The following is a 97,925-nucleotide window of genomic DNA, read 5'->3' as shown; positions in this document are numbered from 1 at the left end:
GGCGTCAACCCCGAGACGTATCTCGCGGACGTCCTGCTGCGCGTGCAGACACACCCCAACTCGCGCATCGGTGAGCTGCTACCCCACGAGTGGAAGCGGCGACGCGCCGCCGACCCTCCCGATTCGCCCCTCCAGCTCAGTCCCTGAACAGCTCGCTCGTCGAGGCGCGCGCCGAACACGGTCCTCGTCCGTCATCAAGCCTCCTGGCACGACGTCCACCGGACGGTTACAGAGTCGCCGATCATTTCGGGCGGGAACGGGCGCGTGGTGATTGAGGCTGAAGCTTCCGCTGAATCTGCACGAGGCTCCTTTTCGCTCAAGTTGTGGGAGTCAGATGGAGCACGCACGGTGACGATCAGCAACGTCACTTTCCCCTGATGCAACTGGGCCCATTTGGTTTCTCAATGCGTTGTGCCATTTCATGGCAGCTCAAACCCGAGCATTTAAGGGGCAGCAGTTCGGAGTGCGCCTCTTGGAGAGGGGCGGCCTCTGTCACTGGGGGGCAGGTTGCTTCTTTCGGCTAACGACGCGCTAACGACGTCCGGTAGACTTCGCTGGACGCATCCGGACAGGTCCAGTGCTGCCAGAGAGGCAGTGATGGGACGTAACCCCTCGGAAGTATTGGCGGTAGGGCACGGGAATCGAACTCGCCAGGGACGCCTCTCGGCGCCCCTCACCGGTTTTGAAGACCGGGCCGGCCACCAGGTCCGGAGGCCCTACCGTCTGCGATTACGCCGGACCCTCCGGACCCCGTCAACCAAAGGGCCACGGGCTCACCGCGCCACCGTCTACCCCCGTCCCGTCTTCAACCCCGGCAAGCCCTTCACCAGCGTCGTCACCAGCACCTGCGTCAGCTCCTCCGGGGGCGTGCCCGGAAACCCGGTGCACGTGAGCCTCAAGCTCACGATGCCGTGCACCCCCGCCCACAGCACCTCCGCGAGCTGCTCCGGCTTCGTGTCTGCCTCCAGCCTGCCGGCCGCCAGCAGGTCCACGAACACCTGCACCAGCACCCCGAAGGACCTCGGCCCCGCGCTCTCCGGGTTATCCCCGAACAGCGCCGTGGAGAGCTTCGGGTCCTCCATGAAGATGAGCCGGTACGTCTCCGGGTGCTCCAGGCCGAAGCGGACATACGCCTCCGCCAGTTTGGGCAACCGCTCCAGCGGGTCCTCCACCTGGGCCGCGGGCTCCAGCGTTGCTAGCAGGTCCTGGAAGCCGCGCACGCACAGCTCCTTCGCGATGGCCTCCCGGTTCTCGAAGTGGAGGTAGAGCGTCGCCGGCGCGTACTCCACCGCGTCCGCCAGCTTGCGCATCGAGAGGGCAGGGAAGCCCTCCTTCACCACGATGTCCCGGGCGACTCGCAGAATCTGCTCGCGCAGCTCCGCCCGCTGTCGCTCCTTCCGCTCCGCAATCCCCATGTTCCCAGTGTAGGCCTTGACCAACTGAACGGCCAGCAGTAGATGAACAGTGTTCATGAACGGTGTTCACAAACCACTCGCCGTTCGGAAGAGGGAGCAGGACATGGGCACGGTCGCGTTGTTCGGCGCCTCGGGTGTCATTGGACGCAGCGTCGCGCAGGCGCTGCGAGGGCAGGGGCGGGGCTACCGCGTGGTGGGGCGCTCCCGGGAGGGCCTGCAGCGGGAGTTCGGGGCGGACCCGCAGGCGGAGCTCGTCACCTGGAACCCGGATGACGAGGCCTCCATCCGGGCCGCGGCCCGAGGCGTCCAGACGCTCGTCTACCTGGTGGGCGTGCCCTACTGGGAGTTCCACCTCCACCCCGTGCTGATGAAGCGCACGCTCGACGCCGCCATCGCCGAGGGCGTGGAGCGCATCGTCTTCATCGCCAGCGTGTACCCCTACGGCCGGCCGCGCACGGACACCGTCAACGAGTCCCACCCCCGCGTGCCGCACACCTTCAAGGGCCGCATGCGCAAGGAGCAGGAGGAGCTGCTGCTCGCGGCGGACAAGGCGGGCGCCATCCAGGTCACCATCCTCCGCCTCCCGGACTTCTACGGCCCGGGCGTGGAGAACAGCTTCCTCCACCGCGCCTTCGTCGCCGCATCAAAGGGCAAGCGCGCCCAGCTCATCGGCCCCATCGACACGCCCCACGAGTTCGTCTTCGTGCCCGACGTGGGCCCCACCGTGACGGCGCTCATGGACCACCCGGGGGCCTACGGCCGCTTCTGGAACCTCGGGGGCGCGGGCGTCACCTCCCAGGCGGCCCTGGTGGAGGACATCTACGCCCAGGCCGGCCACCCCGCGAAGTACGCCGTGCTGGGGCCGGGGATGGCGCGCCTCCTCGGCCTCTTCAGCCCGTTCATGCGCGAGCTGGGGGAGATGCACTACCTGCACACCACGCCCGTCATCATGGACGACTCGGCGCTCAAGGCGCTGCTCGGCGACCTCCGGAAGACGCCGTACCGCGACGGCATCCGCCAGACGCTCGCCGCCCTCAGTCCAGCCCCCGTTGCCACAGGTCATCCTCATCCAGTCCCATGAGGTGACCGACCTCGTGCATCACGGTGATGCCAATCTGCTCGATGAGCTCCTCGCGGGTGTGGGCGAAGCGCTCCAGGTTCTTCTGGTACAGCACGATGGAGGCGGGGACGTGGTCGAATGCGTTCGTCACGCTGCGCTCGCCCACCGCCAGGCCCCGGAACACCCCGAGGATGCTCGGTGACAGGGGAGGGTCCTCACCCAGCAGGTCCTCGTCCGCCGGCAGGTCCTCCACCGCGATGGTGACGTTGTCCAGGTACTGCTTCGCGTGGCCGGGCAGGGACTGCACCGCGGCCTCCACTGCCCGGTCGAACTCGGCCTCGCCCAGCTCCACCGGGGGGAAGAACTCCGCCGGCACCAGCGCCTGGGCCTTCGCGAAGCGGCGCTGGGCCTCCTTCTCGTCGCCCCGGCGCTCCGCCAGCAGCCCCAGGTACTGGTGGGCCCACGCCTCGTCGGGCGTGTCCTTCAGCACCGCGTCGAAGGCGGCCTTCGCCTCGTCGAAGCGGCACAGCTCGAACAGGGCGATGCCCCGCTCCAGCTGCGCGTCCACCGAGCGCGGCAGGTGCCCCAGCGCCGCGTCCAGGCTCGCCAGGGCCGCGCGGCAGTCCCCCACCTGGTTCAGGCCCATCCCCTCCAGGAGGAGGAACTCGTAGAGCAGCTCCGCGTCGCCGGCCTTCTGCGCCAGCCGCTTGCCCTTGGCGCAGAAGCCCAGGCCTTCCTCCACGGCCTCCCGGTCCTCACCCACGCGGCAGATGAGGCAGTCCGCGGTGCCCAGGAGGACCTCCAGGTCGTCCGGGGACACCCGCAGCGCGGCGCCGAAGGCCCGGCCTGCCTCCTCCAGACGGCCCAGCTCCACCAGGGCGGCGGCGCGCAGGTGCAGGGCGTCCACCGACTCACGGGCCTGGGCCAGGACGCGGTCGGCGGCCGCCAGGGCCACCTCGAAGTCGCCCGCCTCGAAGGCCTCCGCCGCGGCGTCCAGCGCCTCCGTCCCGCCCACCCCCGCTCGCTTCGACGTCCGCGTCCCCATGGGGCCGCGACATATGAAGCCGCGCACTTCGTTGTCAACGCCGCGCACGGCTGTTACGTTCCCTCGCCCGTCCAGGTACGGCGCTCGGTCCCGTGAACATCCTTGTCGTCGACGACGATCTCGAACTCTGCACGATGCTCTCTCGCTTCTTGGAGATGCATGGGTTCACGGTCTACTCCGCGTCCGACGCGCTCCAGGCGCTCGACGTGCTGGAGCGCAACCAGGTCAGCATGGTCATCACCGACTACGTGATGCCCCATATGGACGGCATCCAGTTCACGGAGCTGCTCAAGGCGGACCCCCGCTTCCAGAGCGTCCCGGTGCTGCTGATGACGGGCAGCGAGGACGGCTCGGTGACGGACCGCGGCCTGCGCAAGGGCGTGGCGCTGACGCTTCACAAGCCCCTGGACATGGGCCAGCTGCTCACCCTGGTCCGCTTCGCGCAGTAGCCCACGGCGCCCTGCCCGCCAGGGTGCTCCGGGCCGTCCGCTCGCCCACACGGCCGCCCTTCCTGGTTGACATCGTTCGAGCGGCCCTTATGTTGGCGCTCGCCATGGCCGAGTGCTAACGGCCAGCGTCGTACCAGTAGAATCCCCCAATGAATTCAGGAGGTTGCGATGGCAGCGAAGGAAATTTTCTTCCATCAGTCCGCGCGTGAGGCCATCCTGCGCGGCGTCCGTACCCTGTCGGACGCGGTCGCGGTGACGCTTGGCCCCAAGGGCCGCAACGTGGTCATCGAGAAGAGCTTCGGCTCGCCCACGATCACCAAGGACGGCGTCACCGTCGCCAAGGAGATCGACCTCGAGAACAAGTTCGAGAACATGGGCGCGCAGATGGTGAAGGAGGTCGCGTCGAAGACCTCCGACAAGGCCGGCGACGGCACCACCACCGCCACGGTGCTGGCGCGCGCCATCTATGAGGAGGGCCTCAAGCTGGTGGCCGCCGGCCACAGCCCCATGGACCTCAAGCGCGGCATCGACAAGGCCGTCGAGGTCGTCGTGGGCGAGCTGAAGCGCCTGTCCAAGCCCACCGCCGACAAGAAGGCCATCACCCAGGTGGGCACCATCTCCGCCAACGGGGATGACACCATCGGCGCCATCATCGCGGACGCGATGGAGAAGGTCGGCAAGGAGGGCGTCATCACCGTCGAGGAGGCGAAGGGCCTCGAGACGACGCTCGACGTGGTCGAAGGCATGCAGTTCGACCGCGGCTACGTGTCCCCGTACTTCGTGACCAACCGCGAGCGGATGGACGCCGTCCTGGACGACCCCTACATCCTCATCAGCGAGAAGAAGGTCTCGTCGATGCAGGACATGATTCCGCTGCTGGAGCAGGTCGCCCGCGCCGGCAAGCCGTTGATCATCATCGCCGACGACATCGAGGGCGAGGCCCTGGCCACCCTGGTGGTCAACAAGATCCGCGGCGTGCTGAACGTGTGCGCGGTGAAGGCCCCCGGCTTTGGTGACCGCCGCAAGGAGATGCTGCAGGACATCGCCGTCCTCACCGGCGGCACGGTGGTCAGCGAGGACCTGGGCCACAAGTTCGAGACCCTGACGCTGAACGACCTGGGCCGCGCCAAGCGCGTCACGGTGGACAAGGACAACACCACCATCGTGGACGGCGTGGGCACGAAGGCGGCCATCGAGGGCCGCATCAAGCTCATCCGCACCCAGATTGACACCGTCACCAGCGACTACGACCGCGAGAAGCTCCAGGAGCGGCTGGCGAAGCTGGTGGGCGGCGTGGCCGTCATCAACGTCGGCGCGGCCACCGAGACGGAGATGAAGGAGAAGAAGGCCCGCGTCGAGGACGCGCTGCACGCGACCCGCGCGGCCGTCGAAGAGGGCATCGTCCCTGGCGGCGGCGTGGCCTACCTCCGCGCGCTGCCCGCGCTGGAGAAGCTGAAGCTGGGCGGTGAGCAGGACTTCGGCGTGGCCATCATCCTGCGCGCGCTCCAGGAGCCGCTGCGGAAGATCGCCAGCAACGCCGGCGTCGAGGGCGCCGTGGTCATCAACAAGGTCCGCGAGGGCACCGGCGCGTTCGGCTACAACGCCCGCACGGAGATCTACGAGGACCTGGAGAAGGCCGGCGTCATCGACCCGACGAAGGTGGAGCGCACCGCGCTGCAGAACGCCGCCTCCGTCGCCTCGCTGCTGCTGACCACCGAGGCCATGATCGCCGATCGCCCCAAGGGCAAGGCCAAGGGCGGCGGCGCGGGCGCCGGCATGCCGGACTACGGCGGCGACGACATGGACTACTGAGCCGCTCCGGAGGGCTCGGGGCGCGAGTCCCGGGCCGTCTGGAACTCAGTGGTGGACGGCCCCGGATGCCTCGTCATGAGGCGCCGGGGCCGTTGTCGTTTCAGCGGGGGCGCTCAGGGCACGCGGCCCACGAAGCCGCCGGTGCCGCTCTCCTGCGACGTGTAGAGCAGGGTGTCGCCGTCCACCAGCAGGCCCCCGGGCCCCACGCCCTCCGGGCCCACGGGCTCCAAGGCGCCTGACGTGCAGGTGCTCACACGGCGCAGGAAGTCCGTGCCGCCGGTGCTGACGTCCTTGAAGTAGAGCGTGCCGTGGAGCTCCACCGGGAAGGAGGGCCCCTGGAGGCCCGTGGCCACGACCTCCACCGCGCCGCCCTCGCGTGGCAGGCGCAGCACGCGGCCGTCTCCGCCGCCGCCCTCGGTGACGAGGAAGTGCGTGGGCGTGACTTCCAGCGAGGTTCCGGCGGTGATGTTGCCGTCGCGCAGCGTGGCCGGGGCGCTGCCATCCAGCGGCACGCTGTAGAGGCCGGGGCGCTCTCCGGCGGCGACCAGGAACCACACGTCCTGGCCCACCACCCGCGCGCCGCGCACCTGCGTGAAGCCCGTGCCCGCGTAGAGCTCCTGGCGGTTGCCACCCGAGGCGTCCACGCGCACCAGGCGGCGGTGCGACGTCGCGACGACGAGCACGTCCCTGTCCCCCAGCCGCGCGGGCAGTATCTCCGTCCCGCCAATGGTGACGTTGTTCAGCGTGGCGTCGAGCGGCCGTTCGTCCTTCGCGCCCGTCGCCTTGTCCACCCGCCACAGGCCATCCAGGTCGAGCACGTAGAGGGAGTCCGACACCACGGCGATGGCGTCCGGCGCCCGGAAGCCCGTGGCCACGGACGCCACGTCACCGCCCACGCGCGGCAGCCGGAGGAGCCGCCCAGGGCCCGGCTGGGGCTGCTGCGGATTCAGGGAGTGGGATTCGACGATGTAGAGGTCCGCCCCGTCCACCGCGAGCCTGCGGGGCGTGTTCAGCCCGGTGAGCAGTTGCGTGCCCGGACCGGGAGCCAGCGGCGCGCAACCCGCGTCGCCGCTGCCCGCGTCGCCGCTGCCCGCGTCCTCCGTTCCAGTGCCCGCGTCGCCACGGCCCGCGTCCGGCCCGTCCTGCGTTGGCGGCTTGTCGGAGGAGCAAGCGATACCCAACAGCAGGACGGACAGGAGCGCGAATCTCATGGGGCCTCTCGTTTGAAGGCGCGGTTCAGCTCGCGGCTGAGCGCCGTGGCATCGGACATCAGCTTGGGAAGGCACGCGGCGGCGCCCGCCCGCAGGGACACCAGCGCCGTCTCCATGGTGAGGTGCTCGGCCAGCACGACGAAGGGCGCGCCCTGCGCCAGCGCCTTGCCCAGCTCCAGCGCCTTGCGCCCGTAGGCGGGCGTGAAGTCCCAGCTCACCACCACGCCCGCGGGCGGCTCCAGCGCGGCCAGCTCCGTCGTCGACAGGATGCGCGCCTCCAGTCCCACCAGGGACAGGGCGTGGGTGATCTGCGCCGCCGCCGCCGGGTTGTCCTCCAGCACGTCCACCCGGCGCATCTCGGGGTTCGTCTCCAGCGGCGCGGGGGCGGGCTTCTTCGTCAGCGTGGCGCGCAGCAGGGCGCGCACTTCGCGGATGTCGTCGAAGGGCTTGAGCAGGTAGTCCACCACGCCCAGCTCCAGCGCTTGCTGCGTCGTCACCAGCGACGGGTAGCCCGTCATCAGGATGACGCGCGAGCCCGCGTGCAGCCGCCGCGCCTGCTGCGCCAGCTCCAGGCCGGACATGCCCGGCAGGTTCTTGTCGGTGACGATGAGGTCCACCGGGGCCTCGTGCAGCAGCTCCAGGGCCTCCTCGCCGCTGGCCGCTTCGATGAGCTCGCACTCCTTGCCCATCAGGTCCCGGAAGACCATGCGGATGATGATTTCGTCATCCACCACCAGCAGCCGCTGCTTCCGCGCGGGCGGCGCGTCCGTCGCGGGGAAGCGCACGCGGAACACGGTGGCGGGGGCCGGGACGTCGCGGATGACGCCTGGCGGGGCCAGCTCGAGGCGCGCGTGGTGCTCGCGGGCGATGCGCTGGCACACGGACAGGCCCAGGCCGGTGCCTCGCTTGTTGGCGGTGACGTAGGGCTCGAAGATGCGCTCGCGCAGCTCCTCGGGGATGCCCGGTCCCCAGTCCGCCACGTAGAGGGCAGGGGAGGGGCCCTCCATCGTGAGCACCACCTTCACCCGGCCGCGCCCCGCCATGGCGTCTCGCGCGTTGTTGAGCAGGTTCAGCGTGAGCTGCTCGATGAGGCGCGCGTTGCCCTGGATGGTGATGTCCTCCGGCGCCTCCACCTCCAGCGAGATGCGCGAGGAGTCCGGGTTGATGCTGAAGTGCTTCGCCGCCGCCCAGATGGGGGCCGCCAGGGAGAGGTGCTGCTGGGAGGCCGGCCGCTCACTCGACAGGCGGATGAAGTCGGAGACGATCTGCTCCATCCGCTCCACCTGGGCCAGCAGCAGCCGCAGGGGGCCGGGGGCCGCGCCGTCCTCCGCGAGGAGCTGCGCGTAGGCCTTCACGCCGAGCAGCGGCTGTCGCAGCTCGTGCAGCACCTCCGCCGCCAGTTGTGAGCTGTGCGTCCCCGCACGTTGCATTGCCGCCGCCGCTGTTCGCGCGGCCGTCAGGTCCCCTGCCTCCACGGCCTGGAGCAGTTGGGCGAGCGGCGCGGGTGTTTCCATGTGACGAGCATGGCGGAGGCAACCGCTTGTACGCAACGCACCCGTAGGGAATCCGTTGACCCCGGCCTGTCCGGCACGGATGCTGGCCGCGTTCTCGTCACGCCGTCCGGAAACCCGGATACCGCGCTACCGGCCTCGGGAGGGCCTTCATGCCGCAGACCAACCCGTTCCACTCGTTGGTTCCCCGCAAGATGACGGACACCGAGCTGGCCCGCTCCATCCGGCTCAACATCGAGGCGGAGCTGGACGCCATCAACCTCTACGCGGCCCACATCGACGCGACGGACAACGAGGACGCCAAGGCCATCCTCCAGCACGTCATGGACGAGGAGCGCGAGCACGCGGCCCTCTTCTGGGAGCTCATCGCCCGGTTGGACCCGGAGCAGGCCGCGCACGCGAAGGAGGCCGTGGAGAAGTACCGGCTCATCACCTCCGGCGCGTCGCACGAGGCCGTGGAGGCCGTGGGCAAGGAGGGCGCGGCGCCGTCTGCCGCGGACGTCACCCCGGAGAAGCGCCTCACCGTGGGCAGCATGCGCCGGTAGCCGTCAGGACGAGTGGGCCTGCCGGCGCTCGGCCGGTGGGGCCTCCAAGTCATTCGCCGCCATGTACACGACGTTCCGCGAGCCTCGCTTGCCGCGGTACATGGCCCGGTCCGACAGGTCCAACAGCGTGGCCTTGTCCTGGGCGTGCTCGGGGAAGCTGGCCACGCCGATGCAGGTGGTGAGCTTGAGTGACAGGCCTTCGCGCGCCAGGAAGTTGTGCGTCTCCATGGTGCGCCGGATGCGCTCCGCCACCTTGAGCGCGCCGCCGGAGTCGGTGTTGCGCAGCACCACCACGTATTCGTCTCCGCCGTAGCGCGCGACGACGTCGTGGTCTCGGACGCAGCCCTTCACCACGCGCGCCGCCTCCACCAGCACCTTGGAGCCCACGAGGTGTCCATGGGTGTCGTTGATGGACTTGAAGTGGTCCAGGTCCAGGAACAGCAGGCTGAAGGTGCGCTGCGACTGGAGCGCGTCCTGGACCTCGCGGTCCACCACCAGGTGCAGGTAGCGGGTGTTGAACAGGCGGGTGAGGTCGTCGACGTACGCCAGGTCCTCCACCGCGGCGAAGCGGCCGAGGTTGCGCAGCGCGAGCGCCCAGTTGCGCACCAGGAAGCTGGCGGTCTCGCCCGCCCACTCCGCGCCCGTGCCGCCGAAGAAGAGCACCGCGTGCCCCAGCACGGCGTCGCCCTCCTGCGCGGGGACGGAGACGGCGCGAGGGAAGGGCGCGTCCAGGCCGTCCAGCTCGCGCGGCCCGCGTTCGTTCGTCAGGCGTTCGATGAGCTCGGCGATGAGCGGCTCTTCCAGCGCGGTGGACAGGCCGCTGGTGCCGTGGCGCCGCAGCGCGAAGGCGGAGTCGCGCTCCAGCAGCACCACGGCGCTGGCGGAGGCCATGCTCTGCAGCGCGCTGGCGGTGACCGCGGCCAGCTTCTCGCGGTCCAACGTGGTGGCGATGCGCTGCCCCGCCTCCAGCATGGCCACGTGGCGGCGCAGCGACGCGTTCTCCTGCATCAGGTCGCGCGTGGTGAGCGCGCGGCGCACGGCGTGCTGCAGGGCCTCCGGGGCCACCGGCTTGACGAGGTACTCCGCGGCGCCGCTCTTGATGGCGCGCACGGCGGGGTCCACCTTCTCCAGGCCGGTGATGACCACCACCTCCACGCCCGGGTGATGTTCCCGCACGTGCCGCAGGACCTCCATGCCGTCGCCACCGGGGAGGATGAGGTCCGTGACCACCGCGTCGAAGCGGTCGCCCGCGAGCGCTTCCTTCGCCTCTTGTAGCGTGCCCACCGCCGTGACGGCGTGTCCCACGGCGGTGAGGTAGTCGCCGTACAGGGTGCGGGCGATCTTTTCGTCGTCGACGAGGAGGATTCGCGCCATCTCCCATCGGCTTACCATCAACCGCTGGAACGCTGCTAGGGTCGCCCCCCGTGTCCCCCTTCGAAAGCGGCCGTCGGCTCTGCGTTCTCGTGGAGGCCGGGGAAACCCGTTACGCCGTGGAAGCGACGTCTGTCATGGAAGTGGCGATGCCAGGCGCCAATGGCAGCAGCCTGCGGGGTGTGTTGGAGGTGAAGGACCTCTGCGCGCTGCTGGGCGGGCCGCCGGAGGAAGGCCCGGGCATGGTGGTGGTGCTCGACGTAAGTCCCACCCTGGCGGTGCGCGTGCGCTCCGTGGTGGAGGTGGCGGACGTGGCCCGCGCGCCGTTCTTCCTGCTGCCTCCGGGGTTGGCGGACTCGCTGGCGCCGCTGAGCCGGGGCGCGGTGCTGTACAAGTCGCGGCTGTACCTGGAGCTCATCGCGGAGGCGCTGCCGCACCGGGTGGGGGCGATGTCGGCGGCGGTCGTCGCCCGGCCCGTACACTGGGCGGAGGCGGCTCCGGACCGGGCGCTCGTCTTCGAGTCCCAGCGTCGGCTGTTTGGCGTCCCCCTGGGCCTGGTGTCGCAGGTCATCAGCCGGGGCGAGGCCTTCAGCGTCCTGCCCGTGCAGAGCGGACCGGTGGCCGGTATCTTTCCGCATGATCAGGTGCTGTGGCCTGTCTGCTCGGTCCCCGCGTTGCTGGGGGAGGTGCCCGCGCCGGAGCCCTTCATCGTCCTCACGGAGCTGGCCGGGCGGAACGTGGGGCTGACGGCCACGCGGGTGCTCGGCGTCCTGCAACGTTTCGAGCCGGACGACACCGCGGGCAGCTTCCGCGCTCCCGGGTTGAGCGAGCCCGTGGCGTTCCTGGACCTGCAGCGCATGTTTTCTTGATCGTCCCAGAGGGCAACTCGTAAGCTGCCCCGCTTGTCAGACTGCCGCGAGTCAACCCTCGCGGCGGGAATCACCAACGAATTCAGGGGAGTGGATGCTCCCCGAGGCCCGAACCGATGCCCAAGAATCTGCTGGTCGCCGATGACTCGCTCACCATCCGCAAGGTGATCGGGATGATCTTCGCGACCGAGGACTTTCAGGTGACCGCGGTGGACAACGGGCTGGACGCCATCTCCCGCACCCGCGAGCTGCGTCCGGACGTCGTCCTCGCGGACGTCATGATGCCGGGCAAGAGCGGCTACGAGGTCTGTGAGGCGCTGAAGAACGACCCCGCCACCCAGGGCATCCCGGTGATGCTGCTGGCCGGCACCTTCGAGGCCTTCGACGAGAACCGCGCCCGCGCCGCCCGCGCGGATGACCACGTCACCAAGCCCTTCGAGAGCCAGATTCTGCTCGACAAGGTGAAGGCGCTGGTCGGCCAGAAGTCCAACACGATGCCCGCGTCGGCGGCCACGCAGGTGCGCCACGCGCCGCCTCCGCCCGCCGCGGCGCCCGCGCCTGTCGCCGCCGCCGCGCCGCCGGGGGCCCGTCCCGCGCCGCCGCCGGGTGCGCGTCCGGGGGGGCCTCCGGGGCCTGGGATGCCGCCGGGTGCGCGTCCTCCGGGGCCTGGGATGCCGCCGGGTGCGCGTCCTCCGGGGCCTGGGATGCCGCCGGGCATGGCGCGTCCTCCGGGGCCTGGGATGCCGCCGCCGGGTGCGCCGGGCGCGCCGCGTCCTCCGGGGCCTGGGATGCCGCCGGGCATGGCGCGTCCTCCGGGGCCTGGGATGCCGCCAGGTGCGCGTCCTCCAGGGCCTGGGATGCCGCCGGGCGCCCGTCCGGGCGTGCCGCCTCCGCCGGGTGGTCCCGCGCCGGGAATGCCTCCGCGACCGGGAATGCCGCCGGGCGCCGTGGCCCGTCCGGGCGTGCCGCCTCCGCCGGGGGGGCCCGCGCCGGGTGGCTTCCAGCGTCCGCCGGTGGGCGCGCCGCAGCCTCCGCCTCCGGGGGCGGCGCCGCAGCCCGCCGCGAGGGGCAGGGATCCGTTCGGCCTGGGGGCGCCCGCGCCCGCCGCGGCCCAGCCGTCCATCAGCATCGAGGACTCGCTGCCCGACACGGGTGACGCCGAGGAGATCTCGCTGGACATCGCCCCCCCCGCCGCGCCCGTCGCTGCCAGGCCGGCGAGCGCCCGTGCGCCTGCCGCGGATGGGGGCGAGGCCCTGCTGCGTGAGGCGCTTTCCAAGGCTTCCCGAGAGGTCATCGAGAAGATTGCCTGGGAGGTGGTACCGCAGCTGGCGGAGACCATCATCCGAGAGGAGCTCGAGCGGCTCATCAAGGACCGAGAGACCCAGCACTGAGGCGCCTGGCGCCGTAACCTCCTGACCTTTTGCCGGCCCCGGTCCTCCGGGGCCGGCCGCCTTCAATGACCGATACCACTGAACTTTCGAAGGCCTACGAGCCCACCGAGGTCGAGGCCCGGCGCTACGCGTTCTGGCTGGAGCGCAACTACTTCCGCGCCGAGGCGCCCTCCGACAAGCCGCCGTTCTCCATCGTCCTGCCGCCGCCCAACGTCACGGGCAGCCTGCACATCGGCCACGCGCTGACGGCGACCATCCAGGACATCCTCACCCGCTGGAAGCGGATGAGCGGCTTCAACGCCCTGTGGCTCCCCGGCACGGACCACGCCGGCATCGCCACGCAGATGGTGGTGGAGAAGGAGCTGAAGAAGACGGAGGGCAAGAGCCGCCACGACCTGGGCCGCGAGGCGTTCCTGGAGCGCGTCTGGGAGTGGAAGGGCAAGTTCGGCGACCGGATCGGCGAGCAGCACCGCTACCTGGGCGCGTCCCTGGACTGGAGCCGCGAGCGCTTCACCATGGACGAGCAGTCCTCGGCCGCGGTGCGCGAGGTCTTCGTCCGGCTGTACGAGGAGGGCCTGATGTACCGGGCCCAGAAGCTCATCAACTGGTGTCCGTCGTGTCGCACGGCGCTCAGCGACCTGGAAGTGGAGCACCAGGAGAAGAACGGCTCCATCTGGCACATCCGCTACCCGGTGAAGGACTCCGACCGCACGCTCACCGTGGCCACCACGCGCCCGGAGACGATGCTGGGCGACACCGCCGTGGCCGTGCATCCGGAGGACGAGCGCTACCAGGACCTGATTGGCAAGCACGTGGTGCTGCCGCTCAGCGGGCGTGAGATTCCCATCATCGCGGACGGCGAGCTGGTGGACCCGAAGTTCGGCACCGGCGTGGTGAAGGTGACGCCCGCGCACGACTTCAACGACTACCAGACGGGCCTGCGCCACAAGCTGCCGATGCTGTCCATCCTGGACGACGCGGCGCGGATGACGAAGGAGACCGGCAAGTACACCGGCACGGACCGCTTCGACGCGCGCAAGCAGGTGCTGGCCGACCTCCAGGAGCTGGGGCTCTTGGAGAAGGAGGAGCCGCACAAGCTGTCCGTCGGCACGTGCCAGCGCTGCACCACCGTGGTGGAGCCGCGCCTGTCGCCGCAGTGGTTCGTGAAGATCGAGCCGCTGGCGAAGCCGGCCATCGAGGCGGTGGAGCAGGGCCGCACGAAGTTCGTCCCGGAGTCGTGGACGAACACCTACTTCCACTGGATGCGCAACATCCACGACTGGTGCGTCAGCCGCCAGCTGTGGTGGGGCCACCAGATTCCCGCGTACTACTGCACCGCGTGCAGCCCTCGGCTGGGGGACGACACCGACCTGCCGCTGGACGCCGCGACGGTGAAGGTGGGCGGCGTGGACTTCGCGCGCGCGGAGCCGATTGTCGCGCGGGAGCAGCCCACGTCCTGCCCGAAGTGCGGCGGCGCCACGTTCATCCAGGACCCGGACGTGCTGGACACGTGGTTCTCGTCCGCGCTGTGGCCCTTCTCCACGCTGGGCTGGCCGCGCAACACGCCGGACCTCCAGACGTTCTACCCGACGTCCGTCATGGAGACGGGCCACGACATCATCTTCTTCTGGGTCGCCCGGATGATGATGATGGGCCTGCACTTCATGGGGGATGTGCCCTTCCGCACCGTGTACCTGCACGCGATGGTGCGCGACGAGAAGGGCGAGAAGATGTCCAAGACAAAGGGGAACGTCATCGACCCCTTGGACGTCATCCTCGGCGCCAGCTTGGACAAGCTCGCGCCGACGCTGAAGAACAAGTTCCCGCAGGGCATGCCGGCGTTCGGCGCGGACGCGCTGCGCTTCACGCTCGCGTCGCTCACCCAGCAGGGCCGGGACATCAAGCTGTCCATGGACCGGCTGGCTGGCTACAAGGCCTTCTGCAACAAGCTGTGGAACGCCAGCCGCTTCGCCCTGATGAACATGGGCGAGTTCACGCTGGATGAGCGTCCGCTGAAGGCGCGTCCGTTGACGCTGGCGGACCGCTGGATTCTCTCGCGGCTCCAGCGCGCCACCACCGAGGCCCGCGCCTCGCTGGAGACCTACGGCTTCGCCGAGGCGGCGTCCACGCTGTACCAGTTCCTGTGGGCCGAGTTCTGCGACTGGTACATCGAGCTGGCGAAGGGCTCGCTCTACGGCACCGACGAGCAGGCGAAGGACTCCGCGCGCGCGGTGCTGGTGTACTCGCTGGACCGCATCCTGCGATTGCTCCACCCGTTCATGCCGTTCATCACCGAGGAGATCTGGCAGAAGCTGCCGATGTCCCGGCCGGTGGACAGCATCATGATCGCGTCGTACCCGGAGCCCGACGCGGACCTGGTGGACGAGGCCGCCGAGGCGGAGATGGCCCCGGTCATCGCCACCATCGAGGGCCTGCGCACCCTCCGCGGCGAGAGCAACCTGTCGCCCGCGACCAAGGTGAAGGCGGTGGTGCAGAGCCCGGACGCCCGCACGCGCGAGCTGCTGGAGCGCTGGCGCGCGTACCTGATGCCGCTGGCCGGCCTGTCCGAGGTGGAGATTGGCGCGCCCGGCACCAAGCCGCCGCAGGCCGCCGCCTTCGTGGGAACGAACCTGGAAATCTACGTGCCGCTGGCGGGTCTCATCGACCTGGACGCGGAACGCGACCGCCTCCGCAAGGAGATCGCACGCGCCGAGCAGGAAGCTGCCGGTGTGCTGCGCAAGCTGGAGAACCCCAACTTCGTGGCCAAGGCGCCCCCGGACGTGGTCGAGAAGGACCGCGCCCGCGTGGAGGAGTTGAAGGAGCGCAAGGCCAAGCTTCAGGACCATCTGCAGCGCATTGCCCCGGAGCCCGCCATGCCCGCAGCGCCGCCGTCCGAGAGCAGCACGCCGACCGAAAGCGTTGAGCCGACCGAGGCCGACATCGCGACCGAAGCCGACGTCGCGACCGAGCCCACCACCCCGCCTGGGAGCGCCGCTCCATTAGAGACGACGCCTCCAGTCGAGGGGGGCACTGAATACGAGACGCTCGCCGAGTCCACCGAGGAGGAGGAGGCCGCCGTCGCACCGGCCGAGGAGAAGGCCGCGCCGGACGCGGAGGCAGAGGGGAACGTCGACCTGGCGGAGGAGCTGAAGGACGAGCTCGATGCCGCCGGCGGTGTGGCCGAAGCCGCGGACCCCCAGGTGCAGGACGCACTGGAGAAGCTGCGCGCGGGGACGAAGGAAGGCCTGTCTCCGGCCGACCATCATGACCTGGGCGTGGCGTACATGAGCATGGGGCTCGTCGACGACGCGATGCGGGAGTTCAACACGGCGCGTGCCGGTGGCGACGCCCGTGAGGCGCCTGCCGCCGCGCAGGTGGACGCTGAGCCCGAGCAGACGGTGGCCTCCACCGCGAAGGCCGTGGTGAAGGCCGCGCTGGCCGCGGTGAAGAAGGCGTCGTCCATCGCGAAGGACACGGTGGTGGACGCTGTCTCCGCTTCCGACGAGGACGAGGAACCCGCCGCTCCGGCGAAGGCGCGTCCCGCGAAGAAGGCCGCGGGCAAGAAGGCGCGTGCCGCCGCGACGAAGGCTCCGGTCAAGGCAACGGGCGCGAAGGGCGCTGTGACGAAGGCTCCGGCCAAGGGCGCGGCGAAGAAGGCCGCCGCGAAGAAGGCCCCGGCCAAGGGCGCGGCGAAGAAGGCTTCGACTCAGAAGGCCGCCGCGAAGAAGGCCCCGGCCAAGGGCGCGGCGAAGAAGGCTTCGACTCAGCAGGCCGCCGCGAAGAAGGCTCCGGCCAAGGCTGCGTCGAAGAAGGCTTCGGCTCAGAAGGCCGCCGCCAAGAAGGCTCCGGCCAAGGCTGCGTCGAAGAAGGCTTCGGCGCAGAAGGCCGCCGCGAAGAAGGCTTCGGCCAAGGGCTCCGCGAAGAAGGCTGCCACGAAGAAGGGGGCGGCGAAGAAGGTCGCTGCCGCCAGCAAGAAGCCGGTGAAGAAGGCGGCGGGCCGGAAGGCTCCCGCGAAGAAGCGCACCGGGGCGAAACCCAAGGCGCGGGCAAAGGCCCGGCGGTAGCAGGAGGAGACGTGCAGCAGCAGGATTACCTCGACCGGCTCATCGCGCTCGCACTCGATGAGGACCTGGGGGCGGCGGGTGACGTCACCTCGCAGGCCCTCATCCCTCCTGACTACGAGGGCAGCGCGGAGCTGGTCGCCAAGGAGCAGTTGGTGCTCGCGGGCCTGGAGGCCTTCGTCCGCGTCTTCAAGACGGTCGACCCGAACGTCGAGGTGGAGCTGTTGCGCCGCGACGGTCAGGAGATCAAACCGAAGATGGTCGCCGCGCGCTGTCACGGCCGGATGCGCTCGCTGCTCGCGGCGGAGCGCACCGCGCTCAACATCGTGCAGCGGGCCGCGGGCATCGCGACGCTGGCGCAGCAGGCCGTCACGTCCGTGCGCGGCTCCAACCTGCGCGTCCTGGACACGCGGAAGACGCCGCCGGGGATGCGCACGGTGGCCAAGGAGGCCGTCCGCATGGGCGGCGCGTCCAACCACCGCTTCGGCCTCTTTGACGGCGTCCTCATCAAGGACAACCACATCGCCGCCGTGGGGGGCTCCATCGCGGAGGCGCTGCGCCGCGCGAAGCTCAACGGGCCCCGGCTGACCAAGATTGAAATCGAGGTCACCAACCTCAAGCAGCTCGCGGAGGCCATCGAGCACGGCGCGGACGTGGTGATGCTCGACAACATGGACGACGCGCAGATTCGCGAGGCCGTGAAGCTGGCGGCGGGCCGCGTCCCGCTCGAGGTGTCGGGCGGCGTCACGCTGGACCGGCTGCCCCGGCTGGCGAAGCTGGGCATCGACTTCGTGTCCATGGGCGCGCTGACGCACTCCGCGCGGGCCATGGACCTGTCGCTGGAAATCACCGCCGCGGCGAAGCGTCCCGCGCGCGGCAAGCAGCCGAAGCCGGCGTAGCTCGCGGACACGGAGGCGCTCCTGGCTCCTGCCCGGGACGCGCGGAGCCCTCCCTGTCGCGGCCGCTCACTTGCCCGTGAGGACCTCCGCGCGGGGCTTGCCCTCCGCTGACGCCGGCATCCCCAGCTCCATCAGCGCCGACAGGGTGGGGGCGAAGTCCACCGGGTCGATCTCCTCCAGGTACATGCCCGGCTTCACGCCCTTGCCCGCGAAGAGGATGGGCACCTGTGAATCATAGGCGTGCGGCGTGCCGTGGTTGGCGCCGGTGGGGATGGCGTGGAGCAGGTGGAGGGGCCGGAGCATGAAGAGCACGTCGCCGCTGCGCCCCGGGTAGTAGCCCTTGCGCATGGGCGTCAGGTAGCCCGCGGTGTCCGGCGCGGTGAACAGGTCGTCATTCGCCACGGCCGTGATGACCGCCGGGTGCTTCGCCAGCCACGCCGCCGCCGCGCGCCGCACCGCCACGTCCACCGCGCCGCCCTGGTGCGTCTTGCCGCCCAGGTACACGTCCAGTTGTTCGAGCGTGGCCGTCACGTCGCCGCCGAACTGCTGGCGCAGCGCCTGCGTCAGGCCCTCCGCCAGCTCCGCCGGGCTCACCCGCTTGGCGGCCAGCCCCTTGGCGGCCCACTGCTCTGGCACCGCCGCGCCGCCGTGGTCCGCGGACAGCGCGATGACCAGGTTGCCCCGTCCCCCCGCCGCGCGCTCGGCCGCGGTGATGAGGCTGCCCAGCGCCTTGTCCAGCCGCAGCAGCGTGTCCTGCATCTCCCACGAGGAGGGCCCGTACTCGTGGAACACCAGGTCCGTGCCGGTGAAGCTCACGGCCAGCAGGTCGGGCACGCCGTCCTGGCCCAGGCCCTCTCCGGCGATGGCCGCCTTGGCCGCCTCCACCAGCAGGTCATGCGATTCCGGTGAGACGGCGAACGCCTGGTAGAAGGTGGGGCCCGGCGACGGCAGTCCGCCGTCCAGCGGATGGGGGAAGGTGCGGCCCAGGCCGTAGACGTCCGCCTCGGCGAGGCCTTCGTCCTCGCCCACGTACTCCGAGGCCGGCCGCAGCAGCTCCCACTTCTTGCCGAAGGACGCCTCCGGCAGCTTCCGCGCGTTCAGCGCCTTCAGCCACGCCGGGAACTCCTTCGTGTACCAGGTGCCGGTGACGAACTTCCCCTCGCCCTTGTCGAACCACCACGCCTGGCCCGCGCGTCCGGCCAGGGGGATGGCCGCGTGGGGCTTGAGGGACAGCGCCACCGCCTTGCCGCGCTCCTGCGTCGCCACGCGCAGCCGGTCCGCCAGCGTCTCCACCATGAGGTGGGCGGGGCCGGAGTCCTGGCCCGGCTTCAGCGGCACCTCCAGCACCGGGTGGGCCGCGTCCGCGAAGGCCATCACGCGCTTCATCGTCGAGCGGTCCACCCACCGGTTGTCCACGATGCCGTGCCGCCACGGGTTGGCGCCCGTGGCGAGGGTGGCGTGGCCGGGCGCGGTGCGGCATTCGGCGTGGCCGTAGCGCGCATAGGGAAAGTACGCGCCCTGGTTGAGCAGCTGGCCCAGGCCGCCCTTCAGGCGCGGACGGTTGCGCAGCAGCACGTCACTGCCGAGCGCGTCCACGCTGATGACGAGCGTGAGCCTGGGGGGGCGGGCAAGAGCGGGCAGGGTGGCCAGCGCGACGGCGAGGACGAGTGCGCGAATCATGGGGATGAGAACCATCTCCGCCGGGATGGTGAGAAGCAACCAACAACGCGTGTCACTGCTTGGACGCCGCACATCGCGCTGTTAGGGTCGCCCGCTTCATGGTCGAGGCCCGTCTTCGCGTCATCTACGGCGACACCGATCAGATGGGTGTCGTCTACTACGCGAATTACTTCCGCTATTTCGAGTTCGCGCGCAGTGAGTACTTTCGCGCTCGGGGTGGCAGCTACGCCGAGCTGGAGCGCTCGGGTGCCCTGCTACCCGTGGCCGAGGCGAGCTGTCAGTACAAGGCATCCGCGCGCTACGACGAACTGTTGGTCATCCAAACCACCGTGAGTGAGTTGCGCCGCGCGTCCATCGTGTTCACCTACGCGCTGTTTCGTGACGGTGCGCCACGCACGCTGCTCTGCACCGGAATGACGCGTCACGCCTGCGTGGGGCGGGACGGCAAGCCGACGCGGCTGCCCGACGCCCTCATCCGGTTGCTTGAAACAACCGAGCCTTCCCCGGGCTCTTCCACTACCACCTGAACCCTTCCGGCATACCCAAGGAGCACACACATGGATCGCAACCTGGCAATGGAGGTCGTGCGCGTCACCGAGATGGCGGCCATCGCCTCCGCCCGACTGATGGGCCGCGGCAGCAAGGACGAGTCGGACCAGGCCGCCGTGGACGCCATGCGCCGCGCCTTCGACGCGCTGCAGATTGATGGCACCGTCGTCATCGGCGAGGGCGAGCGCGACGAGGCGCCCATGCTCTACATCGGCGAGAAGGTGGGCAAGCGGGGTGATGGTGCGCCCGAGGTGGACATCGCCCTGGACCCGCTGGAGGGCACCAACCTGTGCGCCTACGGCCGGCCGGGCTCCATCGCCGTGGTGGCCATGGCGGGCAAGGGCGGGCTGCTCAACGCCCCCGACACGTACATGGAGAAGCTGGCCGTGGGCCCGCGCGCCCGGGGCGCCATCGACCTGCGCAAGACGCCCACGGAGAACCTCCGCGCCATCGCGGAGAAGATGAAGGTCTACGTGGAGGACCTCACCGTGGTGGTGCTGGACCGCGAGCGCCATTCCGACCTCATCAAGGAGATTCGCGCGGCGGGCGCGCGCATCCGGCTCATCGAGGACGGTGACGTGGCCGGCGCCATCGCCACGTGCTTCGACAACACGGGCGTGGAGGTGCTGATGGGCATCGGCGGCGCGCCCGAGGGTGTCATCGCCGCGGCGGCCATCCGCGCCACCGGCGGTGACATGCAGGGCCGGCTCGTTCCCCGCAACCAGGGCGAAATCGACCGCTGCAAGACGATGGGCATCAGCGACATCTCGAAGATCTACACCGCCGAGGAGCTGGCCAGGGGCGAGGTGATGTTCGCCGCCTCCGGCGTCACCACCGGCGACTTCCTCAAGGGCGTGCGCTTCTTCGGCGGCGGCTGCGAGACGCACTCCGTCGTCATGCGCAGCAAGACGGGCACCGTCCGCTTCATCCAGTCGGTGCACAAGTTCGACAAGAAGCCGGGGTACGCTTTCTAGGCCGCAGCTCCCACCCTGCCTCACGCCCCTGGAGACACCCATGCCTGGCGCCTCGCGAACCATCATCGTCAACGCCCCCATCGAGAAGGTCTTCGACGTCATCACCCAGTACGAGCGGTACCCGGAGTTCCTCCCGGAGGTGAAGGGCATCCGGACGGAGAACCGCCAGGGCAACACGGTGGACGTCCACTACAAGGTGGATGTGCTGAAGACCATCAGCTACTCCATCCACGTCACGGAGGAGCGGCCTACCCGCATGTCCTGGTCCTACATCAAGGGCGAGTTCATGAAGGACAACCAGGGCAGCTGGGTCCTGGAGCCCGAGGGCGAGGGCAAGACGAAGGCCACCTACACCGTGGAGATGGCCCTGGGCGCGCTGGTACCCAAGAGCGTCGTCTCCGCGCTGGTGGAGACCTCGCTGCCGAAGATGCTGGACGCCTTCAAGCGCCGCTTCGAGGCGCCCTGAACCCCGCCTCCAGGCGGCTTCCTGGCGGGCGACTCCACCATCGCCCGCCGACCGCCAGGAGTCTGCGGGGACCCGGATGCTCCGCCCGTCGCAGCAAGCGGGCGGACGAGGCTGTCTCGAAGGGGCTTGCGACGCCGGCTACGGGGAGTATGCCCATGGGAAGGTCCGCTTGCGGGCCGCATCGAGGGCATTAAACTGAACACCGTCCCGACAGGGTTTTCGGCCTCCACGACATTTCTGCCCTGGGTGCCCTGGCTCAGGTGTCGGGTGGCAGACGAGCAACCGTGCGAGATGGCAGCAACGTACCCAGCGAAGAACCGGGGTTCTTAATTTGCATCTGATATGGGTGGAAATGGTATTGGGGCGGGATGGGCGTACATCGGGGTACGTAGGCTGAGGGAGACGGAAGACCCATGCTCGACGCCTTCATCATCGAAGAGATAAAGCGCCGTGAGCGCCGCCGTGAGGAGCACGACAGGCCGGTGGCGGAGCTTCCGCTCCCCGTGCCGGATGACCGCCCGCGTCGGCGCACGGAGACCGAAGACGACAAGCCCCAGCGGGGCGTGGTGGTCATCGACCTGCTGTCCTGACCCCGGCATCGCGGCTTGACGGCCGCGCCGGTGTGTCCCCGAGCCCGCGGTGGCGGTCCTTCCCAGGACGGCCCCGCGGGCTTCGCGCATCCAGGCGCCCCAGCCCCCCTCAGGCGTGGGTCAGGGCCAGCAGGTGCCGGGGGTGGTAGACCTCCCACAGCGGCCCCTTGACGGTGGCCAGGGCCTCCAGGACTTGCTTGCGCCACTCCTCGGGCAGGGCCTGCTCGCCATGGAAGGCGCCCACGAGCGCGCCGGTGATGGTGGCGTGGGCCTCCGTGTCGCCGCCCCGGTGGACGACGTCCAGGAGCGCGGCCTCGGCGCTGGGGGCGTGGAGCAGCTCCCAGAAGGCCAGCCGGAAGGCGACGCGCACCGCGTGCAGGGGGCGGTGGAGGTGCAGCTCCGGCCCGTACAGCATCGGGTCCTCCTGTTGGGCAAGCGCCAGGTCCTCGCGCAGGAGCGACGCGGCGAAGGACACCTCCTGCACATAGTCACTGGCGGAGCGCCCGAGCGCGGCGCCGGCCAGCAGCAGGCCCGACTCCGCGGCGGGGATGAGGTCGGCGGCCTTGAGGCCCGCGCCATGGGTGACGGCATGGCCAATGGCCGCGTTGAAGGCCGCGCAGGCGAGCTGACAGCGCGGGTCGAAGTGGGTGAGGGCGGAGTCCTCCAGCGAGGCCTGGGTGAGCGCGTGGGCGTCCCCAGCCAGATACACGCCCAGCGGCGCCGTGCGGGCCAGGCTCCCCGGGTCCGCGGGCTTGCGGTACGCGCGCAGCCACACGCGCCTGCCCGCGCCCAGGGGCGGGAAGCCCGACGTCTGGCAGTCCTCGAAGACCTCCTTCAGGGGCTCGCTGACGTCGAAGGCATGGGGCTGCCAGGCGCGGTAACGACGCAGTGCGTCCGCGGCGTCGTAGCGCCGGATGGCCCGGAGGCTGTGCCCCAGGCAGGCCGCGAGCTGGACCTCCTCCGTCACCTGCCCGCGGCGCAGCTCATGGGGGCCGCCGCCCATCAGCTTCATGTAGGGCCCCTCCGCCTGCTTGGGAAATGGAACGGCCATGAAGGGGCGGTGCGCGGTGGGGACGGACAGGGCGTTGCCCACGGCCATGCCGAGCAGCGCGCCGCGGCGCCGTTGAGCGAGCAATGGGTCAGGCCCCTTCAAGGCGGGGCGGCGTTGGGGCGGGGGCATTCGACGGGTGGACACTGTAGCAGCGCGGGCCGCGAGCACGCTTGCCCGGCCCGGGGGGCTCTTCTAGAAACGGTCGCCTATGACCGAGATTTCTCAGATTCTGGCGCGCGAAGTGCTCGACTCTCGTGGCAACCCCACCGTGGAGGCGGAGGTCCAGCTTGCCGGGGGCGCTCGTGGCCGCGCCGCGGTGCCGTCCGGTGCGTCCACCGGTGAGCATGAGGCCATCGAGCTGCGCGACGGCGACAAGCAGCGCTACCTGGGCAAGGGCGTGCAGAAGGCCGTGAAGAACGTGGTCGACGTGCTCGCGCCCGCGCTGGTGGGCATGGACGCGGCGGATCAGTTCGCGGTGGACCAGCGGATGCTGGAGCTGGACGGCACCGCCACCAAGGGCAAGCTGGGCGCCAACGCCATCCTCGCGGTGTCCATGGCGGCGGCCCGGGCCGCGGCGGACGCGCACGGGCTGCCGCTGTACCGCTACGTGGGCGGCGTGCAGGCGCGCACCCTGCCGGTGCCGCTGATGAACATCCTCAACGGCGGCGCGCACGCGGACACCCGCGTGGACGTGCAGGAGTTCATGGTGGTGCCCGCCGGCGCGTCCTCCTTCGCGGAGGGCCTGCGCTGGGGCGCCGAGGTGTTCCACGCGCTGAAGAAGATTCTCAAGGACCGCAAGCTGGCCACGGGCGTGGGCGACGAGGGCGGCTACGCCCCGGACCTGCCGGCGAACGAAGAGGCGCTGAAGCTCATCATGGAGGCCATCGACAAGGCGGGCTTCAAGGCCGGTGAGCAGCTCTTCCTGGCCCTGGACGTGGCGGCCAGCGAGTTCTTCGACAAGGGCAGCAAGAAGTACAAGCTGAAGGGCGAGGGCAAGGAGTACGACGCGGCGGGCCTGCTCGAGTACTACCGGGGCCTGTCCGAGCGCTACCCCATCATCTCCATCGAAGACGGCATGGCGGAGGATGACTGGGAGGGCTGGAAGAAGCTCACCGACGCGCTGGGTTCGCGCATGCAGCTGGTGGGCGACGACCTCTTCGTCACCAACGTGGAGCGCCTGGGCCGCGGCATCGAGACGGGCACGGCCAACTCCATCCTGGTGAAGGTGAACCAGATTGGCACCCTGACGGAGACGTTCGACGCCGTGCGCATGGCGCACCGCGCCGGGTACACGTCCGTGATGAGCCACCGCTCCGGTGAGACGGAGGACACCACCATCGCCGACCTGGCCGTGGCGCTGGACTGCGGGCAGATCAAGACGGGCTCCGCGTCGCGCTCCGACCGCGTGGCCAAGTACAACCAGCTGCTGCGCATCGAAGGCGAGCTGGGGGCCGCGGCCCGCTACGCTGGCAAGTCGGTGTTCCGCGCCCTGAACCAGAAGAAGTGAGCCCGTGAGCGACAAGCCCAAGCGCATCCTGGTTTCAAACGACGACGGCTACTTCTCCGAGGGGCTCCAGGCGCTGGTCGAGGCCGTGAGCCCCCTGGGGGAGGTGTGGGTGGTGGCGCCCGACCGGGAGCAGAGCGCCGCGTCCCACGCCATCTCCCTGCACCGGCCGCTGCGCATCAAGGAGGTGCGGGCGCGGTGGTTCGCCGTCGACGGGACCCCCGCGGACTGCGCTTATCTGGCGATCAACCATCTCCTGAAGGATGATCGCCCGGTACTCATGGTTTCCGGCATCAACCACGGCGCGAACCTGGCCGAAGACATCATGTACTCCGGCACGGTGGCCGCGGCGATGGAGGGCGCGCTCCTGGGCGTGCCTGCCATTGCCTTCAGCCTGGTGGCCCGGCGGAGCTTCGACTTCGCGCCGGCGGCCCGGTTCGCCCGTTCGCTGGTGTCCAGCGCCCTGTCGCGCCCCCTGCCGCCGCGGATGCTCCTCAACGTGAACATCCCCGGAGGCGTGGAGCCGGAGGGCTACGCCATCACCCGCCAGGGCCGTCACTCGTACGGCTTCGAGGTGGTGGAGAACGAGGACCCGCGTGGCCGGAAGTACTACTGGATTGGCGGGAGCGACTACCAGCACGAGGACATCCCGGGCAGCGACTGCAACGCCGTGTTCCGGGACAAGCGCGTCTCCGTCACGCCGCTGCACTTCGAGCTGACGGACCATGGCCGGCTCCCGGACCTCGCCGGGTGGCAGGTCGATGGCTTCAACCGGCATGAACCGGACGGTGCCTAGCGTTGGCGCCGTGTGTGTCCAGCCGAGCGCGTGGGGCGCTCCGGGTGTTCCTCCTGGCCGTGCTGCTGAGCGGCTGCGTGGGCACCCGGGCCTCCTCCGTGGCCGGGCCGGACACGGGGACGGACACCGCTTCGCGTGAGGGCGAGGCGGCGGAGGTCACCGACGCGGACGCGCGGACCACGCCGCTGCCCTTCAACCTGAGGGGCGTCCACGCCGAGCCGGAGCTGGTGGCCGCGCGCCATGTCGTGGCCGCCGGCGAGACGATGTACCGCATCTCGCGCACCTACGGCCTCACGGTGGAGGAGCTGGGGTCGGCCAACGGCATCAAGGCGCCGTGGACGTTGGCGGTGGGGCAGGAGCTCACCATCCCCGGTGTCGAGCGCGGCGTGCCCGTCCGGGCCCTGGCGGAGGCGGACCCGGAGCCGGTGCGGACTTCGACGTCGGCCGGGGGGCGGCGCAGCGTGCCGGCCGTGGGCCGCCGCGAGGAGCCCCCGTCGCGCCGCCGGACCCTGTCGCGGCCGGCGAGCGCCACGGGCCCGCCTCGTGTGGCCACCCAGGGGCAGCTCGACTGGCCTCTGCGAGGCGTCCTGTACGGCCGCTTCGGGAAGAAGGGGAGGGAGCCGCATGACGGCATCGACCTGGCCGCGCCCGCCGGCACGTCCGTGAAGACGGCGCAGGCAGGCACGGTGCTCTACGCGGGCGAGCAGCGCGGCTACGGCAACATCGTCATCGTCGAGCACACGAACAAGTTGATTACGCTGTACGCACACAACCGCGACCTGCGCGTGCGCACCGGGCAGAAGGTGCGCCGCGAGCAGGTGATTGCCACCGTCGGCGAGTCGGGTCGGACGTCCGGGCCCCATCTGCACTTCGAGGTGCGTATGGACGGAAAGCCGGTGGACCCGCTCGACTACCTGGGGCCGATGCCCTCCTCGTAGCCGAGGCGGCGCGGGCCCGGCTGCCCCCCCGCTTCAGGCGACGGGGCAGGGCGTCAAGTCGTGTGACGTCTGGGCCTCGGTGCCGGGCCCGGGTGAAGGTAGAGTGCCGGCCCGTGTCGCGCTTCGTGTCCTGGTGGCTCTCTTGTTTCGTCTTGTTGCTGGCTTCTGCGGCCCATGCCCAGGCGCCAGCCCCTGTACTCCCTGCTGCTGAGTCCCCGGCGCCTGAGGCCGTCGTCGTGGCCGTGCTGATGCTGGAGGCCAACGCGGCGGGCAGCGACGCGGCGCCGGGCGTCACCTCGCTCATCACCTCGCGGCTCGCGGAGTCGCCGCGGCTGCGCGTCCTCTCGCAGTGGGACGTCGAGGCCGCCCTGGACGAAGAGCATCAGCGGCAACTCCAGGGCCTCAAGACGTGCGAGCGAGGAGACTGCCTCCAGGAGCTGGTGGCCCTCACCGGCGCCCGCTACGTCGTGGCCGGCCGGTTGGATCGCTTCGGCGACCAGTACCTGCTCACCGCCAACCTGTTGGACGCCGCGGGCGGGCGGATCCTGGCCCGGCCTCGCGCGGAGGCCCCGGAAGCGGAGGACCTGCTGCGCACCGCGAAGGCCGTCTCCGACCAGCTCTTCGCCGTGCTCGTCCCGCCAGAGGAGTCCGTGGCGGCCCGCCCGCTGCTGGGAGGCTCCTCGCGGACGGGCGGCGGCGGCCTGCTGCTGGGCCTGCGCGTCAACAACAACTTCATCGACAAGCTCTCCAATGTGAACCCAGGCGGCGACGTCGAGGTGGGCTACTGGTTCCACCCCGAATGGGTCGGCTTCCTCCAGGTGGGCTTCAGCTACGTGCGCTCCACCCAGGAGGGCGTGCGCAGCGGCCTCACCGTGCTGCCCAGCATCGTGGGCGCGCGCCACTACCACAACGTGGAGAAGTCCCTGCGGCCCTACTGGGGCTTCGGCCTGGGCGTGCAGCTGTCCTTCGGTGACTTCGGCATCTTCCAGTCCACCGGCCCGCTGCCCACCGTCATCGGCTTCGCGGGGCTGGAGTACCTCGTCGCCGGCTCAGTAGGCTTCCAGCTCGAGCTGGGCACCAACGTCGCGCAGGCGGTGCTGGGGCTGTCGGAATCGAAGCTGGGAGACGGCCTCAACCTGGACCTGAACGCAGGCATCGCGTACCACTTCTGAGCCTCGGAGCCCCCATGTCCCCGCGCGCCCTCTCCCTGATTGCCTTGCTCGCCCTGACGGGCTGTGACGACGAGACGCCTCGCGTCAAGCCGAAGGACCACGCGGAGGGCCTCTACGTCAAAGGCACCGCCGAGTACCTCCAGGGCCACTTCGACGCGGCCCTGGCCTCCTTCGAGGCCATGAAGCAGATTGCCCCGGACGACCCCCGCCTGCCCGCCGCGCGCGGCGAGCTGTTCCTGTCCATGGGACGGCTGACGGACGCCGCCGCCGAGTTCGAGGCCGCCCTCAAGCTGGAACCCAAGCGCTCCACCAACTGGAGCCGCCTGGGCTTCATCCAGACCCAGTTGGGCCAGGTGGCCGAAGCCCAGAGCTCGCTGCGCAAGGCCCTGGCCCTCTTCCCCCAGGACTTCAACGCCCTGGAGGCGCTGGGCGACCTGGACCTCAAGAAGGGCGACCACGACGCCGCCGTGCGGCACTTCACGCTCGCCTCCAACGCGGCGCCGTCCCCGGAGCAGAAGTCCGCCCTCATCATGCGCGCGCTGGACGTCCTGTCCTCGAAGCAGCGCTACCCGGAGCTGCTGGCCGCGGCCCAGAAGGCCGTGGATGACGGCATCCACACCGCGGACGTGCTCGCCACCCTGGGGGACGGCCTGGTGCGCGCCGGCAACCTCACCGAGGCCGCCAACGCCTACCGCGACGCCGCCAGCCGCTCGCCCCGAGATCCCACCCTGTGGGAGCTCGTCGGCGAAATCCAGATGAAGCTGGACAAGCCCGGGGACGCCATCAGCGCGTACAAGGAATCCCTGCGCGTGAAGGACCGCGCCATCGTCCACGTGGCGCTGGCCCGCATCTACCTGGGGATGAAGGACGCCTCGGCCGCGCAGGAGGAGCTGGCCGCGGCCCTGGAGTCCGTGTCCGGCCAGGACATCCGCGAGCTGCGCGAGCTGGCCAGCCTGCTGGTCACCATGGACCGCAAGCCGGACGCGCTGCGCATCCTCGCCAACCTCAGCGCGGAGCAGGACCACGCGAAGGACGCCGAGCTGCACGTCGCCACCGCCCAGCTGGCGCGGGAGCTCAAGGACCCCGGCATCCAGCAGGCCGCCTGCGCGCGGGCGACCGCCGCGGACGCCACCCTCAAGAAGTGCCCTTGAGCCACGCCCGGGCCAGGAGACGGCCCGGGACGGGGAGGGGAGACTACGGGGTGCGGCCGCCCTGGAGCTTGCGGTACACGCCCACCACCTGGCCCAGAATCATCGTGGACCGGAACTCCGCGCGGCTCACGTAGATGGGCTGCATGGTGGCGTTGGCCGGCTGGAAGCGGATGCGGTCCCCTTCCGGGTAGTAGCGCTTCACCGTGGCCTCGTCCTCGATGAGGGCCACCACGATTTCACCCGGCTGGGCGGACGGCGTCTTCTTCACGAAGAGGTAGTCCCCGTCGTGGATGCCGTCGTCAATCATCGACTGTCCCTTCACGCGCAGGGCGAAGACCTCGCGGCCATTCACACCTCCGAGCAGGAAGCTGTCGATCTTGACGGAGTCCTCCATGTTCTCCTGCGCCAGCAGCGGCGCGCCGGCGGCGACCTTGCCGAGCAGGGGAATCTCCACCATGCCCGAGTCCTTGCGCGCCCCCAGGCCGAGCAGCAGCCGCGCGCGCTTGGTGGGCACCAGGGAGCGGCTCTGCTGCTCGCCCCGGTTCAGGTAGCCCTTGCGCTCCAGCGCCTTCAGGTGGTCGTTGACGCCGTTCGTCGAGCGGATGTCCATGTGCTCCCCGATTTCGCGAATCGTCGGCGGGAAGCCCTGGGTCTCCGTCTCCTTGACGATGAAGCTGAGAATCTCGCGCTGGCGTTCCGTGAGCTCTTCCATGCGCTCCCTCACTCATCTGCCGTCCTGCCGGGGAGTCGTTCTCCCCAGGCAACAGGCTTTCAGTGTCACTCTCCCTGAACAGGCGTGTAGAGTCAACTCGTTCGGTCTCACCCTGCGCACTCGGGGTGTGCCCCGCTCCGTCCTGTTTCTCACTTCTTGAGGTGGGGGGACGAACTCGACGTACACTTCCGCCGCTTTGTCCGAGCTCCGCCACACGCTGCTCTTCGTCGACGACGAGGCCGACGTCCTGGACATCCTCACCCGGATGTTCCAGCGCCGGTACCGCGTCCTCACGGCCCGAAGCGGTTCCGCCGCGCTGGAGATCCTGAGAAAGGAGCCGGTGGACGTCCTCATCACCGACCAGCGGATGCCTGAGATGACGGGCATCGAGCTGGTGGCCACCGCGCGCGCGGAGGGCTTCGACGTCACCGCGCTGCTGCTCACGGGGTACACGCACCCGGACGACATCATCGCGGCCATCAACCAGGGGCAGGTGTACCGGTACATCACCAAGCCCTGGGACGTGAATGACCTGCTCATCACCGTGAAGAACGCGGTGGAGTACACGCAGCTGCGCAAGGACAAGGAGCGGCTGATCCGCCAGCTCCACCAGCGCGTGGAGGCGCTCTTCGTCCTGTATGAGGTCAGCCGCGCCAGCGCGAATGATCCGGCCAGCTACGACAACATCATCGACCGCGTGCTCATCGCCGTGGCGCGCGTGCTGCCGTACGACTGCGGCGCGGCGCTCATCGCGCCGGACGAGGCGCGCAGCGCGACGCTGCGGCTGCGCTGTCAGGGCACGGTGGGGGAGAAGGCGCTGCTGGGCGTGAAGGAGTCCATGCTCGGCGCGTACCGCAAGAGCAGCGGCCTCCTGCTGCCCGAGGACCGCGTCATCACCCGCGTGGCGGGCACCACCACCCAGGACGCGGCGGCGCCGTCCGTCTACCCCAGCCAGCTCACGGTGAACCTGGTCGCTGGCGGGCGCCCGGTGGGCATGCTGTCGCTGTTCAGCCAGAAGCCGGACGCGTTCACCGAGGACGACGGCGTGCTGCTGGACGTGCTCGCCAACCAGACGGCGGACGCCATCCAGTCCCTGCGCTCGGCGGAGGAGGAGGCCCGCCACCGCATGGAGCGGATGGTGGAGTCCATGGCCGACGGCGTGGTCCTCACCGACGAGAAGAACGACATCGTGGTGATGAACCCGGCGGCGCGGCGGCTCTTGCACGCGGGGGAGAGCCCCGAGGAGCAGACGACGCGGCTGATGGAGGAGCGCCTGGGCTTCCAGCCCTTCCACCTGGTGCGCGGCTGGGAGTACGGCGGCGGGCAGGTGCTGCGCGAGGAGGTGAAGCTCTTCGACCGGCACGTCCAGACGACGGTGACGCCGGTGACGGACGCGCGCAACACGCTGCGCGGCGTGTGCGTGGTGCTGCGCGACATCACCGAGCAGAAGCGGCTGGAGGAGCGCAAGGACGAGTTCGTCTCCATGGTGAGCCACGAGCTGCGCACGCCGCTGACGTCCATCTCCGGCGCGCTGGACCTGGTGCTCAACTTCATGGCCGGGGACATCAACGACCGGCAGCGCCGCTACCTGTCGCTGGCGCGGGACTCCACCGAGAAGCTCAACGCCATCGTGGATGACCTGCTGGACCTGTCGAAGTTCGCCAAGGGCCGGCTGCGGATGAACTTCGAGGTGTCGTACCTCGACGAGCTCGTCCAGCGCGTGGTGGAGAAGTATGGCCCGGCCTTCGGCGAGAAGCGGGTGGTGGTGACGCCCGTGCTGCCGCGCCACCCGCTGCGCGTCCTGGTGGACCCGAACCGCCTGGACCAGGTGCTCAACAACCTGCTCAACAACGCGGTGAAGTTCACCCCGGAGGGCGGCGAGGTGCGGGTGGAGGTCCACGCCACCTCCAGCCTGCCGGGCTACGTGGTGGTGTCCTGCTGGAACAGCGGAGACCCCATCGCCGAGGAGAGCCTGGAGCGCATCTTCGACCGCTTCGAGCAGGCGCGCACCAAGGCGAACCGCACCGTGCGAGGCACCGGGCTGGGCCTGGCCATCTGCCGCAACATCGTGGAGGCCCACGGCGGACGCATCTGGTGTGAGCCGTGTCCGGACGGCGTGCGCTTCATGGTGGTGTTGCCCACCGAGCCGCCGCCGGAGCTGCGCCGGGGAGACGACGTGGCGGACGCCATCCAGCTCCCGCGCCGGCAGGAGAGCCGGGGCCGGGTGCTCATCATCGACGGTGAGCCCGAGGTGGCCTTCATCGCCAAGGCGCTGATGGCCGGGCGTGGCTACGACGTGCGGCTGGCCTTCAACGCGGAGGACGGCCTGTCCGCCGCGCGGAGGTATGACCCCGACACGGTAATGGTGTCCGTGCGTCTGCCCGACGTGGACGGGCTGCGGCTGGCGGAGATCCTCCGGCATGACCCGGAGACGCGCCGCGCGCCGCTGCTGGTGTCATCCGCCTTCGACGAGCGTCAGCGCGCCTTCCGCGCGGGCGCGGATGCCTTCCTGGTGCGCCCGCTGGCGTCGGACAAGCTGCTGGCCACGGTGGACTCGCTGGTGCGCGGCCGTCAGGGCCCGGCGCACGGCCGCGTGCTGGTGGTGGACGACGACGCGAAGATCGCCGCCATCTGCCGCGAGGTGCTGGAGAACATCGGCTTCGACGTGGCGCTGGCGGGCTCCATCGAGGAGGGACGCCGCTCCCTGCGCGAGCGCCGGCCGGACGTCGTGCTGCTGGACGTGACGCTGCCGGACGGCGACGGCTTCGTCTTCCTGGAGGAGATCAAGGCGGAGAGCGCCGGCGGCCACATCTCCGTCATCTTCATCTCCGCCCGCGCGGAGACGTCCTCCAAGGTGCGCGCGCTCAAGCTGGGCGGTGACGACTACCTCACCAAGCCCTTCGACGCGCTGGAGCTGGGGGCGCGCGTGGAGAGCGTGATGCGGCGCAAGGAGCAGGAGCTGTCGGCCTCGCCCACCACGCAGCTGCCGGGCTCCACCGCCATCGAGCGCGAGGTGCAGCGGCGCCTGTCCGCGCGCCGGCCCTTCGCCTTCTGCTACCTGGACCTGGACAACCTCAAGGCCTACAACGACTACTACGGCTTCGCGAAGGCGGACGGCGTGGTGCGCCAGACGGGTGACCTGATGCGTGAGGTGTTCGCGCAGGACGGCGCGCCCGGTGACTTCCTGGGCCACGTGGCGGGTGACGACTTCGTGTTCATCACCTCGCCGGAGTCAGTGGACCGCATCTGCCAGAAGGCCATCGAGACGTTCGACCGCATCATCCCGCTCTATTACGACCGGCAGGACCGGGAGCGCGGCCACATCGAGGCGGAGGACCGCTACGGGGAGAAGCGGCAGTTCCCCATCATGAGCGTGTCCGTGGTGGCGGTGATGACGGACGGCACCCAGGACCACGCGGAGCTGGCGCGCCGCGCCGCGGACATGAAGAAGCGCGCCAAGGCGATTGCGGGCTCCGTCTTCCTGCGCAGTGACCAGGAGCGGGTGGTACGCTCCGTGGCCGGATGAGGCTCTACCAGCAACTCGTCCTGTTCATGCTCGCCGCGACGGTGCTTCCCCTGGCCGCGGTTGGCTTCCTGTTGCTTTCGCGCGCCGAGGCCGAGCTGGCCGCTCGCATCGACGCGGAGCAGCGCGCGCAGGCGGTCGCCACCGCTGAGTCCGTGGGCGCCACCCTGATGGAGGTGGTGGACGCGCTGGCCCGCTCGGCGGAGCTCATCGACTGGCAGGCCGCGAGCGACGCGGAGACGCAGGGCGCGCTGCGGCTGCTGTACGGCCAGTCTCCCGCGGTGAGCGCGGTACTGAAGCTGGACGCGGAGGGCCGGCCGCTGGGCGCGCCCGTCTTCCGCGCGCGGCCCATCGACGGCCATCCGGCCTTCTCCCCGGAGTCCGTGGACCGGCTGGTGCGCTCCATCCCCGTGCAGGCGCTGCGCGGCGGCGGCAAGGGCCAGGCGGCGCTGGGCAGCGCGTACGTGCACTCGGACGAGGGGCGCTCGGCGGTGGCCGTGGCGGTGAAGCTGGCGGAAGGCGAGGGCGCGCCCTTCGCCGTCGCGGAGGTCGTGCTCCACCCGCTGGAGGCGGTGCTGCGCAGGCGCCTGGGCGAGGGGCTGGGGCGCATCGACCTGGTGGACGAGGAGCGGCGCGTGCTCGCCAGCACCGCGCCGGAGCGGCGGGGGCAGGCGCTGGCGCCGGAGTTGAGCGCGCACCTGTTGGCCCCGGCGGCGGCGCTGACGGAGCGGGTGCGCAGCTTCCGCGTGGAGTCACCGGCCCGGCGCGTCAGCGTGGCGCGCGTGCCCCATGGCATGCGCTTCGACGTGCTGGTGGAAGTGGAGGAGTCCACCGCGCTGGCGCCCGTGCACGACATGCGGCGCACGGTGCTGCTGTCCATCGGCGCCACCTTCCTGGTGCTGCTCGGGCTGGGCGCCCTCTTCACGCGCCGCCTCAACGTGCGGCTGGCGGAGGTGGTGCGTGGCGCGGAGGCCTACGGGCGCGGCGAGCTGGACACGCGCTTGAAGGTCTCCGGCCAGGATGAGCTGAGCGAGCTGGCCACGACCTTCAACCGCATGGGCGAGGAGCTGGAGGCGGCGCGCGCCCGGATGCTGAGCTGGAACGACGACTTGCGCGTCCGCGTGGAAGAGGCCACCGCGGAGCTGAGGGCGGCCCAGGCGCAGCTGGTGGAGGCGCAGAAGCTGGCCGCGGTGGGGCAGCTCGGCGCGGGCGTGGCGCACGAAATCAACAACCCGCTGGCGGGCATCCTCGGCAACGTGCAGTTGCTGATGCTGGACCGTGGCGCCGCCGACCCGGATTTGGAGTCGCTGCGGAAAATCGAGCAGAGCGCCAAGCGCTGCAAGGAAATCACCCAGAACCTGCTGCGCTTCTCCCAGCAGCGCGAGCGCGCGGAGCTGCGGCCGGTGGACCTCAACGCCGTGGTGCGTGACGCGCTCAGCCTCACCGAGCATCAGCTCCGCGGCGACGGCGTGGCGCTCACCAGCGTGCTGGGTGAAGGGCTCGCGCGAGTGCGTGGCGACCCGGGGCACCTGTCGCAGGTGGTGCTCGCGCTGGTGTCCAACGCGCGCACCGCGATGCTGAAGTCACCCCAGAAGCGGCTCACGCTGCGCACGGGCGAGGCCAACGGCTTCGGCTTCCTGGAGGTGGAGGACACGGGGAAGGGGATTGCCCCCCACCTCCGCCCCCGCATCTTCGAGCCCTTCTTCACGACGAAGGACGTATGGTCCAACGTGGGGCTGGGGCTCAGCGTGGCCTGGCGTGTGGTGACGGAAGCGGGCGGGAGCATCGAAGTCCGCTCGGAAGTCGAGCAGGGCAGTTGCTTCACCGTGAAGCTGCCGAAGGCGTGAGCCCCCTTGGGGGGCCTGTGATAGCTAACGAGGCTGCCCATGGCTGATTCCCGCCCATCGCGCCGTCAGGTGCCCTTCTTCATTGGCCTCGCGCTGATTCTCGCGGCGTTGCCAGTGGGGTGGTTCGTCTTCCTGCGCCCGCCACCTCCTCCGCCGCCGCCTCCCGCCGCGCCGCCCGTCGTCGAGGCGCCGGTGGCGCAGAAGCCGCTGGTGCTGGAGCTGACGCAGGTGTCCGGCAAGGTGGAGGTGCAGCACACGGACGGCTCGTGGCGCGAGGCCACTGCGGGCATGGCGTTGCGACGCGACGAGCGCGTGCGCACCGATGACGGCTCGTACGCCATGCTGATTGGCGGCGAGTCCGTGGAAGTGCACATGGACCCGGGCACGGAGATCTCCGTGGACGAGCTGACCGAGTCGCTGTCGCGCATCCTGCTCTCGCGCGGCATGGCCACCGCCGTCGTGCGGCCAGGGCAGCGCCACACCTTCGAGGTGAAGGCGGCGAACTCGGACGCCAAGGCCACGTTGCAGCAGGCCGGTGCCTTCACCATGAGCAACAACGGCGAGGGCACCGTGGCGGTGGGCACGCGCGAAGGCGAGGTGACGCTGCTCGGCCAGGGCAAGGTCGTCATCGTCCGCGCGGGACAGCAGGCCGTCGTCCGCCCGGGACAGGCGCCGTCGGAGCCTTCCCCCATCCCCACCAGCCTCCTGCTCAAGGTGGACTGGCCCACCGGGCGCACCCGCCGCGAGCGAGAGCTCGTCGTGCGCGGGCAGACGTCTCCGGGCAGCCGCGTGGAGGTGGATGGCGTCAGCGTCAAGTCCGATGCGGAGGGAAACTTCCAGCGAAAGGTGGTTCTTCGCGAGGGCCGCAACACGGTGGACGTCCAGGCCTATGGCGTGGGGCGGCTGCGACAGAAGGACAGCAAGGACGTCGTCGTGGACACCACGCCGCCGCCGCTCAAGACGGATACCGAGAACATCTGGAATCAGGCGCGCGACGATTGACGCGGCAACCGTGGGTGCGAGCGGGTGTTCGCCTTGACCCATTGCGAGGAGGCTCCCTACACTCCCGGGAGGAGTCATTCCTGTTCAAGGGCAATCCCGGGCGAAAGCCCAGGTGCGCAAAGCCGCGGGGCCTGAAGTCCGGCCGGCCGTGACCGCCGTGGGAAGTCAGCACCGGACAGGTTCCGGGCCCACTGCGCCTTGGGCGGGCATGGGTCTTCATTTCGGAACCCCCGGGAGGTCCTCTCCGATGCTGCGGACACTGGCCCTGAGTTGCTGCCTGTTTTCCCCGCTCGCCTTCGCCTCCACACCGGAGCTCCGCACCCTGACAGGCACCCTGCACGTGGTGGCCGGCGGCCCGGGTGACCAGACGGACCCGCACGTCAGCGGACCGCGGGTGGCGTATACGAATGAGTCTCGCGGCACGAGCGAGATTCGCTACCACGACCTGCGGACCTCCGTGGACGCGGCCATCCCCAACGGCGGCGCGTTCGACTTCGTGTCGGACATCTCGGACGGCACCATCGTCTTCACGCGCGTGAGCACCTCCAGCGCCATCTACACGTTCGACGTGGACGTGGACGCGGCGCCTCGGGAGCTGGCGCCGGAGGCGGGCAGCAGCCGGCGCTCCGCGGTGATTGGTGGCCGCACGGTGGCGTGGCAGGACTTCGGCTACACCGGCGTGACGTCGCAGCCGGAGATCGCCGTGTATGATTTGGACCAGGGCACGCTCACCCGGCTCACGGATGACACGTTCCAGGACCGCACGCCCGCGGTGTCGCCGGATGGCGCGACCGTGGTCTGGGCCAAGTGCGACGAGCAGGGCCAGCGTTGCGACATCTGGCAGGCGCGGCGGAGCGCCAACGGCTTCAGCTCGCAGGCGCTGACGGGCAGCGAGGGCGAGGAGTCGCAGCCGGACACCAACGGGGACATCGCCGTCTACGCCAGCACGCGGACCCTGGATGGCGTGACGGACCGGGACATCTACTGGAAGCCCCTGAACGGCGGTACGGAGCAGCGGCTGGCGCTGCCGGGTTTGGACGCGAACCCCAGCATCAGCGGTTCGCTGGTGGCCTTCGAGCGCAGGGACCCGGCGAAGAACGACTTCGACATCGTGCTCTACGACTTGAGCACCGAGACGCTCTACGCCATCACCGAGACGCCGCAGAACGAGAGCCTCACCGACTTGAGCGTGGACGCGGACGGCACGGTGCGCGTGGTGTGGACCGTCTCGGAGAACGGCGACTTCAACGTCCACGCCTTCACCTTCAAGCTGGATGACGAGCCCGGCTGCAAGCTGGCGGCGGTGGACACGCCGTCCCCCGAGGCGGTCTGCGCGCGGCCCGGCACCTGGCCGCTGCTCGCGGCGCTGGAGGTCGCGCGCACCAGTGGCCAGCCCAACGGCGTGGCGCTCGGGTTCGCGGGCACGGGGGAGGGCGTGCTGTGCGTGGACAACGGCTACAACGGCGAGGACTCCACCGCGGGCTGGGTGTGGATCAACGGCCGCGAGCTGGTGGACCCGTCCCGCTTCAAGCAGGGCGTCTCGCTGGTGGCCACGCGCGCCCCGCTGGATGGCCACAACTCGCTGGCGGCGCTCATCTCCGGCAGGCCTGGCAGTGCCTTCCGGCTTCGCGTGTACGGGCCCCCCACCGATTGTCAGCCCGTGGCGGACACCTCCACGGGAGCCCGCGTCATTCCGGGTCGTGCGTTGAAGCCGGTGTCAGCTTCGTCCTCGGCGGTGTCGCCGGTGACCTTCGTGCCCGAGGGGCCGGTGCGTGACGCAGGGGTTCGAGGCTGTAGCACCGGCGGTGGGCCGCTGACGCTTTCCGGGGTGATCCTGTTGCTGGCGTGTTGGCTGCGTCCGAGCGCGCGGATGCGGAAGGGGCTTCGGCACAGCCACCGCGCCCTGTAGACTGTCGCGGCCCTGAACCGGTTTCTCCTCTTCGGATTGTTGCTGCTGTGTGCCCCGGCCTGGGCGGACACGCTCGAGATACTCGGGCCGTCGTCCGCCGTGGCGCCGGATGGATTCCCCGTGGCGCTCGTGCGCAAGGATTCGGCGGGCCGTCCGGTTCCGATGGGGCAGCCCACCGTGCGAGCCGATGGCGCGGAGCTGCGCGAGGACACCGCGCAGCCGCCGCTGCGCACGTTCGTGGTGGTGCCGCGTCCGGGCGCGCGTGACGTCGTGGTCCGCGCGAGCGTGGACGGGCTGGCGGCGCAAGCGCGCTACGTGCTGGGGCCGCCGGCCGCCGAGGTGCGGCTGGCGCTGGAGCCTCCCGCGCCCGTGAAGGGCAAGGACACGGAAGCGCGGCTCACCGTCCAGTGGGTCCGGCCGGATGGCACCGCGGATGACAGCGGCGCGCCGCCCGTGGTGCGTGTCAGCGTGGGGCGTGTGGAAGGACTGGAGCGGACGGGGCCGGGCACATATCGCGCGCGCTACGTCCTGCCGGACACGCGTTACCCCGAAGTGGCCATCCTGGCGGCCTTCTCCGCGTGGCCCAGTCCGCAGTCGGTGCATGGGGCCTACGGGCGCGTGCTCGTCCCGCTGGCCGCGTCCGTGACGCTGCCGGGGACGACGGAGCCCGACGCCGAGATTGCCATCGACATCGCGGGCCAGACGTTTGGTCCGGTGGCGGCCGGGCATGACGGCCGCTTCCGAGTCCCCATCATCGTCCCGCCCGGACATCGCATCGGGCAGGGGCGGGTGGTGGACAAGGCGGGCAACGTGCGGCGGATGCCCATCGACCTGCGGCTGCCGCCCACCGACGGCCTGGCCTGTGTGCTTCAGCCGCAGCGGCTCCCCGCGGACGGCGTGTCCCAGGCCCGGCTCGTCTGCGCGACGAGTGATGCCATGGGCCAGCCCGTGGACGATGCGCGCGTCACGACGCAGGTCCGCCACGGCACCTTGCGCGGCCCCACGCGCGCGCCGGGCGGACTGCTGGAGTGGCGCTACACCGCGCCGCGGAAGCTGGTGAGCGACGAGCGCATCGAAGTCGCGTGGCCTCAGCGAGGGGCCGGCTCGCGCGAGTCCCCGGCGCTGGAGCTGGTGCAAGGGCCCGTCGCGACGACCCGCCTCGAGGTGGATGAAGCGCTGGTGCACCACGGGGCTCGGACGCGTGTGGAGGTGACGGCGCGGGACGCCTTCGACCGGCCCCGGCCGGGTGCGGTGGTGGAGCTGAGCGCGCCGGTGGGGACCTTCGCTCCGGCGGAGGAGCCGCGGCCGGGGACCTTCGTCAGCACCTGGGCTCCGCCAGCCACGGGTGAAGCGACGGACATGGACCTGCGTGCTCGCGCGTGGGGGCCTTCGGGCAATGAGCCGGCGCGCATCACCGTGTGGCGGGCCGAGGGCGAGCTGTACGCGGGCGTGTCCGACCTGGCGGGTCTGCCGGTGCCGGGACAGCCGCTGCGGGTGGAGGGGCGCGAGGTGCTGACGGGCACGGACGGCACGGTGCGCCTGGGGCCCGTGCGCGCGGGGACGCTGGAGATTTCGCACGGCGTGTGGACGGGCCTGACGCGGACGGTGCATGTGTTGGGCGCGGATGGGCCTGTGTTTCCGGTGGAGCGCCCGCTGGTGCCGTCCGCCGCGTCCCACCGCGTGCGACTGGCACCTGAGATTCCGGTGAACGTGCGGCTCAAGGTGAGCGGGACGCGGGTGACGTACTGGGTGGAGGACGCGAACGGACAGGTGCTGACCGGGCGCGACGTGTTCGTCTCGCTGTCGGGTGGTGAGCGAGCCGAAGAGCGGGTGGAAGCAGGGCGCACGTCCTTCACCGTGCGCGCGCCCGAGCCGGTGAGTGTCTCCGTCGCGGATGTCGCCACGGGCGTCACGGCGTTGGCCGAGGTGCGCCCGTGATGCGCAGGTGGGCCCGCCTGTTCGCCGCCGCGCTGCTGGTGCCGTTGAGCACCTGGGCGCAGGCGCTGTCGCAGGACACGCCGTCGCAGGCCTCCACCCTCGCGGGCCGGGTGTGTCAGGACGTCGACGGCGATGGGCTGTGCGGCGCGGATGAGCCGGGGCTGCCCGACGTGCGGTTGGTGCTCACCACCGGCCGCGATGTCCGCACGGACGCGCGGGGCCGCTTTCACATCACCGGCGTCGATGCCCGCGTGCCGGACGCGGCGGGCGGGCTGCACCTGCGGCCGGGGCGTCAGCGATTGAAGGTGGATACGCGCTCGTTGCCTGTCTCAAGCCGGGTGAGCCCGGAGGCGGCGACGGTCGAGGTCCCCTGGGGCGCTGTCGTCCTCCAGGACTTCGCCGTGCGCAGCGTCGCCGTGGAGGCCGCGCCCGTGCGGCGCTCCTTCACCAATGCGCCGCCCGTGGCGGAGGTCACGCCTGGGCAGGGCGCCGTGCGCTTCCGTGTCGCGGGACAGGCCTCCGCGGGCGACGCCGTCACCGTGTCGGGTGTGGCCGCCCAGGTGGACGCGAAGGGGGCATGGCAGGCGTTGGTGCCGCTCGTCGCGGGAGAGAACCCGCTGTCCATCACCGCCACGGGGGCCCAGGGCACGGTGCGCCTGTACCGCCAGCGCGTGGACGTGGTGCCGCGTGACGGCGGCTGGCTGGTGGCTCCCAGGCCGGTGGTGCCCCTCGCCACGCTCCAGTTGCCCGCGGGCCGTGACGTTCCGGCGGCCAGTGGCGCCTCCCGCGTGCGGGTCGAGGCGCCCATGGGCACGCGCGTCCGCACCCCCGAGGGCGAAGTGGTGGTGGGGCCCGAAGGCCGAGTGGATGTCCTGGTGGTGTTGTCGCCGGGGCGCAACCTGGTGCCTGTGCGGCTGTCGCTGCCGGATGTCCCGCCTCGCGACGAGACGCTGGAGATCGCCGCCGCGGTGCGCCCCTTCGCCGTGGGCCTGCTGGACCTGGAGGCCACGTATGCGCCGCGAAATGGCGACGTGCAGTTGCGGGGGCGTGGCTCTGCTCACGCCGAGCTACGGCTGGGCGCGGTGGACCTGGTGGGCGAACTGGACCTGCGAGACACGGATGGCCGCACGTTGAACGGAGCCAGCCTTCCGGACTGGCTCCGCCCGCGCATGCCGGAGCGCTTCGACCGCGCCGCCGACCCGGACCTGGCGCCCGCGGAGTGGGGCGATGACTCGGTGTCGCTGACGCCCAATGCCGCGGAGGCACGCCTTCGGTTCGAGGCGCGTCACGCGGAGCACGGCCGCGCGGGCCTGGGCACCTACCGCGCGCAGCTTCACGACCGTGAAGTGGGCCGCTATCACCGTCCGCTCTTCGGCCCCTACGCGGAGGTCCATGCCGGCGAGGAGAAGGCGCGCGTGGGCGTGAAGGCGTTTGGCGGGAGCCTGACGGATCCGGTGCGGCAGGTGTCCGCGGTGCCCGCGCACGAGGAGCTGCGCGCCACGGGCGGCAGCCTGTACTACCTGGGCGCGGCGTCGGTGGCCGAGGGCTCGGAGCTGGTGCGCGTGGAGCTGCGGGACGGCGTCACCGGCCTTCCGCTCGGCGAGCGGCACCTCATTCGCGGCATCGACTACGACATCGACTACTTCGCCGGACGCATCCTCCTGGCGCGTCCGCTCTCCTTCCTCGCGGGCGAGGCCTGGCTGCGGACCAGCGCGCCCACGGAGTCACCGGAGCCGGTGCTGGTGGTGGACTACGCCGCGCTGCGCATCGCGGACGCGGGCGACACGGCGGGCGGTGAGGTGTGGGGCGAGTGGCGCGGCTCGCGGCTGGGACTGGGCGCGGTGCGCGAGGGCCGGGAGGGACGGCCGTACACGCTCTACACGGGGCGCGCGAGCACGGCGCTCGGTGGTTACCGCATGGCGGCGGAGGTGGCGTCCAGCCGTGGCACCGCCGTGGAGGCTTCGTTCTTCGGCGTCTCGGATGACGGTGGCCTCAGCTTCATCCGTCCCCGGCGGGACCTGGGCACTGGCGCGGAGGCCGTGAGTCTCCAGCTCTCAGGTCCGGGGCTTCGTGGTGAGGGCTCGGTGGACGCGGCGTTCCGCCTGCGCGGGCGGGGCTTCTCCGATGGCGCGCACACCGACGCGGCGCGCTTCCGGCAGTCGTCACTCCGTGTGAGCCAGCCGCTGGGCCGGCTCCGGTTGACGTTGCTGGCGGACGAGCGGCGCTCGGCCGACCCGCGGGAGCCCTTCGTGGACAGCCCGTTCTCCGCGCGCGTCCTGGCCGCGGGCGTGGGTTGGGAGGAGCCACGGTGGGGCGTGCGCGCGGAGGTCCGCGACTCGCGGTTGAACGCGGCGCAGGTGGCGGGCGTGGGGCCCTCGCTCTTCGGTGGCCGCACCTCCGCGGGTGTGGCGGGCTCGCTGCGGGTGTTCGAGCGGCTGCAGCTCCGCGCCGCGCATCGGCAGGCCCTGGCCCTGCATGGCGAAGGGCCTGGACGCTTCGATGACACCTTCACGTCCGCGGGCGTGGACGTCGAGGTGGACCGGACCACGCGCGCTGGCGTGTTCGGAGGCTGGGGGCCGGAGCTGGGCCCCCGGGCGTGGGCGAACGTCGAGTCCCGGCGGGGCCAGGACGTGTTCTATGGCGGATACTCCGTCGACGTGGACGGCCCTGACTTCGGCGCGGGGCGGACGCTGACAGGGGCGCGCACCGAGCTGCCGGAGAGTGGCACCGCGCTCTTCGTGGAGGACGTGGGCTCACACGACGCGACGGCCGTGCGGCTGGCTCGCGCCGTGGGCTTCCAGCAGCAGGTGACGGGCGGCTTCAGCGTGGGCGCGCGCTACGAGCGCGGCGTGCGCAGCCTGCTGGACGTGGACAGCCCGCTGGAGCGCGAGGCGGGCGGTGTCTTCGGGCAGCTCGTCCTGGCCCGCCTGCGGCTGGACGGGCGGGTGGAGCTTCGCCGGGAGGAGGGCACGCCGGAGCGGGGCGCGGCCACCGCGGTGGACCGGCTGCAGGCGGTGGTGGCGTTGGCCGCGCAGGCGCAGTTGCTGGAGGACGTGACGGCCTCCGGGCGGGTGGACTTCGCGCGCACCGTCAACGCGGAGGTGCTGGAGACGCGGCTGGTGGAAGGCTACGCCGCGGTGGCGTGGCGGCCGGGGCCCTGGCTGGTGGTGGCGCGCTACGGCATCACCCGGGAGCTGCTGCCCGGCGTCCGGTCCGCCTTTGGTGACCGGGCCCTGCAGACGCTCTCCCTCTTGCCCGCGGTGCGCCTGGGTGACCGGCTCTCCGTGGCGGCGGGCCTGCATGCGGGGCACACCCGGGCGGAGGACTCAGGGCGTTGGGTGTGGACAGGCACCCTCCGTCCCGCGGTGCGAATCGTGGGTGGGCTGGAGCTGGGCGCCGAGCTGGCACGGCGAACGGCGTCTCCGGAGGGCGAGCGGCTGACCGCGGTCCGTGCGGAAGTCGCCTATCGGGTCGATGAACGGCTGCGCCTGGCCACCGGGTACACACTCCTGGGCTTCAGTGGCTTGGGTTTGTCCCCCGACTCAGCGGACAATCAGGACCGGCTCTACCTGCGAGCCGAAGTGGCCTACTAGGAGCAAGCCGTGCGTTCCCTCGTCATCTTCAGCCTCTGCCTGGGTGTGGCCACCGCGGCACGCGCCGAGTGGGACGTGACAGAGGTGCCGGGCATCGCCCGCACGGTGGATGTCTTCGCGCCGGGCGTGTACGCGGTGAGCACCTCGACGCAGGCGGAGCTGTACGAGGACGGCATCCAGTCCGTCGTCTTCCTGCACAGCGACGTCTTCGGCACCTTCCTGTCTCCGGCGGGCTGCTTCGCCGCCGTCGTGCGCCCCGGTGACATCATCAGTCACCAGAACTGCCGTGCGGCCGGCAACATCATCCCCCCGGACCCGGTGAACACCGTGGTGGGCATCCGGCGGGTGAAGCACACCTTGTCCGGTGCGGGCTATGCCTCGGTGGCCCTCTCCGACGGTGGGCTCGCCCTGCTGACGGCGTCAGCGGGCCTCGAGGGGCCCACGCCCTGGACGCTGCTGAGCGTCGACGCGGGCCTCCTGTCCTCCACGGACGTGCTGGGCGTGACGGAGACGTCGGATGGCGTGCCCCACGCCCTCTTCAGTGTCACCGGTGTCTCCCGGACGGAGCTCCTCTGGTACACGGGGGACAGGCGTCAGGCGGAGCTGGTCGTTCCGCCGCTCTTGACCAGTCAGTCCCCGCGCACGGTGGACCTCTTCGGCGGAAGCGGCCCACATCCCATCGCGCTGTTCGGCAATTCAGACGGTCTGTTCCGGGGACCGCTGGACCCGGCCGGGACGACCTTCTCCACCGTGCTGTTGCCCGACAGCATGCCCGTCAGCATCACCTCGGTGGACGTGAACACGGGCAATGGCAGCGTCCATGGCGAGGGCTTCGGCCTCGCGGTGGGCGTGGGGACCAACGGGGAGCCGGTGGTGCTGGGCGCCGTGCCCGCCAGCAGCGCGGACAACGCGGGGACGCAGTGGCGGTTCCACCCGGCCTTCGAGGGCTCGGCGCTTCCAGGCGCTTCCCAGGCGACGCCGCTGGAGGTGTCGTGCGTCGGCTCTTCGTTCTGCCTGTTCATCCTGGACCAGCCGGGCTTCAACGTCGTGACGTACGTCAACGCCCACGCGCCCGTGCTGGACGTGGGGCCAGCGCCCATCGTGGTGAATGAGACAGGGACGGCGACGGCCCGGTTCACCGCCACCGACGCCGACTTCGACGCGGTGCGGGTGTCGGTGGATACCGCGTCAGCGCCAGGCGCGGACCTGATTGGCGTCAACATCGTCGAGCGTCCTGACCAGCTCGACGTGACGCTCGTCCCGCAGCGGCCCGTCTGCAAGGACGAAGAGGGACTCCTGCACGTCTACGCCTCGGACGGGCTCGCGTCCCACGACGTGCATTCCACCGTGGCCTTCCGGGTGGTGAACACCCTGGGGCCCGCGCGGCCCACGGTGTCGCCCCTGCGAGCGTCGACGACCGCGTCGGGCGCGTCGCGGGTGTTCACCGCGCAGCCGGCGACGGAGGCGTGTCCGGCGGTGCGCTATGTCTGGGCTCCCGTCTCCGGCCAGTCGGGCGCACCGCCGCTCTCCACGGATAGCGGCGCCCAGGTCCAGGCGACCTTCACGCCGCCAGACGTGCTGTGCGAGGCGTCGGGGGCCAGCTACACCTACGAGGTCCGTGGCGTGGACGAAGGCGGCGTGACGTCCAGCGCCATGGCCATCTTCACCGTGGACGTCGCGCCATGGGGCCGGCCGCTGGTGCCCTTCGCTCCGGGCTGGGAGCGGACGCTCACGTCGGGCCCAGGCGCCAGCGTGGACGTAGCCCCGGATGCGCTGCACACCTGCGTGGGGACGCCCGGCTTGCCGGCCGTGGCCACGGAGTGGCGCCTGAGCGCTTCCGGTTCGGGCATCCCCGAAGGTGTCACCGTGAGGACCGCGGATGACGCGGCCGTCACGCTGGACGCGCCGGTGTCGAGCGAGCGCCTGCGCGTCGAGGCCGCGGAGTGCGCGCACGGGACGCTGTCCCTCACCGCCAGGAATCGGATTCCCGTCACCGGCGGTGGCACGCAAGACAGCGCTGACGCCGAGCTCCGCGTCCGGGTGGAGCCCTCCCTGGAGGACGTGGCCACGGGCAGCCTGGAGCTGGGCGTGGTGCCGTCGGGCGACGGGCACGTGGACATCTCCCTGGACACGTCGCTGAACTGCGTGGACGCGCGCACGCTGAAGGCGCGGATGTTCCTGGAGACGCTGAGCGGTGAGGCCCTGGACTCGGCGGTGGTGCCGGTGCCCGGGACGTGGCGCCCCACGCTCCCGCGCTCCTGCACCGTCGAGGCCTACCGCGTGCGCGGTGAGCTCTTCGACGACGGTGAGGGGCCGGTGCGCGAGGGCGGCCGTGCCCAGGCGGAGGTGCCCAATCAGCCCCTGCCGGCGCGGCTGGGAGCGCTCGAGGCCGGGGCGCTGGTGGCACGCTGCGGCGAAGGCGCGAGCGCCACGCTGACGCAGACGATTCCGGCCGATGCCTGCGGCGACGTGGCCATCTCCTGGTCACAGGTGGCGGGGCCCGCGCTGTCGGAGGTCTCCCTGGCGGGCCCGCGCGTCACGGTGAGCACGCAGGAGACAGGGCTGGAGGCGCTGGTGGGCCAGGCCATCACCCTGCGCGTCCTGGCTGACGCGGGCGGGAGCAACACGGCGACCACGGACTACGTGCTGCCGATTACCTCCGAGCGGTTCGTGGACGTGCGTCACACGATGGAGTCCCCCACGGCGTCGGAGAAGGGGCTGGTGGGCGTGGTGGTGGAGCTGCGCAACACCTCCGAGTGCGAGGTCGGCGGCCTCCGCTACCTGGAGCAGGTGGACGGGCTGGAGTGGGTGCCCGGCAGCGTGAAGCTGGACGGCGTCGCGGTGGAGGCGCAGGCGGTGGACGGTGGCTTCCGGGTGGAGGACCTCCGGCTGCTCGCGCAGGGCACGCGGACGCTGACGTACGTGGGCCGCTCGCCGCTGCTGTCCACGCCGCGGCTGGGCGGGCAGATGACCCTCAACGGCGTGCCCGTTTCGGGAGATGCCGCGGCGCCGCCTCCGACGTCGGGATGCGGCTGCTCGGGCGGTGGCTCGGGGGCGGCCGTCTTCGGGCTGGCGGCGCTGGCACGGGTGCTGCGCCGCCGGAAGTAGGGCGGCGGCTACAGCCCGAAGGTGATGCGGTGACGGCGGCTCGGCGTGTCGGGCCGCTCCTCCAGCACCCCCAGGAGCTCCAGGCCCCGCAGCGTGGCCAGCGTCTGCCGCTCCGGCAGATCCGTGAGGGCGAGCAGGTCCTCCACCGTCTTGCTTCCGTCCGCATACGCCAGCACCAGGGCCTGGGCCCCTTCGAGCTTCAGCTCGTGCAGGCCGTAGGGCGCATCGGCGGTGGGGAACAGCCGGCGCGAGCGCGGCAGGTGCTGACGCAGCGTCACCAGCGTCTCCGTCTTCGCCACGCCCTCCAGCACCAAATCCCCGGGGAAGACGGACAGCTTCACCAGGTCCGTGCGGCGAGGGCGCATGGCGCTGAAGCCGTAGCCGCCTTCCTTCCACGTGAAGGTGGACCAGATGATTTCCTTCACCTGCTCCACCAGCAGTTGCTTTCGCTGGGCCGCGTCCATCAGGCCCAGGCGCAGCATGGCCTCGCCGGTGCGCAGGCCGTGCTCCTTCGCGTAGGCGGTGACCTCGGCGAGCCGGGCCTCGGGCAGCACGCCCTGGCGGAGGCAGAAGCGGCCGAAGCGCTCAGCGGCGAGGTTGGACGCGGCGTACACGACGCGGCCGGACTCGAAGTAGACGACCTTGAGCACCTGGCCCTGTTGAAGCTTCAGCTCGCCGTGGTGGCGGGCCTCGTAATAGGCGTTGAGCAGCCGCGCGACGGTGGTGTCCCCCAGCACGCCGCCCAGGGACCATTCGGGCAGCGCGCGCCTGGGCGGCGGCGTCGAGGGCGTGGCGGTCTCACTCCACACCTGCTGGCGCCGGCCGAAGGGCAGGGGCAGGGCGTGCTCCGCGTCCGCGGGCTCTGGCAAAGGGTCCGTACTGGGGACGACCTGCAGGGGCTCGGCGGTGTCGCCGGACTCGGGGGGGAGCTCTTCCAGCACGATGAGGTCCTCGGCATCGAGCAGCTCGTCCAGCAGCACGCTCTCCGCGATGGGCGGGGGAGCGCGGGGTTGAGGTGCAACGCCACCGGCCTGCTCCAGGGCCTCCATGACGGTGATGAGCTCGAACGGCTTCTCGAAGAAGGTCCGGGCGCCGTGGACCTGCACGGCCTCCTGGGCGAAGCGGTCCCCTTTGTACACCCCGCTGACGGCGATGGCGGGGATGCCATGGGCCCGCAGCGCGCCCAGCACCTCGCTGCCCCGGATGTCCGGGAGCAGCAGGTCCACCAGGGCCGCGTCCCAGGGCTGTCCGGGGCCGAGCGCCTCCAGCGCGGCCTCGCCGGTGGCCGCGGCCGTCGCGTCATGTCCCCGGCTTTGCGCCAGGGCGACGATGAGGGAGGCCAGCTCGTGATTGTCTTCGACGATGAGCAGTCGCGCCATGGGCGCGCAGACCATAGCATCCGCGCCATGGACGTTCAGGGCTTCCACCACGTGGCCATCCAGGCGCGGGACATCGAGCGCGTCACCGGCTTCTACAGAGACCTGCTGGGCTTTCCGGAGTTGACCCGTCATCTCCGTCCGGACGGCTCCCTGCGGAGCATCTGGGTGGGCGTCCCCGGGGGAGGCTTCCTGGCCATCGAGGCGGCGGGCGGCGAGCCCGTCTCCACGCCGTTCCGCCACGAGGCGCCGGGCCTCCTGCTGCTGGCGTTCCGGATTCCGAAGGTCGCCCGGGCGGGGGTGGTGGACACCTTCGCCCGCGCGGGCGTGCCGCTGGAGCACGAGACGCGGTGGTCGGTGTACGTCCGGGACCCCGAGGGCAACCGCGTGGCGCTCAGCCATCACCCGGAGGATTAAACGCACCGTCCCACGGGTGCGGGTGTGCTTGCGGAGCGGGACGGGGCACGGCTACAAGCGGCCCCATGCGCCTGGGTGAACAGCTCCTGAAGGATGGTCTCGTCACCGCCGAGGGACTCGAAGAAGCGCTCGAGGCCCAGGTGGTGCATGGCGGGCGGCTGGGAACGAACCTGGTGGAGCTGGGGCTGCTGTCGGAGGTGGACCTGGCGAAGACGCTGGGCAAGGTCCACAACAGCGCGTTCGCGTCCGGGGAGATGGTTCCGGACCCCAAGGCGATGGAGCTGGTCTCCTCGAACCACGCGGACGACAAGGAGTACCTGCCCATGCGGGTGGACGCGACGCGGGTGAGCGTCGCCGTCGTGAACCCACATGACTTCGCGACGCTGGACGGGATTGCCTTCAAGACGGGCAAGCGCGTGGTGCCGGTGGTCATCCCCGAGTTCCGGATGAACCAGCTGCTGCGCCGCTACTGCAAGGCGTTCCGGCCGCTTCGCGCCATCGACATGAACGCGGTGCGGCCCCGGCCCGCGCCGGGCGCGCGGGCGGAGCTGGCCAAGGCCGCGGAGACGCCGGCGGACTTGATGAGCGAGGAGGAGTTCCAGTCCGTCTACGCCTCCGCCCTGCGCGGTGGCGCCGACTACGAAGGGGACATGGGCGAGGAGGAGATCATCACCGGCGTGGAGGTGCTGGAGGCCGCGCCCGAGCCGGTGGCCTCCGTGCCTCCGCCGGCGACTGTCCATCCGCAGGTGCCCGTGGCTCCGCCACCGCAGGCCATCGTCGTTCCGCCGCAGAGGGTTCAGCCGCCCGTGTCGCCCGAGCTGGGGGCGCCGCCGCCGCCCGTGCAGGTGCCGCGCGCACCGGAGCCGCCGCCGACGCCGCTGACCTTCGCGGAGGCGCAGGCGGAGCTGGCGCGCAGCTCGGACCGCGAGGACGTGGCGCGCACGGTGCTGCGCTTCGCGCTGGGCAAGTGGAAGCGGAACCTGCTGCTGTCGGTGCAGGGCAGCCTCGTGACGGGCTGGCATGGCATGGGGATGGGCGTCCGCGACGCGGTGGTGCGTCGCATCGGCGTGCCGCTGCGGGAGCAGAGCACCTTCCGGCTCGTGCGGGACACGCGCTCGCACTACATCGGGCCCGTCCGCCGCGACGCGGCCATGGGCGTGTTCTACAAGCTGCTGGGGCACGGGTTCCCGAAGACGGCCGTCATCCTCCCGCTGCTGGTGCGCGGCAAGGTCGTGCACCTGCTCTACGTGGACAACGGCCCGGACCAGCTCACTCCGCCAGACGTGGGCGAGCTGCTCATCCTCTCGCAGAGCGTGGGCCGCTCGTACGAGGCGATGATGCGGCGCCGCAAGAGCGCGTAGGACGTCACGCGCTCGTCGCGGAGTGGCTTCAGGTGGGCAGCTCCTCCACCTGGAACGTCATGCCCGCGCGGCGCAGGCGCTCCACCAGCCGCATGCCCATGGCGGAGGCCGGCGTGAGCACGCCGCCCATGGCCGGCGTGTCGTCGAAGGCGAGGCACAGCGCGGACTCGGCGAGCATCCGCGACGTGGCCGCGTAGCCTGGGTCTCCCCGCGCCGCCACCTTGCCCGTCAGCCGCACCTGCTCGCCGGTGCGAGGCGAGGTGCCTTCGCCGCGAAGCTGCGCGACGAAGAAGCCCTTCTCCCGGGCCTCTGGGGACGGGCCTTCACCCGGCGCGGGGAGGACCTTCTTCTCCAGCAGCGCGCGCAGGGGCTTCACCTGCATCGCGGCGACGAGGCCTCCCAGGCCCGCGGTGACGCTCGTGGCGCGTAGCAGGCCCTTGGGCCCGGCGCCGTAGCTGGCGACCTCCGCGTACCGGAAGTGCTCTCCCCACGGGTGCCCGAGCAGCGCGTTGCTGCGCCGGACGACGCGTGTATTCACCGTCGCCATGAAGAACGGGCCCGTCCACTGGCCCAGCTCCTGGCTGTAGTGGAGGCCCAGCGCGTCCTTGGACTCGGGCCGAAAGGGGCCTGGGACGGGGTCCAGCGCATGTGGGTGGGCCATGATCTTCCGCACCGAGCGGTCCGTCGTGGCTTCCTCCATCGCCTGCACCATGCTGGCCGCCGTGCCGCCGCTGGCGCCGCCCCGCATGGGGCCCATGTAGAGGCGGACGGCGTCCAGGTGCCCGCCGTGGCGCTCCCGCATGTGCTCCTGCATCATCAATACGCCCAGGTCCGACGGAATCGAGTCGAAGCCACAGGTGTGGACGATGCGTGCGCCGCGCTGCCGGGCCTGTTCGTGGTGGGCGTCAATCATCCGCCGCATCCACTGCACTTCACCCGTCAGGTCGCAGTAGCTGACGCCGGCCCGGACACACGCGGCGACGAGCTCGCCGCCGTAGCGTGCATAGGGGCCCACGGTGGTGCAGACCACGCGGGTTCGGGGAACCAGGGCATCCAGTGACGCGGTGTCGCGCGCATCCGCGATGAGCAGCGGCAGCTCCGCGAAGGTGGGCGCAATCGCCGCCAGCCCCTGCCGGACCTGCTCCAGCTTGCCGAGGTCGCGTCCCGCGAGGGCCCACCGCGCGCGGTGGCTGTCCTGGGTCCTGGCGAGATATTCGGCGACCAGGCGTCCGGTGAAGCCGGTGGCGCCCCAGACGATGACGTCGAACTCCGTGGCGGAGGTGTTCATGGGCGCGGGAGTCTGGTCGCGCCCGGTGGGCACCGCAACCGCGGCGTGAAGCCAATGTTCACGCCGCGGAGCTTGCCACCCCGGTCACTCCTCTTCGGGCTGCTCGAAGTTGACGTCGAAGCTGACGCGCTGGCCAGGCTCCACCTTGAACGTCTTCTGCCAACGGGAGCCGGTCACGATGACGAGGAGCTGGTGTGTGCCTTCGTACAGGTCCAGCTCCTCGATGGGCGCCGCGCCGATGAGGCGGCCGTCCACCGTGACGATGGCGCCCTCGGGGGCGCGCACGTTCACGAAGCCCTTGTTGAGGAAGATCTGCTGCGAGGAGCGGCCACCCGCCGGCACGGTGATGACCCGTGTCGTCTGGATACCGAGCACCGGGTTGCTGAGCGTCAGGACGTGACGGCCCGCGGGCACGGCCGCGGAGACGGGCGTGCGGCCCAGGTACTGGCCAGGAATGGAGACCTCCACGCGCGGGTCCACGGTGACGTCCAGCGTGCCCATGGGGATGCCGGCGTCCACGGGGCCCGCATCCAGCGTCACACCCGCGTCCACGGGCAGGGCGTCGGTGACGCCCGCGTCCTCGAGCTCGGCCTCGATGTTGGAGGGCAGCCGGTTGAGCACGACGGCCGCCGCGCCCACCGTGAGCGCAAGCCCGATGCCCACGAAGGCCATCCAGGTGCGCGACGACTTCTGCGCGGGGGCTCCCGTGCCCGCCGGGCCGGTGGGAACAGTGGCTCCGGCGCTGGCGTGAGTCCCTGTGTCGGACTGCGCCTGTGCGCCCGCGCCGGAGTGACGCTGTTCGCCCGCGCCAGCCTGCGACGGGCCACCCGCGCCGGAGTGCGCCTGCGCGCCCGCACCGGGCTGCGCCTGCGCGCCCGCGCCAGCCTGCGACGGGCCACCCGCGCCGGAGTGCGCCTGTGCGCCCGCACCGGGCTGCGCCTGTGCGCTTGCCTGCACCTGCGCGCCCGAGCCGGACTGAGCCTGTGCGCCTGCGTTCGGCTGTGAGCCCGCGCCGGACGGAGTCTGTGCGCCTGCGTTCGCCTGTGAGCCCGCGCCGGACTGAGTCTGTGCCCCAGCCTGACCCTGTCCGCCCGCGCCAGCCTGCGCGTGGTCCCCAGTGCCGCCCACCGCCGAGGCGGCCTGCGCGGTGACACCGGCCGCCGAGCCACTTCCAGCCTGTGCACCCGAACCCTCGGACGCGCCCGAGGCCAGCAACTGTCCCGGCAGCTCCGGCCACTTCGCGGGCATCAGGCCCGGGGGCAGGGCGCCGCGCGCGAGGAACTCGGCCACGGCGGGCGGAGCGATGCCGGCCTTCTGCATCACCTCCGCGATGCCCGCTTCAATCACCCGCCGCCGCGCCGCGCGAGCCTCGCTCTCGGGCGGGAAGTACTTCGACATGAACTCCGAGAACTCCGCATGCGTGGGCAGGGTGCCGACGGCCTCGACCACGGCCTCGCGGAACGCGAGCGCCGTCGGGTACCGCTCCTTCGCCCGCTTCGCCGTCGCCCGGCGCAGCACCGCGTCCAGCTTCAGCGGCACGTCCTGCGCCATGGGCGGCAGCGACCGCGTCAGCACGGCCTTGTCCGGGTCCGCCGCGTCCTTGAAGGGAATCTTCCCGGAGAGGCACTCGTGCAGCACGAGCCCCAGGAGGAACACATCCGACTGGACGTTGACCGCCTCGCGTCCACCGAGGAGCTGCTCGGGCGCGCTGTACATGCGCCGGTTCTTCACGCGCTTGCCACCGCGCTCACGCGGGGCCACGCCGAGCGCGCCATAACCCGTCACCTTCGTCAGCCCGCCGAAGGAGATCATCAGCGTCTCGGGCCGGACATCACCGTGCACGAAGGGCGTGCCGTCGTCATTGCCGGCGACGTGCGCGTAGTGCAGGCCCACGGCGGCATCCGCCACGACGAGCGCCGCGAAGTGCGGCGGCAGGCGAGGGTGGGCCTCCAGCAGACGACGCAGGGGCTCGCCGTCCGCGAACTCGGTGACGCGGGCCAGTCCGCCATCCTGCTCGGCCAGGGCGTGGACACGGAGGATGTGCGGATGCTCGAAGACGAGCGCGCGAGCCGTCTCGCGACGCAGGGTCGCCTTCAGCTCGGGGTTCTGCACGACATCTTGCGGCGCCCAGATGAGCACCACGGGACGGGGAGATGCGCCGTCCTCCAGGGCGAGTCCGAGGAAGGCGCGTGAGCCTTCCCCGGCCAGCAGGGGACCGAGGGACTGGTAACGGACGGAACTCATGACTCCGCATGTTAGTGCGAGTCACGTGGGTCCTGAAATACGGGGAGCCCATCGCCCCTGCTCGGCAGCTACAGCCGGTAGCCTGCTTCCTGCTCGAAGGGCAGCGTCACGTGGTAGCCGTAGCGTCCGCGTCGCACGAGCAACAGCACGCTACGTCCCCGTCGCGCGGTGAGCAGGGCCTCCCGGAAGGCGTCCTGCGTCGTCACGGGCTGGTTGTTCACTCGGAGGAGGATGTCCCCGGGCTCCAGCCCGATGTCCGCCGCCGCCGAGCCCTGACGCACGCTGGACACGGCCAGCCCGCCGCGAAGCTGCTTCACGCGGAGTCCCAGCCGCTCCCACGCCAGCCCCTCGACCATGCGAGCGGGGAACTCCACCGGCATCACCTGGACGGTGCGCAGGCCGCCTTCGCGGAAGAGCACCACCGGGAAGGCGGAGCGGGCGGGGTAGCCGCGCACGCGGGTGTCGAAGTCCTCGGCGTCCTGGATGCGCGAGCCGCCCAGCTCCGCCACCACGTCCCCTCGCTTCACGCCCGCCTCGGCGGCGGGGCTTCCGGCCTCTACCGCCGTCACCAGCGCGCCATAGGCCCGGTCCCACCCGAGCTGCCGGGCGACGCGGGGAGGCAGGTCCGCCGTATCGATGCCCACCCACGCCGGGCGCACCTTTCCGAAGCGGGTCAGCTCGTCGACGATGCGGCGCACCTTGTCGGCCGGAATCGCGAAGCCGATGCCCTGCGCGCCGCCGCCGAAGATGGCGGTGTTGATGCCGATGATCTCCCCGTCCACGTTGAGCAGCGGGCCGCCCGAGTTGCCCGGGTTGATGGCGGCGTCCGTCTGCACGAAGTCGTTGTAGACGCGGTTGTCGGCGCGGAAGGTGCGGCCCACCGCGGAGACGACGCCCGCGGTGACCGTCTTGCTGAGGCCGAACGGGCTGCCGATGGCGACCACCGTCTCGCCAATCATCAGGTCGGAGCTGGTGCCCAGCTTCGCGATGGGCAGGGCCTCCTTGGCGTTGACCTTGAGCACCGCCAGGTCGTTCGCCGCGTCGCTGCCGATGACCTCCGCGTCGAACGAGCGTCCATCCGCCAGGATGACGTGGATGGCGGAGGCGCCCCGGATGACGTGGTCATTGGTGACGATGATGCCGCTGGGGTCGATGATGGCGCCGCTGCCCAGGCCAGAGATTCTCTGGCGCTCCGGCTCCGCGCCCATGCCACCGAAGAACTCCTCCAGCGGGGAGCGGCGTCCGCGGAAGCGCGACTCCACCTCCTGCTCGGTGCCGATGTAGACGACCGCGGGGGAGACCTTTTGCACGACCTCGACGATGGCGTCACGCCGCCGCGCCAGGTCCGCGCTCGCCGTGTCCGAGGTCAACAGGGCCACCACCAGCAGGCTCCACCTCATGACTGCGTGCTTCATTCCAACCCTCCGTGCATCGCCGCAGTGTCTCACGCTTCATAAACCACGCCGGTCATCCTCGTCCTGGTCGCGGACGATGCGCCGGCGGGGTTGGAGGTCCTCAGTCAAGTCGTGGAGGGGCGCCTCGAGTCACGAGACGTCAGGCCTGCTGCGACTTCAGCATCCAGCCAATCATCTTGTACAGCAGGCGGGCGCCGACGTTGCCGTCCCACTCGCCGCCCTCGGGGTCGGGGGCCACCTCGGTGAGGTCGAAGCCCACGATGGTGCGCCCGGAGCGGACCACGCCGGCGATGAGGGCCACGGCCTCGGGGAAGGACAGGCCGCCCGGTACCGGGGTGCCCGTGTGGGGGCAGAGCACGGGGTCCAGCCCGTCGATGTCGAAGGACAGGTAGACCTGCTTCGGGAGCAGGGCGACCATCTCATCCACCTGCCGGTTCCAGGGCACGCCGTCGAAGCGCTTGTTCTGGAGCGCGGCGTCGAAGAAGCCGTGCACGCGGCCGTTGGAGTCCGCGATGTACTGGTGCTCCTCCGCGCTCATGTCGCGCAGGCCCACCTGCACCAGCGTCTTCACGCCGGGGATGCGCTCCGCGACGTTGTACATGATGGACGCGTGGGACCAGGTGAAGCCCTCGTAGGCCACGCGCAGGTCGGCGTGCGCGTCCAGGTGCAGCACGCCCAGGCCCGGGTACTTCTCCGCGTGCGCGCGGATGATGCCGTAGGAGATGGAGTGGTCACCGCCCACCGCGGCCACGCGCTTGCCTTGCTCCAACCAGTGCTTCGTGGTGCGGTAGACGTGCTCGTTCATCTGGTCGCAGAGGACATTCACGTCCTGCGCGGCCTGGAGCAGCGCGGCCTCGCCGGAGTGGATGCCACCGGCCTCGATGACGACCTGGGCGCGCTCCTTGGCTTGGGTGTTCCAGTCGCGCAGCTCCTGGGGCTCGGGGAGCATGGCGATGCCACGCTCGTAGGGGCGGCCCGTCTCCACGTCGAAGAGGTCGACCTGTCGGCTGGCGTCCAGGACAGCGGCCGGCCCCTCGGACGTGCCGCCGCCGTAGCTGGTGGTGGCCTCGAAGGGGACGGGGATGAGGACGACGTGCGCCTCTTCCGGGGAGTGGGGGAGTCCGAACACGCCGGAGTCCGGCTGGGCGGCGGCGCTGGGGTCGAAGTGGGTAGCCATGGGCGGCGCAGGATAAGGGCCCGGTTCAGGGGCGCAATGGTCTGTTACTTCTCGATGCGTTCCTTGACGTCGAAACGCCCGGCCAGCACCTGATGTTTCTCAATCACCAGCCGGTCCGCCGTCAGCACGCCCCGGACGTCCAGGCTGTAGTCGTTGTAGTAGGCGTCCACGACCGAGGCCTTGAGGTTGCCTCCGATGATGACGGGGCCCTCGGTCTGGAAGGTGTCGCACTCGAAGTCGCCGCCCACGAAGAGCTGGCATCCCTGAACGTTGGACGCCTTGCCCTTCACCAGCAGACTCCCCGTCACCAGGAGCGACAGCACCTTCAGGGGGCCCTCCACCACCAGGTCACCGTGGTGGACGAAGGGGTTCCTGGACACCTTCTTGAGCGTCTTGCTCGCGGGGGCCCGCGTGGAGACGTGCTGGATGAGGTCGATGGTGGCGAAGACGAGCGGGGCGTTCGTGTTGCCGTGCTCCGCGATGCCCGCGTAGAGCTGGTCGATGGTGACTGAGTGCTCCTCGACGAAGACGCTCTCCATGAACGCGCGGAGCTGCTCCCACGTTCGAGGGCTGACCCCCGCGGGCGCATCCCCTGACAGGTATTGGGTGACGCGCTCCTCGGAGAGCTCCTTCGCCTTCTTGGGCGGGGGGCCTCGCTGGTCCTTCGACTTCTTCAGGTACTCCACGAGCAACGGGACCACGTTCTTGCTGTGCCGCGAGGCGCGGGCGGCGGAGAGCACGGACCTGCCACCCTCCGTCTTCAGGCGAGGGTCGATGCCCTGCTCGATGAAGAACCGCACGACGCGGTCGGCGCCGAACTCCGCGGCGCGGTGTATCGGGAACTCGTAGCCCGAACTCGCCCGGATGTCGGCGCCGTACTCCATGAGCACCTGGATGACGTCGACGTTGTTCTGGGGGACGGCGATCATCATCGGCGAGTGGCCGTTGAGGGTCTTGAAGTCCAGGCTGACGCCGCTGGCGAGCAGCGCCCGGATTCGAGCCACCACCTCGGCGTTCTTGTGCTCCGCCTTGGCCAGGCTCTGCTGGTACTCGGCCTCTGGCTTTTCGACCCGGTGATAGGTCTGGATGTAGTGGAGGTCGTCAATCTGCCGGATGAGGTCTTCGAGCTCCCGCTGCTGCTCTGTCATCGAGTCCGTTCCTTCGGTTCGCGATGCGGCTCACGCCCACCGCACCACCAGCTTGCCCACCGAGTCATTGTCGGCCATGCGCTCCAGCGCCTGCCGGATGTCCGCGCGCGGCACCACCGCGTCGACCACGGGCCGCAGCGCCCCCGAGCGGAGCAGCGGCAACAGGTGCCGCTCCGCGCTCTGCGCCAGCGCCATCTTCTCTTCAAGTGCACGGCTGCGCAGCACGGTGCCGGTGACGCGCAGGCGCTTCGTCAACACCGTGCCCAGGTTCACTTCGGTGGCCGCGCCCGCCACCAGCCCCACCAGCATCAGCCGCCCCCGGGGCGCCAGGGCCTTCAGCGTCTCCGGCACGTAGTCGCCGCCCACCAGGTCCAGGCACAGGTCCGCGCCCCGGCCACCCGTCTCCTCGCGCACCGCGTCCGCGAAGCGCGGCGGCTTGCTGTCACACAGCACCGTGCGCGCCACGCCCCAGTCGGCCGCGCGGGCCAGCTTCGCCGCGTTGCGGCCCGTGCCCACCACGCGCGCGCCCATGGCCTGGCAGATGAGCGCCGCCGCCGAGCCCACGCCACTGGCCACCGCGTGGACGAGCACCGTCTCACCGGGCTTGAGCTCGCCCTGGAGCACCAGCGCGTCGAACGCGGTGAGGTACGCCTCCGGGATGGCCGCCGCGTCGGCGAAGTCCATGCCGTCGGGGATGGGCAGCGCCTCGCGCTCGTGCGTGACGAGCAGCTCCGACCACGCGCCCCCTCCCACCAGCCCCATGACGCGGTCGCCGGGCTGGAAGCGCCGTGCGCGCGGGCCCACGGCCACCACCTCGCCCGCGTACTCCAGGCCGGGAATGTCCGGCGCCACGTCCGGCGGGGCAGGGTAGTGACCACGAAGCTGCAGGAGGTCCGCCCGGTTGAGCGCGGACGCTCGGACCCGGACCAGGATTTCCCCCGGGCCTGGGACGGGCTCGGGACGCTCTTCCTCGGCGAGGACCTCGGGGCCCCCAGGGCGGGTGATGCGAAGGACCTTCATGGTGGGCACGAAACATCCTGGCTCGCGAGAGCGTCAACGCTTATCTAGAACACCGTCCATCATGAGCACCCTGACGTGTCCCATCTGCCAGAAGCCCGTTCCCCCGCGCGGGGAGAACGCTGGTTTTCCCTTCTGCTCCAAGCGCTGCCGCGCCGTGGACCTCGGCCGGTGGCTGGGCGAGGAGTACCGCGTCCCCGACCGGCAGGCGGATGAGCAGGAGGACGAGCTGCCCGCCGACAGCCACCCGGAGCGCCAGCGCGGCGACGCATGAGCGGCTTCGTCGACCTGCACTGCCACCTGCTGCCCGGAGTGGATGACGGGGCACGCACGCTGGAAGACGCGCTGGAGATGGCGCGCGCGCTGGTCGACCTCGGCTTCTCCACCGCCGCGCCCAGTCCGCATGCGCGCCCCGAATACGCCCCCGTGGAGGTGGTGGACGCGCGCCGCGCGGAGCTGGCGGAGGCCCTGGAGCGCGAGCGCATCCCCCTGACGTTGGGGCGCAACGCGGAGAACGTGCTCGACGACGCCTTCCTGCGCGGCCTCAACACGCCGCAGGCCCGCAAGCTGGGCCCGGGCCGCTACGTGCTCGTCGAGCTGCCCTACACCGCGCCCGTCCCCGCGCTGCCGGACATCCTCTTCCGCATCCGCACCAAGGGCGTGGTGCCGCTGCTGGCGCACCCCGAGCGCTGCCTGGAGTTCGAGCGGAAGGGCCGCGCCGCGGAGGCCGTGCGAGCTGGGGCGCTGTTGCAACTGGATGTCGGGGCGCTCATCGGCCGTTACGGCGGCGCGGCGAAGAAGCTGTCCCGCGCCTTCCTGGATGACGGGCTCTACGCGGTGGGCGCCACGGACCTGCACGGGCCGGTGGGGGCCCGGGACTGGGTGGGCCGCTCGCTGGCGGAGCTGCGGAGCAGGGCAGGGGACGCGGCCTTCGCCCGTCTCATGAGAGACAATCCCGCGACGCTGCTGGCCGGGGAGTCACTGGAGTCCGACCCGGACTGACGGTATACCCGGCCGCTGTGAAACGCGCCGTCAAACTCCTGGCCAGCCTCCTGGTCACCTTCCTCTTCATGTGGTGGGCCTTCAGGGACACGGACTGGGCCACGCAGCTGGCCAGCCTGAAGTCGGCCAACTACGCGTGGGTGGTGCCGTACTTCGGCTGCCTGTTGGCCATCCACGTCTTCCGCACCCTGCGCTGGGGCTGCCTCCTGTCGGGCCTGGAGCACGTCCCTTTCCGCAAGCTGAACGAGGCCTCCGGCATCGGCTTCATGATGCTGCTGGTGCTGCCCTTCCGCCTGGGCGAGTTCGCGCGGCCCTTCCTCATCGCGCAGCGCAGTGGCATCCGCCGCAGCGCGGCCATGACGTCCGTGGTGCTGGAGCGCATCGTGGACGGCCTCTTCGTGGCGGCGATGCTGCGCGCGCTGCTCTTCTTCGTCCCCACGGAGACGCCGGAGATTCGCTACGTCAAGCTGGGCTCGTGGCTGATGTTCGCGGTGTTCGGCGGCGGCCTGGCGTTCCTCCTCTTCGGCCTCTGGCAGCAGCAGCGCACGGTGAACTTCGTGCGCGCCACGGTGGGCCGGGTGGCGCCGCAGGTGGCGGACAAGGTGGCGGACATCGTCGACACCTTCGTGGGCGCCATGCGGCAGCTGCCGAAGGGGCGACAGGTCGCGCTCTTCTTCCTCTACACGGCGCTGTACTGGGGTGTGAATGGCGCGGGCATGTCCATGCTGGCCAACGCCTTTGACTGCTCGGGCGCGGCGCCCGGCACCGTCTGCGAGCCCATGGGCCTGACGCTCTTCCAGGCCTACGTCGTGCTGGGCGTGCTGGTGGTGGGGCTGATGATTCCCGCGGCGCCGGGGATGATGGGCACCTTCCAGGCGGCGACGAAGGTGGGCCTGAGCCTCTTCCTTCCGGCCGCCGCGGTGAACGCCAGCGGGCTGGCCTACGCCAACGTCATGTGGCTGTGCCAGACGGTGCAGCAGGTGGGCCTGGGCCTCATCTTGCTGTCCATGGGCCACCTGTCGTTCAAGGACATCGCCGGCAAGCTGGACGACAAGGAAGGCGAGGCGGTGGCACCCTCCGCCTGACGCCGGGGCCCCAGGTGTCGAATGCGGCTCCCTACGGGGTGGGCGACGCCGCCTGCTCCGGCTCGGCGGGAGCGGCGTCCGTGTTCGCGGGGGCGGTGTCGCCGCTCTTGCCCGTCACCACGCCCTTCACCTTCTCCATGGCGGCCTTCGGGTCGATGTTGCCCTTGAAGTTGCCGAACGGAGTGTCGATGACCTGCTCCCGCTTCTCCGAGGAGGCGTGGCCTTCTGGCGCGCAGAGGGCCTTCGCGCTGTCGCGCACGGAGACGACGGGGGTGTTGATGGTGGTGGAGTCCTCGGTCGTGGCCTTGGCGACGAGCTTGTCTTCGCGCATCAGCACGCAGCGGTCATCGCCGTAGTACCAGGCGGTGGAGCTGTCCGGGAACTCCTGCGCGCGCGTGGGCCCTGAGCCCATGGCGTCGACGACCTGCTGGGACGACATGCCCGGGTAGAGCTTGTCGAAGCCGGAGGTGGCACAGCCGGCGGCGGCGAGCGCGAGCGCGGCGCTGAGAATCGGGAGACGCATGGGGTGTGGGCTCCTTCCGAAATGGAAGCGCGGAGCCTACCCCGGGGTCACGCCCGGCCTCCAGGTGGGGGCCGGACGGAGGCCGCCCTCATGACTGGCCTTCCTCCTTGGGCGTGCCACGGCCGTACTTGCCGAGCAGGTCCTCCACGGCCTCGCGCAGGTACTCGCTCTGGTGGATGCGGGTCCGCCGCGCCAGCTCGCGCAGCTTCTGGACCTGCTCCTCGGGGACCAGGACGTGGGTGGAGACGATGTCGGCGTCCGGGCCTCGGGCGTCGACAGACACTTCCGTGGCCGCCGGGGACGACGGCGCCTCGGGGCTCAGGGGACTGGCGCTTCCATCCTGCATCGGACTTCCTCCGGGCGTGGCTGCTACAGGCCGCTACCTGCCTGTCCGAGGCATTAGGCGGGCGGACAGGCACGCCGTCAAAAAATGCGCCGGAAGCCAGGCGGCCGAGCCGCGCCGCACGTCGCGTTGACAGGGCCCTGGGGGCGCTGCTACTTCGCCCCTTGCCTTAGGGGAGTAGTTCACGCCAGCGCCGCTGGCGGCGGGAAGCTCGACACACTGGCTGGAAACAGCCCGGGCCCCCACCTCGTGATGTTCGCGAGACGAACGAGACCTTCGGACAGGGATTGTCGTTTCTTCCTGGCCGAGGTCCGTCGTGCGCGCGTGCTGCCCTGGCGTCTCCCACGAGCCTGTACCCCGGCCCCGTCTTTGCGAGGGAGTCTCATGCTGGAAGCGCTCGTGGGTTCATTCGTGTTGGTGGCCGCCAGTGAGATGGGGGACAAGACGCAGCTGCTCGCGTTCTCCCTGGCCACGCGGTTTCGCAAGCCGTGGCATGTGCTGGCGGGCATCTTCGTCGCCACCGTCGCCAATCACGCGCTGGCGTCCAGCGTGGGCAGCTGGGTGTCCGCGCACGTGCCGGCGAAGTGGATGGCGTTGCTCCTGGCGGTGCTCTTCATTGGCTTTGGCCTGTGGACGCTCAAGCCGGACACGCTGGATGAAGATGGAGGCAAGCCGCCGCGCTTCGGGGCCTTTCTCACCACGGTGGTGCTCTTCTTCCTCGCGGAGATGGGGGACAAGACGCAGCTGGCCACCATGGCCGTGGCCGCGCGCTACCAGGCGCCGCTGACGGTGACGCTGGGCACCACGGCCGGGATGATGCTGTCGGACGGCCTGGCCGTGTTCCTGGGGGACCGGCTCGCCGGACGGGTGCAGATGAGCTGGGTGCGCTGGGCCGCCGCCAGCCTCTTCTTCGTCTTCGGTGCCCTGTCGCTGTGGACGGCGCTCCGGATGTGACGGAGAAGTGTATTGCGCTTCAAGTCAGGAAAAGCTCCCATGCGCGAGGTCTGGGATGACCCGGACCTTTCTTCAGGAGCTGGAATGCGTTCCCCCCTTCGTTTTTCCGCGATGATTCTGATGAGCGCCCTCCTGGGCGCGGGTTGCGACGGTGCCCAGCCGCAGGACCCGATGGCCGCCACCGAGGTGGTCCCCGAGACGGCGGAGGTGAAGCAGGGCGCCGTGGGCGACGTGCTCCTGCGCTGTGACGAGTTCCAGGGCGGCACGCACCTGGAGGTCGTCCAGACGGCGACGGGCTTCGAGGCCGCGTACGTCTCCGAGGAGTACGACCCCTGGGATTGCCGGTGCACGTACACGAAGCGCCAGATTCTGGGGCAGTACAGCCAGTGCCGTAAGTCCACGGTGGACCCGCGCATCATGAACTGCTTCCGCATCGAGCCGAACGGCACGACGGGCAAGGTGGTGCTGTCGACCACGCGCGTGCAGAAGACGCAGATGGTCATCGGCAGCAGCCAGACGGTGAACTACAGCGAGCTGAGCGTCGCGGCCATCAACCAGGACCCCGGCCAGACGCCGCGCCGTGACTACGTCTTCCCGCTGAACGACTGCCAGTAGGCCGTCCCTGGGCCGGGGCGGCGGCTGGTCCCGGCCCTTTTTCGTAGCGGGCGGCGATGATTCCGGGGGCGGTGGGGCGTCTGACTCGCAGGAACCCATTCCCTGGAGGTCATCGTGGCATCGCAATCATCCCCGCAGGACCCGGCACCGCGCGGTCCCCATGTCGTCGTGAGTCTGCCGACGCGGGACCTGGCGCGGGCCTTTCGCTTCTACCGAGAGGGCCTCGGCCTCCGCCTCGTCGTCGAGACGGCGGACGGGGCGATGCCCGAGCCCGTCCACTTCACGCTCAACGCGGGCGTCAGCCTGATGCTCATCCCCACCGGTGGGTTCGGCTGGGTGGCGGGGAGCAACAAGGTCGCGGAGCAGGGCGTTTCGGAGTGCATCTTGAGCCTGTCCCTGGAGACGGAGGCCCAGGTGGACGCGCTCATCGCCAGGGCGCGGGAGGCCGGGGCCGAGGTTGCCTCCGCGCCGGGCCAGAAGCCCTGGGGCTACTCGGGGACGTTCAAGGACCCCGACGGCCACGTCTGGATGCTGCAGAAGGCGGGCTGAAAAGAAAAACCCCGGTGTCACCGTGAAGGTGACGCCGGGGTAGTGGCCAGGGTCAGACTTGAACTGACTACCTGCGGATTATGAGACCGCCGCTCTAACCAGGTGAGCTACCTGGCCGTAAGTAGGCTGCAACCTACGGCTTTTACTGCGGAACTTCTACTGCCTTCCTACCTGCTCGCCCGGTGTCCGTGCAACAGCTTTGGCAACGGGGCGGGGCACTTCGCGCTTCGGGGCGGCTCTATACCACATGGCGGGCGGAGGGCAACGGGAACGAAGCGGTGGGGAAGGGACGGTGTGCAAGGGGGACGGCTGACGAGGTCCGACGTCGGTCCTGTGGTGGGGGGCGTGAGGAGCCTATGCCGCAGCATGAAGCGCCTTTCCCTCACGCTCTGATGCAGTGTCAGCCTTCCCTGGAATTAAGTGAATTCGCCCCTCGGGCTGGGGGGCGATGACGCGGAGAGGGACATGACGCTGCGCTGGGGAGCGGTGGTGCTGCTGATGCTGGTGGGCACAGGTTGCGGCGCCTCCTCGCGGGTGGTGCGCCTGGACACCGGCGAGGGTCGGCCCAGCATCTACACGCCACGGGCGGACGCTGAGCCCGTCGAGTTGGACGAGGACGAGTTCGTGGAGGCAGTGCAGGAGATGGCTCGCACCGCGCCGCCGTCTCCTCGGCCAAGGGAGGCGGCGTTGAGGCTCCTCGGCCTGGACGTGCCTCGCGCGTACTCCCCGGCGCGAGGGCGGCTGGGACTGGTCTCCGTCGAAGAGCCGCGACGGGGCCGTCTTCTTGTGACGGAGGAGCCGAACGCAGAAACGGAGTTGGCGAACGCCTACGGACACTGGTGCCAGCGCCTGAAGGAACCACGGGACTGCCTGCATCTGCTGGACGAGGACGTCATCCTGGACGAGGAGGGCAAGCGCATCCTGGCCTTCCGGCTGGCCCTGGATTCGGTCTGGGACGAAACGGCCGAGGCGCTGGGGGAGCTGACGGACAAGGAGTCGATGGTGACGATGCTCGCGACAACGGGAGCCATCTACTTCGGATTATGGCTGGTGCCCGAGCCGCTGCTTTCGAAGGGCATCGCCGCGACGCTGACGGTGGCGCTCATCGCCTACCTGGGGTGGGACACGGTGTGGAGCCTTGTCCAGGGCTGGAGGGTGCTGGCGAAGGAGGTGGAGGCGGCGACCACCTTCGATGAGCTTCAGGGCGCGGGAGAGAAGTACGGGACGGTGATGGGGCAGAACGCGGCGCGGGCGTTCGTCATGCTCGCGATGGCGGCGCTGGGCGGCACGGCGCAGACGTTGTCGGCGCGGGTGCCCACGCTCCCCGGCTCCGCGCAAGCCTCGCTGGTGGGCGCTGGGCAGGGCGGCTTCCGGCTGGCGGCGGCGGGACAGGTCACCTCGGTGGCGGTGGCACCGGGAGGCGTCATCACCATCGGACTGGAGCCGGAGGCTGTCGCGGAGACGGCACGAGGCACGCGCGCCGTGGCGTCCGAGCCGGTGGCGACCGCTACCCACGAGCACCACATCGCGACGAACAAGTGGTGGGACTCCACCAACAGTGGTGGCCCGTGGTCACCCATTTTCCAGAAGCTCTTCGACCGTGCGGGCATGTCACTCGATGACGCTGCCAACAAAGTCCGCGTGCGGGGCCACAAGGGGCCTCACCCCGTGGAGTACCATCTAGAGGTCTTCCGCCGACTGCAGTTTGCAACGAGGCGCTGCAGGAGCATCCATCAGTGTCGTGAAAGTTTGACGGCGGAACTGAGGGATTTGGCTGTGCAGGTCTCCAAGCCGGGTACCGAACTCAACAAGCTGGTGACGCGGGCTAAGTGAGGCGAGGAAGAACTCATGGCGAAGCGATTTTTTGACCTGGCTGATGACATGGAACTCCAGGGGCGCTGGCTGCTGGGAGACCCCACGAGCTTACAGGGGCAGGAGGTGGACGACCCGTGGCAGTTCACGGATGGCTGCCCTGTCCAGGTTGAAGCGCCACTCAAGATCCCCATCAACCATCCCGGGCGTCCCCTGGATTTTTCCCTCGCGGGCGTGGGTGTCACCCCTATTGTTCACAAGGGGGTGGCGCATATCTTCGCGGAGCTGGCGCCAGACGACGTGCAGCTCTTTCCCGTCGATGTTGCCGGACAGGCCGAGCCGTACTTCATCCTCGTCGCGACCCGGCTCATCCGGTGCATCGACGACAACGCCTCAACGGAGGTTCGGTACTGGCAGCCGGAGGATGGGCGCCCGGAGAAGGTCGGGGAATACCGCGGTGTGTCTGGCATGCGCATCGACCCGGCGAAGGTGGGCGGCGCCAAGGTGTTCCGGACCTGGGGGTGGAGCATCGCGCTCATCGTGTCCGAGGACATCAAGGAGGCACTGGAACGCGCGGGCGTCACGGGCTGCTATTTCAAGGAGGTCACCGGCCCGAGCGCCATCAGTCAGGAGGAGCGCGAACGGAACCGGAAGCTCCTGGCGCTTCGGGATGAAACGGACGCGGCCCGCGAGCCCTTCTGGCGCACTCTGGGGAAGCTGGACGAGGAGGTCATCATCCCCATCGTCGCCGGTGGCGGCTGGCCCGCCCGGCGCCAGGTCTGGCGTGTCATCCACCGCCCCGAGGGGCGGACTCTTTTGGTGACAGACGGGCTATCGGACTTCTTCGTGGACCAGGTGGCGCCGTCCGTGGGCTTCGGCTTGGAGCTGGCCCTGGAGACGAACGAGCCTCTCGGCAATGTCGAGAAGAGCTGGCCGCTGCTGCTCCTGGAGCGGGTGGGGGACGAGGTGGCGGAACACGAAAGCGTGCGCGAGAAGGTGAAGGCGGGCTTCCTCTCCATGGAGGTCTCCGGCCAGGGCATGCCCGAGCCGCTGCTGACAAAGGAGGGCAGGGTGGGGGTGTTGCTGGGCATGGCGTCGAGCACGCTGCCATGCCGCTTCTCCATGCCGGCCGGAGAGGTGCGACTGGTCACAGTCAAAGTGCTGATGCCCGTGGAGTTGGCGTACCTGCTGGAGAACGGGAAGCACGGTCGTGACGAGCTGCTGCGGCGCTTCGTCGAGGAAGGTCAGGAGCACCTGTCTCGCGCCTGGCGCCAGCCCGTTGTGTGACAACTTCCCGTGCTCAGCAGGCAGGTCGCGGAGCTCGGGCAGGACGACCTCGCGCTTTCCCGCCGCCTCGTGCGCACCGCGATGCCCCGCACCGATGTCTTTCTGACGGCTGGGTAGCGTCCGCCTGGGAATGAGTTGTCACCACGCCCTGGGCACCGGATTCTGCCCGTTCCGCGCGGAGGCCCTTTCCATGTCCGGGCAGTTGGATGTCTGGCCGCTCACAGTCGCGGCGCTCCTGTCGCTGTCATCCCCGGCGCGAGCAGCCCCACCGGGAGCGACGGGAGCGGCCCGGGACGTACCGGAATCCACCACCCGCCCTGGCAAGGGAGCCGCGCCCGACGGCCCACCGGAGGAGGTGTATCGCCCCACCACGTCGGGTCCCTTCGTCGCCTACACCGCGCCCATCACCGCGCCGGGGCGGATGACGGCCCAGCCCCTGTCGAGCCTCGAGTCCATCCGAGGGGAGTTCGACGAGCGCGGGCGCTATCAATCCTTGGAGCAGGGGGAGTCACAGCACAGGGCGGTCCTGCAGCTCTTCCTGGAATATGGGCTGTCCACCCGGTTCGCCGTCGGGGCGGAGCTGGAGTGGCGGCACCAGCGGCGCCGCGAAGACTCACAGCGGGCGGCGTCCTCCGGTCTGTCGGATACCCAGCTCTTCGCGCGCGCGGTGCTGCTCAAGGAAACCGTGGGGGGGCTCCCCGAGCTGACGCTGCTGGGCCTGGTGAAGCTCCCCACCGGGCGGGCCGTGAGCGCGGACGCGGCGTTGCTGGACACCGATGTCCGCGGAACGGGCAGCACCGACCTGATGTTGGGCGTCGACCTGACCCGGGGCGTCCGTCCCGTCCTCCTCCACCTGCAGGTGACCTGGTCCCATCCGCTCCCAACCCAGGTGGGTGGCGTCTCCATCGCCGCGGGTGACTCCGTGGCGTGGAGCCTCGCTGGCGAGTGGCCTCTGCTGCGAGGCGCGCTCGTCCTGATGCTGGAGGTGAGCGGCCTCCACCAGGGGCCACCTCGCCTGGACGGCCTGGAGATACGGGATGTCTCCACGACCGAAGTCACGCTCGGTGCTGGCGTGGAGTTCATCGCCAGCGAGGACGTGCAGCTCCTCGTGGGCTATCAGCGCCTGCAATGGGGCCGCGACGCCAGCGCCCAGGATGCCTGGGTGGTGTCGCTGGTTCCGGTGCTCTTCTGAGGGGAAGGATGCCCCCGGCTTGTAGCGGACCCCGCGAAAGGTATGTGATGGCCGCGTGAGCCTTCCCGCCGATCAGCGCTCTTCGGACATGCCAGCCCCGATGGGCCCTTCGCCCGTCATGCCGGTCGCCAGGCCGCCAGCGCGGGATGCGCGCTATGACTGGGCCGCGGAGCGCACGCTGCTGGCCTGGGTGCGCACGGGCCTGGCGATGATGGGCTTCGGCTTCGTGGTGGCGCGGTTCGGCGCCTTCCTCCGGGGCCCCGCCGCGCTCGCCATCTTCGCCGCGCTCCTGGGGGCCGTCCTGGTGCTCCTGCTGGGCGGCGGACTGCTACCCTTCCGCTTTGACGGAGGCCGGTGATGTCCGTGGCAGTCTTGTGGGAGCGCCTCCTCGCGACGCGGGCACCCGCCGCCACGCTGCTCATCCGGTTGATGGTGGGCGGCGTCTTCGTGTCCGAGGGCCTCCAGAAGTTCCTCGTCCCCGCCGAGGTGGGGGCCGGCAGGTTCGCGCGAATCGGCCTTCCGGCGCCGGAGGTGCTGGGCCCGTTCGTGGGCGCCGTGGAGCTGCTCTGCGGTGCCCTGGTGCTCCTGGGGCTGGTGACGCGGCTGGCTGCCGTGCCGCTCATCATCACCATGCTGGTGGCCATGGCCACCACCAAGGTGCCCATCCTCCTGGCGAGTGGCTTCTGGAAGATGGCGCATGCGTCCCGCACGGACTGCTCGATGCTGCTCGGCGCGCTCTTCCTCCTCTGGGTGGGCGCCGGCCCCTGGTCGGTGGATACCTGGCTGAGGCGGCGGCGCGGAGCCGCGCATGTCTGACGAGGCGCGCGAGCCGCCGCGTCACGGCGCGCACGGCCTGGTGGAGGTGGCGCTGCTCTTCCTGCGGCTCGGCTTCACGGGGTTTGGGGGGCCGGCGGCCCACATCGCGATGATGGAGGATGAGGTGGTGCGGCGGCGCCGCTGGCTGACGCGCGAGGAGTTCCTCGACCTGCTCGGGGCGACCAACCTCATTCCGGGGCCGAACTCGACGGAGCTGGCCATCCACCTGGGGCACCGGCGGGGCGGCTGGCCGGGCCTGCTGGTGGCCGGGGTCTGCTTCATCCTCCCCGCGATGCTCATCACGCTGGCCGCGGCCTGGGCGTATGCGCGCTTCGGGAGCCTGCCCTCGGCGGAGGGCGTGCTGTACGGCGTGAAGCCCGTCATCATCGCCGTGGTGCTCCAGGCGCTCTGGGGGCTGGGCCGGGTCGCGGTGAAGACGCGCGCGCTCGCCGCTGTCGGCGTGGCCGCCGTCATCGCGAGCGCGCTGGGGGTGAACGAACTGCTCGTCCTGTTCTGTGCCGGGGTCCTCATGGCGCTCTGGCGTGGCGGGACTCGGGTGGCGGGCGCTGGCCAGAAACAGCAGGGACCTGGACAGATGATGCTGGGGCTGCCCCTGGCCCTCCAGGGGCTGGCGGCGGGTGCCGCGGGCGTCGTGCCCTTCAGTCTGGGCGGGCTGTTCCTCTTCTTCGTGAAGGTGGGCGCGGTGCTCTTCGGGAGCGGCTACGTGCTGCTGGCCTTCCTGCGCGCGGACCTGGTGGAGCGGTTGGGTTGGCTGACTCAGGCGCAGCTGCTCGACGCCGTGGCCGTGGGGCAGGTGACCCCTGGTCCCGTCTTCACGACGGCGACCTTCATCGGCTACCTCCTGGGAGGCAGCGTGGGGGCGGTGGTGGCCACCGTGGGCATCTTCCTGCCGGCCTTCTTCTTCGTCGCGGTGAGTGGGCCGCTGGTGCCGCGCCTGCGCCGCTCCTGGGTGGCGGGGGCGGTGCTGGACGGCGTCAACGTGGCCTCGCTCGCGCTGATGGCGGTGGTGACGTGGCAACTGGGCCGCTCGGCGCTGGTGGACGCCTGGACGGTGGGCCTGGCGCTCCTGAGCGCTGCGCTGCTGCTGCGCTTCCGGCTCAACTCCGCGTGGCTGGTCCTGGGCGGCGCGCTCACCGGGCTGCTGCTCTGGACAGCGGGCGCTTGACGCCTTGAACACCGGGGGCCGTCACACAACCGTCACGGGACTCGGCCTTGCGGAATCATGATATTTCAATATTGTGATTTCGTAATGCCAGCCGCCATCAAGTCCCTGGATGTCCGTTCCGCCTCCCGCCTCTTCAAGGCGCTGGGAGACGAGACGCGCCTGCGCATCGTCGCGCTCCTCAGTCACGGGGAGCTGTGTGTCTGCCACTTCGAGTCCGCGCTCGCGCTGACGCAGTCGAATACCTCCCGCCAGCTCGCGGTGCTGAAGAACGCCGGCATCGTCGAGGCGCGCCGCGACGCGAGCTGGGTCTACTACCGGCTGGCCCCGCAGTTGGACGAGGTGTGCAAGGCGCAGCTCAAGGCCCTGGTGGCCGCCTTCTCCAAGCGCGACGTGCTCCGCGAGGACGTGGAGCGCCTCCTCCAGACCCGCGGCCCCAACGCCTGCAAGTAACCCAAGAGCCTGTCCATGAACGCCGCCGCTCCTTCCTCCAGCCTCGTCAAGAAGCTCTCGGTCATCGACCGGTTCCTGCCGGTGTGGATCTTCGCCGCCATGGGCCTGGGCATTGGCGTGGGCCGGGCCTTCCCGGACCTGGGCGCCCGGCTGGACACAGTGAAGCTGGACACCGTGTCGCTGCCCATCGCCCTGGGCCTGCTGTGGATGATGTACCCGGTGCTGGCGAAGGTGCGCTACGGCGAGCTGGGCCGGCTGCGCACGCGCGGCAAGCTCTTCACCACCTCGCTGGTGCTCAACTGGGTGGTGGGGCCGGTGCTGATGTTCGCGCTGGCGTGGCTCTTCCTGCCGGACCTGCCGGAGTACCGCAACGGCCTGGTGCTCATCGGGCTGGCCCGCTGCATCGCCATGGTGCTCATCTGGAACATGCTCGCGTGCGGCAGCAACGAGGTCGCCGCCGTGCTGGTGGCCCTCAACTCCGTGTTCCAGATTCTCTTCTACTCGGTGCTGGGCTGGCTCTTCCTCACCGTCATCCCGGGCTGGCTCGGCGCGGAGGTGACCGCGTTCGACGTGTCCATGTGGAGCATCGCCAAGAGCGTGCTCATCTTCCTGGGCGTGCCCCTGGTGGCTGGCGCGCTGACGCGCATCGGCCTGACGCGGCTGAAGGGGGAGGCCTGGTACGAGCAGCGCTTCCTGCCGCGCCTGGGGCCCACCGCGCTCGTCGGCCTGCTCTACACCATCGTCCTCATGTTCGCGATGCAGGGGGAGAAGATCACGCGCCTGCCGCTGGACGTGGTGCGCATCTCCCTCCCGCTGATCGTCTACTTCGCCATCATGTTCACCAGCGCCTTCTTCCTCTCGCGCAAGCTGGGCTTCAACTACGAGGAGACGGCGTCGCTGTCCTTCACGGCGGCGGGGAACAACTTCGAGCTGGCCATCGCGGTGGCGGTGGGCGTCTTCGGCATGGCCTCCGGCGAGGCGCTGGCGGGCGTGGTGGGGCCGCTCATCGAGGTGCCCGCGCTCATCGCGCTCGTCTACCTGTCGCTCTGGCTCAAGCGCCGGCTCTTCCCCGCAGCCGACGCCACCGTGCTGCCCCGCCGCTTCGAGGGCGAGGCGCGCTCGTAGGCCCCGTCCGCCGTTCGTCCCACCCACGCTCGTTCGAGAGGGCCCGAGACTCCGTCGGCTGGGGAAGCGAGGACCCGGCGGCGGTCGAAGGCAGCGAGCTCGTGAAGGAGGCCGCCTTCATGAGGGTGGCCATGGAGATCTCCCGCAGGTTGGGGCTGCTCCTCGCCCTGCCCATCGAAAAGCTGGACCTGCTGCGCCTGACGGCGCTCACCCGCGGCATCGGTGAGCAGCAGCCGGTCTCTCACCCCTCACTTCAGGAGTCGTCACGATGAACACGGTCATCTTCGCCTGCGTGCACAACGCCGGTCGCTCGCAGATGGCGGCGGCCTTCTTCAACGCGCTGGCGGACCCGGCCCACGCGCGCGCCGTGTCCGCCGGGACGCAGCCCGGGGAGCGCGTCCACCCCGAGGTCCAGGCCGCCATGGCCGAGGTGGACATCGACCTGACCGGAGCCAGGCCTCAGCGCCTCACGGACGAGCTGGCCCAGGGCGCTCAGTGGCTCATCACCATGGGGTGCGGCGACGCGTGCCCCTACGTGCCGGGGCTGAAGCGCGGCGACTGGCCGCTGGAGGACCCCAAGGGCAAGCCGGTGGAGCGCGTGCGTGAGATTCGCGATGACGTGCGGAGCCGTGTCCTGGCGCTGCTGGCGCAAGAAGGCTGGGCCCGGTAGGGCGCCCTCCAGCGGACGGGGCATGTTCGTCCGTCCAGACGCGGCGCACGAACGCGCGCTTCAATCCGAGGCTGGCGGACAACACACCGGCGCCAGCGCTCGCAGGCGGGACAGGAGTCCCTCGAACGACGCGAGGAACGCCTGTCCGTCCACTTCATAGATGCGATGGCGCCCTTCACTGCGCGCGCGGACGACGCCGACCTGGCTCAGCGCCTTGAGGTGGCGTGAGATGACGGAGCGGTCCTGCGGAAGGTGCGCGGCGATGGCCCCCACATCGGCGGGGCCCTGGCGAAGCAACACCTTCAAGAGCTCCAGCCGCGCCGGCTCCGTGAGCACCCGCAGGAACGGAGAGTCCAGGAGCGCGATTAGCTCGTCCACGCTGCGCGCCCGCGCATTCGCTTCACGTCTTGCCGTCATCACCCCATTCTTGCCCATGCCCGGGTCCAACGGCACGCTGGCTGCGCGGAAGCCTTGCACCCCAGCCACAGGTGAACCACGGCGGCGACGATGGCCCCCGGGAGGAGGAACTCCACCGCGGCACGGACGAAGGCCGGGTGCGCCTGACCGGGCACGCTGGGAGCCCACGGGCTCCAGGCCTCCGGTGGCACGGCGGCGAGCGCCAAGGCCAGCGCTCCCACCCGGAGCGTCGTGAGCACCACATGGAGCGAATACTCGAAGGAGCTCAGTCCTCCGAGCGCGGCCCTGCTGTCACGCTCGGAGAAGGTGTCGAACAGCTCGACGACCTGGTCCAGGGCGACCAGCGCCAGGCCGAACCACAGCACGACGCCGCGCGGCGGCGCGAGGAACAGCGTCGCCAGGATGGGCGGGAAGAGCACGGCGCGGGCCGTGTGCAGCCAGTGCTCGTGTCGTGACTCCTCGCGGGCATGGAGGCGGTAGCGCCAGAGGTGGAGATACACGCCGTCCACCACGGAGAGATGGACGAAGGCGAGCAGCAGAACGGTCGACGCGAGGACGAGGTTGGGGCTCATGGCGCTCCCTGGGATGTGTGCATCTAGATGCATGTATGCATATAGATGCACACGAAAGCAAGGGCGCCTTGGAGTGAACGGAGGCCAACGCCTGGGTTCCTTGGGCGACATCGACGGAGAGCTCCGCGAGGCCCGGTGCCAGGCGCAAATCCTTTGATGCCCATATTCAAGCTTGACGAAGAAGCAGGGCACGCAGGCGAGCAGTCGAGACGGTGCGGAGGCTCAGCGCGCGACGAGGGCGTCTCACGTCGGACCGAGCCACCACTACAGCTTCAGGCGCTCCTGGGCGTATTGCTCGAACGAGCGCGCCGCGTGGCCAGTCAGCACCTGGACGCTGTCCGTGGTGGCCGCGGTCCACTGTTCACGCACAGCGGCGCAGAGCGCGGCGAGCATCTCCGCATACGGGACGTCGAAGCCGGCGTCGCACATGCGCTGGATGAAGGCGCCCTCCGAAATCGCGACGTATTCGAGCGGCCGGCCCGTCACGCGTGCCACGACGGCCGCGGCCTCGCTGAAGCTGAGCGCCCTGGGGCCCGTGAGCGTGAAGGCCCGCCCGTCGAACCGGTTCGTCGTGAGCGCCACGGCGGCGGCGTCCGCGATGTCACGCGCGTCGATGAAGCTCGTCTCGCCGACGCCCGCCGGGAGCATCAGGCGTCCAGCGCGGACGTCATGGCTCCACATGAGGTGGAAGTTGTCGGAGAACCAGTTGGGCCGGAGGATGACGTAGGGGAGGCCTGAGCGCTCCAGCTGGAGCTCGACCTGTCGGTAGGGGTCCGCCTCGTTCGCCTCCACGCCCATGACGGACTGGAACACCACCTTCACGCCCCGCTCGGCCGCCGCGCGGATGACGGGCGTGAGGTATTCGATGACGCTCAGGTTGTCCGCGGGCATGAGGACATGGGCCGCGTCCATTCCCTCCAGCACGGCGCCGAGCTGGCCAGGCTGGGCGAAGTCGAAGCGCACGGCCTCTGCGCCGGGAGGGGCGGCGGCCCTGCGGGACAGCGCGCGGACGTGGTGCCCCTGCTTCATGAGGACATCCACCAGGAGCGAACCCACGGTACCGGTTGCTCCGAAGACGGCGATTCGTTGAGGTGTCATGGCCGCCAAGGTACGGGGGGCGCCGCACGCCGGCAGTGACTGCCTCCCTGAATCAACTTTAAGCTGTGCTTCAACATGGACGACCTGAAGCGCATGGCGCTCTTCGCTGAGATTGCCCGCGCGGGCTCGCTGAGCGCGGCGGCCCGGCACCTCCGCATCAGCACCTCCGCGGTGAGCCAGCAGCTGCGCATCCTGGAGGAGTCCTTCGGGGTCATCCTGGTGCGGCGCTCAAACCGCAAGCTGTCGCTCACGGACGCCGGCGCGCGGTTCGCGGCCCACTGCCGTGAAATGGTGGAGGTGGCGGAGCGGGCCCGTGAGCAGCTCTCGCTCGCGAGGGACACCCCCGCGGGGGAGCTGCGCATCTCCCTGCCGCTCGGCCTGGCTCGCTATGTGGCGCCCTCGCTGGAGCCGCTGCTCGCCAGACACGCGTCCTTGAAGCTTCGCCTCGAAGCGGATGATGGCCTGGTCGACCTCATTGATGAACGCATCGACCTGGCGCTCCGTGCGGGCCAGATGAAGGACTCCTCCTGGGTAGCGCAGCCGCTCTGCCACCTTCACCTGGGGCTGTGTGCCGCCCCGGGCTATCTGAAGAAGGCGGGGCGGCCACGCACGCTCGAGGACCTGCCTGGACACGAGTGGCTCGCGGTCGTGGCGGACGGCCGAACCCTGGCCTTCGACCTCCAGGGCCCCTCCGGGACGAGCCGTTGTGTCCAGGTGACGCCGCGGGTCTCCAGCAACAACCAGCTCACCCTCCACCAGATGTGCGCGGCGGGGCTGGGCATCACGCGCTGCATCCTGGCCGACGTGGCAGACGACCTGAGACTGGGACGCCTCGAAGTGCTCTTGCCCGAATGGCGCCTCTCCCCCATGCAGCTCTGGGCCGTCACGCCGCGTCGCTCGGGACAGCCGGCGAAGGTGCGCCACGCCGTTGACGCCATCCGCACCTACCTGCGGCAGCAGCCCGGCATCTCCGCCTGATTCGTGGCGCGAAGGCGGCGCCTACCGGAGCGGCGGCTCGGGCTGCTTCGCGAACCACTGCTTCGCGTTCAGCAGGTGCAGCTCCTGGCCACCCGGCTTGAACTCGATTCCGCCGGTGAGGGCGCCCAGGGTCGCCAGGAGCGCGCCCCGCAGCGCTCCGCCCGCGAGGTCCAGGTGGCCTCGCAGGGAGAAGCCCTCACCGTCCGCCTTCAGCTCGCGCAGCTGGAGCCCGCCCTCGTCAATCTGCACCCGGCCCGTCACCGTGACGTCCCGGATGTTGAGCAGGGACGTCAGGAAGCGCGGCAGGTTCTTGGCGGACGTGAGCAGCGCGGCGACGGGCTGCGTGTCCGTGAGCTTGCTGGCGAAGCGCGCCGACAGCACCGTCGGGGACAGGGCCAGCCGGGCTTGGGGCAGGGTGAAGACGCCGCTCCAGGCGCGGATGGGCACGGGGCCGTTCGTGGACACGTTCGTCAGCCGGAGCGTCGTCCCCGTCAGGGACAGTGACTTCGAATCCCATGACAGGTTCCGCGCGTCCACGTCCGCCTCGGCGCGCAGCAGGACCTTGACGTTCCCCATGCGTCCGGAGACCAGGTCGGAGTCCATGCTCAGCCGCAGCGAGTCCCGCCCCTTCGCTCGCTCCCGGCTCTGCACCGTCATGGAGCCGGAGTCGATTTCAATCGTCCGTGCCAGCCAGGGGTTGAGCATCCTCAAGTCCAACGGCCGGCTCCGGGCCACGCGGAGGTTTGGCTCCAGCTCCCAGTCCGGTTGCCCCGCGCCGCGCCGCGCGAGCACGGTAAGGGTGATTTCAGGGACCTCTGCGCCCGTGCCTTCGGGGCCGGACACCCGCACGGGCGCGAAGGTGAGCGTGGCCGTCCCTCTCCGCGTGTCCGGGCGCTCCGATGTCAGAGATGCCTTGAGCGCCCAGGGCGCCCGCGCCCGGAGCGGGCCTGCCCGCACGCTCAACGTCTGGCCCTGGACGTCAACCCGGCTGTCCCCGGCCAGCGCGCCGTCCTTGAGGTGGAGGTCCAGGTCCACCTGGCCCGCGCCCCCTTTCAGGGAGACGGCGTTGTCCGAACCCAGGTGCTCGTTCAGCCAGTCCAGCGGGAGCAGCTCCAGTTGGCTCGTCACCCGCGCGCTCAGCGCCCGCGAGAGGTCCCAGCCCTTCTCGTCCGTGAAGGGCACCTCGAGCGCTGCCTTCGCCTCCAGCCGCTCGAACCGGGTCACGGGCCTCCGGTCGACCTCCATGGCACCGGAGACGACGCGAATCGATGGCGTCTCGACGTGGATGCGCTCCCGGCCCTTGATGTCCAGCGAGCCCTGCACGTCCAGGTCCCCGACGAAGCGGACCCGGCCGAAGTCCAGCTCGCGAACCTCGTGGACTGTCACAGCTCCCAACTGGATGACCCACGGGCGGTAGTCCGGGCCCGGTGGGGGCTCCTCCTCGATGCCGAACGACGGTTCAATCCGGAAGCGCGCGCCATGTCCGTCGATGCGCCGCACGTCCACGCGCTTGCGCAGCAGGGCGGTCAGCGACACGCTGGCTTCCAACGTGTCCAGGTTCACCTGCCACCACTGGTGCTGATTCTGCTGGGTCAGCGTGAAGTCGCGGAGGTGGAGCTGGCCGAAGGGCCAGAGCCACCAGGCGCGCTTCCAGGCGAGCTCGGTCCGGCTCGTGGACCGGCGCATGATGGCCTGGACGGCGCCCAGGTTGAGCGCCGCGTTGATGGAGCCCTCCAACATGAGGAGTGCGCCCAGCGCCCAGGCCGCGGCGCGCGGCCACCGTCTCCTGCGGGGGGCGGTGTCCTGGACCTCTGGCGGCGGGAGGAGCGTCATGTCGCGGGTACCCGGTGGGATGTCCAGGGGGAGCGGCGCGGGCTGCTCCCGGAGGGCGCGGGTGCTGTCTCCCGCCTCCCTCCGGATGCCTCAGCCGCGGCGCGCACACAAGGCACCAGCAGTCCCGCGCGTCTGATTCGCTCCCGGAGTGTCCGCGGGTGAGCCGATGCCAGAGGCCCCGGTTCTGGCCTGGGAGGGGCGCGGGGACGGACTACGCCTCCCAGCGCTGGAGGCTGCCCTCCACGTACTTCGCCCGGCAGGCGCGCCGCTGGACCTTGCCGCTGGACGTCTTGAGGACCTCACCCTGTTGGAGCAGGACGACTTCATGCACGTCCACGGAGTGCGCGGCGGCCACGGCCTGCCGGATGCGCTTCTGGAGCGCGCTCGCGTCCAGGGCCTGTTCGCCATTGCCCTGTTCGGACGGCGCGAAGCGGGCGCTGACCTCCACCAGCACCACCAGCCGCTCGCCCTCCGGATGGTCCACGGAGAACGCCACCGAGCAGCCAGGACGGAGCGCCGGGTGCTGGCCCTCCGCCGTCAGCTCGAGGTCCTGCGGGTAGTGGTTCCGTCCATCGACGATGATGAGGTCCTTGATGCGGCCGGTGACGTACAGCTCGCCGTCAATCATGAAGCCCAGGTCGCCGGTGCGCAGGAAGGGCCCCTCCTCGCTGCCCTGGATGCGCGCCTGGAAGGTCTCCGCGTTCGTCTCCTCGCGCCCCCAGTAGCCGTGGGTGACGTGGGGGCCCGCCGTCCAGATTTCGCCCACCTCACTTGGAGCGCACGCCACCAGCGTCTCCGGGTTCACGATGCGGATGAGGCTGTCACCCCAGCTCCGCCCGGAGCTGACGAGCGTCCGCGCGGACGGGCCCGGCTGCGTCAGCACGGCGCGGTGCTGCTCGAGCGCCTCCGACTCCACGGTGAGGTGACGTGGCAGCTCGGCGCTGATGCCTCCCGACACGAAGAGCGTCGCCTCCGCGAGCCCATAGCAGGGATAGAGGGCCTCCCGGCGGAAGCCCGCGGGCGCGAAGGTGTCCGCGAAGTGCGCCAGCGTGTCGGCGCGCACGGGCTCCGCGCCATTGAAGGCGACGCGCCACGAGCTCAGGTCCAGCGAGGCGAGCTGCTCCGGCTTCACCTTCCGCGTGCAGAGCGCATAGCCGAAGTTGGGACCGCCGCTCGTCGTCGCGCGGTACTTCGTGATGGCGGACAGCCAGCGGATGGGGCGCTGCAGGAAGGACCAGGGCGACATCACGACGGAGTGTGTGCCCAGGTACATCGGCTGGAGCACGATGCCGATGAGCCCCATGTCGTGGTACAGCGGCAGCCAGCCGCACGTGGTGTTCTGCTCGTCGTGGCTGAAGCCCTGGCGAATCATCTCCTCGTTCGACAGCAGGTTCCGGTGCAGCACCATCACGCCCTTGGGCGTCGACGTGGAGCCTGACGTGTACTGGAGGAAGGCCAGCGAGTCGCCGGTGATGGCGGGGCGCTTCCAGCCATCCTCCAGCCCTTCCTCCAGCGCGTCCGTGGCAATCCAGCGGATCTCCTTCAGGACGGGGTAGGAATCGGCCAGCGCGTTCACGCTCTCCAGGATTTCGCGCGTGGTGAGCGCGAAGCGCGGCTTCGCATCCTGGAGGATGGAGAGGATGCGATTGACGGCCTGGAGCTGCACGGGCGGATAGGCGGGTACCGCGGCGACGCCCGCGTACAGGCTGCCAAAGAACGCCGCGATGTAGTCCAGCCCGGGGGGATACAGCAGCAGCGCGCGCTCTCCGGCGCCCTTGTGCTCCTGTAGCGCCGCGGCGATGGCGCGGGCCTGACGGTCCAGCTCGCCATAGGTCCAGGTGGTCTCCTGGCCTTCGACGTCCTGGAGATAGGTGTAGGCGCGGGCCTCGTTCTGATTCGAGGCGCGCCAGCGCAGCAGGTCGGTCAGGGTCTGCACGGAACGGCTGGGACTCGGCACGGCGGGGCTCCTTGGGAAAGTCGTGGGAAGTGTGGGGAGGCTTCAAGGGCTCACCGCGGGCTGGGCGGAGGGCGCCTCCAGCGGGGGCGCCTCCAGCTCGCGCAGTGGGCGGTAGAGCGTGGACAGCAGCGTCATGAGAATCGACAGCGCGCCCGCGATGAGGAACATCACGGCGATGCCCCGGCCCGGGCCCTCGCCGACGAACGCACCCAGCAGGGGGACGAGCGCTCCCCCCGAGGCCATGGCGGGTTCAAAGACGTGGTCCGCCAGCGGTCCGGCCAGTGTGTACGCCAGCGGCAACATGGCGCCGGTGATGGTGCTGGTGAAGGCGAAGACCCGGCCGCGCAGCGCCAGGGGCACGATGCGCTGGAGCAGGGCCTGGCTGGATCCATTGATGATGGGCAGGCCGAAGAAGAACGCGAAGGCGACACCGGCCAGGACGGGGACGGCGGTGGCCAGCCCGACGCTGATGAGCGCGAGGCCACAGGTGAGCTGGAACCCGAGCACGCCATGCACCAGCCGCTTGGGCCCACCCCAGGCGCTGATGACCAGGCTGCCCACCAGCATGCCAACGCCCCCCGCCGTGGTGAGCGCGCCCAGCGTCCGCACGTCCGCGAACGACAGGACCAGCGGCGTGACGAGCACCTCGACGGTGCCTGTCAGGAAGTTGCTGGCCGCGAGGAAGCCGATGAGCGCGAGCAGTCCTGGCGTCGCGCGAAGGTAGGCGCCGCCAGCCCGGATGGCCGCTAGCAGCGGCACCCGCTCCTCGCCAGACCCAGACACGAGGTGTTCCCGGGGGATGCGCGCCAGGAGCAGGGGCAGCGTGCCGAGCACCAGCGTCGTCGCGTCGATGAGCAGGATGCCCTTGAGCTCGATGAGCTCCAGCAACGTGGCGCTCAACAGGGGCGCCACCAACTGGGAGAACGCGAGCCCGATCTGCACCAGGCCGTTGGCCCGACCCAGGTGCCGTGGCGGCACCACCGTGGAGACGAGGACGGCGAAGGCGGGCTGTTGGAACGCGCTGGCCACCGACACCACGGCGGTGGTGACGTAGGCATGCCAGGGCTGCAGCAGCCCGTTGAACAGCAGCAGCGCCAGCACGAGGCTCGACAGGCCCGCGGCCGTGTCGCTGAGCACCATCACCCAGCGGCGGTTCCAGCGGTCCACCAGCGCTCCGGCCACGGGCCCGAGCAGGATGGCGGGCAGCGTCGCGGAGAGCATGACCAGCGCGTACTGCGTCACGTCGCCCGTCGTCTTGTACGTCCAGACGCCGAGCGCGAAGCTCGTCAGCCCAGAGCCCAGCAGCGACAGGACCTGTCCCAGCCAGATGGAGACGGCGGTCTTCATGGGGAAGGCCGGCGCCGCCGTCATCGAAGGGCCCCGGCGCGGAGGAGGCCCTGGCGGACGTGCTCCGCCAGCACCTGGACGTGAGGCGCGGCCAGCATCGTCATGTGGTCTCCCGGCACCGTCACGGGCGTGACGGCCGCGGAGGCGTGGTGGCCCCAGCCCCAGCTCGGGTCGTCCGTGAAGGACTCGGGGACGATGCCGTCTTCCTCGTGCCGCTCCTGGGCCCGGAAGAGGGCGACGGGGACGGGGAGCGTGTCCCGGGGGACGTAGTCAATCGCGTACGCGGCCTTGTAGACCTCGATGAAGCCCTGGACCTGCTGGCTGTCCGCGCCATCGGGGAGGAGGCCTGCTTGGACCAGCCTGCGCGTCAGGTGCTCGTGGCGCGCCTCGGGAGCCAGCGGCCGGAGTGTCTCGGCGGAGATGCCCAGGTCCACGCCATAGAGGCGGCCCGCCGTGCTCGCGACGGAGGCCATCCAGTCCGCGTCGTCGAACGGGGGCGCCTCGCTTGGCGGCGCCTCGTTCACCGGGACGGTGGTGTTGAGGATGCCCAGGAAGGCAATCGGCTCGCCCTGCTTCCGGAGCTGCTGCGCCATCTCGAAGGCGACCCAGCTCCCGAAGGAGTGGCCCAGCAGGTGGTAGGGCCCCTGAGGCTGTACCTGCTTGAGCGCCTCGACGTAGCACGCGGCCATCTCCTCGACGGAGCGGTGCGGCTGTGCGCGGCCATCCAGCCCGCGTGCCTGGAACGCATGCACCGGCAGGGTGGGGCCCAGCGCCTGGGCCAGCTCGCGGAGGTAGACGGCGTTGCCGCCGGCACCCGGGACGCAGAACAGGGCGGGGCGGCCTACTCCCGGCTGGAGCGTCACCAGCGGCGACCACGGGGCGGGCGCCGCCTCTTCGTGAAGCGCCTTGGCGAGCTGCTCCAGCGCGGGGTTCTGGAAGAGGACCGACAGCGGAAGGGCTCGGCCGAACTGCTCGCGGATGCGCACCATCAGCCGGACGGCCAGCAATGAATGGCCGCCCTGGTCGAAGAAGTTGTCGTGCGCGCCGATGGGGCGCACCGCCAGCAGCTCCTCCCAGATGGCCGCGAGCCGGGTCTCCACCTCGTCGCGTGGGGCGACGAAGCCGTCCTGCGCGTCGCGGCGGACGCTCTCCGGCGCGGGCAGGGCCTTGCGGTCCACCTTGCCGTTGGGCGTCAACGGGAACGCCGACAGGATGACGAAGGCCGCGGGCACCATGTACGGCGGCAGGTGCTTCTTGAGGTGCTGCCGCAAGTCCTCGGCCGTTGCCACGTCCGGCGCCGTGAGCGTGAGGTAGGTGACGAGCTGCTTGTTGCCCGCGTCCTCGTGGACGAGCAGCTCCACGGCCTGGACCGCCGGGTGCTCCAGCAGCTTCGCCTTGATTTCATCCAGCTCGATGCGGTGGCCGCGAAGCTTCACCTGCGTGTCGTTGCGGCCGATGAAGGCGAGGGTGCCGTCCTCCGTGTACCGGGCCAGGTCGCCCGTGCGGTACAGGCGCGCGCCCGGCGTGGCGCTGAAGGGGTTGGGCACGAAGCGCTCGGCGGTCAGGTGCGCCTGGCCCCAGTAGCCACGCGCGAGCCCGTCTCCGCCCACGAAGAGTTCCCCTGGAATGCCGATGGGCACTGGCTGCATCGCGCTGTCCAGCAGGTACATCTGCGTGTTGGCGAAGGGGCGGCCAATGGGGACGATCTGCTCGCTGGGCGCGGGCTCCGGCTGCTCGAAGTACGTGCTGTCGATGGTGGCTTCGCTCAGGCCGTAGGAGCTCACCAGCCGCGTGTCCGGGCCGCACAGGCCGCGGAGCTGGTGGTACTCGCGCATGTCCCAGGTGTCGGAGCCGACGATGAGCAGGCGCATGAAGTCCAGCCGGAGCTGGTGCTCCTGGAGGTGCCCCATCAGCAGGCGGGCGACGGCGGGGACGAACTCGCCGCTGTCCACCTGCTCGCGCTGCATCAGCCCGTAGAGCTTCTCGGGCTCGAGCAGCCATTCACGCGGGCAGAGGACCAGCGTCTTCCCCGCGCCGAGCGCCCGGGCGAGGTCGCCGGAGAACACGTCGAAGGAGAAGCTCGCCATCTGGAGGTGGGCGCGCAGCTCGGGCAGCCGGTAGTCGCGCTCCCAGGCGAGGTAGGCGTTGGCGAAGCTCCGGTGCGAAATCATCACGCCCTTGGGGCGGCCCGTGGAGCCTGACGTGTAGACGACGTAGGCGAGGTGCTCGGGGCTCGCGCCGCCTTCGGGCGTCGTCGCGGGCCTCGCGGCGATGGCTTCCGCGTCCGTGTCGATGTCCACCACGGGCGGCAGCGGCGCGGACAGGAGGGACGCCAGGCCCTGGCGGGTGACGAGCACCGCGGGCCGGCTGTCCGCGAGCATCAGCGCCGTGCGCTCCGGTGGGTACGACGGATCCAACGGCACGTAGGCTCCGCCCGCCTTGAGCACGGCGAGCACCGCGACCACCATGTCCACGGAGCGGTCCAGGAAGACGCCGGTGATTCGCTCGGGCCCCACGCCCACGGCGCGCAGGTGGTGCGCCAGTTGGTTGGCCTTCGCGTTGAGCTGCGCGTAGGTGAGCCGGCGCTCGGGGTCCGTGACGGCGATGGCGTCAGGCGTGCGCGCCGCGTGCGCCTCGATGAGGTGATGGAGGCACGTGCCCGGGGGCACGTCGAGCCGGGCCTGGTTCCAGTCGCGCAGGATGCGCTGACGCTCCTTCGGCGGAAGCACCGGCAGCTCGATGAGCCGCTGCGCCGGGTTCGCGGCGATGCCCGCGAGCAGCGTCTGGAAGTGGGCGACCATCCGCTCGACGGTGGAGGCGTCGAAGAGGTCCCGGTTGTATTCCCAGATGCCTTGCAGGCCACCGGCCTCCTCGGAGAACCACAGCGTCAGGTCGAACTGCGCGAAGGCTTCACCCGAGACGCTGAAGGACTCCATCCGCAGCGCGCCCAGCTCGGCGGGCGGCGTGGGCGTGTTCTGGAGCACCAGCATCACCTGGAAGAAAGGGGAGTGGCTGGTGTCTCGCGACGGCGCCAGCTCCTCCAGCAGCTTCTCGAAGGGGATGTCCTGGTGCCCGTAGGCCCCCAGCGTCACGTCCACCACGCGCCGCAGCAGCTCCCGGAAGGTGGGGTTGCCTTCGAGCCCCGTGCGCATGACGAGCGTGTTGAGGAAGAAGCCGATGAGGGGCTCCACCTCCGTCCGGTTCCGGTTCGCGATGTACGTGCCGACGCTGATGCGCGGCTCGCGCGTATAGCGGTGCAGCAGCGTCTGGAGCGCCGCCAGCAGCACCATGTAGAGCGACGCCTTCTCCTGCGTCCCCAGCGCCTTCAGTTGCTGGGCCACCGCCGGGTCCACCTGGAAGCTCCGCTTGCCGCCCGCGTAGGTGCGCACGCGCGGGCGCGGCCGGTCGGTGGGCAGCTTGAGCGCGCTGTCGCTCCCTTCGAGCTGCCGCCGCCAGTAGTCGAGCTGCGCCGCCAGCACGTCGCCCTGCATCCACTGCTGCTGCCAGGCCGCGAAGTCCGCGTACTGGAGCGGGAGGTCCGGCAGCGGTGACGGCTTGTCCTGAGAGAAGGCGGCGTAGAGCGCCGTCAGCTCCTGGACGAAGATGCCGGTGGACCAGCCGTCCGACACGATGTGGTGTACGACGAGCAGGAGGACGTGGTCCTCGTCGCCCATGCGCACCAGCCTCGCGTGGAGCAGGGGCCCCGCCGCGAGGTCGAAGGACGTCCCCGCGAGTTGGAGCGCCAGCTCCTCGCACAGGGGCCCGCGCCTGGTGGCTGGCAGGTAGCTCAGGTCCAGCACGCCCAGCGACAGCGTCAGCTCCGGGAGGATGCGCTGCTGGGGTTCGCCGTCCTTCGCGACGAAGGTCGTGCGCAGCGCCTCATGGCGCCGGATGACCTCGTTCAGCGCGCGCTCCAGGGAGGGGACGTGGAGCGGCCCGGTGAGGCGCACGAACTCCGGGATGTTGTAGGCGGGCGTCCCTGGCTCGAACTGGTCCAGGAACCAGAGCCGACGCTGGGGGAAGGAGAGCGGCAGCGGCTGCTCGCGTGAGGCGCGCGGGATTCCAGGCGTGCGCGCCTCCTCCTTCGGCGCCGCGACCACGTTCTGCTGCCGCAGCTTCTTGAGCACCGCCTCGCGCTTCTCCGGGGAGAGGTTCGCGAGCTTCTTGAGCAGCTCACTCATTCGTCCCCTCCAGGAGCTTCTCCAGGTCCGCGTCCGACAGGTCGCCGACGTCCTCCATGGCCGCGGCCAGCGCGGCCTCATCCACGCCTTCCAACTGCGCGAGCACCACCTGCTCCGCCAGCCCCGCGATGGTGGGGTGCTCGAAGAGGGCGCGCAGCGGCAGCGTCACCTGGAACATCGCGTTGGTGCGCGAGATGATCTGCGTGGCCAGCAGCGAGTGCCCGCCCACGTCGAAGAAGTCGTCCGTGACGCCCAGCGACGCCTGGCCCAGCACGTCCTTCCAGAGCGTCAGCATGCTCGACTCCGTCTCCGAGCGGGGCTCGACCAGACACTGCTCGCCCGTGCGCTGGTTCGCGTCCGGCGCCGGGAAGGCCTTGCGGTCCACCTTGCCGTTCGGGCTCAGGGGGATGGCCTCCAGGCGCACGAAGACGGCCGGCACCATGTAGTCGGGCAGGCGCTCCCGCAGGTGCTCACGGAGCACCGCCGTGTCGCTGAGGTCCGAGCCCACCACGTAGGCGACGAGCCTGCGGGGCATCCCCGGGTCCTCGCGCAGCAGCACCACCGCGCCCTGGACGGCCGGGTGCTTGCCCAGCGCGGACTCGATTTCGCCCAGCTCGACGCGGAAGCCGCGCAGCTTCACCTGCGTGTCCGCCCGGCCGAGGAACTCCAGGTCGCCTCCCGGCAGGTACCGCGCCCTGTCACCCGTGCAGTAGAGCCGCGCGCCGGGCTCGGTGGCGAACGGGTCGGGGACGAAGCGCTCCGCGCTCAGGTCGGGGCGGTGGCAGTAGCCGCGCGCCACGCCCTCGCCGCCGATGAAGAGCTCACCCGCGATGCCGGCGGGCACCGGCTGCTGATGCGCGTCCAGCACGTAGAGGCGGTTGTTGGCGAAGGGACGGCCAATGGGGACCAGCTGCGTGTCGCTCAGGCCCAGGTCGCCGCTCTCGAACCAGGTGCTGTCGATGGTCGCCTCGCTGACGCCATACGAGTTGATGAGCCGCGTGTCGTCGCCGATGACGGCCTGGAGGCGGTGGTACTCATTCACGTACCAGGCGTCGGAGCCGGCCACGAGGACGCGCATGAAGTCCAGCGTCTGGCCCGTCTCCTCCAGGTGCTGGAGCAGCCCGCGCAGCACGGCGGGGACGAACTCGGCGCAGTCCACGGCCTGCTCCTTCATCAAGGCGAGCAGGTAGGGCGGTTCGAGCAGCCACTCCCGCGGGCAGAGCACCAGCCTGCCGCCCGAGCACAGCGCCCGGGACAAGTCCCCCGCGAACACGTCGAAGGAGAAGCTGGCCATCTGCAGGTGGCTACGGCAGTGCTCCCGCAGGCCGTAGCTCCGCTCCCAGCCGAGGTACGCGTTGGTCCAGCTCCGGTGCGAAATCATCACGCCCTTGGGCGTGCCCGTGGAGCCGGAGGTGAAGACGACGTAGGCCAGACTGTCCAGCGTGGTGAGCCGCGTCGGAGCCTGAATGGGCAGGGCCGCGCGCGCTGGTGCCTCCGTGTCCAGCAGGTAGAGGGAAACCTCGGGGTTGACGAAGGTCTCCACCAGGGATTGCTGGGTGAGCAGCAGGGAGAGCCGGGCCTCGGAGGCCATACGCGCCAGTCGCTCGGCCGGGTAGGTGGGGTCGAGCGGGACGTAGGCGCCGCCCGCCTTGAGGATGCCCAGCAGCGCCACCAGCAGCTCCGGCGTCCGCTCCAGGCACACGCCCACCAGCACCTCGGGGCCAATGCCCCGGGCGCGCAGGTGGTGCGCGAGCTGGTTCGCCTTCGCGTCGAGCTGCCCGTACGTGAGCGAGCCCGCCTCCGGCGCGACCACGGCGACCGCGTCCGGCGTCCGCTGGACCTGCGCCTCGAAGAGCTCGTGCAGGCAGGCGCCCAGCCCGGGGACGTGCGTGTCGTTCCAGTCGACCAGCACCTCACGACGGGCCTCCCGCGTGAGCAGCGACAGCTCCCACAGGTGCTGGTCCTCCGCGCCGAGGATGCCCACCAGGACCGTCTGGAGCTGCTCCAGCAGCCGCGCCATGGCCTCCGCGCCGAGGCGCGGGGACTCGAAGTCCAGGTTCAGCATCAGCTCCTTGTCCGCGTGGGCGGAGAGCGTCAGCGGATAGTTGGTGCGCTCCTGGGCGGTGACGTCGCGCACCTCCAGCGCGCCCGCGCCCTGCCGCACCGAGTCCTCCACGGGGTAGTTCTCGAAGACGACGAGGCTCTCGAAGAGCGGGGTGCCACGCGGCACGGGGCTCCAGCCCTGGACCTTGACCAGCGGCGCGTACTCGAACGGCGCCCGCTCCACCTGCCACGCCTGGAGCGCCTTCAGCCAGTCCACCACCTTGCTTTGGGCCGGCAGCGACACGCGGGCCGGCAGCGTGTTGATGAACAGGCCCACCATCTGCTCCACGCCCGGCAGCTCCGGCGGACGGCCCGCGACGGTGACGCCGAAGACGACGTCGTCCTGTCCCGCGTGACGTCCGAGCACCAGCGCCCAGGCCGCCTGGACCAGCGTGCTGAGCGTCACCTGGTGCCGCCGCGAGAAGGCGCGGAGCTGCTCCGTCAGCTCGGCGGACAGGTGGACCTTGCGCTCGCCCATGACCTGCGGCGCGGTGCGCGCCTGCCCCCCCGTCTCACCGGGGAGGGGCGTGGGCTCTCCGAAGCCTTGCAGCGCCTGCTTCCACCAGGACTCCGCCTGCGAAACCTCCCGGCTCTGGAGCCAGGCGATGTAGTCGCGGAACACCGGCGGCTGCTCCAGGCGCAGCGGCTGCTGGCGGAGCTGCGCGTCGTAGAGGGCCAGCATCTCGTTGAGGACGCGGCCCACGCTCCAGCCGTCGAGCAGCAAGTGGTGGAAGCTCCACACCACACGCCACGTCCGGACGCCCAGGCGCAGGACGCCCACGCGCATCAGCGGGGCCCGCTTCAAGTTGAAGCCCCGCGCCCGGTCCGCGTCCATCCAGGCCGACAGCCGGGTCTGCTGCTCCGGCTCGGACAGGTGGCTCCAGTCCTGCTCTTCCCACGGCAGCACGGCCTTGCGGTTCACGAGCTGGAGCGGCGCTTCCAGCTCCTCACCCACGAAGCAGGTGCGGAGGATGGGGTAGCGCGCCATCACCTGCTGCCAGGCCTCGCGCAGCGCCTCGCGGTTCAGGTCCGCGTCCAGCGTCCACGCCGCGCGCTCGAAGTACATCCCCGAGTCCGGGTCGAGCATGGCGTGGAAGAGCATGCCCTGCTGCATGGGCGACAGCGGATAGAGGTCCTCCATGCCCGGGTGCGACCGCATCAGGTCGTTCAGCGTGGCCTGCGTCACCTTCGCCAGCGGGAAGTCCACCGGCGAGAACCGCGCCGCGTCCTCGCCGCGCCGCTGGTCCACCAGGGCCCGGAGCGCGCGGAGGTAGCCCTGCGCCAGCGCGCCCACCGTGGTGCGCTGGTGCAGCGCCTCGCTGTAGGTGAAGGACACCTCCAGCTTGCCTCCGAAGACGTGGGCATTCACCTCCAGCACCTGCCGCCGCTGGCCGAGCGCCCCTTGCTGCGCGCCGAAGGACTCGTCCGCGGGCGCCAGCAGCGACGAGGTGGGCAACGCCGAGTCGAGCTGGCCCAGGTAGTTGAAGGCCACCGCCGCCTCCGGCTGCGCACGGAGCCGGGAGCCTCGCTCGTCCTGGCGCATGTAGCGCACGAGGCCATAACCCAGGCCCTTGCGCGGCACCCGCCGCAGCGAATCACGTACGGCGCGGAGCTCGTCACCTACGCTGCCATCCCGAGGCAGCTCCAGCGTCACCGGGTAGGCGCTGGTGAACCAGCCCACGGTGCGGCTCAGGTCCACGCCGTCGAACAGGTCCTCGCGGCCATGGCCTTCCAACTGGACGCGCAGCCGGCGCTGTCCCGTCCAGGTGGAGAGGGCCTGCGCGAGCGCCGTCAGCAGCACCTCGTCGATGCGGGCGCGCCAGGCCGTCGGCACCTCCTGAAGCAGCAGCCGGGTCTCCTCGACCTCCAGCGCCACCGTCAGCGTGCGCGCGGACGCCAGGGTGTTGTCGCCGTCCGCGGTGTCTACGGGGAGCGGCGCCGTGTCTTCACCCTGGCTCAGCCAGGAGTCGGCTTCGTGTTCCAGCTCCTCGCTGGCCGCGAAGGACTCCAGGCGACGCGCCCATTCCTGGAAGGACGTCGTCTTCGGAGGCAGCGCCACCGGCTGCCCCTGGCTGAGCTGCTGACACGCCGTCTCCAGGTCCATGAGCAGGACACGCCAGGACACGGCGTCCACCGCGAGGTGGTGGATGCCGAGCAGCAGCCGGTCGCCACGCTGGGGCCCCAGGTGGAAGCGCACGGCCACCACCAGCGGCGCCTCGTCCAGCCGGAAGCCCGACTGGGCACGCAGGCCCTCTTCCTCCAAGGCGGCGCGCTGCGCGGCCTCGTCCAGGCCGGACAGGTCAACCTCGCGCAGCGTCACGGTGCTGTCGAGCCCCAGGCTCTCCTGACGCCAGCCGTCGGCGGTCCGCTCGAAGCGCAGGCGGAGCGCGTCGTGGTGCGCGACCAGGGCCCGCAGCGCGTCCTGGAGCACGGCCGCGGCGACGGGCTGACGCAGGCCCAGCAGCAGCGACTGGTTGTAGTGATGGAGGTGCGGGAGCCGCCACTCGAAGAACCAGTGCTGGATGGGCGTGAGCGGGACGGCGCCCGTCACGGGGCCTTGCTCGCTCTCCACGACCTGGGCCTGACCCACATGCGGGGCCAGGGCGGCGATGGTCTGGTACTGGAAGAATTGTCGCGGGCTGATGTGCAGCCCGGCCTCCAGCGCCCGCGCGATGACCTGGATGCTGACGATGGAGTCGCCACCCAGCTCGAAGAAGTTGTCGTGGATGCTGACGCGCTCGCGGGACAGCACCTTCGCCCAGATGTCCGCCAGCGCCTGCTCCACCGGGTCGCGAGGCGCGACGTGGACGTGCTCGCGCTTCACGTGCTCCTGCGCCAGCGAGGGCAGGGCCTCGCGGTCCACCTTGCCGCTGGCCGTCAGCGGCATGGCCTTCAGCATGATGAAGGCGGACGGCACCATGTACTCGGGCAGGCGCGACTCCAGGGCCCGGCGCAGGGCGTCCTGCTCGGGCGGCTGCTCCACATCGTCGGCGACGACGTAGGCCACCAGTTGCTTGCGGCCCGGGGTCTCCTCCCGCACCAGCACCGCGGCGTCCTGTACCTCCGGGTGCCCGGCCAGCGCCGCTTCGATTTCGCCCAGCTCGATGCGGAAGCCGCGCAGCTTCACCTGGTGGTCCAGGCGGCCCAGGAACTCCAGCCGCCCTTCGGCCAGCCAGCGCACCCGGTCTCCCGTCCGGTACAGCCGTCCTCCGGGCTCCACCGCGAACGGGTCCGGCACGAAGCGCTCGGCGCTCAGGTCCGGCCGGCCCAGGTAGCCGCGCGCGACGCCCACGCCGCCGATGAACAGCTCACCCGGCACGCCCACGGGCACCGGCTGCAAGTGGCCATCCAGCACGTAGAGCCGGACGTTGGCCCACGCGCGGCCGATGCCCAGCCGGTCGGGGTCCACGGCCTCGTCCACCGACGCGCAGATGGTCGCCTCGGTGGGGCCGTAGGCGTTGATGAAGCGTCGGGACTTCAGCCACCGGCGCGCCAGCTCCGGCGAGCAGGCCTCGCCCGCGGAGACGACGGACTCCAGCTTCGGCAACGCCTCCGGCTCCAACTGCGCCAATACCGACGGCGTCAGCGTGACGCCCGTGATCTCCTGCGCGGCCAGCAGTCCCTGGAGCGGCGCGCCGGGCATGATGGCGTCCCGGGGCGCGAGGCAGAGCTGTGCGCCCGCGAGCAGCGTGGAGAACACCTCACACACCGACGCGTCGAAGCCGAAGGCGGCGAACTGCAGCACGCGGCTCTTCTCGTGGACGCGGTGGGCCTGGATGGCGGCCAGCGCCGTGTTGCACAGGCCCCGGTGGGGCAGCAGCGTGCCCTTGGGCCGCCCCGTCGAGCCCGACGTGAAGATGATGTACGCGAGGTTGTCCTCGGACATCTCCACCGCGGGCGACGTTCGCGGCTGGCTGGCGATGAGCGGCCAGTCCGTGTCCAGGCAGACCAGCAACCCGAGCGCGGGGAGCTCATCCGCCAGGTGCTCCTGCGTGACGAGCACCGGGATGGCCGCGTCACGCATCATCAGCGTCAGCCGCTCCACCGGATAGGACGGGTCCAGCGGCAGCCACGCGCCTCCGGCCTTGAGGATGCCGAGGATACCGACTACCAGCTCCAGCGAGCGGTCCACGCACAGGCCCACGCGGACCTCGGGCCCCACGCCGGACGTCTTCAGGTGCCAGGCGAGCTGGTTCGCCCGCGCGTCCAGTTCGCGGTACGTGAGTTGCTGTCCCTCGAAGGACACCGCCACCGCGTCTGGCGTCCGTGCCGCCTGCTGCTCGAAGAGGTGATGCGCGCAGAGGCCCGGGCTTCGGGGCGTGGCGGTGTCGTTCCACGCCAGCAGCGACTGCTGACGCTCCGGCTGGGACAGCAGCGGGAGTCGCGAGACGCGCGCTTCTGGAGCGGCCAGGGCGCCCAGGAGCAGCTCACGCAGGTTGCCCATCATCCGGTCGATGGTGGCCGCGTCGAACAGGTCGGTGCTGTACTCGCACAGGCACTCCAGGCCCTGCTCCGTCTCCGTGGCCACCCACGTCATGTCGAATTTGGCGGCGCCGGTGGTGCTGGTCTCCTCGCGCAGCGTCAGCCCGTCCAGGTGGAGGTCGGAGGACGGCGCGTTCTGGAGGATGAGCTTCACCTGGAACAGCGGCGAGTAGCTGAGGTCGCGCTCCGGGTTGAGCGCCTTCACCAGCTCCTCGAAGGGGAGGTCCTGGTGGGCGTAGGCATCCAGCGCCACCCGCCGCGTCTGCGCCAGCAGCGCGCGGAAGCTGGGGTCCCCGCTCAGGTCGCCACGCATGACGAGCTGGTTGATGAAGAAGCCGATGAGCCCTTCGGTGCCAGAGCGGTTGCGGTTGGCGATGTCCGTGCCGACGACGATGTCCGTCTCGCCGGTGTAGCGGTGCATCAGCGTCTGGAAGGCCGCCATCACCGCCATGAACGGGGTGACGCTCTCCTTCCGGCAGAGCGCCTGCAATGCCTTGGCCGCCTCCACGGGCAGCAGCACGCCCCGCTGCGTGGCGCCGCGGAAGCTCTGCACTGGAGGCCGTGGACGGTCCGTAGGGAGGTCCAGGTGGGGCGGAGCCCCGGTGAGCCGCTGCTTCCAGTAGTCGAGCTGCCGCTCCAGCACCGGGCCCGACAGCCACTCCCGCTGCCACCGCGCGTAGTCCGCATACTGGACGGGCAGGGCGGCCAGCGGCGGCGGCTGGCCCGCGGACAGGGCGCCATAGAGCTCGGCGACCTCGCGGACGAGCACGGACAGGGACCAGCCGTCCGCGATGATGTGGTGCAGCGTCAGCAGCAGCAGGTGCTCCTGGTCCTCCAACTGGATGAGCCCAATCCGGCAGAGCGGGCCGCGCGTCAGGTCAAAGGGACGGCGGGCCTCCTCATCGGACAGGCGGCGCGCTTCGACTTCACGGTGCTCGGGCGGAAGGCCGCGCAGGTCGGCGGTCTCCACCTTCGGTGCCACGGGCGGGTGGATGACCTGGACAGGCGTCTGGCCATTCATCCGGAACGTCGTGCGCAGCGACTCGTGGCGGCGGATGATCGCCTCCAGGCAGCGCTGCACGGTGTCTGGATTCAACGCGCCCGTCAGCCGGATGACGGCGGGCATGTTGTAGAAGGGGCTGTCCGGCTCCATCTGGTACAGGAACCAGAGGCGCTGCTGCGCGAAGGACAGGGGCAGCTCGCCCTCGCGGGAGGAGGGCACGAGCGGCGGGGGCGGCGCTTCACCGGCCTGCTGGGCCTGGAGCACCTGGACGCGCTCCGACAGCGTGGCGATGGTGGGCGCCTCGAAGAGCGCCGCGATGGGCAGCTCCACGCCGAAGGCCTCGCGAATCCGCGACACCACGCGCGTGGCCAGCAGCGAGTGGCCACCCAGGTCGAAGAAGTGGTCGTGGATGCCAGCCCGGTTCGTGCGCAGCACGTCCGACCAGATGCTGGCCATCAGCTCCTCGGTGCCGTTTCGCGGCGCCGCGTGTGACTCGGAGGACAGCAGGCCGTCGGGGACGGGGAGGGCCTTGCGGTCCACCTTGCCGTTGGCCGTGAGCGGCAGGGCCTCCAGCGCGACCAGGGCGGCGGGCACCATGTGCTCGGGCAGCCGCTGCTGGAGGAAGGCGCGCAGGCCGGCCGTATCCACCGCCGTGCCCTCGTGCGGGATGACGTAGGCGGCCAGCCGCTGGTCGCCGGGGACGTCCTCGCGCACGAGGACGACCGCGTCCCGCACGGACGCGTGCTGACGAACGGTGGCTTCGATTTCGCCCAGCTCGATGCGGTAGCCGCGCAGCTTCACCTGCCCGTCGCGGCGGCCCAGGAACTCCAGCGTGCCGTCCGGCAGGAAGCGGGCCTGGTCGCCCGTGCGGTAGAGGCGCTGTCCCGGCTGCTGGCTGAACGGATCCGGCACGAAGCGCTCGGCGGTGAGGGCAGGGCGGCCCAGGTAGCCGCGCGCCACGCCGGTGCCGCCGATGTAGAGCTCGCCCGAGACGCCCACCGGCACCGGCTGCATGCGCGCGTCCAGCACGTAGAGCGCCGTGTTGGCGATGGGCCGGCCGATGGGGACGATGCCGCCGGGCAACTCGCCCGCGCTGACGTCGTGGATGGAGCAGCCGACCACCGTCTCCGTGGGGCCGTACTCGTTGATGAGCCGGACCTGGGGCGCGTGCTTGCGCCAGAAGGCCACGGTGGAGGGCGGCAGGGCCTCGCCACCCACGACGAAGGTGCCGGTCAGCTTCGCCAGGGCCTCTGGCGCCATCAGCCCGGACAGCACCTGGAGGTGGGCCGGCGTGAGCTTGACCAGGTCATGCCCTCGCGGCTGCTGAAGCGCGAGCGCGAGCGCTTCCACCTCGCGCCCCGAAGGCACCAGGTGGACGGTCGCTCCGGCGAGCAGCGGCGTGAGGAGGCTGGTGATGGTCGCGTCGAACGCGATGGATGTGTGGACCAGCGAGCCCTGGCCCGGCTTCACCGCGTAGGCGTCCTGAGCCCACGTCAGGTAGTTGAGCAGGCCGCGCTGCGTGAGCAGCGTGCCCTTGGGCAGGCCCGTGGAGCCCGAGGTGTAGATGACGTAGGCCAGCGAGTCGCCGGAGGCGGACGCCGCCGGTGTACCCGAGGGCAACGTCGCCAGCCGGGCTGCTTCCTGCTCCATCAGGAGCCGGGGTACGCTGGAGGCCGCGAAGGTGGCCTCATGCGCCTGCGTGGTGAGCAGCACCATGGCGCGCGAGTCGGACAGCATGTACGCCAGCCGCTCGGCGGGATAGCTCGGGTCCAACGGCAGGTAGGCCGCGCCGGCCTTGAGCGTGGCCAGCAAGCTGGTGGCCAGCTCGATGGAGCGGTCCACTCCCAGCGCCACCACGCGCTCCGGGCCCGCGCCCAGCGACAGCAAATGACGCGCGAGCTGATTGGCGCGCGTGTCCAGCTCGCTGTACGTCATCGTCCGCTCGCCATCGACCACGGCGAGCGCGTCCGGCGTGGCGGCGGCGCGAGCCTCGAAGAGCGCCTGGAACGTGGGCTCCACGGGCAGCGCGGCGGCGGTGTCGTTCCACTCCACGAGCATCCGGCGCTGTACGTCGGCGGGCAGCGGGCTGGAGGTGTGGTGCGGAGCGTCGGACTCGAAGGCCAGCGCGTGGAGGACGCGCGCGAAGCACGCGCCAACCTGCTCCACCTGGGCGTGCTCCAGCTCGACGGCGTTGTAGTCCAGCTCCAGCGTGAGCTCCTGCGTGTGGGGCTCGGTCTGGAAGTGGACGGCGAGGGTGACGTTGGTGCCCTCGGAGCGGATGGTGCTCAGCGCCTCCAGCTCCGCGAGAGTGCCCGCGATGTCGTGGAGGACGTGGAAGTGCATGTAGTTGAACATGACTTCGTAGAGCGTCTCGCGGCCCCACTGCCGCTGAATCTCCGCCATGGGGTAGCGGCGGTACGGGTAGAGCCCTCGCTCCGCGTCGAAGGCGGCGCGGACCAGTGAGAGCCAACTGCCCGGGGCCAGCTTCAGGCGGAAGGGCACCGTGTTGAGGAAGATGCCGCGCAGCTTCGAGCCATCGCCTTCCTCGGGGCGGCTGTTGACGCCCGTGCCGGTGATGACGTCCTCCTGGCCGCTCAGCACGCTCATCACCTTGAGGTGCGACGCGAGCAGGATGCTCTTGAAGGGCACGCCCGCGCTGCGCGTCAGGGCATTCAGGCCCGCTCCCACCTCGGGGGCGATGGGCACCTTCACCGTGGCGATGCGCGGCTCACCCTCCGCCAGCGGACGGCGCCAGCGCGGAACGCGCATGACCTGTCCGTCCTCCAGCAGCTCGCGCCAGTAGCGCTGGTGGTCCTCGGACGCGAGGGCCTGCCGCTCCATGGCCACGAAGTCGCGGTAGGTGATGCTCAGCGGCTCGAAGCGCGGCGGCTCCTGGTGGTTCACCAGCGCGTAGTAGTGGTTGAACATCTCCACCAGCGTGGAGTGGAGACTCCAGCCGTCGATGATGGCGTGGCACTCCGTGAGCGTGAACTGGAAGTCCCGTTCCCCACGGACGTGCACGAAGAAGCGCAGCAGCGGAGGGCACGCGAGGTCGAAGTGTCGCTGCTTCTCGTCCTCCAGCAGCTTGCGGACCTCGGCGTCCTGCGCGTCGGTGGACAGGTGGCGGACGTCGGTGACCTCGACGGAGAGGTGGGCCTCGCGGTGCACCAACTGCAACGGCTCGCTGTACGACGTCATGTCGAACGCCGTGCGCAGCACGGGCTGACGCGCCGTCACCACCTGCACGGCCTCCACGAAGCGCGCGGCGTCGAACGGTGCCTTCAGTCGCAGATGGAAGCTGTCGGTGTTGTGGTAGATGTTCGAGGTGGGCGCCAGCTCCATGTGGAAGAGCATGCCGGCCTGGATGCGGGCCAGCGGGTAGGCGTCCTCCACGCTCGCGGGCACCTTCGCCCGGTCCTCGGCGGAGACGAGGCTGAAGGGCTCGGTGCGCGGGAAGACCTCACGCGCCGGCTCCGCCTCCCCCGCGGCCTCCGCCAGCTCCGCCACCGTCTGGTGCTGGAAGAGCTGCTGCAACGAGAAGCGGATGTCCTGCTTCTGCGCCAGCGTGAGCACCTGGATGCTCAGGATGGAGTCGCCACCCAGCGCGAAGAAGTTGTCGTGGATGCCCACGCGCGGGACCTCCAGCACCTGCGCCCAGATGGCGCAGAGGGCCTCCTCCACCTTCGTCCGGGGCGCGGCGTACTGGCCAGCCAGGTCCGCGCGCGCGCCGTCGGGCTCCGGCAGGGCCTTGCGGTCCACCTTGCCGTTCGCCGTGAGCGGGAAGCGCTCCAGCATCACGAAGGCGCTGGGGACCATGTAGTCCGGCAGCTTGCCGAGCAGGTGCTGGCGCAGCTCGTTGACGCTGGGCGGAGGCTGCTCGGACGTCGCGACGTAGGCCACCAGGGACTTGTTTCCGGGCGAGCTCTCACGCACGAGCACCAGCGCCTCGCGCACCGCCGGGTGCAGGCTGAGCACCGTCTGGATTTCGCCCAGCTCGATGCGGAAGCCGCGAATCTTCACCTGGTGGTCGATGCGGCCCAGGTACTCGAGCTGCCCGTCCGCGGTGAAGCGCGCCAGGTCGCCCGTGCGGTAGAGCCGGGCACCGGGCTCGCGGCTGAACGGGTGGGGGACGAAGCGCTCCGCCGTGAGCCGCGGCCGGCCCAGGTAGCCACGAGCGAGGCCCGCGCCACCGACGAAGATTTCACCCGCCACGCCAATGGGCGCCGGCTCCAGCCGCGCGTCCAGCACGTAGAGCTGGAGGTCGGGAATCGCGACGCCAATGGGGCTCTGCTGCGTGCGCTCCGCCTCGGCGGCGTCCATGGGACGGTAGGTGACGTGCACCGTCGTCTCGGTGATGCCGTACATGTTGATGAGCCGAGGCTGGGCATCCCCGTGCTTGCGGAACCAGGGCACCAGGGTGGCTGGCTCCAGGGCCTCGCCGCCGAAGACGACGTAGCGCAGCGACAGGGGTGGCGCCTCCGCGCCCAGGCGCTCCTCGGCCTGGATGAGCTGACGAAAGGCCGCGGGCGTCTGGTTCAGCACCGTGACGCGCTCATCGCTCAGCAGCCGGAAGAAGGCATCGGGCGAGCGCGAGACGAGATACGGCACCACCACCACCCGGCCGCCGTGGAGCAGGGCGCCCCAGAGCTCCCAGACGGAGAAGTCGAACGCGTATGAGTGGAACAACGTCCACGCGTCGTGCTCGTTGAAATGGAACCAGTGCTCCGTCGCCTCGAACAGGCGCATCACGTTGCCGTGCGGGAGCAGGGAGCCCTTGGGCAGGCCGGTGGAGCCCGAGGTGTAGATGACGTACGCGAGCTGCTCACGCGTCGTCGCCAGTCCGGGCGCGTGGGCAGGTTGCCGCGCGAGCTCCTCGGCGGCTTCATCCAGGATGAGCAGCGCCGCGCCCTCGGCGGGCAGCCGCTCGATGAGGGGCCGCTGCGTCACCACCAGTGACATCCGGCTGTCCGCCACCATGAAGGCCAGACGGTCCGCGGGATAGGTCGGGTCGAGCGGTACGTAGGCGGCGCCCGCCTTCAGGATGCCGAGGATGCCCACCACCGTGGCCAGGGAGCGCTCCACGCAGAGGCCCACCAACCCCTCGGGCTGGACGCCGCGCGAAATCAGCGCATGGGCCAGTTGGTTGGCCCGCCGGTCCAGCTCCGCGTAGGTGAGGCGCTCTCCGTCGGCGACCACCGCGATGGCGTCGGGGCGCTGGCGCACCTGGGCCTCGAAGCGGCCGTGCAGCGTGTCCGAGCCCGGGAAGGACTTCAGCGCGGGCCAGACCTCGAGGAGCTGATGCCGCTCGGGCGACGTGAGCAGCGGCAGCGCGTCCAGGCGCAGCTCCGCGTTGGCCGCGACTCCCGCGAGCAGCGTCTGGAAGTGCCCCACGAAGCGCTCCAGGGTCGCGCGGTCGAAGAGGTCGCTGTTGTACTCGACGAAGCCCCGCAGGCCGTCCGCGGTCTCCTGGAGGTCCAGCGTCACGTCGAACTTCGACGTCCCCGGTTGCAGGTCCAGTAGCTGGATGGTGACGCCGGGCAGGGCCAGCGCCTGGCCCGCCATGCCCTGGAAGTTGAACGCGGCCTGGAACAGCGGCGTGTAGGCCAGGTTGCGGGCGGGCTGCACCGCCTCCACCAGCTTCTCGAACGGGATGTCCTGGTGCGCATACGCGCCCAGCGTCGCCTCCCGCACGCGCTGGAGCAGCTCGCGGAAGGACGGGTTGCCGGACAGGTCCGCGCGCAGCACCAGCGTGTTGACGAAGAAGCCGATGAGGCCCTCCGTCTGGACCCGGTTGCGGCTGTTCTGCGGCGCGCCGACCAGGATGTCCGTCTGGTGCGTGTAGCGCGACAGCAGGGCCTGGAACGCGGCCAGCACCGTCATGAAGAGGGTGGCGTTCTCACGCTGGCCCACCTGCTGGAGCGCCTTCACCAGCGCCGTCGGCAGGTGCAGGGGCAGGGCGTCTCCGCGCTGCGTCTGGACGGCCGGGCGTGGACGGTCCGTGGGGAGCTGCAACACGGGGGCGCCCGCGAGCTGCTGCTTCCAGTACGTCACGTGCGCGTCGAGCGCGCCCTCCGTCGCCATCCACTCGCGCTGCCACTCGGCGAAGTCCGCGTACTGGATGGGCAGCTCGGGCAGCTCCGGCTCGCGCTGGGCGATGAACGCGCCGTAGAGCTGCGTCATCTCGTGGATGAGGATGCCCAGCGACGCACCGTCCGAGATGATGTGGTGCATCGTCAGCACCAGGACATGGTCGGTGTCCGCCAGCCGCAGCAGCCGCGTGCGCAGCAGCGGGCCCTTCATCAAGTCGAAGGGCTGGCGAATCTCCTCGGTGGCCAGCCGCCGTGCTTCCGCCTCCCGCCCGGCTTGGGGCAGTGATGACAGGTCGGTGACGGCGAAGGACGCGGTGCCTTCGGGCGCGACGACCTGGACCGGCTGACCCTCCTCCTGCGCGAAGGTGGTGCGGAGCGATTCGTGCCGTTCCACCAGCACGTCGAAGGCGCGCTGGAGCGCGGCCGTGTCAAGCGTGCCTCCCAGCCGGACCGCGCCAGCGATGTGGTAGCTCGGGTTCTCCGGCTGCATCAGGTGGAGGAACCACAGCCGCTGCTGTGCGAAGGAGACAGGAAAGACAAAGGATTCAGCGCTCATGTCTGAGTAAGAACCGGCCGGCGGAAAAGGTGAGGGCGAGGAACGGGGCAGCGGCGAAGCGGGCCACGCCAGTCGTGGCGTGGACCCGGGGCGCTACTCCTTCTTCGAGGAAGTC

Annotated in this window: 70 protein-coding genes, 2 tRNA genes and 1 pseudogene (1 of these 73 only partly in view); 45 read left to right on the top strand and 28 right to left on the bottom strand. The window is 70.5% G+C overall.

Annotated features, from left to right (window positions below; translation table 11 throughout):
* Positions 1-147: transposase domain-containing protein (locus HV826_RS01685; RefSeq protein WP_176415240.1), on the top strand; the 147-nt coding region annotated here is incomplete at its 5' end.
* Between the two features lie 72 nt (positions 148-219).
* Positions 220-378: pseudogene (locus HV826_RS01680) on the top strand (DUF2381 family protein); the annotation flags it as partial.
* 244 nt (positions 379-622) lie between these two features.
* Here the strand turns inward: HV826_RS01680 and HV826_RS01675 are convergent.
* Both HV826_RS01675 and HV826_RS01670 read right to left on the bottom strand, forming a co-directional pair.
* A tRNA-Sec gene (locus HV826_RS01675) sits at positions 623-721 on the bottom strand.
* A gap of 67 nt (positions 722-788) precedes the next feature.
* Complete coding sequence (locus HV826_RS01670; RefSeq protein WP_176415239.1) at positions 789-1,472, bottom strand: TetR/AcrR family transcriptional regulator; 684 nt, start codon at positions 1,470-1,472, stop codon at positions 789-791.
* Positions 1,473-1,518: 46 nt separating this feature from the next.
* Between HV826_RS01670 and HV826_RS01665 the strand changes: the two genes are divergently transcribed.
* Positions 1,519-2,496, top strand: a complete 978-nt coding sequence (locus tag HV826_RS01665) for an NAD-dependent epimerase/dehydratase family protein (protein WP_176415238.1) — start codon at positions 1,519-1,521, stop codon at positions 2,494-2,496.
* Here the strand turns inward: HV826_RS01665 and HV826_RS01660 are convergent.
* Positions 2,450-3,520, bottom strand: a complete 1,071-nt coding sequence (locus HV826_RS01660) for a metallopeptidase family protein (RefSeq protein WP_176415237.1) — start codon at positions 3,518-3,520, stop codon at positions 2,450-2,452. The genes HV826_RS01665 and HV826_RS01660 overlap by 47 nt on opposite strands.
* Positions 3,521-3,612: 92 nt before the next feature.
* Here HV826_RS01660 and HV826_RS01655 point away from each other — a divergent pair, with 92 nt between their 5' ends.
* Positions 3,613-3,969, top strand: a complete 357-nt coding sequence (locus HV826_RS01655; protein WP_043711631.1) for a response regulator — start codon at positions 3,613-3,615, stop codon at positions 3,967-3,969.
* 168 nt (positions 3,970-4,137) lie between these two features.
* Positions 4,138-5,781, top strand: coding sequence for a chaperonin GroEL (gene groL, locus HV826_RS01650; protein ID WP_176415236.1), 1,644 nt, complete (start codon positions 4,138-4,140; stop codon positions 5,779-5,781).
* 113 nt (positions 5,782-5,894) lie between these two features.
* On the opposite strand, the gene sinM is transcribed toward groL, so the two are convergent.
* Entirely contained in the window at positions 5,895-6,992 is a 1,098-nt protein-coding gene (gene sinM, locus HV826_RS01645; protein ID WP_176415235.1) for a signal integration modulator SinM, read from the bottom strand.
* The gene (gene sinK, locus HV826_RS01640; protein WP_176415234.1) at positions 6,989-8,506 is read right to left on the bottom strand and encodes a hybrid histidine protein kinase/response regulator SinK; all 1,518 of its coding nucleotides are present in this window, start codon (positions 8,504-8,506) and stop codon (positions 6,989-6,991) included. Before sinK ends, sinM begins: the two co-directional genes overlap by 4 nt.
* A 149-nt stretch (positions 8,507-8,655) precedes the next feature.
* Between sinK and encC the strand changes: the two genes are divergently transcribed.
* Positions 8,656-9,048, top strand: coding sequence for an encapsulin nanocompartment cargo protein EncC (encC, locus tag HV826_RS01635; protein WP_176415233.1), 393 nt, complete (start codon positions 8,656-8,658; stop codon positions 9,046-9,048).
* A 3-nt stretch (positions 9,049-9,051) separates the two neighbouring features.
* Here the strand turns inward: encC and HV826_RS01630 are convergent, their stop codons facing one another.
* Positions 9,052-10,422: a diguanylate cyclase gene (locus HV826_RS01630; RefSeq protein ID WP_176415232.1), complete on the bottom strand. Its 1,371-nt coding sequence runs from the start codon at positions 10,420-10,422 to the stop codon at positions 9,052-9,054.
* A 50-nt stretch (positions 10,423-10,472) separates the two neighbouring features.
* Between HV826_RS01630 and HV826_RS01625 the strand changes: the two genes are divergently transcribed.
* The 4 genes from HV826_RS01625 to nadC all read left to right on the top strand — a co-directional run bounded on the left by HV826_RS01625 (position 10,473) and on the right by nadC (position 17,639).
* Complete coding sequence (locus HV826_RS01625; RefSeq protein ID WP_176415231.1) at positions 10,473-11,288, top strand: chemotaxis protein CheW; 816 nt, start codon at positions 10,473-10,475, stop codon at positions 11,286-11,288.
* A gap of 116 nt (positions 11,289-11,404) precedes the next feature.
* Positions 11,405-12,679, top strand: coding sequence for a motility regulator RomR (gene romR / locus HV826_RS01620; protein WP_176415230.1), 1,275 nt, complete (start codon positions 11,405-11,407; stop codon positions 12,677-12,679).
* Between the two features lie 65 nt (positions 12,680-12,744).
* A complete protein-coding gene (locus tag HV826_RS01615) occupies positions 12,745-16,743 on the top strand; it encodes a valine--tRNA ligase (protein WP_176415229.1) in 3,999 nt (1,332 codons plus the stop codon).
* An 11-nt stretch (positions 16,744-16,754) separates the two neighbouring features.
* Complete coding sequence (nadC, locus tag HV826_RS01610) at positions 16,755-17,639, top strand: carboxylating nicotinate-nucleotide diphosphorylase (protein ID WP_176415228.1); 885 nt, start codon at positions 16,755-16,757, stop codon at positions 17,637-17,639.
* A 66-nt stretch (positions 17,640-17,705) separates the two neighbouring features.
* Here the strand turns inward: nadC and HV826_RS01605 are convergent, their stop codons facing one another.
* Entirely contained in the window at positions 17,706-19,319 is a 1,614-nt protein-coding gene (locus tag HV826_RS01605) for an alkaline phosphatase family protein (RefSeq protein ID WP_176415227.1), read from the bottom strand.
* Positions 19,320-19,417: 98 nt separating this feature from the next.
* Between HV826_RS01605 and HV826_RS01600 the strand changes: the two genes are divergently transcribed.
* The 4 genes from HV826_RS01600 (at position 19,418) to HV826_RS01585 (ending at position 21,898) form a co-directional block, all read left to right on the top strand.
* On the top strand, positions 19,418-19,846 hold the full coding sequence (locus tag HV826_RS01600) for a thioesterase family protein (RefSeq protein WP_176415226.1): 429 nt from the start codon (positions 19,418-19,420) through the stop codon (positions 19,844-19,846).
* A 30-nt stretch (positions 19,847-19,876) separates the two neighbouring features.
* Complete coding sequence (gene glpX / locus HV826_RS01595) at positions 19,877-20,842, top strand: class II fructose-bisphosphatase (RefSeq protein WP_176415225.1); 966 nt, start codon at positions 19,877-19,879, stop codon at positions 20,840-20,842.
* A 40-nt stretch (positions 20,843-20,882) separates the two neighbouring features.
* Positions 20,883-21,308 carry a type II toxin-antitoxin system RatA family toxin gene (locus tag HV826_RS01590; protein WP_176415224.1) on the top strand — a complete coding sequence of 142 codons (426 nt, stop codon included), beginning with the start codon at positions 20,883-20,885 and terminating at the stop codon, positions 21,306-21,308.
* A 413-nt stretch (positions 21,309-21,721) separates the two neighbouring features.
* Positions 21,722-21,898, top strand: coding sequence for a hypothetical protein (locus HV826_RS01585; RefSeq protein ID WP_176409559.1), 177 nt, complete (start codon positions 21,722-21,724; stop codon positions 21,896-21,898).
* 109 nt (positions 21,899-22,007) lie between these two features.
* Here the strand turns inward: HV826_RS01585 and HV826_RS01580 are convergent, their stop codons facing one another.
* Positions 22,008-23,051, bottom strand: coding sequence for an ADP-ribosylglycohydrolase family protein (locus tag HV826_RS01580; RefSeq protein WP_407938380.1), 1,044 nt, complete (start codon positions 23,049-23,051; stop codon positions 22,008-22,010).
* 106 nt (positions 23,052-23,157) lie between these two features.
* Between HV826_RS01580 and eno the strand changes: the two genes are divergently transcribed.
* The 5 genes from eno (at position 23,158) to HV826_RS01555 (ending at position 28,510) form a co-directional block, all read left to right on the top strand.
* Positions 23,158-24,456 (top strand): phosphopyruvate hydratase, encoded by a 1,299-nt coding sequence (gene eno, locus HV826_RS01575; protein ID WP_176415222.1) that lies wholly within the window; start codon positions 23,158-23,160, stop codon positions 24,454-24,456.
* A 4-nt stretch (positions 24,457-24,460) separates the two neighbouring features.
* The gene (surE, locus tag HV826_RS01570; RefSeq protein ID WP_176415221.1) at positions 24,461-25,249 is read left to right on the top strand and encodes a 5'/3'-nucleotidase SurE; all 789 of its coding nucleotides are present in this window, start codon (positions 24,461-24,463) and stop codon (positions 25,247-25,249) included.
* 2 nt (positions 25,250-25,251) lie between these two features.
* Positions 25,252-26,187, top strand: a complete 936-nt coding sequence (locus HV826_RS01565; RefSeq protein ID WP_176415220.1) for a peptidoglycan DD-metalloendopeptidase family protein — start codon at positions 25,252-25,254, stop codon at positions 26,185-26,187.
* A gap of 236 nt (positions 26,188-26,423) precedes the next feature.
* Positions 26,424-27,359, top strand: a complete 936-nt coding sequence (locus HV826_RS01560; RefSeq protein ID WP_368670817.1) for a hypothetical protein — start codon at positions 26,424-26,426, stop codon at positions 27,357-27,359.
* 14 nt (positions 27,360-27,373) lie between these two features.
* Positions 27,374-28,510, top strand: a complete 1,137-nt coding sequence (locus HV826_RS01555; protein ID WP_176415218.1) for a lipopolysaccharide assembly protein LapB — start codon at positions 27,374-27,376, stop codon at positions 28,508-28,510.
* 43 nt (positions 28,511-28,553) lie between these two features.
* Here HV826_RS01555 and lexA read toward each other — a convergent pair whose 3' ends face one another.
* Positions 28,554-29,222, bottom strand: a complete 669-nt coding sequence (gene lexA / locus HV826_RS01550) for a transcriptional repressor LexA (protein ID WP_176415217.1) — start codon at positions 29,220-29,222, stop codon at positions 28,554-28,556.
* Positions 29,223-29,418: 196 nt separating this feature from the next.
* Between lexA and HV826_RS01545 the strand changes: the two genes are divergently transcribed.
* The 7 genes from HV826_RS01545 (at position 29,419) to HV826_RS01515 (ending at position 46,142) form a co-directional block, all read left to right on the top strand.
* Complete coding sequence (locus tag HV826_RS01545) at positions 29,419-32,748, top strand: response regulator (RefSeq protein WP_176415216.1); 3,330 nt, start codon at positions 29,419-29,421, stop codon at positions 32,746-32,748.
* Positions 32,745-34,592 carry a sensor histidine kinase gene (locus tag HV826_RS01540; RefSeq protein ID WP_176415215.1) on the top strand — a complete coding sequence of 616 codons (1,848 nt, stop codon included), beginning with the start codon at positions 32,745-32,747 and terminating at the stop codon, positions 34,590-34,592. Before HV826_RS01545 ends, HV826_RS01540 begins: the two co-directional genes overlap by 4 nt.
* A gap of 39 nt (positions 34,593-34,631) precedes the next feature.
* Positions 34,632-35,594 (top strand): FecR domain-containing protein, encoded by a 963-nt coding sequence (locus HV826_RS01535; protein WP_176415214.1) that lies wholly within the window; start codon positions 34,632-34,634, stop codon positions 35,592-35,594.
* 247 nt (positions 35,595-35,841) lie between these two features.
* Entirely contained in the window at positions 35,842-37,503 is a 1,662-nt protein-coding gene (locus HV826_RS01530) for a hypothetical protein (protein ID WP_217917031.1), read from the top strand.
* Positions 37,504-37,539: 36 nt separating this feature from the next.
* On the top strand, positions 37,540-39,441 hold the full coding sequence (locus HV826_RS01525) for a hypothetical protein (RefSeq protein WP_176415212.1): 1,902 nt from the start codon (positions 37,540-37,542) through the stop codon (positions 39,439-39,441).
* Positions 39,441-43,034: a flagellar motor protein gene (locus HV826_RS01520; RefSeq protein WP_217917030.1), complete on the top strand. Its 3,594-nt coding sequence runs from the start codon at positions 39,441-39,443 to the stop codon at positions 43,032-43,034. The genes HV826_RS01525 and HV826_RS01520 overlap by 1 nt, the downstream gene beginning before the upstream one ends.
* A gap of 9 nt (positions 43,035-43,043) precedes the next feature.
* Positions 43,044-46,142, top strand: coding sequence for an MYXO-CTERM sorting domain-containing protein (locus tag HV826_RS01515; protein WP_176415210.1), 3,099 nt, complete (start codon positions 43,044-43,046; stop codon positions 46,140-46,142).
* An 8-nt stretch (positions 46,143-46,150) separates the two neighbouring features.
* On the opposite strand, the gene HV826_RS01510 is transcribed toward HV826_RS01515, so the two are convergent.
* Positions 46,151-47,536, bottom strand: a complete 1,386-nt coding sequence (locus tag HV826_RS01510) for a DUF4388 domain-containing protein (protein ID WP_176415259.1) — start codon at positions 47,534-47,536, stop codon at positions 46,151-46,153.
* 12 nt (positions 47,537-47,548) lie between these two features.
* Between HV826_RS01510 and HV826_RS01505 the strand changes: the two genes are divergently transcribed.
* Positions 47,549-47,935, top strand: a complete 387-nt coding sequence (locus HV826_RS01505; protein ID WP_176415209.1) for a VOC family protein — start codon at positions 47,549-47,551, stop codon at positions 47,933-47,935.
* A 65-nt stretch (positions 47,936-48,000) separates the two neighbouring features.
* Complete coding sequence (locus tag HV826_RS01500) at positions 48,001-49,296, top strand: general secretion pathway protein GspE (protein ID WP_176415208.1); 1,296 nt, start codon at positions 48,001-48,003, stop codon at positions 49,294-49,296.
* 28 nt (positions 49,297-49,324) lie between these two features.
* Here HV826_RS01500 and HV826_RS01495 read toward each other — a convergent pair whose 3' ends face one another.
* The 6 genes from HV826_RS01495 to HV826_RS01470 all read right to left on the bottom strand — a co-directional run bounded on the left by HV826_RS01495 (position 49,325) and on the right by HV826_RS01470 (position 57,588).
* Complete coding sequence (locus tag HV826_RS01495; protein WP_176415207.1) at positions 49,325-50,584, bottom strand: trans-acting enoyl reductase family protein; 1,260 nt, start codon at positions 50,582-50,584, stop codon at positions 49,325-49,327.
* 84 nt (positions 50,585-50,668) lie between these two features.
* Positions 50,669-52,828, bottom strand: coding sequence for a protein kinase domain-containing protein (locus HV826_RS01490; RefSeq protein ID WP_176415206.1), 2,160 nt, complete (start codon positions 52,826-52,828; stop codon positions 50,669-50,671).
* A gap of 68 nt (positions 52,829-52,896) precedes the next feature.
* Entirely contained in the window at positions 52,897-54,243 is a 1,347-nt protein-coding gene (locus HV826_RS01485) for a trypsin-like peptidase domain-containing protein (protein ID WP_176415205.1), read from the bottom strand.
* A 139-nt stretch (positions 54,244-54,382) separates the two neighbouring features.
* Positions 54,383-55,420: an agmatinase family protein gene (locus HV826_RS01480; RefSeq protein ID WP_176415204.1), complete on the bottom strand. Its 1,038-nt coding sequence runs from the start codon at positions 55,418-55,420 to the stop codon at positions 54,383-54,385.
* A gap of 44 nt (positions 55,421-55,464) precedes the next feature.
* Positions 55,465-56,568, bottom strand: coding sequence for an ankyrin repeat domain-containing protein (locus tag HV826_RS01475; protein WP_176415203.1), 1,104 nt, complete (start codon positions 56,566-56,568; stop codon positions 55,465-55,467).
* Positions 56,569-56,598: 30 nt separating this feature from the next.
* Entirely contained in the window at positions 56,599-57,588 is a 990-nt protein-coding gene (locus HV826_RS01470) for an NAD(P)H-quinone oxidoreductase (protein WP_176415202.1), read from the bottom strand.
* Positions 57,589-57,649: 61 nt separating this feature from the next.
* On the opposite strand from HV826_RS01470, the gene HV826_RS01465 reads away from it, so the two are divergent.
* Genes HV826_RS01465 through HV826_RS01455 form a run of 3 tightly spaced genes read left to right on the top strand, consistent with a single transcriptional unit; the run spans position 57,650 to position 59,672 of the window.
* Positions 57,650-57,859 (top strand): DNA gyrase inhibitor YacG, encoded by a 210-nt coding sequence (locus HV826_RS01465; protein ID WP_163780809.1) that lies wholly within the window; start codon positions 57,650-57,652, stop codon positions 57,857-57,859.
* On the top strand, positions 57,856-58,587 hold the full coding sequence (locus HV826_RS01460; protein WP_176415201.1) for a tyrosine-protein phosphatase: 732 nt from the start codon (positions 57,856-57,858) through the stop codon (positions 58,585-58,587). The genes HV826_RS01465 and HV826_RS01460 overlap by 4 nt, the downstream gene beginning before the upstream one ends.
* A 17-nt stretch (positions 58,588-58,604) precedes the next feature.
* Positions 58,605-59,672, top strand: a complete 1,068-nt coding sequence (locus HV826_RS01455; RefSeq protein WP_176415200.1) for a lysylphosphatidylglycerol synthase transmembrane domain-containing protein — start codon at positions 58,605-58,607, stop codon at positions 59,670-59,672.
* 31 nt (positions 59,673-59,703) lie between these two features.
* Here HV826_RS01455 and HV826_RS01450 read toward each other — a convergent pair whose 3' ends face one another.
* Both HV826_RS01450 and HV826_RS01445 read right to left on the bottom strand, forming a co-directional pair.
* Positions 59,704-60,195, bottom strand: coding sequence for a hypothetical protein (locus HV826_RS01450; protein ID WP_176415199.1), 492 nt, complete (start codon positions 60,193-60,195; stop codon positions 59,704-59,706).
* An 88-nt stretch (positions 60,196-60,283) separates the two neighbouring features.
* Positions 60,284-60,541, bottom strand: coding sequence for a ribbon-helix-helix domain-containing protein (locus tag HV826_RS01445; protein ID WP_176415198.1), 258 nt, complete (start codon positions 60,539-60,541; stop codon positions 60,284-60,286).
* Positions 60,542-60,922: 381 nt separating this feature from the next.
* Here HV826_RS01445 and HV826_RS01440 point away from each other — a divergent pair, with 381 nt between their 5' ends.
* From HV826_RS01440 to HV826_RS01430, 3 genes are all read left to right on the top strand, one after another.
* The gene (locus HV826_RS01440) at positions 60,923-61,492 is read left to right on the top strand and encodes a TMEM165/GDT1 family protein (RefSeq protein ID WP_176415197.1); all 570 of its coding nucleotides are present in this window, start codon (positions 60,923-60,925) and stop codon (positions 61,490-61,492) included.
* An 84-nt stretch (positions 61,493-61,576) separates the two neighbouring features.
* On the top strand, positions 61,577-62,107 hold the full coding sequence (locus HV826_RS01435; protein WP_176415196.1) for a hypothetical protein: 531 nt from the start codon (positions 61,577-61,579) through the stop codon (positions 62,105-62,107).
* A 114-nt stretch (positions 62,108-62,221) separates the two neighbouring features.
* Positions 62,222-62,656 (top strand): VOC family protein, encoded by a 435-nt coding sequence (locus HV826_RS01430; RefSeq protein ID WP_368670816.1) that lies wholly within the window; start codon positions 62,222-62,224, stop codon positions 62,654-62,656.
* Between the two features lie 43 nt (positions 62,657-62,699).
* On the opposite strand, the gene HV826_RS01425 is transcribed toward HV826_RS01430, so the two are convergent.
* Positions 62,700-62,773: transfer RNA gene (locus HV826_RS01425), tRNA-Ile, on the bottom strand.
* A gap of 303 nt (positions 62,774-63,076) precedes the next feature.
* On the opposite strand from HV826_RS01425, the gene HV826_RS01420 reads away from it, so the two are divergent.
* The 10 genes from HV826_RS01420 (at position 63,077) to HV826_RS01375 (ending at position 71,194) form a co-directional block, all read left to right on the top strand.
* Positions 63,077-64,489, top strand: a complete 1,413-nt coding sequence (locus HV826_RS01420; RefSeq protein ID WP_368670815.1) for an AHH domain-containing protein — start codon at positions 63,077-63,079, stop codon at positions 64,487-64,489.
* Between the two features lie 15 nt (positions 64,490-64,504).
* Complete coding sequence (locus HV826_RS01415) at positions 64,505-65,755, top strand: imm11 family protein (RefSeq protein ID WP_176415195.1); 1,251 nt, start codon at positions 64,505-64,507, stop codon at positions 65,753-65,755.
* Positions 65,756-65,945: 190 nt separating this feature from the next.
* Positions 65,946-66,947, top strand: coding sequence for a hypothetical protein (locus HV826_RS01410; protein ID WP_176415194.1), 1,002 nt, complete (start codon positions 65,946-65,948; stop codon positions 66,945-66,947).
* Between the two features lie 118 nt (positions 66,948-67,065).
* Positions 67,066-67,305 carry a YidH family protein gene (locus tag HV826_RS01405; RefSeq protein ID WP_176415256.1) on the top strand — a complete coding sequence of 80 codons (240 nt, stop codon included), beginning with the start codon at positions 67,066-67,068 and terminating at the stop codon, positions 67,303-67,305.
* Positions 67,305-67,763, top strand: a complete 459-nt coding sequence (locus HV826_RS01400; protein ID WP_176415193.1) for a DoxX family protein — start codon at positions 67,305-67,307, stop codon at positions 67,761-67,763. Before HV826_RS01405 ends, HV826_RS01400 begins: the two co-directional genes overlap by 1 nt.
* Complete coding sequence (chrA, locus tag HV826_RS01395) at positions 67,756-68,949, top strand: chromate efflux transporter (protein ID WP_176415192.1); 1,194 nt, start codon at positions 67,756-67,758, stop codon at positions 68,947-68,949. The genes HV826_RS01400 and chrA overlap by 8 nt, the downstream gene beginning before the upstream one ends.
* Positions 68,950-69,033: 84 nt before the next feature.
* Complete coding sequence (locus HV826_RS01390) at positions 69,034-69,399, top strand: metalloregulator ArsR/SmtB family transcription factor (RefSeq protein WP_176415191.1); 366 nt, start codon at positions 69,034-69,036, stop codon at positions 69,397-69,399.
* A gap of 15 nt (positions 69,400-69,414) precedes the next feature.
* Positions 69,415-70,524 carry an ACR3 family arsenite efflux transporter gene (gene arsB, locus HV826_RS01385; RefSeq protein ID WP_176415190.1) on the top strand — a complete coding sequence of 370 codons (1,110 nt, stop codon included), beginning with the start codon at positions 69,415-69,417 and terminating at the stop codon, positions 70,522-70,524.
* Positions 70,525-70,643: 119 nt separating this feature from the next.
* Entirely contained in the window at positions 70,644-70,796 is a 153-nt protein-coding gene (locus HV826_RS01380) for a hypothetical protein (protein WP_176415189.1), read from the top strand.
* A complete protein-coding gene (locus HV826_RS01375) occupies positions 70,793-71,194 on the top strand; it encodes a low molecular weight phosphatase family protein (RefSeq protein ID WP_176415188.1) in 402 nt (133 codons plus the stop codon). The genes HV826_RS01380 and HV826_RS01375 overlap by 4 nt, the downstream gene beginning before the upstream one ends.
* Before the next feature lie 60 nt (positions 71,195-71,254).
* Here HV826_RS01375 and HV826_RS01370 read toward each other — a convergent pair whose 3' ends face one another.
* The 3 genes from HV826_RS01370 to HV826_RS01360 all read right to left on the bottom strand — a co-directional run bounded on the left by HV826_RS01370 (position 71,255) and on the right by HV826_RS01360 (position 73,281).
* Positions 71,255-71,611, bottom strand: coding sequence for a helix-turn-helix transcriptional regulator (locus HV826_RS01370; protein ID WP_176422574.1), 357 nt, complete (start codon positions 71,609-71,611; stop codon positions 71,255-71,257).
* On the bottom strand, positions 71,611-72,183 hold the full coding sequence (locus tag HV826_RS01365) for a hypothetical protein (protein WP_176415186.1): 573 nt from the start codon (positions 72,181-72,183) through the stop codon (positions 71,611-71,613). The genes HV826_RS01370 and HV826_RS01365 overlap by 1 nt, the downstream gene beginning before the upstream one ends.
* Before the next feature lie 264 nt (positions 72,184-72,447).
* Entirely contained in the window at positions 72,448-73,281 is an 834-nt protein-coding gene (locus HV826_RS01360) for an NmrA family NAD(P)-binding protein (RefSeq protein WP_176415185.1), read from the bottom strand.
* Between the two features lie 75 nt (positions 73,282-73,356).
* On the opposite strand from HV826_RS01360, the gene HV826_RS01355 reads away from it, so the two are divergent.
* Positions 73,357-74,259, top strand: coding sequence for a LysR family transcriptional regulator (locus tag HV826_RS01355; protein ID WP_176415184.1), 903 nt, complete (start codon positions 73,357-73,359; stop codon positions 74,257-74,259).
* 21 nt (positions 74,260-74,280) lie between these two features.
* Here HV826_RS01355 and HV826_RS01350 read toward each other — a convergent pair whose 3' ends face one another.
* The 6 genes from HV826_RS01350 to HV826_RS01325 all read right to left on the bottom strand — a co-directional run.
* Positions 74,281-76,092, bottom strand: coding sequence for a hypothetical protein (locus tag HV826_RS01350; RefSeq protein ID WP_176415183.1), 1,812 nt, complete (start codon positions 76,090-76,092; stop codon positions 74,281-74,283).
* 211 nt (positions 76,093-76,303) lie between these two features.
* Positions 76,304-78,028 (bottom strand): fatty acyl-AMP ligase, encoded by a 1,725-nt coding sequence (locus HV826_RS01345; RefSeq protein WP_368670814.1) that lies wholly within the window; start codon positions 78,026-78,028, stop codon positions 76,304-76,306.
* Positions 78,029-78,091: 63 nt separating this feature from the next.
* Positions 78,092-79,396, bottom strand: coding sequence for an MFS transporter (locus HV826_RS01340; protein ID WP_255207702.1), 1,305 nt, complete (start codon positions 79,394-79,396; stop codon positions 78,092-78,094).
* Between the two features lie 20 nt (positions 79,397-79,416).
* Positions 79,417-83,577, bottom strand: coding sequence for an amino acid adenylation domain-containing protein (locus HV826_RS01335; RefSeq protein WP_176415180.1), 4,161 nt, complete (start codon positions 83,575-83,577; stop codon positions 79,417-79,419).
* Positions 83,570-97,810: a non-ribosomal peptide synthetase gene (locus HV826_RS01330; RefSeq protein WP_176415179.1), complete on the bottom strand. Its 14,241-nt coding sequence runs from the start codon at positions 97,808-97,810 to the stop codon at positions 83,570-83,572. The genes HV826_RS01335 and HV826_RS01330 overlap by 8 nt, the downstream gene beginning before the upstream one ends.
* A 93-nt stretch (positions 97,811-97,903) precedes the next feature.
* Positions 97,904-97,925, bottom strand: partial view of a non-ribosomal peptide synthetase gene (locus HV826_RS01325; RefSeq protein ID WP_176415178.1) — the end only. Its footprint extends 3,419 nt past the window's final position; the window shows 22 of its 3,441 coding nt (coding positions 3,420-3,441); its start codon lies off the right edge, out of view; it ends in the stop codon at positions 97,904-97,906.

This window comes from Myxococcus sp. AM010 (assembly GCF_013372585.1).
GTDB classification, from domain to species: Bacteria; Myxococcota; Myxococcia; order Myxococcales; family Myxococcaceae; genus Myxococcus; species Myxococcus vastator.
Note: the sequence above shows the minus strand (reverse complement) of the source record. Positions and strands in the feature narration are given on the sequence as shown.

What these genes read in the sequence shown, in the direction of transcription:
- HV826_RS01670 (WP_176415239.1), bottom strand. Translation starts at nt 1,472, where the DNA reads ATGAACACTGTTCATCTACTGCTGGCCGTTCAGTTGGTCAAGGCCTAC.
- HV826_RS01665 (WP_176415238.1), top strand. Translation starts at nt 1,519, where the DNA reads ATGGGCACGGTCGCGTTGTTCGGCGCCTCGGGTGTCATTGGACGCAGC.
- HV826_RS01660 (WP_176415237.1), bottom strand. Translation starts at nt 3,520, where the DNA reads ATGGGGACGCGGACGTCGAAGCGAGCGGGGGTGGGCGGGACGGAGGCG.
- groL (WP_176415236.1), top strand. Translation starts at nt 4,138, where the DNA reads ATGGCAGCGAAGGAAATTTTCTTCCATCAGTCCGCGCGTGAGGCCATC.
- sinM (WP_176415235.1), bottom strand. Translation starts at nt 6,992, where the DNA reads ATGAGATTCGCGCTCCTGTCCGTCCTGCTGTTGGGTATCGCTTGCTCC.
- sinK (WP_176415234.1), bottom strand. Translation starts at nt 8,506, where the DNA reads ATGGAAACACCCGCGCCGCTCGCCCAACTGCTCCAGGCCGTGGAGGCA.
- encC (WP_176415233.1), top strand. Translation starts at nt 8,656, where the DNA reads ATGCCGCAGACCAACCCGTTCCACTCGTTGGTTCCCCGCAAGATGACG.
- HV826_RS01630 (WP_176415232.1), bottom strand. Translation starts at nt 10,422, where the DNA reads ATGGCGCGAATCCTCCTCGTCGACGACGAAAAGATCGCCCGCACCCTG.
- romR (WP_176415230.1), top strand. Translation starts at nt 11,405, where the DNA reads ATGCCCAAGAATCTGCTGGTCGCCGATGACTCGCTCACCATCCGCAAG.
- HV826_RS01615 (WP_176415229.1), top strand. Translation starts at nt 12,745, where the DNA reads ATGACCGATACCACTGAACTTTCGAAGGCCTACGAGCCCACCGAGGTC.
- HV826_RS01605 (WP_176415227.1), bottom strand. Translation starts at nt 19,319, where the DNA reads ATGATTCGCGCACTCGTCCTCGCCGTCGCGCTGGCCACCCTGCCCGCT.
- HV826_RS01600 (WP_176415226.1), top strand. Translation starts at nt 19,418, where the DNA reads ATGGTCGAGGCCCGTCTTCGCGTCATCTACGGCGACACCGATCAGATG.
- glpX (WP_176415225.1), top strand. Translation starts at nt 19,877, where the DNA reads ATGGATCGCAACCTGGCAATGGAGGTCGTGCGCGTCACCGAGATGGCG.
- HV826_RS01590 (WP_176415224.1), top strand. Translation starts at nt 20,883, where the DNA reads ATGCCTGGCGCCTCGCGAACCATCATCGTCAACGCCCCCATCGAGAAG.
- HV826_RS01585 (WP_176409559.1), top strand. Translation starts at nt 21,722, where the DNA reads ATGCTCGACGCCTTCATCATCGAAGAGATAAAGCGCCGTGAGCGCCGC.
- eno (WP_176415222.1), top strand. Translation starts at nt 23,158, where the DNA reads ATGACCGAGATTTCTCAGATTCTGGCGCGCGAAGTGCTCGACTCTCGT.
- HV826_RS01555 (WP_176415218.1), top strand. Translation starts at nt 27,374, where the DNA reads ATGTCCCCGCGCGCCCTCTCCCTGATTGCCTTGCTCGCCCTGACGGGC.
- lexA (WP_176415217.1), bottom strand. Translation starts at nt 29,222, where the DNA reads ATGGAAGAGCTCACGGAACGCCAGCGCGAGATTCTCAGCTTCATCGTC.
- HV826_RS01540 (WP_176415215.1), top strand. Translation starts at nt 32,745, where the DNA reads ATGAGGCTCTACCAGCAACTCGTCCTGTTCATGCTCGCCGCGACGGTG.
- HV826_RS01535 (WP_176415214.1), top strand. Translation starts at nt 34,632, where the DNA reads ATGGCTGATTCCCGCCCATCGCGCCGTCAGGTGCCCTTCTTCATTGGC.
- HV826_RS01530 (WP_217917031.1), top strand. Translation starts at nt 35,842, where the DNA reads ATGCTGCGGACACTGGCCCTGAGTTGCTGCCTGTTTTCCCCGCTCGCC.
- HV826_RS01520 (WP_217917030.1), top strand. Translation starts at nt 39,441, where the DNA reads ATGCGCAGGTGGGCCCGCCTGTTCGCCGCCGCGCTGCTGGTGCCGTTG.
- HV826_RS01510 (WP_176415259.1), bottom strand. Translation starts at nt 47,536, where the DNA reads ATGGTCTGCGCGCCCATGGCGCGACTGCTCATCGTCGAAGACAATCAC.
- HV826_RS01505 (WP_176415209.1), top strand. Translation starts at nt 47,549, where the DNA reads ATGGACGTTCAGGGCTTCCACCACGTGGCCATCCAGGCGCGGGACATC.
- HV826_RS01500 (WP_176415208.1), top strand. Translation starts at nt 48,001, where the DNA reads ATGCGCCTGGGTGAACAGCTCCTGAAGGATGGTCTCGTCACCGCCGAG.
- HV826_RS01495 (WP_176415207.1), bottom strand. Translation starts at nt 50,584, where the DNA reads ATGAACACCTCCGCCACGGAGTTCGACGTCATCGTCTGGGGCGCCACC.
- HV826_RS01490 (WP_176415206.1), bottom strand. Translation starts at nt 52,828, where the DNA reads ATGAGTTCCGTCCGTTACCAGTCCCTCGGTCCCCTGCTGGCCGGGGAA.
- HV826_RS01485 (WP_176415205.1), bottom strand. Translation starts at nt 54,243, where the DNA reads ATGAAGCACGCAGTCATGAGGTGGAGCCTGCTGGTGGTGGCCCTGTTG.
- HV826_RS01480 (WP_176415204.1), bottom strand. Translation starts at nt 55,420, where the DNA reads ATGGCTACCCACTTCGACCCCAGCGCCGCCGCCCAGCCGGACTCCGGC.
- HV826_RS01475 (WP_176415203.1), bottom strand. Translation starts at nt 56,568, where the DNA reads ATGACAGAGCAGCAGCGGGAGCTCGAAGACCTCATCCGGCAGATTGAC.
- HV826_RS01470 (WP_176415202.1), bottom strand. Translation starts at nt 57,588, where the DNA reads ATGAAGGTCCTTCGCATCACCCGCCCTGGGGGCCCCGAGGTCCTCGCC.
- HV826_RS01465 (WP_163780809.1), top strand. Translation starts at nt 57,650, where the DNA reads ATGAGCACCCTGACGTGTCCCATCTGCCAGAAGCCCGTTCCCCCGCGC.
- HV826_RS01460 (WP_176415201.1), top strand. Translation starts at nt 57,856, where the DNA reads ATGAGCGGCTTCGTCGACCTGCACTGCCACCTGCTGCCCGGAGTGGAT.
- HV826_RS01450 (WP_176415199.1), bottom strand. Translation starts at nt 60,195, where the DNA reads ATGCGTCTCCCGATTCTCAGCGCCGCGCTCGCGCTCGCCGCCGCCGGC.
- HV826_RS01445 (WP_176415198.1), bottom strand. Translation starts at nt 60,541, where the DNA reads ATGCAGGATGGAAGCGCCAGTCCCCTGAGCCCCGAGGCGCCGTCGTCC.
- HV826_RS01440 (WP_176415197.1), top strand. Translation starts at nt 60,923, where the DNA reads ATGCTGGAAGCGCTCGTGGGTTCATTCGTGTTGGTGGCCGCCAGTGAG.
- HV826_RS01435 (WP_176415196.1), top strand. Translation starts at nt 61,577, where the DNA reads ATGCGTTCCCCCCTTCGTTTTTCCGCGATGATTCTGATGAGCGCCCTC.
- HV826_RS01415 (WP_176415195.1), top strand. Translation starts at nt 64,505, where the DNA reads ATGGCGAAGCGATTTTTTGACCTGGCTGATGACATGGAACTCCAGGGG.
- HV826_RS01410 (WP_176415194.1), top strand. Translation starts at nt 65,946, where the DNA reads ATGTCCGGGCAGTTGGATGTCTGGCCGCTCACAGTCGCGGCGCTCCTG.
- HV826_RS01405 (WP_176415256.1), top strand. Translation starts at nt 67,066, where the DNA reads ATGCCGGTCGCCAGGCCGCCAGCGCGGGATGCGCGCTATGACTGGGCC.
- HV826_RS01400 (WP_176415193.1), top strand. Translation starts at nt 67,305, where the DNA reads ATGTCCGTGGCAGTCTTGTGGGAGCGCCTCCTCGCGACGCGGGCACCC.
- chrA (WP_176415192.1), top strand. Translation starts at nt 67,756, where the DNA reads ATGTCTGACGAGGCGCGCGAGCCGCCGCGTCACGGCGCGCACGGCCTG.
- HV826_RS01390 (WP_176415191.1), top strand. Translation starts at nt 69,034, where the DNA reads ATGCCAGCCGCCATCAAGTCCCTGGATGTCCGTTCCGCCTCCCGCCTC.
- arsB (WP_176415190.1), top strand. Translation starts at nt 69,415, where the DNA reads ATGAACGCCGCCGCTCCTTCCTCCAGCCTCGTCAAGAAGCTCTCGGTC.
- HV826_RS01380 (WP_176415189.1), top strand. Translation starts at nt 70,644, where the DNA reads ATGAGGGTGGCCATGGAGATCTCCCGCAGGTTGGGGCTGCTCCTCGCC.
- HV826_RS01375 (WP_176415188.1), top strand. Translation starts at nt 70,793, where the DNA reads ATGAACACGGTCATCTTCGCCTGCGTGCACAACGCCGGTCGCTCGCAG.
- HV826_RS01370 (WP_176422574.1), bottom strand. Translation starts at nt 71,611, where the DNA reads ATGACGGCAAGACGTGAAGCGAATGCGCGGGCGCGCAGCGTGGACGAG.
- HV826_RS01365 (WP_176415186.1), bottom strand. Translation starts at nt 72,183, where the DNA reads ATGAGCCCCAACCTCGTCCTCGCGTCGACCGTTCTGCTGCTCGCCTTC.
- HV826_RS01360 (WP_176415185.1), bottom strand. Translation starts at nt 73,281, where the DNA reads ATGACACCTCAACGAATCGCCGTCTTCGGAGCAACCGGTACCGTGGGT.
- HV826_RS01355 (WP_176415184.1), top strand. Translation starts at nt 73,357, where the DNA reads ATGGACGACCTGAAGCGCATGGCGCTCTTCGCTGAGATTGCCCGCGCG.
- HV826_RS01350 (WP_176415183.1), bottom strand. Translation starts at nt 76,092, where the DNA reads ATGACGCTCCTCCCGCCGCCAGAGGTCCAGGACACCGCCCCCCGCAGG.
- HV826_RS01340 (WP_255207702.1), bottom strand. Translation starts at nt 79,396, where the DNA reads ATGAAGACCGCCGTCTCCATCTGGCTGGGACAGGTCCTGTCGCTGCTG.
- HV826_RS01335 (WP_176415180.1), bottom strand. Translation starts at nt 83,577, where the DNA reads ATGAGTGAGCTGCTCAAGAAGCTCGCGAACCTCTCCCCGGAGAAGCGC.
- HV826_RS01330 (WP_176415179.1), bottom strand. Translation starts at nt 97,810, where the DNA reads ATGAGCGCTGAATCCTTTGTCTTTCCTGTCTCCTTCGCACAGCAGCGG.